This is a genomic window from Kribbella sp. NBC_01484 (assembly GCF_036227145.1).
In the GTDB taxonomy this organism is placed as follows: Bacteria; Actinomycetota; Actinomycetes; order Propionibacteriales; family Kribbellaceae; genus Kribbella.
In genome coordinates this window covers 7,931,640-8,045,171 of the sequence record NZ_CP109437.1, presented here as the reverse complement: position 1 = coordinate 8,045,171, position 113,532 = coordinate 7,931,640, and the positions used below count along the sequence as shown (strand labels likewise).

The 113,532-nt window shown below is 69.4% G+C and carries 109 protein-coding genes (2 of these 109 running past the window's edge); 62 read left to right on the top strand and 47 right to left on the bottom strand.

Annotated features, from left to right (window positions below; all coding sequences use genetic code 11):
* A protein-coding gene (locus tag OG555_RS38880) for a hypothetical protein (RefSeq protein WP_329478491.1) crosses the window boundary here: on the top strand, window positions 1-40 show its 3' portion. Its footprint begins 1,922 nt before the window's first position; only the last 40 of its 1,962 coding nucleotides appear in the window; the start codon falls outside the window, past its left edge; its stop codon occupies window positions 38-40.
* 125 nt (window positions 41-165) lie between these two features.
* On the opposite strand, the gene OG555_RS38875 is transcribed toward OG555_RS38880, so the two are convergent.
* Genes OG555_RS38875 through OG555_RS38865 form a run of 3 tightly spaced genes read right to left on the bottom strand, consistent with a single transcriptional unit; the run spans window position 166 to window position 2,367 of the window.
* Window positions 166-786, bottom strand: coding sequence for a nucleotidyltransferase domain-containing protein (locus OG555_RS38875; protein ID WP_329478489.1), 621 nt, complete (start codon window positions 784-786; stop codon window positions 166-168).
* A gap of 1 nt (window position 787) precedes the next feature.
* The gene (locus OG555_RS38870; RefSeq protein WP_329478487.1) at window positions 788-1,498 is read right to left on the bottom strand and encodes a nucleotidyltransferase domain-containing protein; all 711 of its coding nucleotides are present in this window, start codon (window positions 1,496-1,498) and stop codon (window positions 788-790) included.
* Window positions 1,495-2,367, bottom strand: coding sequence for an alpha/beta fold hydrolase (locus OG555_RS38865; protein ID WP_329478485.1), 873 nt, complete (start codon window positions 2,365-2,367; stop codon window positions 1,495-1,497). The genes OG555_RS38870 and OG555_RS38865 overlap by 4 nt, the downstream gene beginning before the upstream one ends.
* Window positions 2,368-2,513: 146 nt before the next feature.
* Here OG555_RS38865 and OG555_RS38860 point away from each other — a divergent pair, with 146 nt between their 5' ends.
* The 5 genes from OG555_RS38860 to OG555_RS38840 are packed head-to-tail and all read left to right on the top strand — an operon-like array spanning window position 2,514 to window position 8,109.
* Window positions 2,514-3,443: an ABC transporter permease gene (locus OG555_RS38860; RefSeq protein ID WP_329478483.1), complete on the top strand. Its 930-nt coding sequence runs from the start codon at window positions 2,514-2,516 to the stop codon at window positions 3,441-3,443.
* Window position 3,444: 1 nt separating this feature from the next.
* Window positions 3,445-4,443, top strand: coding sequence for an ABC transporter permease (locus OG555_RS38855; RefSeq protein ID WP_329478481.1), 999 nt, complete (start codon window positions 3,445-3,447; stop codon window positions 4,441-4,443).
* On the top strand, window positions 4,436-5,434 hold the full coding sequence (locus OG555_RS38850) for an ABC transporter ATP-binding protein (RefSeq protein ID WP_329478478.1): 999 nt from the start codon (window positions 4,436-4,438) through the stop codon (window positions 5,432-5,434). The genes OG555_RS38855 and OG555_RS38850 overlap by 8 nt, the downstream gene beginning before the upstream one ends.
* On the top strand, window positions 5,431-6,420 hold the full coding sequence (locus OG555_RS38845) for an ABC transporter ATP-binding protein (protein ID WP_329478476.1): 990 nt from the start codon (window positions 5,431-5,433) through the stop codon (window positions 6,418-6,420). The genes OG555_RS38850 and OG555_RS38845 overlap by 4 nt, the downstream gene beginning before the upstream one ends.
* Window positions 6,421-6,426: 6 nt before the next feature.
* A complete protein-coding gene (locus OG555_RS38840; RefSeq protein ID WP_329478474.1) occupies window positions 6,427-8,109 on the top strand; it encodes an ABC transporter substrate-binding protein in 1,683 nt (560 codons plus the stop codon).
* Between the two features lie 4 nt (window positions 8,110-8,113).
* Here OG555_RS38840 and OG555_RS38835 read toward each other — a convergent pair whose 3' ends face one another.
* Together OG555_RS38835 and OG555_RS38830 are read right to left on the bottom strand one after the other, a co-directional pair.
* Window positions 8,114-8,611 (bottom strand): phosphatase domain-containing protein, encoded by a 498-nt coding sequence (locus tag OG555_RS38835; protein ID WP_329478472.1) that lies wholly within the window; start codon window positions 8,609-8,611, stop codon window positions 8,114-8,116.
* Entirely contained in the window at window positions 8,604-9,161 is a 558-nt protein-coding gene (locus OG555_RS38830; RefSeq protein WP_329478470.1) for a GNAT family N-acetyltransferase, read from the bottom strand. Before OG555_RS38830 ends, OG555_RS38835 begins: the two co-directional genes overlap by 8 nt.
* A gap of 132 nt (window positions 9,162-9,293) precedes the next feature.
* Between OG555_RS38830 and OG555_RS38825 the strand changes: the two genes are divergently transcribed.
* The 3 genes from OG555_RS38825 to OG555_RS38815 are packed head-to-tail and all read left to right on the top strand — an operon-like array spanning window position 9,294 to window position 16,171.
* Window positions 9,294-10,424 (top strand): metallophosphoesterase family protein, encoded by a 1,131-nt coding sequence (locus OG555_RS38825; protein ID WP_329478467.1) that lies wholly within the window; start codon window positions 9,294-9,296, stop codon window positions 10,422-10,424.
* Window positions 10,421-13,171, top strand: a complete 2,751-nt coding sequence (locus OG555_RS38820; RefSeq protein WP_329478465.1) for an AAA family ATPase — start codon at window positions 10,421-10,423, stop codon at window positions 13,169-13,171. The genes OG555_RS38825 and OG555_RS38820 overlap by 4 nt, the downstream gene beginning before the upstream one ends.
* A 42-nt stretch (window positions 13,172-13,213) precedes the next feature.
* Window positions 13,214-16,171, top strand: coding sequence for a helix-turn-helix transcriptional regulator (locus OG555_RS38815; protein ID WP_329478463.1), 2,958 nt, complete (start codon window positions 13,214-13,216; stop codon window positions 16,169-16,171).
* Window positions 16,172-16,191: 20 nt separating this feature from the next.
* Here the strand turns inward: OG555_RS38815 and OG555_RS38810 are convergent, their stop codons facing one another.
* From OG555_RS38810 to OG555_RS38800, 3 genes are all read right to left on the bottom strand, one after another.
* Entirely contained in the window at window positions 16,192-16,470 is a 279-nt protein-coding gene (locus tag OG555_RS38810; protein WP_329478462.1) for a hypothetical protein, read from the bottom strand.
* A 119-nt stretch (window positions 16,471-16,589) separates the two neighbouring features.
* On the bottom strand, window positions 16,590-17,417 hold the full coding sequence (fdhD, locus tag OG555_RS38805; protein ID WP_329478459.1) for a formate dehydrogenase accessory sulfurtransferase FdhD: 828 nt from the start codon (window positions 17,415-17,417) through the stop codon (window positions 16,590-16,592).
* Between the two features lie 17 nt (window positions 17,418-17,434).
* Complete coding sequence (locus tag OG555_RS38800; protein WP_329478457.1) at window positions 17,435-18,439, bottom strand: phosphotransferase family protein; 1,005 nt, start codon at window positions 18,437-18,439, stop codon at window positions 17,435-17,437.
* A 57-nt stretch (window positions 18,440-18,496) separates the two neighbouring features.
* On the opposite strand from OG555_RS38800, the gene OG555_RS38795 reads away from it, so the two are divergent.
* On the top strand, window positions 18,497-19,114 hold the full coding sequence (locus OG555_RS38795) for a trimeric intracellular cation channel family protein (RefSeq protein WP_329478455.1): 618 nt from the start codon (window positions 18,497-18,499) through the stop codon (window positions 19,112-19,114).
* On the opposite strand, the gene OG555_RS38790 is transcribed toward OG555_RS38795, so the two are convergent.
* Both OG555_RS38790 and OG555_RS38785 read right to left on the bottom strand, forming a co-directional pair.
* Window positions 19,097-19,825 carry a MerR family transcriptional regulator gene (locus OG555_RS38790; protein ID WP_329478453.1) on the bottom strand — a complete coding sequence of 243 codons (729 nt, stop codon included), beginning with the start codon at window positions 19,823-19,825 and terminating at the stop codon, window positions 19,097-19,099. The genes OG555_RS38795 and OG555_RS38790 overlap by 18 nt on opposite strands.
* Before the next feature lie 39 nt (window positions 19,826-19,864).
* Window positions 19,865-21,064, bottom strand: a complete 1,200-nt coding sequence (locus OG555_RS38785; RefSeq protein ID WP_329478451.1) for an MFS transporter — start codon at window positions 21,062-21,064, stop codon at window positions 19,865-19,867.
* A gap of 48 nt (window positions 21,065-21,112) precedes the next feature.
* Here OG555_RS38785 and OG555_RS38780 point away from each other — a divergent pair, with 48 nt between their 5' ends.
* The 3 genes from OG555_RS38780 (at window position 21,113) to OG555_RS38770 (ending at window position 23,584) form a co-directional block, all read left to right on the top strand.
* Window positions 21,113-22,192: a ferrochelatase gene (locus OG555_RS38780; RefSeq protein WP_329478449.1), complete on the top strand. Its 1,080-nt coding sequence runs from the start codon at window positions 21,113-21,115 to the stop codon at window positions 22,190-22,192.
* Complete coding sequence (locus tag OG555_RS38775) at window positions 22,189-22,989, top strand: inositol monophosphatase family protein (protein WP_329478447.1); 801 nt, start codon at window positions 22,189-22,191, stop codon at window positions 22,987-22,989. Before OG555_RS38780 ends, OG555_RS38775 begins: the two co-directional genes overlap by 4 nt.
* Before the next feature lie 295 nt (window positions 22,990-23,284).
* Window positions 23,285-23,584: a DUF4193 domain-containing protein gene (locus tag OG555_RS38770; RefSeq protein ID WP_130379292.1), complete on the top strand. Its 300-nt coding sequence runs from the start codon at window positions 23,285-23,287 to the stop codon at window positions 23,582-23,584.
* A gap of 76 nt (window positions 23,585-23,660) precedes the next feature.
* Here OG555_RS38770 and OG555_RS38765 read toward each other — a convergent pair whose 3' ends face one another.
* Together OG555_RS38765 and OG555_RS38760 are read right to left on the bottom strand one after the other, a co-directional pair.
* Window positions 23,661-23,987, bottom strand: a complete 327-nt coding sequence (locus tag OG555_RS38765) for a DUF4235 domain-containing protein (protein WP_329478444.1) — start codon at window positions 23,985-23,987, stop codon at window positions 23,661-23,663.
* A gap of 29 nt (window positions 23,988-24,016) precedes the next feature.
* Window positions 24,017-24,472 carry a DUF3093 domain-containing protein gene (locus OG555_RS38760; RefSeq protein ID WP_329478442.1) on the bottom strand — a complete coding sequence of 152 codons (456 nt, stop codon included), beginning with the start codon at window positions 24,470-24,472 and terminating at the stop codon, window positions 24,017-24,019.
* A gap of 53 nt (window positions 24,473-24,525) precedes the next feature.
* Between OG555_RS38760 and dut the strand changes: the two genes are divergently transcribed.
* The 4 genes from dut to OG555_RS38740 all read left to right on the top strand — a co-directional run bounded on the left by dut (window position 24,526) and on the right by OG555_RS38740 (window position 26,919).
* The gene (gene dut, locus OG555_RS38755) at window positions 24,526-24,978 is read left to right on the top strand and encodes a dUTP diphosphatase (RefSeq protein WP_329478440.1); all 453 of its coding nucleotides are present in this window, start codon (window positions 24,526-24,528) and stop codon (window positions 24,976-24,978) included.
* 77 nt (window positions 24,979-25,055) lie between these two features.
* Entirely contained in the window at window positions 25,056-25,706 is a 651-nt protein-coding gene (locus OG555_RS38750; protein WP_329478437.1) for a DUF3710 domain-containing protein, read from the top strand.
* Window positions 25,707-25,724: 18 nt separating this feature from the next.
* On the top strand, window positions 25,725-26,114 hold the full coding sequence (locus tag OG555_RS38745; protein WP_329478435.1) for an OB-fold nucleic acid binding domain-containing protein: 390 nt from the start codon (window positions 25,725-25,727) through the stop codon (window positions 26,112-26,114).
* The gene (locus OG555_RS38740; protein ID WP_329478433.1) at window positions 26,107-26,919 is read left to right on the top strand and encodes a DUF3159 domain-containing protein; all 813 of its coding nucleotides are present in this window, start codon (window positions 26,107-26,109) and stop codon (window positions 26,917-26,919) included. Before OG555_RS38745 ends, OG555_RS38740 begins: the two co-directional genes overlap by 8 nt.
* Window positions 26,920-26,925: 6 nt before the next feature.
* On the opposite strand, the gene OG555_RS38735 is transcribed toward OG555_RS38740, so the two are convergent.
* Entirely contained in the window at window positions 26,926-27,603 is a 678-nt protein-coding gene (locus OG555_RS38735) for a potassium channel family protein (protein WP_329478431.1), read from the bottom strand.
* The gene (locus OG555_RS38730) at window positions 27,603-28,265 is read right to left on the bottom strand and encodes a potassium channel family protein (protein ID WP_442914467.1); all 663 of its coding nucleotides are present in this window, start codon (window positions 28,263-28,265) and stop codon (window positions 27,603-27,605) included. Before OG555_RS38730 ends, OG555_RS38735 begins: the two co-directional genes overlap by 1 nt.
* 116 nt (window positions 28,266-28,381) lie before the next feature.
* Here OG555_RS38730 and OG555_RS38725 point away from each other — a divergent pair, with 116 nt between their 5' ends.
* From OG555_RS38725 to OG555_RS38700, 6 genes are all read left to right on the top strand, one after another.
* Window positions 28,382-30,409, top strand: a complete 2,028-nt coding sequence (locus OG555_RS38725; protein ID WP_329478429.1) for an APC family permease — start codon at window positions 28,382-28,384, stop codon at window positions 30,407-30,409.
* Complete coding sequence (locus OG555_RS38720) at window positions 30,406-31,614, top strand: class I SAM-dependent RNA methyltransferase (RefSeq protein ID WP_329478427.1); 1,209 nt, start codon at window positions 30,406-30,408, stop codon at window positions 31,612-31,614. The genes OG555_RS38725 and OG555_RS38720 overlap by 4 nt, the downstream gene beginning before the upstream one ends.
* Before the next feature lie 143 nt (window positions 31,615-31,757).
* Entirely contained in the window at window positions 31,758-36,284 is a 4,527-nt protein-coding gene (locus OG555_RS38715; protein ID WP_329478424.1) for a hypothetical protein, read from the top strand.
* 10 nt (window positions 36,285-36,294) lie between these two features.
* On the top strand, window positions 36,295-37,227 hold the full coding sequence (locus tag OG555_RS38710) for an LLM class F420-dependent oxidoreductase (protein ID WP_329478422.1): 933 nt from the start codon (window positions 36,295-36,297) through the stop codon (window positions 37,225-37,227).
* A gap of 272 nt (window positions 37,228-37,499) precedes the next feature.
* A complete protein-coding gene (gene acnA, locus OG555_RS38705; protein WP_329478421.1) occupies window positions 37,500-40,274 on the top strand; it encodes an aconitate hydratase AcnA in 2,775 nt (924 codons plus the stop codon).
* A 44-nt stretch (window positions 40,275-40,318) separates the two neighbouring features.
* Window positions 40,319-40,888, top strand: coding sequence for a HEAT repeat domain-containing protein (locus tag OG555_RS38700; protein ID WP_329478419.1), 570 nt, complete (start codon window positions 40,319-40,321; stop codon window positions 40,886-40,888).
* Here the strand turns inward: OG555_RS38700 and OG555_RS38695 are convergent.
* The gene (locus OG555_RS38695) at window positions 40,885-41,301 is read right to left on the bottom strand and encodes an HIT family protein (protein ID WP_329478417.1); all 417 of its coding nucleotides are present in this window, start codon (window positions 41,299-41,301) and stop codon (window positions 40,885-40,887) included. The two genes, OG555_RS38700 and OG555_RS38695, sit on opposite strands and share 4 nt — an antisense overlap.
* 12 nt (window positions 41,302-41,313) lie before the next feature.
* Window positions 41,314-43,215: a Na+/H+ antiporter gene (locus OG555_RS38690; protein WP_329478415.1), complete on the bottom strand. Its 1,902-nt coding sequence runs from the start codon at window positions 43,213-43,215 to the stop codon at window positions 41,314-41,316.
* Window positions 43,216-43,347: 132 nt separating this feature from the next.
* Here OG555_RS38690 and OG555_RS38685 point away from each other — a divergent pair, with 132 nt between their 5' ends.
* The gene (locus OG555_RS38685; RefSeq protein ID WP_329478413.1) at window positions 43,348-44,862 is read left to right on the top strand and encodes a CocE/NonD family hydrolase; all 1,515 of its coding nucleotides are present in this window, start codon (window positions 43,348-43,350) and stop codon (window positions 44,860-44,862) included.
* Here the strand turns inward: OG555_RS38685 and OG555_RS38680 are convergent.
* Both OG555_RS38680 and OG555_RS38675 read right to left on the bottom strand, forming a co-directional pair.
* On the bottom strand, window positions 44,841-45,335 hold the full coding sequence (locus tag OG555_RS38680) for a DUF402 domain-containing protein (RefSeq protein WP_329478412.1): 495 nt from the start codon (window positions 45,333-45,335) through the stop codon (window positions 44,841-44,843). The genes OG555_RS38685 and OG555_RS38680 overlap by 22 nt on opposite strands.
* A gap of 197 nt (window positions 45,336-45,532) precedes the next feature.
* Window positions 45,533-46,045 carry a DUF402 domain-containing protein gene (locus OG555_RS38675; RefSeq protein WP_329478410.1) on the bottom strand — a complete coding sequence of 171 codons (513 nt, stop codon included), beginning with the start codon at window positions 46,043-46,045 and terminating at the stop codon, window positions 45,533-45,535.
* Window positions 46,046-46,192: 147 nt separating this feature from the next.
* Here OG555_RS38675 and dxs point away from each other — a divergent pair, with 147 nt between their 5' ends.
* From dxs to OG555_RS38650, 5 genes are all read left to right on the top strand, one after another.
* Window positions 46,193-48,085, top strand: a complete 1,893-nt coding sequence (gene dxs / locus OG555_RS38670) for a 1-deoxy-D-xylulose-5-phosphate synthase (protein WP_329478408.1) — start codon at window positions 46,193-46,195, stop codon at window positions 48,083-48,085.
* A complete protein-coding gene (locus tag OG555_RS38665) occupies window positions 48,078-49,427 on the top strand; it encodes a hypothetical protein (protein WP_329478405.1) in 1,350 nt (449 codons plus the stop codon). Before dxs ends, OG555_RS38665 begins: the two co-directional genes overlap by 8 nt.
* A 146-nt stretch (window positions 49,428-49,573) precedes the next feature.
* Entirely contained in the window at window positions 49,574-50,860 is a 1,287-nt protein-coding gene (locus OG555_RS38660; RefSeq protein WP_329478403.1) for a hypothetical protein, read from the top strand.
* 69 nt (window positions 50,861-50,929) lie between these two features.
* Window positions 50,930-52,411 (top strand): APC family permease, encoded by a 1,482-nt coding sequence (locus tag OG555_RS38655; RefSeq protein ID WP_329478401.1) that lies wholly within the window; start codon window positions 50,930-50,932, stop codon window positions 52,409-52,411.
* 60 nt (window positions 52,412-52,471) lie between these two features.
* Window positions 52,472-53,782, top strand: coding sequence for a hypothetical protein (locus OG555_RS38650; protein WP_329478399.1), 1,311 nt, complete (start codon window positions 52,472-52,474; stop codon window positions 53,780-53,782).
* Between the two features lie 39 nt (window positions 53,783-53,821).
* Here OG555_RS38650 and OG555_RS38645 read toward each other — a convergent pair whose 3' ends face one another.
* The 4 genes from OG555_RS38645 to OG555_RS38630 all read right to left on the bottom strand — a co-directional run bounded on the left by OG555_RS38645 (window position 53,822) and on the right by OG555_RS38630 (window position 57,708).
* Window positions 53,822-55,942 (bottom strand): 3-hydroxyacyl-CoA dehydrogenase NAD-binding domain-containing protein, encoded by a 2,121-nt coding sequence (locus OG555_RS38645; RefSeq protein WP_329478397.1) that lies wholly within the window; start codon window positions 55,940-55,942, stop codon window positions 53,822-53,824.
* On the bottom strand, window positions 55,939-57,138 hold the full coding sequence (locus OG555_RS38640; protein ID WP_329478395.1) for a thiolase family protein: 1,200 nt from the start codon (window positions 57,136-57,138) through the stop codon (window positions 55,939-55,941). The genes OG555_RS38645 and OG555_RS38640 overlap by 4 nt, the downstream gene beginning before the upstream one ends.
* An 88-nt stretch (window positions 57,139-57,226) precedes the next feature.
* Window positions 57,227-57,511, bottom strand: coding sequence for a hypothetical protein (locus tag OG555_RS38635; protein ID WP_329478393.1), 285 nt, complete (start codon window positions 57,509-57,511; stop codon window positions 57,227-57,229).
* Complete coding sequence (locus tag OG555_RS38630) at window positions 57,487-57,708, bottom strand: hypothetical protein (protein ID WP_329478391.1); 222 nt, start codon at window positions 57,706-57,708, stop codon at window positions 57,487-57,489. The genes OG555_RS38635 and OG555_RS38630 overlap by 25 nt, the downstream gene beginning before the upstream one ends.
* 128 nt (window positions 57,709-57,836) lie before the next feature.
* Here OG555_RS38630 and OG555_RS38625 point away from each other — a divergent pair, with 128 nt between their 5' ends.
* The 6 genes from OG555_RS38625 (at window position 57,837) to OG555_RS38600 (ending at window position 62,163) form a co-directional block, all read left to right on the top strand.
* Window positions 57,837-58,517, top strand: coding sequence for a hypothetical protein (locus OG555_RS38625; protein ID WP_329478389.1), 681 nt, complete (start codon window positions 57,837-57,839; stop codon window positions 58,515-58,517).
* 54 nt (window positions 58,518-58,571) lie between these two features.
* The gene (locus OG555_RS38620) at window positions 58,572-59,216 is read left to right on the top strand and encodes a dienelactone hydrolase family protein (RefSeq protein WP_329478387.1); all 645 of its coding nucleotides are present in this window, start codon (window positions 58,572-58,574) and stop codon (window positions 59,214-59,216) included.
* Window positions 59,213-59,701 carry a glutathione peroxidase gene (locus tag OG555_RS38615; protein ID WP_329478385.1) on the top strand — a complete coding sequence of 163 codons (489 nt, stop codon included), beginning with the start codon at window positions 59,213-59,215 and terminating at the stop codon, window positions 59,699-59,701. The genes OG555_RS38620 and OG555_RS38615 overlap by 4 nt, the downstream gene beginning before the upstream one ends.
* A gap of 94 nt (window positions 59,702-59,795) precedes the next feature.
* Complete coding sequence (locus OG555_RS38610; RefSeq protein WP_329478384.1) at window positions 59,796-60,386, top strand: winged helix-turn-helix domain-containing protein; 591 nt, start codon at window positions 59,796-59,798, stop codon at window positions 60,384-60,386.
* Window positions 60,383-61,621, top strand: a complete 1,239-nt coding sequence (locus OG555_RS38605; RefSeq protein ID WP_329478382.1) for an MFS transporter — start codon at window positions 60,383-60,385, stop codon at window positions 61,619-61,621. Before OG555_RS38610 ends, OG555_RS38605 begins: the two co-directional genes overlap by 4 nt.
* Window positions 61,622-61,677: 56 nt before the next feature.
* Window positions 61,678-62,163, top strand: a complete 486-nt coding sequence (locus tag OG555_RS38600; protein WP_329478380.1) for a VOC family protein — start codon at window positions 61,678-61,680, stop codon at window positions 62,161-62,163.
* Here the strand turns inward: OG555_RS38600 and OG555_RS38595 are convergent, their stop codons facing one another.
* Together OG555_RS38595 and OG555_RS38590 are read right to left on the bottom strand one after the other, a co-directional pair.
* Window positions 62,164-63,432 carry a ribonuclease D gene (locus OG555_RS38595; protein WP_329478376.1) on the bottom strand — a complete coding sequence of 423 codons (1,269 nt, stop codon included), beginning with the start codon at window positions 63,430-63,432 and terminating at the stop codon, window positions 62,164-62,166.
* Window positions 63,429-64,031, bottom strand: coding sequence for a DUF3000 domain-containing protein (locus tag OG555_RS38590; RefSeq protein WP_329478374.1), 603 nt, complete (start codon window positions 64,029-64,031; stop codon window positions 63,429-63,431). The genes OG555_RS38595 and OG555_RS38590 overlap by 4 nt, the downstream gene beginning before the upstream one ends.
* A 149-nt stretch (window positions 64,032-64,180) precedes the next feature.
* On the opposite strand from OG555_RS38590, the gene hemE reads away from it, so the two are divergent.
* Genes hemE through OG555_RS38565 form a run of 5 tightly spaced genes read left to right on the top strand, consistent with a single transcriptional unit; the run spans window position 64,181 to window position 68,221 of the window.
* Entirely contained in the window at window positions 64,181-65,245 is a 1,065-nt protein-coding gene (hemE, locus tag OG555_RS38585) for a uroporphyrinogen decarboxylase (RefSeq protein WP_442914547.1), read from the top strand.
* Complete coding sequence (locus OG555_RS38580; protein ID WP_329478370.1) at window positions 65,232-65,738, top strand: GNAT family N-acetyltransferase; 507 nt, start codon at window positions 65,232-65,234, stop codon at window positions 65,736-65,738. Before hemE ends, OG555_RS38580 begins: the two co-directional genes overlap by 14 nt.
* 5 nt (window positions 65,739-65,743) lie before the next feature.
* Window positions 65,744-67,144: a protoporphyrinogen oxidase gene (hemG, locus tag OG555_RS38575; RefSeq protein ID WP_329484930.1), complete on the top strand. Its 1,401-nt coding sequence runs from the start codon at window positions 65,744-65,746 to the stop codon at window positions 67,142-67,144.
* Window positions 67,141-67,839: a hydrogen peroxide-dependent heme synthase gene (gene hemQ, locus OG555_RS38570; protein WP_329478368.1), complete on the top strand. Its 699-nt coding sequence runs from the start codon at window positions 67,141-67,143 to the stop codon at window positions 67,837-67,839. The genes hemG and hemQ overlap by 4 nt, the downstream gene beginning before the upstream one ends.
* 4 nt (window positions 67,840-67,843) lie before the next feature.
* On the top strand, window positions 67,844-68,221 hold the full coding sequence (locus OG555_RS38565) for a VOC family protein (protein ID WP_329478366.1): 378 nt from the start codon (window positions 67,844-67,846) through the stop codon (window positions 68,219-68,221).
* A 5-nt stretch (window positions 68,222-68,226) separates the two neighbouring features.
* Here the strand turns inward: OG555_RS38565 and OG555_RS38560 are convergent, their stop codons facing one another.
* The 7 genes from OG555_RS38560 to OG555_RS38530 form a co-directional block, all read right to left on the bottom strand.
* Window positions 68,227-70,263 (bottom strand): AAA family ATPase, encoded by a 2,037-nt coding sequence (locus OG555_RS38560; RefSeq protein WP_329478364.1) that lies wholly within the window; start codon window positions 70,261-70,263, stop codon window positions 68,227-68,229.
* 43 nt (window positions 70,264-70,306) lie between these two features.
* Window positions 70,307-70,723 carry a peptide-methionine (R)-S-oxide reductase MsrB gene (gene msrB / locus OG555_RS38555; protein ID WP_328521385.1) on the bottom strand — a complete coding sequence of 139 codons (417 nt, stop codon included), beginning with the start codon at window positions 70,721-70,723 and terminating at the stop codon, window positions 70,307-70,309.
* A 67-nt stretch (window positions 70,724-70,790) separates the two neighbouring features.
* On the bottom strand, window positions 70,791-73,181 hold the full coding sequence (locus tag OG555_RS38550) for a lamin tail domain-containing protein (RefSeq protein WP_329478362.1): 2,391 nt from the start codon (window positions 73,179-73,181) through the stop codon (window positions 70,791-70,793).
* Window positions 73,182-73,263: 82 nt separating this feature from the next.
* Window positions 73,264-74,646 carry an adenylate/guanylate cyclase domain-containing protein gene (locus OG555_RS38545; protein ID WP_329478360.1) on the bottom strand — a complete coding sequence of 461 codons (1,383 nt, stop codon included), beginning with the start codon at window positions 74,644-74,646 and terminating at the stop codon, window positions 73,264-73,266.
* Entirely contained in the window at window positions 74,639-76,342 is a 1,704-nt protein-coding gene (locus tag OG555_RS38540; protein ID WP_329478358.1) for an FAD-dependent oxidoreductase, read from the bottom strand. Before OG555_RS38540 ends, OG555_RS38545 begins: the two co-directional genes overlap by 8 nt.
* 287 nt (window positions 76,343-76,629) lie before the next feature.
* The gene (locus OG555_RS38535) at window positions 76,630-76,863 is read right to left on the bottom strand and encodes a M4 family metallopeptidase (protein ID WP_329484929.1); all 234 of its coding nucleotides are present in this window, start codon (window positions 76,861-76,863) and stop codon (window positions 76,630-76,632) included.
* The gene (locus OG555_RS38530) at window positions 76,767-77,420 is read right to left on the bottom strand and encodes a hypothetical protein (RefSeq protein ID WP_329478356.1); all 654 of its coding nucleotides are present in this window, start codon (window positions 77,418-77,420) and stop codon (window positions 76,767-76,769) included. Before OG555_RS38530 ends, OG555_RS38535 begins: the two co-directional genes overlap by 97 nt.
* 169 nt (window positions 77,421-77,589) lie before the next feature.
* Here OG555_RS38530 and OG555_RS38525 point away from each other — a divergent pair, with 169 nt between their 5' ends.
* On the top strand, window positions 77,590-78,681 hold the full coding sequence (locus tag OG555_RS38525; RefSeq protein WP_329478353.1) for a DNA polymerase domain-containing protein: 1,092 nt from the start codon (window positions 77,590-77,592) through the stop codon (window positions 78,679-78,681).
* Between the two features lie 80 nt (window positions 78,682-78,761).
* Window positions 78,762-79,235: a carboxymuconolactone decarboxylase family protein gene (locus OG555_RS38520; protein WP_329478350.1), complete on the top strand. Its 474-nt coding sequence runs from the start codon at window positions 78,762-78,764 to the stop codon at window positions 79,233-79,235.
* 3 nt (window positions 79,236-79,238) lie between these two features.
* Here OG555_RS38520 and OG555_RS38515 read toward each other — a convergent pair whose 3' ends face one another.
* The 3 genes from OG555_RS38515 to OG555_RS38505 are packed head-to-tail and all read right to left on the bottom strand — an operon-like array spanning window position 79,239 to window position 82,624.
* Complete coding sequence (locus OG555_RS38515) at window positions 79,239-80,012, bottom strand: SDR family oxidoreductase (RefSeq protein ID WP_329478348.1); 774 nt, start codon at window positions 80,010-80,012, stop codon at window positions 79,239-79,241.
* Window positions 80,013-80,064: 52 nt separating this feature from the next.
* The gene (locus OG555_RS38510) at window positions 80,065-81,903 is read right to left on the bottom strand and encodes a glycoside hydrolase family 15 protein (RefSeq protein WP_329478346.1); all 1,839 of its coding nucleotides are present in this window, start codon (window positions 81,901-81,903) and stop codon (window positions 80,065-80,067) included.
* A complete protein-coding gene (locus OG555_RS38505) occupies window positions 81,836-82,624 on the bottom strand; it encodes an SURF1 family cytochrome oxidase biogenesis protein (protein WP_329478343.1) in 789 nt (262 codons plus the stop codon). Before OG555_RS38505 ends, OG555_RS38510 begins: the two co-directional genes overlap by 68 nt.
* A 69-nt stretch (window positions 82,625-82,693) precedes the next feature.
* Here OG555_RS38505 and moaA point away from each other — a divergent pair, with 69 nt between their 5' ends.
* Entirely contained in the window at window positions 82,694-83,713 is a 1,020-nt protein-coding gene (moaA, locus tag OG555_RS38500) for a GTP 3',8-cyclase MoaA (protein ID WP_329478341.1), read from the top strand.
* A gap of 47 nt (window positions 83,714-83,760) precedes the next feature.
* Here the strand turns inward: moaA and OG555_RS38495 are convergent, their stop codons facing one another.
* Both OG555_RS38495 and OG555_RS38490 read right to left on the bottom strand, forming a co-directional pair.
* The gene (locus OG555_RS38495; RefSeq protein WP_329478339.1) at window positions 83,761-83,964 is read right to left on the bottom strand and encodes a hypothetical protein; all 204 of its coding nucleotides are present in this window, start codon (window positions 83,962-83,964) and stop codon (window positions 83,761-83,763) included.
* 202 nt (window positions 83,965-84,166) lie between these two features.
* On the bottom strand, window positions 84,167-84,526 hold the full coding sequence (locus OG555_RS38490; RefSeq protein ID WP_329478336.1) for a DUF3099 domain-containing protein: 360 nt from the start codon (window positions 84,524-84,526) through the stop codon (window positions 84,167-84,169).
* Between the two features lie 74 nt (window positions 84,527-84,600).
* On the opposite strand from OG555_RS38490, the gene OG555_RS38485 reads away from it, so the two are divergent.
* The 5 genes from OG555_RS38485 (at window position 84,601) to OG555_RS38465 (ending at window position 89,002) form a co-directional block, all read left to right on the top strand.
* On the top strand, window positions 84,601-84,813 hold the full coding sequence (locus tag OG555_RS38485) for a dodecin (protein ID WP_328521372.1): 213 nt from the start codon (window positions 84,601-84,603) through the stop codon (window positions 84,811-84,813).
* Between the two features lie 106 nt (window positions 84,814-84,919).
* Window positions 84,920-85,624: a 3-oxoacyl-[acyl-carrier-protein] reductase gene (fabG, locus tag OG555_RS38480; protein WP_328521371.1), complete on the top strand. Its 705-nt coding sequence runs from the start codon at window positions 84,920-84,922 to the stop codon at window positions 85,622-85,624.
* Between the two features lie 29 nt (window positions 85,625-85,653).
* The gene (gene fabI, locus OG555_RS38475) at window positions 85,654-86,424 is read left to right on the top strand and encodes an enoyl-ACP reductase FabI (protein WP_329478334.1); all 771 of its coding nucleotides are present in this window, start codon (window positions 85,654-85,656) and stop codon (window positions 86,422-86,424) included.
* A 3-nt stretch (window positions 86,425-86,427) separates the two neighbouring features.
* Complete coding sequence (locus OG555_RS38470; protein WP_329478332.1) at window positions 86,428-88,113, top strand: Mur ligase family protein; 1,686 nt, start codon at window positions 86,428-86,430, stop codon at window positions 88,111-88,113.
* A 37-nt stretch (window positions 88,114-88,150) separates the two neighbouring features.
* Entirely contained in the window at window positions 88,151-89,002 is an 852-nt protein-coding gene (locus tag OG555_RS38465; RefSeq protein WP_329478330.1) for a hypothetical protein, read from the top strand.
* Window positions 89,003-89,015: 13 nt separating this feature from the next.
* Here the strand turns inward: OG555_RS38465 and cphA are convergent, their stop codons facing one another.
* The 5 genes from cphA to OG555_RS38440 all read right to left on the bottom strand — a co-directional run bounded on the left by cphA (window position 89,016) and on the right by OG555_RS38440 (window position 95,997).
* Complete coding sequence (cphA, locus tag OG555_RS38460; protein WP_329478327.1) at window positions 89,016-91,817, bottom strand: cyanophycin synthetase; 2,802 nt, start codon at window positions 91,815-91,817, stop codon at window positions 89,016-89,018.
* Entirely contained in the window at window positions 91,817-92,881 is a 1,065-nt protein-coding gene (locus OG555_RS38455; RefSeq protein WP_329478325.1) for a cyanophycinase, read from the bottom strand. The genes cphA and OG555_RS38455 overlap by 1 nt, the downstream gene beginning before the upstream one ends.
* A 159-nt stretch (window positions 92,882-93,040) precedes the next feature.
* A complete protein-coding gene (locus OG555_RS38450) occupies window positions 93,041-93,934 on the bottom strand; it encodes a GNAT family N-acetyltransferase (protein ID WP_329478322.1) in 894 nt (297 codons plus the stop codon).
* A 57-nt stretch (window positions 93,935-93,991) separates the two neighbouring features.
* Entirely contained in the window at window positions 93,992-95,209 is a 1,218-nt protein-coding gene (gene serB / locus OG555_RS38445) for a phosphoserine phosphatase SerB (RefSeq protein ID WP_329478321.1), read from the bottom strand.
* Between the two features lie 53 nt (window positions 95,210-95,262).
* Window positions 95,263-95,997 (bottom strand): hypothetical protein, encoded by a 735-nt coding sequence (locus OG555_RS38440; RefSeq protein WP_329478319.1) that lies wholly within the window; start codon window positions 95,995-95,997, stop codon window positions 95,263-95,265.
* A gap of 87 nt (window positions 95,998-96,084) precedes the next feature.
* Between OG555_RS38440 and OG555_RS38435 the strand changes: the two genes are divergently transcribed.
* The 4 genes from OG555_RS38435 to OG555_RS38420 all read left to right on the top strand — a co-directional run bounded on the left by OG555_RS38435 (window position 96,085) and on the right by OG555_RS38420 (window position 99,829).
* On the top strand, window positions 96,085-96,867 hold the full coding sequence (locus OG555_RS38435; RefSeq protein ID WP_329478317.1) for an ABC transporter ATP-binding protein: 783 nt from the start codon (window positions 96,085-96,087) through the stop codon (window positions 96,865-96,867).
* Between the two features lie 72 nt (window positions 96,868-96,939).
* Window positions 96,940-97,479, top strand: a complete 540-nt coding sequence (locus OG555_RS38430; protein WP_329478315.1) for an NfeD family protein — start codon at window positions 96,940-96,942, stop codon at window positions 97,477-97,479.
* A gap of 264 nt (window positions 97,480-97,743) precedes the next feature.
* Window positions 97,744-98,910: an SPFH domain-containing protein gene (locus OG555_RS38425; RefSeq protein ID WP_329478312.1), complete on the top strand. Its 1,167-nt coding sequence runs from the start codon at window positions 97,744-97,746 to the stop codon at window positions 98,908-98,910.
* Window positions 98,911-99,082: 172 nt separating this feature from the next.
* A complete protein-coding gene (locus tag OG555_RS38420; RefSeq protein ID WP_329478310.1) occupies window positions 99,083-99,829 on the top strand; it encodes a sulfite exporter TauE/SafE family protein in 747 nt (248 codons plus the stop codon).
* Here OG555_RS38420 and OG555_RS38415 read toward each other — a convergent pair.
* Window positions 99,813-100,463 (bottom strand): TetR/AcrR family transcriptional regulator, encoded by a 651-nt coding sequence (locus OG555_RS38415; protein WP_329478308.1) that lies wholly within the window; start codon window positions 100,461-100,463, stop codon window positions 99,813-99,815. The genes OG555_RS38420 and OG555_RS38415 overlap by 17 nt on opposite strands.
* Window positions 100,464-100,513: 50 nt before the next feature.
* On the opposite strand from OG555_RS38415, the gene OG555_RS38410 reads away from it, so the two are divergent.
* Both OG555_RS38410 and OG555_RS38405 read left to right on the top strand, forming a co-directional pair.
* On the top strand, window positions 100,514-101,467 hold the full coding sequence (locus OG555_RS38410) for a quinone oxidoreductase family protein (protein ID WP_329478306.1): 954 nt from the start codon (window positions 100,514-100,516) through the stop codon (window positions 101,465-101,467).
* Between the two features lie 18 nt (window positions 101,468-101,485).
* Window positions 101,486-101,917, top strand: coding sequence for an organic hydroperoxide resistance protein (locus OG555_RS38405; RefSeq protein ID WP_329478304.1), 432 nt, complete (start codon window positions 101,486-101,488; stop codon window positions 101,915-101,917).
* Here the strand turns inward: OG555_RS38405 and OG555_RS38400 are convergent, their stop codons facing one another.
* The 5 genes from OG555_RS38400 to OG555_RS38380 form a co-directional block, all read right to left on the bottom strand.
* Window positions 101,918-102,742, bottom strand: coding sequence for a helix-turn-helix domain-containing protein (locus OG555_RS38400; protein ID WP_329484928.1), 825 nt, complete (start codon window positions 102,740-102,742; stop codon window positions 101,918-101,920).
* A 124-nt stretch (window positions 102,743-102,866) separates the two neighbouring features.
* Window positions 102,867-103,964 carry a flavin-containing monooxygenase gene (locus tag OG555_RS38395; RefSeq protein ID WP_329478302.1) on the bottom strand — a complete coding sequence of 366 codons (1,098 nt, stop codon included), beginning with the start codon at window positions 103,962-103,964 and terminating at the stop codon, window positions 102,867-102,869.
* A 78-nt stretch (window positions 103,965-104,042) separates the two neighbouring features.
* Window positions 104,043-105,599, bottom strand: coding sequence for a LuxR C-terminal-related transcriptional regulator (locus OG555_RS38390; RefSeq protein ID WP_329478299.1), 1,557 nt, complete (start codon window positions 105,597-105,599; stop codon window positions 104,043-104,045).
* A gap of 22 nt (window positions 105,600-105,621) precedes the next feature.
* Window positions 105,622-106,152 carry a YbaK/EbsC family protein gene (locus OG555_RS38385; RefSeq protein WP_329478296.1) on the bottom strand — a complete coding sequence of 177 codons (531 nt, stop codon included), beginning with the start codon at window positions 106,150-106,152 and terminating at the stop codon, window positions 105,622-105,624.
* Window positions 106,149-106,454 (bottom strand): GNAT family N-acetyltransferase, encoded by a 306-nt coding sequence (locus tag OG555_RS38380; RefSeq protein WP_329478294.1) that lies wholly within the window; start codon window positions 106,452-106,454, stop codon window positions 106,149-106,151. The genes OG555_RS38385 and OG555_RS38380 overlap by 4 nt, the downstream gene beginning before the upstream one ends.
* Window positions 106,455-106,543: 89 nt before the next feature.
* Between OG555_RS38380 and OG555_RS38375 the strand changes: the two genes are divergently transcribed.
* The 8 genes in view from OG555_RS38375 to OG555_RS38340 are tightly spaced (at most 34 nt apart) and all read left to right on the top strand, a layout consistent with a single transcriptional unit that may run on beyond the window.
* Window positions 106,544-108,121: an MFS transporter gene (locus tag OG555_RS38375; RefSeq protein ID WP_329478292.1), complete on the top strand. Its 1,578-nt coding sequence runs from the start codon at window positions 106,544-106,546 to the stop codon at window positions 108,119-108,121.
* Window positions 108,122-108,130: 9 nt separating this feature from the next.
* On the top strand, window positions 108,131-109,582 hold the full coding sequence (locus OG555_RS38370) for a cobyric acid synthase (protein WP_329478290.1): 1,452 nt from the start codon (window positions 108,131-108,133) through the stop codon (window positions 109,580-109,582).
* Window positions 109,579-110,142, top strand: coding sequence for a DinB family protein (locus OG555_RS38365; RefSeq protein WP_329478287.1), 564 nt, complete (start codon window positions 109,579-109,581; stop codon window positions 110,140-110,142). The genes OG555_RS38370 and OG555_RS38365 overlap by 4 nt, the downstream gene beginning before the upstream one ends.
* Before the next feature lie 4 nt (window positions 110,143-110,146).
* Window positions 110,147-111,055, top strand: a complete 909-nt coding sequence (locus tag OG555_RS38360; RefSeq protein ID WP_329478284.1) for an RNA polymerase sigma-70 factor — start codon at window positions 110,147-110,149, stop codon at window positions 111,053-111,055.
* A gap of 15 nt (window positions 111,056-111,070) precedes the next feature.
* On the top strand, window positions 111,071-111,841 hold the full coding sequence (locus OG555_RS38355) for an SDR family oxidoreductase (RefSeq protein ID WP_329478283.1): 771 nt from the start codon (window positions 111,071-111,073) through the stop codon (window positions 111,839-111,841).
* Window positions 111,838-112,227 carry a hypothetical protein gene (locus tag OG555_RS38350; protein ID WP_329478282.1) on the top strand — a complete coding sequence of 130 codons (390 nt, stop codon included), beginning with the start codon at window positions 111,838-111,840 and terminating at the stop codon, window positions 112,225-112,227. The genes OG555_RS38355 and OG555_RS38350 overlap by 4 nt, the downstream gene beginning before the upstream one ends.
* A gap of 34 nt (window positions 112,228-112,261) precedes the next feature.
* Window positions 112,262-113,383 (top strand): CaiB/BaiF CoA transferase family protein, encoded by a 1,122-nt coding sequence (locus OG555_RS38345; RefSeq protein WP_329478280.1) that lies wholly within the window; start codon window positions 112,262-112,264, stop codon window positions 113,381-113,383.
* 13 nt (window positions 113,384-113,396) lie between these two features.
* Window positions 113,397-113,532, top strand: the 5' portion of a protein-coding gene (locus OG555_RS38340) for an acyl-CoA dehydrogenase family protein (RefSeq protein ID WP_329478278.1). 1,007 nt of this gene lie beyond the right edge of the window; 136 of the gene's 1,143 nt are visible here — the first part of the coding sequence; it begins with the start codon at window positions 113,397-113,399; its stop codon lies beyond the right edge, outside the window.

Here is a 113,532-nt window from a genome sequence, read left to right as displayed (position 1 = left end):
CCGGGTGCACGCCGATCCAGACAGCCGGCCATCGTGCTGATCGAGAATCCAGTCGACGTGCTGAGTACGGCTCGGCATCCCAGGTACGCCATCCTGCGGCGAACAGTCCGCGGACGTGCTCGAGCCGGTTGGCTCCGTCGTACGCCGTGACGCCGAGTGCGATCCTCAGGTGAGTGCTGGGATCCACGCATGGTCGTCGCCCTTCGTGTGGGCAAGGGCGGCGGCCAGCCACCTCCGAGACTCCGTGCTCAGGAACGGAGCGGCGGCCTCGAAGTCCGCCTGATCCTTCGGCCGGGTCTGCAGGCCCTTGAACAGCAGCACCTTCTCCGGGCGCAAGTACGGTACGCCGTCCGGCGTGACCGCGACCGCATCGTCGTACGGACAATGGATGCTGCGGTCGAGCGAACAGATCCAGTTGGCACCGTCGTCGGGAATCCGCATCACGTCGGCACGCCATTTCCCGGACGACGGATCGCGAACCATCGTTTGCTGATACTCGAAGTACGCCGGGCCGGCGCCGTCGACGGGCCAGAAGCCCTCGCGGCCGGCGACGAAGAACTCGTAACCCGCCGACCGCTCGCGGATCAGGTCGAAGTCCCACATCGGCGTCGCGATCTCCAGATCCTCGTGCTCGCGGGTCTGCCGCCCGTGGAACAGGTCCAGCGCCCACCCGCCCACCACGAACCAGCGCGCACGGATCCCACCGAGCAACTCGGCGATGGCCTGCGGATCCCATGCATCCCAGGCATCGGGTCCAGCATCGAACCTGACTGGTTCGGCCAGCAAGTCAGCCGGCCTCAGGGGTCGCGGCCAGTTCGAAGCCGGCGAAGAGTCTGCCGCCGTACGCAGCGAGAATGCGGTCGACCTCTTCGGCCAGGCTGTCGTCGTCGGCCCTGACGCCCTGCATCAGAGCCCGGGCGTGGTCGGTGCCATGCGTGGAGTCGTAGGCGACGACTTCTCGCAGGAGGCCCTTGCCGGTGCCGGACCAGTGGCGGGCTCCGGTCAGCAACAAGCGAGCGGCGTCTTGCCAGAGGACCGAGGCGATGGCGGTGCGTTCGTCACCGGAGGCGTCGGACAAGTCGTCCAGGAGGTTGGTGATGGTGTAGCGGAGGAGGTCGAGCTCCGCGGTGCTGAGTGGGGTAGGCCCGGCCGCCACCTCCGCGCGGCAGCTCTCTTGGAGGCGCACACCGGACCCGTCGGTGTCCAGCAGTACGACGGACTCGCCGACGAGCCGCATCATCGTGGGCTGGCGCCGTTCCTGGTCCTTGCCGGAGAAGTACGCCAGCGACTTCTCGGTGTGCACGAACAACTCCACCGGCCACCCGCCGTACACAAGCGACTTCCGCATCGGCGCCGGCGGCCCGTCGAGCAGCACGGTGATGTCCAGGTCGGACGTAGGCGACGCATCGCCCCGCGCCACACTGCCCCCAAGCCAGGCCGCCCGAGCACCCGGAAACTCTTCCTCCACAAGCCGCCGCGCAACATCTACCGGACTCATCCCCCCAGTCTCCCGCCCAACCAGCGCAAGAGGTCACGGTAGGCGGCCGGCGGCGGGATGTGGCCGCCGGTGTAGGGGATGCGTTCGGCGTGGGGGATCTCGCTGGCCAGGATGTCGGCGTACTTGGCGGCGCGCTCGTCGGCAGAGCCGTACCAGATGCTCACCGGCACGCGGAGGTCACCTAAAAGGAATCCCCAGTCACGAGCGAAGGCGACGTGGTCGTCGACCCAGCCGTCATGGCTGGTGACGAAGGTGGCGGTGAGACGTGCCATCGCCGAGGGGTCGTCACGCGCGGGCGGAGCGGACGGGCCGGGAGAGAGCGGGTCGGGCGGGATCTCCGGTCCGCCGGCCTCGATGCCCGCCATGATCCGCCGGGCGGTGTCCTCGAGCAGCGGCCGGAGGTGGTGTTCGCCGCGGGCCGCGAGCCAGGAGGTGCGGTTGCGGCGGGGGTCGGCAGCCTCGTCGTCGTCGGTTGGCTCGGGGTCGTCGACGATTGGTGGCGCGTTGCTGCCACTCACGGCACACCTGGTCACGCGGTCGGGAAGCAGGGCGGCGCAGGCCAGGGCGTGCGGGCCGCCGCCGGATCCACCGCTGACGGCGAAGCGGTCCCAGCCAAGCGAGTCGGCCAGCGCACGAGCGTCTTCGACTACTGAAGCGATTGTGCGACCTGGTTGCCGCGTGGAGCCGCCGTACCCGGGGCGGTCCGGGATCACCATCCATAACCCCGACTGCGAGATCGCGCGGACGGCGTCCGGCCGTTTCCACCGGGTGCTGGGCGATCCACCGAAGGACATCGCCGACGATCCATCCACAGAGCCATAGACGGAGTACCGCACCACTCGGTCACCGACTCGCACCTCGCTGTCCACGTGCGGAGGGTAACCGAGCCAGACCAGCTATCCGAATGTGGAGTTCTTGAGGTGGGTTTCTCAGGATTCGGGATGGGACGGAGGTGGTGGGAGGATGCGGCCTTAACGTTTGTCGGCTGCGTGAATCGAACCTGTCGGGAGTGCTTGTGAGTTCCTCGGTCGCCGGGACCGTTTCGCCGACCCGGCAGGCGTTGCGCCGGGTACGGCGGGATCGCAGTGCGCGGGTGGGCTTCGTGCTCGTCGCCGTGCTGATCCTGGTCGCGGCCGCGGCGCCGTTGCTGGTCAAGCTGTCCGGGCAGGACGCTTACACGTACCACATCGACCTGCTCGATCCGGCCCGCGGCAACGCCCCGAAAGGCGCGCTCGGCGGGGTGAGCGCCGACCATTGGTTCGGCGTGGAGCCGCTCACCGGCCGCGATCTGTTCGCGATCGTGGTCCTCGGGCTGCGCACCTCGCTGTTCATCGCGATCGTGGTCACGGCGATCACCACGGTCGTCGGCACGCTGGTCGGCATCAGCGCGGCCTACTTCGGCGGCTGGTACGACTCGATCGTGTCCCGGGTGCTGGACTTCCTGTTCGGTTTCCCACAGCTCGTCTTCATGATTGCCCTGGGCATCATTGTCCCGGCCGCCTTCCCGCGCTGGCTGCTGCTGATCCTGGTGCTCAGCGTGTTCGGCTGGGCCGGCCTGGCCCGGCTGATCCGCAACCAGTCCAAGTCCCTGGTCGCCCGCGAGTTCGTCGAGGCGGCCCGTAGCGTCGGCTCGACGGGGTGGCATGTGATCACTCGTGAGCTGCTCCCGAACCTGCTCGGCCCGGTGCTGGTGATCGCGACGCTGGCCATCCCGGGCTACATCACGGCCGAGGCCGCACTGTCCTTCCTCGGCGTCGGCGTACCACCGCCGACACCGAGCCTCGGCCGATCCATCTCCGATTCGATCGCCTGGGTCTACACCGGCGCGGACCCGTGGTTCCTGGTGTTCCCGGGGTTCGCGCTGTTCCTCGCCGTCCTCGGCTTCACCCTGCTCGGCGACGGCGTCCGCGACGCGTTCGACGTCCGGCTGCGGAGGGAGCGCTGAGATGGCCGGCGTCACCTGGTTCGTCCTCCGCCGGCTGTTCGCGGCGTTGCTCGTGATGCTCGCGCTCAGCCTGGCCGTCTACCTGGTCTTCTACGCGATCCCGGCCGACCCGGCCCGCCTGGCCTGTGGCAAGCCCTGTACGCCGGACCGTCTCGAGCAGGCCCGGCACTTCATGCAGCTCGACCAGAGCACCCTTCAGCAGTACTTGAGCTTCCTCAAGGGCATCTTCGCCGGCCGGACGTACGGCGAAGGTACGGCGGTCGTGCACTGCGACGCACCGTGTTTCGGGTACTCGTTCCCGCTGGCCCGTCCGGTCACCACGCTGATCCTCGACCGGCTGCCGGTCACCGCGTCGCTCGCCCTCGGCGCTGCCGTGCTGTGGCTGCTCGTCGGGGTGTCACTCGGCGTGGTCGCCGCCCTCAACCGCGGCCGGCTGCTCGACCGGCTGTCGATCGGCTTCGCGCTGATCGGAGTGTCGATGCCGTCGTTCCTGCTCGGGCTGCTGGCGATCCTGGTCTTCGGGTTCTGGCTGAACATGGTCCCGGTCAACGGTTACGTCCCGTTCACCGAGAGCCCGGTCGACTGGGCCTGGCACCTGATCACGCCGTGGATCGTCCTCGCGACCCTGCAGGCGGCGGCGTACGTCCGGCTCACCCGTGCGCAGATGCTCGAGGAAATGAACCTCGACTACATCACCACCGCCCGGGCGAAGGGCGCGGGCCAAGCACGCGTGGTCGTGACGCACGGGTTGCGCGGCATACTCGTGCCGATCGTGACGCTGTTCGGTCTGGACCTCGGTGCTCTGCTCGGCGGCGCGATCGTCACCGAGAAGGTGTTCAGCATGCAGGGCCTCGGCGAGCTGCTGATCAGCTCGGTCGCCCAGTTGGACGTGGCCGTGGTCGTCGGCGTGACGCTGTTCGCGGCCTTCCTGATCATCCTGGCGAATCTGGTGGTGGACGTGGTGCACGGTGTGCTCGACCCGAGGGTGAGCCATGGCTGAGCCGGTGCTGGAAGTGCACGACCTGCACGTCACGTTCACGACCGAGGGCGGTCTCGTCCCGGCCGTCGACGGCATCGACTTCTCGGTCGCGCCCGGCGAGACGCTCGCGATCGTCGGCGAGTCCGGCTCCGGCAAGAGCGTCAGCTCCGCCGCGGTCATGGGCCTGCTGCCGTCGAACGCCGCCATCACCGGCGAGGTGCTGCTGGACGGCCGGGAGCTGATCGGCCTCCCGAACGACGACCTCCGCAAGATCCGCGGCAACGACATCGCGCTCGTGTTCCAGGACGCGCTGTCCGCGCTGAACCCGTACTACAGCGTCGGCTGGCAGGTCGCCGAGGCGTACCGGCTGCACCACGACGTGTCGAAGAAGGTGGCCAACCGGCGAGCGGTCGAGATGCTGGACAAGGTCGGCATCCCGGACGCGGCCCGGCGGGCGGACAGTTATCCGCACGAGTTCTCCGGGGGAATGCGGCAGCGGGTCGTGATTGCTATGGCTCTGGTGAACGACCCGAGGGTGCTGATCGCGGACGAGCCGACGACCGCACTCGATGTGACCGTGCAGGCACAGATCATGCGCCTCCTGGACGACGTCCAGGAGGAGTTCGGTACTGCGCTCGTCCTGATCTCGCACGACCTCGGAGTGGTCGCGGAGGTCGCCGACGACGTTCTGGTCATGTACGCCGGTCGCGCGGCCGAGCGGGGCACGGTCCGCGACCTGTTCTTCCGGGCCGCGCATCCGTACAGCCTGGGTCTGCTCGGTGCCATGCCGCGGGTCGACGTACTGCCGCAGCCGCGGCTGACCACGATCCCCGGGACCCCGCCGTCGCCCGGCTCGATCAAGACCGGGTGCCCGTTCCAGCCGCGGTGCGCCTACACCCAGTTGGTCGGCGAACGCTGCATCACCGAGCGCCCCGAGCTAACGCCGCGACCCGGCGAGGGCGATCACGAAGCCGCCTGCCATCTGGGTCGCCGGCCTGAGGCCATGTCATGACGACACAGCACGTGAGTGACGAGCTGCTCCACCTCAAGAACGTCAAGAAGTACTTCGGTCTCCGCGGCGTGCCGTGGCGCAAGGCCCAGGCGGTCAAGGCCGTCGACGGGGTGAACTTCGTCGTACGCAAGGGCGAGACGGTCGGTCTGGTCGGCGAGTCCGGCTCCGGCAAGTCCACACTGGCCCGAGTGGCGACCCGGCTCCTGGACCCGACCCAGGGCACCGTCGAGATCGGCGGTGCGGACGTCACCAAGGTCCGCGGCCGCAAGCTCCGGCCGGTCCGGCGCAAGATCCAGATGGTGTTCCAGGACCCACAGGCGTCGCTGAACCCGCGGCAGTCGGTCGGCACCATCCTGAGTACGCCGTTCCGCGCCCAAGGGATCCGGCCGACCAGGGCGCAACTCGTCGAGTTGCTGCATCAGGTCGGGCTGTCCGACGAGCACCTCGACCGCTATCCGCACGAGTTCTCCGGCGGTCAGCGGCAGCGGATCGGGATCGCGCGGGCGTTGTCCGTGAAGCCCGATCTGCTGGTCTGCGACGAGCCGGTGTCCGCCCTCGACGTGTCGGTGCAAGCCCAGGTGCTGAACCTGCTCGCCGACCTTCGCGACGAGCTCGGCCTGTCCTACGTGCTGGTCGCCCACGACCTGGCCGTCGTGCGCCAGGTAGCGAGCCGGCTGGCCGTCATGTACCTCGGCACGATCGTCGAGGAAGGTCCGGCCGACCAGGTGTACTCGGCGCCGGCCCATCCCTACACGAAGGCCTTGCTGTCCGCGGTCCCGGTGCCCGAGCCGGGTGTCGAGCGGGACCGGATCGTGCTGACCGGCGACGTCCCGACGCCGATCGCGCCTCCGTCGGGCTGCCCGTTCCGGACCCGCTGTTACAAGGCGGAGGACGTGTGCGCCACCCGACGACCGGTGCTCGAGCCCGTCCAGGGCAGCACCGAACACCGGGCCGCCTGCTACTTCCCTGAGCCCCCCACCTTCTGAGAGGACATGATGAAACACCTAACCCGAGCGGTCGCGGTAGCGGCCGCGTTGGTGCTGGCGGCGGCCGCCTGCAACGCCAACGACAAGTCCGCCCCCAGTGGCGGCAGCACCGCGGCCGCGGAGCAGGGCGGCACCTGGCACGTGCTCACCACGAGCAAGGAGATCAACCTCGACCCGGCCAAGAGCCAGAACCTCGGGATCAGCACGATCCACCTGGTGCTGCGCGGCCTGACCTCGTGGAAGACCGAGCAGGGCAAAGCGGCGCAACTGGTTCCCGACCTGGCCACCGACACCGGTCAGGTCAGCGACGGCGGCAAGACCTGGACCTACAAGCTCAAGCCGGGCCTCAAGTACGCCGACGGGTCGCCGATCGTTGCCGCCGACATCAAGTACGGCATCGAGCGGTCGTTCGCGCCGGAGCTGTCCGGTGGCCTCGGCTACCACAAGTCCCTGCTGGTCGGCGGGGACAAGTACACCGGCCCGTACAAGGGTGGCGACCTGGCCTCGGTCCAGACGCCGGACGACACCACGCTCGTCTTCAAGCTGAACAAGCCGTTCGGTGACTGGCCGTGGATCGTCAGCATGCCGGCGTTCTCGCCGGTGCCGAAGAAGGCCGACACCGACCCGGCGCACTACGGTGAGAAGCCGGTCGCCAGCGGTCCGTACCAGGTGAAGTCGTACGCCCCTGGCTCGAAGCTCGAGCTGGAGCGCAACCCGGGCTGGGACAAGTCGACCGACCAGGCTCGCACCGGTCTGCCGGACTCCATCGAGTTCGACATGGGCCTGCAGCCCGACGTGGTGAACCAGCGCCTGATCGCCGACGCCGGCGACGACAAGTTCGCGGCCACCACCGGCACCTCCGTGCCGGCCGCACTGATCCCGACGGTCACCGGCAATCCGGCCGTCAAGGCCCGCGTGGCCACGTCACCGTCGGGCGCCCTGGAGTACCTGGCGATGAACATGAAGCGCCCCGCGCTCGCCAACCCCGAGGTCCGCAAGGCGATCCAGTTCGCTGTCGACAAGCAGGCCGTCCAGGTCGCCGAGGGCGGTCCGGAGTACGGCGGTGAGCTCGCCACGACCCTGATCACGCCGGGCATCGACGGTTTCAACAAGTTCGACCTGTTCCCGGCGCCGCCGCAGGGCGACCCGGAGAAGGCCAAGCAGATGCTCGCGGCCGCCGGCGTCAGCAACCTCAACCTGGTGCTGGTCGCCGACAACACGACCGCGACCGGCCTCCCGGTGGCGCAGGCGATCCAGCAGGGCCTGAAGCGGGCCGGGATCACGGTCACCATCAAGCCGCTCGACACCGAGCCGCTGACCGACCTGATCACCGGGAACAAGCCGGACTTCGACCTGACCGTGTCCAGCTGGCTGCCGGACTTCCCGAGCGCGATCGGCAACATCCAGCCGCTGTTCGCGTCGTCGGAGATCGGCAACGGCGGGTACAACATCTCCCGCTACTCGAACCCGGCGGTCGACTCCGCGATCGCGGCGGCGACGGCCGAGTCGGACCTGGGCAAGGCCGCCGGGATGTGGGGCGCGGTGGACAAGCAGATCATGCAGGACTCGCCGGTCGTGCCGCTGATCTACGCGCGCAACGCGTTCCTGCACGGGTCGAAGGTGCAGAACTTCTACCTGTCCGCCTACCCGCCATACCCGAACCAGTTGATCGTGGGTCTGAGCAAGTAAGGCCTCAGGTCCGTCCTTCGGACTCCTGAGCGTCGAAGAGGGTCGGCTGGGTCTCGGCATCGAGTCCCCAGTCGGCCCTCATCACCGTGTAGCCGGCCTTCTCCGCGGCCGCGCACACCTTCACGTCGTCGTCGACCAGGACGGCGACCGGACGGTCCTCGGCCAGGCGCTTGAGCCGGCCGAGCTTCATCACCACCGACGGACGGCGGTCGGTGTTGCCGCGCATGTAGACCGTGCCGTCCGGGAAGCCGTTGTCCATCAGCCACTTCAGCGTGTCGCGCCGCAGCCGCTCGGGCCGGCCGGTCAGGTAGACGATCTCGTGGTCGGCCGCCAGCGTGGTCGCGACCGCCAGGCCTTCGTCCAGGACCGCGTCCTCCTTCGCCTGCGCGAAGAACGAGTCCCAGTCCTTCGGCCGCTTCGCCAGGAAGTGGATCCGCTCGCTGGTGTCGGACAAGGTCGCGTCGATGTCCAGTACGGCGTACGGCTGTCGGTCGTCAGGCACGTCGTCCAGCTTCCCAGGTCCGCCGGTCGACGGCGTACTCGACCTCGCCGAACTCGGTCCCGGGCAGCGGATCGTCGAAATCCTCGTGGTAGAGCCGGGCGAACCGCAGCCCGGACCGCCGCATCACCGCGCGGGAGCGGTGGTTGACCGCCATCGTGTCCGCGACCACCCGCTCCATCCCGAGTTCGGCGAACGCCTTGTCGATCAGCGCTCTGGTGCCCTCGGTCGCGTAGCCCTTGCCCCAGGCGGTCCGATTCAGCCGGTAGCCCACCCCCACTGTTGTGACCTCGCTGGTCGGTTGCATCCCGAACCACCCGATGAACGCGCCGTCGACCTTCTGCTCGGCGGCGAACGTGCCGAGCTCCGGATGGTCGTCGTACACCTTCAGGATCTCCGGGAGTACGACGTTCTCGATCTCCTTCCGCGGTGTCGGCTGCCCGGTCAGGAATCGCATCACCTCGGGATCCGAGTCGAGCGCGGTCAGCAGGTCAACGTCCGTTTCGGCGAACCGCCGCAGCGTGAGCCGCTCCGTCTCCAGATACACGTCCACTCCGCGACTCTCTCACCCCACCTTGAGCACCCAAGGTCGGCTGGGACGGGTGTCCGGAGTGTGGGCGGTGTCGGGGTGGTGGGTGTGTTGGTTGGGCGGTTGTCGGCGGGGCAGGTTAGCGTTCTCAGCGCGATGGATGAGTCGATCACGTTTCTGCACAGTTCGGACTGGCAGCTGGGGATGATGCGCCGGTTCCTGGGGCCGGACGGCCAGGCCCGGTGGGGTCAGGCGCGGCTGGACGCTGTCGCGCGGATCGGCGAGGTCGCGGCGGCCACCGGAGCGGCGTTCGTGGTCGTCACCGGTGACGTGTTCGAGCACAACCAGGTCGAGCGGCAGACCATCCTGCGGGCGTGTGAAGCGCTGAAGCGGATCCCGGTCCCGGTCGTGCTGCTGCCCGGCAACCACGACGCGCTCGAGCCCGGCTCGCTGTGGACCTCGAGTCAATGGCAGGCGCACGCGCCCTCGCACGTGACCGTTCTGACCGATAGCCGGCCTCTCGAGATCCTGCCGGGTGTGGAGATCGTCGGCGCGCCCTGGCGATCCCGCCGGCCGATGTCCGACCCGGCCGCGCCCGGGTACGCCGAGCTGACGCCGACCGAGCCTGGTACGACGAGGATCCTGCTGGCGCACGGTCAGCTGACCAGTCTCTCCGGCGGTATGTCCGACGTACCGACGATCGATCAGGCCGCGCTGGAGGCCGCGGTCGCGGACGGACTGGTGCAGTACGTCGGTCTCGGCGACCGGCACTCGACGACGCGCGTGACCGATCGGATCTGGTTCTCCGGGACGCAGGAGGTCACGTCGCCTGAGGAGGACGCGCCGGGCAACGTGCTCAAGGTGACCGTCGGCGGTGGTGAGATCGAGGTCGAGCCGGTGCGGGTGGGCGCGTGGCACATGGTCGACCATCGGGTCGAGTTGTTCGACGAGGAGTCGCTGCAGGCGCTCGAGGACTGGTTTGCGGAGCTGCCGGAGAAGGAGCGGACCTATGTCCGGCTCGCCGGCGACGGCTCGCTGCCGCTGCCACTGCTGAGCCGGCTCGATTCGATCATCGACGCGCAGGGCGAGGTGTTCGCGAGTGTCGAGCGGTGGGCGAAGTTCTGGACCGTGCGGCCGGCGCCGGACGCGGCGGATCTCGATGCGTTGCAGTTGAGCGGACCGGCGCGGGCTGCGATGGAGGAGTTGCGGCAGGCGCTGGCCGGTGGCGACGAGGGTGCGGGTGCAGCGCTGTCGTTGATGCACAGATTGGCGCGGGACGCGGGATGAGGCTGCACAGCTTGGCGCTGCGGGACTTCCGCGGCGTCAAGGACCGTACCGTCCGGCTCCCCGCTCTCGGCACCACCGTGGTGGTCGGCGACAACGAGGTCGGCAAGTCCAGCCTGGTCGAGGCGTTCGGACTGGTCTTCGACCTGCCCGACGACTCCAAGTCGACCCGGATCCGCGACATCCAGCCGGTCGGCCAGGACGTCGGCCCGGAGGTCACGGTCGAGCTGACGCTCGGCGGCCGCGAGCTCATCTACACCAAACGCTGGCTGAAGAACCGCTCGACCGAGCTGACCATCGTCGAGCCTGACGGCCGACGCCAGTTGTGGACCGGCCGGGAGGCCCACAACGAGGCCGAGCAGTTGTTCCACCGGCACGTCGACCCGGTGTTGTGGCAGACCCTGATGGTCAGCCAGGGCCAGTCGTTGGTGCTGCCAACGCCGGCCGACGCCGAGCCGTTGATCACCGCGGTGACCGCCGAATCGGGGACGCCGGTCGACGGTGCGTCGATGCCGCTCGTGTCAGCGGTCGAGCACGAATACCTGCGCTACTGGACGCGTGGTGGTCGTCCGACCGGTGACTTCGCGAAGTCCGAGCGGGCCGTGTCCGCGGCCGAGCTGGCCGCGGCTCAGGCGTTGAAGGCGATGGAGGAGGTCCAGCAGGACATCCGCCGCGCCGAGCGTCTGACACTCGACCTGTCCGATGTCGACAACCGTTCGCTCGATCACTTGAAGTCGGTCGAGGAGCTGCGCGAACGCAAGAAGGCGACCGACGAGATCCTGCTCCGTCGCGACTCGGTCCGGCACCGCGCCGAGACCGCGCGGGCCCGGCTCGAGAACCACACCCGGACCCGGGTCGAGCGCGAACGCCTGCTCGACGAGGTCGAGCGGTTCACGAAGTCCGATGCCGAACTGGCCGAGCGCCGGGCCGATGCCGACCTCGTCGCCAAGACCGCCGCGGAGACCGTGCAGGCGGCCGAGGCCGCGCTGGCCGAGGTGATCGAGCTCAAGGACCTCCGTCGTACCGATGTGCAGGAGGCGGAGCGCCAGGTCTCGGAGCTGATGGACCGCGCCGAGCTCGACCGGCTGCTCGGGCAGCAGACCGAGCTGGTCGATGTCCGCGCCCGGATCGCCGCGGCCGGGACGATCCTGGACCGGATCAAGGTCGACGACGGGCTGGTCGCGGCGTTGGAGGATGCGCGGGCCGCGGTCGTCGAGGCCCGGGCCGCGCTGGCGGCCGGCGTACCGGAGGTTCTGGTACGGCGGCTTGGCGCGGAGCCGGTCGAGTTGTCGGGGACCGGGCTGGACGGCGACGTGCCTTCCGAGCTGGGCTTCGACGGGTCGGCCGAGGTGCTGGTCTCCGGTGAACTGGTCGTCGGCGTACCGGGGCACGTCGAGGTGACCGTGCGGGCCGGCGGCGAGGCGGCGACGCTGCGGTCGCGGGTGGACGACGCCGTACGGCGCGAGAAGGACCTGCTGAAGAAGGCGGGCGTGAACGATGTCGCGGCCGCGCGGGAGTTGCTGCGCAAGGCCGACACCGCGTCCGCCGAGTTGCACGAGGCTCGCCGGACCGAGAAGTCGCTGACGGCCGGTGGGGATCCGGGGGAGCGGATCGCGGTCCTGACGGCGCGGCTCGGTGACGAGGACGAAGCCGACGAGGCCGACGGGAAGCAACCCGCGGTCGAGGGCGTGCCGGGGCAGATGTCGCTGTTCGAGGAGTTCGCGTCGCCGCACGACACGCTGTTCGACGACTTCGAGTTGCCGGCTCCGGCGCCTGGGGATCTGGCCGGTGCGCAGCGGGCGCTGGAGGACGCGCGGGACGGGTTGGCCGAGGTCGAGCGGATACTCGCGGACGCGGAGTTCGCGGCGGCGCAGGCGCGGAAGGCGGCCGACGAGGATCGGTCCGAGGCACAGCAGGCCCGGGCGCGGTCGGAGCTCGCGGGGGAGCGGTTGGCCGCCGCGGTCGAGGCGTTGGAGGCGGCTCGGGCTGTGCTCGATGACGAGGCGGTGTCCGCCGCGGAGGGCGAGGCGACGGCTGAGGTCGAGGCGGTGCTCGAGGAGCTGACCGCCGTACAGGAGCAGGTGGACGCGGCCGGTGCCGATCGGGTCGCAGGTGAGCTGGCGGATGCGTTAGCGGTGGCGAAGCGGCTGCAGGATGAGCGGGACACGTTGCGCGACGCCTTGCGGACGACCGAGGGCCGGCTGGAGCAGTCGGGCCGGGACGGATTGGCGACCCGGCACGATGTGGCCGACCTGGAGTTGGCCGCCGTACGCGCGGAGCACGACAGTCTGCGGCGGCGCGCGGAGGCGGCCCGGCGGGTGCACGAGACGCTGAGCCGGCATCGGGCCGAGGCACAGACGAAGTACTCCGAACCGCTGCAGAGCCGGATCGAGTCGCTCGGGCGGAGTGTGTACGGGCCGTCGTTCAAGGTCTGGCTGGACGACGACCTTGCGGTGGCCGAGCGGGAGCTGGACGGCGTACGGCTGCCGGTGGAGGCGTTGTCGACGGGCGCTCAGGAGCAGCTCGCGATCATCACCAGGCTCGCGATCAGTCATCTGGTGAGCACCGGCGAAGGCAGCGTGCCGGTGATCTTCGACGACGCCCTCGGCTGGTCCGACAAGGCCCGCCTCCGCGACATGGGCGCCCTTCTCGGCCGAGCCGGCGACCACGGCCAGATCATCATCCTGACCTGCATGCCCGACCGCTACGAATACGTCCCCAAAGCCACCTTCATCAAGCTGGACGCCTGACCCCTGCTGGCGACCGCCCGGCAGCGGGTGGAGACTGACGTGATGAGCGCCGTGGGGGTGCGGCTTGGTGGTCGGCTCGCCGGGAGGGATGACGAGGCGGATCTGCTCGCCCAGGTGGTGCGGGCAGGGACGGCGGGGCAACCGCGGGCGGTGGTTGTCCGCGGCGAGGCTGGAGTCGGCAAGACCCGATTGGTTCGAGACGTCTGCGACGCTCCGGGACTGCTGGTCTTGTGGGGTTCGTGCGTGCACTTCGGTGGCGCATCGCTCCCGTACGCGCCGATCATCGGTCTTCTGCAGGACTGGCTGGCCGGTGCGGACGAGGCGGAACAGGCGGACGTTCTGGCCGGTGCTGACGAGCTGAGCACATTGCTGCCGACACTGGGTACCACCCGGGTGTCTGCGACGGTTCGGCTGATCCCGTTGATCGACCTGGTCCTCGACCGCATCGCGCAGCGCCATCCCGTGGTCGTGGTCATCGACGACCTGCACTGGGCGGACATGTCTTCGCTGGACGTCCTCTCGTATCTGATCACCTGCTTCCACGGCCAGCGGCTGACGCTGTTGGCCACGTGCCGCGACGAGGATCTCGGCGAGGGTCATCCACTCCACAGTTGGCTGGCGGACATGCGACGTACGCCGGCCTTCGACGAGATCCACCTCGACCGGCTCGGCCCGGATGCGACCGGAGTACAACTGGCGCACTTGTTCGGGCGGCCTGTGGACATCGACCTGGTGACTCAGGTGCAGGCGAGATCGGATGGCAACCCCTATCTGACCGAGCTGCTCGCGGGGCAGCTGTCCGGGGCAGAGTCCATTCTTCCGGCCACGGTTCCGGGGGCCCTCCGGGATGCGCTTCTCGCTGCGTGGCACCGCCTGTCCGGGCCGGCGCGTCAGCTGGTTCGGGTACTCGCCGTCGGTGGGCGCCCGACCCCGTTGCCCCTACTGGAAGCCGTCGCCTTGGAGCACGGAGTCGAGGTCGCCACGCTGTCCGGCTGCGTGAGCGAAGCCCAGCAGCACGGTGTCCTACGATCCGGATCGGATGACCTGCTCTGGTTCCGCCACCCCTTGCTCGCCGAGGTTCTGTACGACGCTCTGCCGCGGGACGAGGCCGCACTCATCCATGCCACCTACCTCCGGGAGCTGGAAGCCCGGTCCGTTCCGGTGGAAGCAGCCGCGGCCGATCTGGCGGTCCACAGCCAGCAAGCCGGCCGGGTCACTGACACGTACCGTTGGTCTCTCATGGCCGCTGAGTACGCAGCCAAGCTGCGGGCACCTGCGGAGCAGGCCATCCAGCTGGAGCGACTGTGTGCCCTGTGGGAGCAGGTCCCGCCGGATGTCCGTGGCCCGACGGTCGATCGGACAACGCTCGCCGTCGAGACGAGCGCGATCTGCACACGGCTGGGCCGGCACGACACTGCCATGGAGCAGCTCAACACGGCCCTGAGTCTGGTGGATCGCGAACGTGACCCGCTCTCCGCGGGGAACCTGCTCGTCGAACGAAGCATCCTGCGGTGGCTCCGGACCGATCCGATCGAAGCCGTCCTGGCAGACATCTACGAGGCGCTCGACCTCACCGCCCCCTTCCCGGCCAGCGCTGAACGGGCGCGAGTACTGTCCGCCCTTGGATCGGCCGAGAGCTGGAGTGGCCGGCCGGAAGCAGTGGCTCATGCAGACGAGGCAGTACGGATCGCCCGCCGGGCCGGATCAGAGCGGGCGCTCGCGGAAGCGCTGGCCGAACGAGCGAGCGTGATCGTCCGCGAGTCGCCCCTGCCCGCCTTGGCCGATGCGCAGGAGGCCGAGTCGTTGGCACGCGCGTGCGGGTCGATGTTCGATCTGTTGAACGCGTTCGTCTGGCAGGTCAACACCCTGCGGACGCTCGGACGGCGGGAGGAAGCCATCGAGGTGGCTCTGCGCGGCCATGCCGAACTGCTGGCGCCTGGCCCGGATATGTTCGCCTACTTCCTGGCCGGGATGGCAGCTCGCGGATTGCTGGACTCCGGTCGGTGGCAAGAGTGTGACGACCTGCTACGGCTGGCACTGGCCGCTCGTTGTCATGCCATCCCCGGAGCTGCCATCAGGCTCACGGCCGCATCGCTGGCAGTGCGCCGCGGCCGAGTGCCCGAGGCCAGGCAGCACCTCGACCGTGCTCGCGAACTGATCTCCACGACCTTCCTCGGGATTCGAGGTGCCCTCGCCATCGGCGGCGGCGACGTGCTCGCAGCCGAAGGCAAGCTGCAGGAGGCGCTCGACTGGCTGCGGTCCAGACTCACGATCCCGGGCGCCGCTCCGAGTGATCACGACGACGACCTGTTGGTGCCCTATGCCCACGCTGCCGCCGAACTCGCGCGAACTGCCCGCGACGCGGGCGACCCGGAGCGTACCGCCGCTGCCGTGGCAGCCGCCGAGGAGGTGGTGAACGGCTGGCCGTGGGATTCCTTCGCAAGCGACCGGCCGGACGGGGTGCTTCACCTGATGAACCAGGCGCTCGTCCTGGCCGAGCTCGCCCGGTGCCGCGACGACCCGGATCAGCCCGAGCTGTGGCAGCGCGCTGCCGAGGCGTGCGATGCGGCCGGTGTGCCTTGGCATCGGGCGGTCTCGCAGTGGCGCTGTGCGGAAGCAGCGGTAGTAGCCGGTCGGCCGCCAGTCGGCGTGCCTGCCCTGCTGCGAAGCGCCCATCGGTGCGCTGTCGAACTGGGCGCCAAGCCCTTGCAGGACGAGGTCGAAGCACTCGCCCGGCGTTCGCGAATCAGCCTCAGTGAGCCGATGCCCCTCGTCGTACCGGCGCAGGCGGCCACTCGGTTGGTGACACTGACCGCGCGGGAGCGGGAGGTGCTGGCGTTGCTGGTCGCCGGCCGCTCGAACGGCGAGATCGCGAAGGAACTCGTCATCAGCGACAAGACCGTGAGTGCTCACGTCTCCAACATCCTCCGGAAGACCGGAACTGGGAGCCGGTTGGAGGCTGCCGCTCTGGCGACGCGCCTTGGCGGTCCTGGCGCTTGACCTGCACCAGAACCGCCAACTCAGTGGGTGGCGAGTGGATGACGACGGCGGTACAGCCAGAGGCCGGTCATGGTCAGGGCCGCGCCGCCGAGGACTCCGGCTCCTGTCTGCAGGGCCTCGGCGGCGGTGTCGTCCACCTCTACCTGGACTCGGTCGGGCGGCCCCGGCTGGACGACGGCCGGCCTATGGTGGCGCATGTCGGGATCGATCGGTCGCTCCGACCACGCCTGGTCCGATCCGGCCACGACCGTCCCGCAGACGAGCGCCGGCAGTGCAAGGATCGTGTAGCGGTGTTTCATGGCTTCCTCCCTGGACGACGACAGTCGCCGTCTACCTCCACCGTCCTGGCTGGAGGGGAGCAGCACATGGGGCATGCCTCCTTAGATCAGGCTCCCCAGCCCCTCAGACCGGCGATCGGTCAGCGGAGGATGCGCTCTTGTGCGCTGTAGACGACGCAGCGTTCGCCCCGGGTGAAACCCACCAGAGCGATGCCGAAACGGCGAGCCAGGTCGACGGCGAGACTCGACGGCGCACTGACCGCGACGATCATGCCGATGCCGGCCGCTACGGCCTTCTGGATGATCTCGTAGCCGGCGCGCCCGCTGACGGCTAGGACGAGGCCTTTGCGGCTGTGGTGGTTGAGGACGGTCCAGCCGACGACCTTGTCGACGGCGTTGTGGCGGCCGACATCCTCCTTCACGACGACCTTGCGGCCGTCGGCGGTGAACAGGCCGGCCGCATGCAGGCCGCCGGTGCGACTGAAGGTCGGCTGGGCATCCCGGAGCAGATCGGGCAGGCCGCGCACGACGTCGACCGATACCTCGACCGGGTCGACCGGCTCGTACTCGCGCTCGGCGAGTTCGTCGAGGCTCTGCTGGCCGCAGACACCGCACGCGGCCGACGTGACGCCGTACCGCTGGGGTGGTTCGCGGTCCGGGGGTCCGTCTAAGGTGACCGTGACGGTGTTGAACTGCTGGTCCCGGGTCAGCTTCACGTCGGTGCAGTAGGCAACGGTCCGGATCGCGTCCGGCCGGACCGCGAACCCCTCGCCGAGGCAGAACCCGGCGGCCAGCTCGAAGTCGGAACCCGGCGTCCGCATCGTCACCACCAGCGGCTCGGGTGGCCGCCCCGGCCACTCCAGCCGCAGCTCCAACGGCTCCTCGGTGACGACGACATCCTCACGCCGGGACGTCCGGTCGCCGTCCAGCACCTCGACCTTGAACCTGGTGGTGGGGCCTTTCGTCATACCTCCACCGTAGGCGCTCACCAGCCGCGGCGTACGGCGAGCCAGTCGAGGAAGGTCCAGGCGTAGAACCGCTGATGCTCACGGAGCGCCGGCGTACACCCGAGCGGCGGGGGCGCGTCGGCGTTCCTCATCATGTACGCCGCGATCACGCCGGCGAAGCAGTCGAGGTGTTCGGGAGGTACGTCGGCCGTCAGCGGGCTGCTGTGGATGGCGGCGGCTGTGTCGATGCCTTGGTGCTGGGCGACCGGAAGCAGTCCGACCCAGTCCATCCAGCGTGGGCCGAGCGCCAGCCAGTTCCAGTCGACGGTCCAGCAGGTGCCGGTCGCGTCGAGCAGGAGGTTGTCGGGCCGCAGGTCGCCGTGCGTCGCCGCCTCCCCCGCGAACGCCTCCGGTGCCAGCTGCACCAGGTCCGCCAGCTCAGGCAGGATCCTGGGCACCCACGGCTGCAACCGCTCCGGCAACGGCCGCTCACCCGCGACGATCTGCCCCGGGATCTGCAGCGGTGACTCGTCCCCTTCCAGATCCTGGATGAAGGTGTGCAACCTCTCCAACGGACTCGGCTCCATCGCCACCGCGATCCGCTCACACATCGTGGTCACCACCGCGAAGTCGTCTCCCGTCCACGGCGCCCCCGGCATCCGCCCCTCCACCCACTCGGACACCACCGCAAACCACCGCCGCCTGCCTTCCGCGGGAGGGGGTCCATCGACAGCGTGGGCGGTGGTGATGATGGCGGGGACGTGGATCGCGGAGGGCAGCTGGGGGACTACTTCGGCTTCGCGTTGGTAGGCGTGGTACGCGTGCATGGTGTCGTCGGCGGCCTTCACGAAGACGCGGCGGCCGTCGGCCAGCTGGATCGGGGCCGCGAAGCCGCCGGTGAAGCCAGAGCCGACCGGGGGAGCGGCCGCGGTGATCTCGGTGCCTAGGGCAACGGCTAGGGATTCGTGGAGGGCGGGTGGGAGCGTGTTCCAGTCCGGACGCAGCGAGGTTGCGGTGTAGTCGACGTCGGGCGCTCCGCTCATGTCCACCGACGATAGAGCGCACAGGCCGGTAGGCGCGCGTGGTTTAGCGTGCGGGGTGTGAGTGGATCCGTGGTTCTGCAGGTGCTTGATCTGGTTGGCATCTTTGTGTTCGGGATCACCGGCGCGCTGGTCGGCGTACGCAAGAAGCTCGACGTGTTCGGCATCCTGGTGCTCGCGCTCGTCACCGGGCTCGGCGGCGGCTTCATCCGGGACGTGCTGCTCGGTGCGACGCCGCCCGCGGCGCTGCAGGACTGGCGGTACCTGGTGGCGCCGGTCGTGGCCGGGCTGTTCACGTTCTTCCTGCATCCCGGCATCGGCCGGCTGGAGCGGCAGGTGAACATCTTCGACGCGGCCGGTCTCGCGCTGTTCTGCGTGATCGGCGCGCTGAAGGCCCTCGACTACGACCTGTCGCCGCTCGCGGCCGCCCTGATCGGCACGATCTCCGGCATTGGCGGCGGTGTGATCCGCGACATCCTCAGCGGCCGGGTTCCGGTCGTGCTCCGTGCGGAGATCTACGCCACGCCGGCCTTCCTCGGCTCCGGCATCGTGGTCGTCGCCGCAGCGCTGAAGTACGACGCCCTGTGGGTGCCGATCGCCGCGGCGGCGACGTGCTTCGCCATCCGGCTGATCGCGATCCGCCGTGGCTGGAACGCGCCGCTACCCCGCAATCCGTGACGGCGCGGCCCAGCCGTTGACGACGGCAAGCAATTCCAGATACCGCGGCCAGCGCGGGCCGGCCTCGGTACGACGAAGCTCGATCAGCCGCCCGCGGAACTCCGGATCGTGCCGCAGTGGGCCGTCCGCGACCAGAGCACGGTAGCCGACGGCCATCCGTCGTACGGCGGCCCGGAAGTCGTCGTCCTGGACCAGCGCGGCCAGCTCCAGCCACGCCTCGACCTGCCGTGCGTCGGCGTCGTCGGGGAGCACCGGCGTCAGGTTCTGCCGGATCGCCGCGAAGGCGGGGTCGTCGCCGAGCGTCGAGGTGAGGAAGTCCGCGATCAACGTACGGCGTTCCCGCTCGGACTGGGCAGTCAGTTCATGCATGAGGTCGAGCTCCTCCGGGGTCGAGTGACGATAGGCGGCCACCGATAGCACCGCGTGCTGGAGCCGCAGTGTCCGGATCTGCAGCGCGACGGCCTCGGCGTGCGCGGTCAGTACGTCGGCCAGCGTCCGCTCGCGCTCCAGCACGGCCCGCACCGTCGGCAGATCGATGCCAAGGGAACGCAACGTCCGGATGAGCTCGAGCCGCGCGACCGCGTCGGCGTCGTACCGACGGTGGCCCGCAGCAGTACGCCGTGATGGCAGCAGCCCGTGGTCCGAGTAGTACCGCACGGTCTTCACCGTCACCCCGCCGAGCCGCGCCAACTCACCGATCGAGTGGTCCATGCCGACACCCTCACATCTCCCGTAAGAGGAGATACAAGCCTAATTGTGGGCGAAGCGAGTCTTGGGGCGGGCGAAGGTAGTGGCGAGGGCGGCGACCAGGGCGCAGACGATGCCGATGGAGAAGGGGACCCAGTAGGCGGTGGAGGGGCCCCAAACGTCTACTGCGTGACCAGAGGCGGCGTTGCCCGGGGCTACCCCCAGGAGGATGCCGGTGACGGTCCAGGTGATCGCCTCGGTGAGGCGCTGGGGCGGGACCCACTCCTCGACGCAGGCGGTGAGGGCGACCATCGTGGGCGCGATAGTGAAGCCGCAGAAGAACAGCACCACACCGACGAGCAGCACGCTGTTGACCCAGGGGAGCGGGGCCAGGCTGACGGCGAGCAGGATCGTGCCGAACAGCAGCCGCCGCTCGACCGGGGCGCGCCAGTGGACCGAGCCGTACCAGAGACCGGCCAGCAGGCTGCCGAACGCCCAAACGGCCAGTACGACGCCGGACAGCTCGGCCTGACCCTTCTCGGTGGTGAACGCGATCGTGACCACCTCGACGCCACCGAGAGTCGCGCCGAGCCCGAGACCGACCAGGCTGAGCAGCATCAGCGAGAGCCAGGGGAGTGGCGCCTGCTCGGCACCGTCGGACTTACCGCGTCCGGGCGGGTCGGAGGCACGCAGCGACGCCAGCCAGATCCCGCCGGCCAGTCCCAACACCGCCGCGGCGGCCAGGGCGGCGTACGGGCTGATCTGGGTGGCGAGCGTGGTGACGAGGACCGGACCGACGATGAAGACGACCTCGTCGCCGACCGCCTCGAGGGCGAACGCGGTCTGCAGAGCCCGCCCGCGGCCGAGTAGATGGGTCCAGCGGGCGCGGACGAACGAGCCGACCTGCGGACGGGTGCCACCGGCAACGAACGAGACCGCGTACAGCACCCAGACGGGTGCGTCGGCACGCACTGCGACGAGGAGTGCCGCGAGAGCGATCGTGCAGAGGACCGAACCGATCAGCAGCAGCGTCCGCTGGCCGAAGCGGTCGACCAGCCGGCCCTGGATCGGGCCGGTCAGCGCGCCGGCGATCACCGCGACGCCGGACACCGCGCCGGCCAGGCCGTACGAGCCGCTCTCGCGCGCGATCAGGATGACGATGCCGAGGCCGATCATCGAGATCGGCATACGCCCGAGGATCCCGGCAGTGAAGAACGCACTGGCACCGGGACGGCGCATGAGGTGGACGTAGGGCTTGAGCATGAGGGACCGGCAACACCCTAACTGTTGCCGGTCTGAGAAACTCGGAATATGCCGCTGCCCCAGTCGCCCGCCGCCGCGCCGTACGACGCCGTCCTCCTGCTGTCCTTCGGTGGTCCCGAGAAGCCCGCGGACGTGTTGCCCTTCCTGCAGAACGTGACGCGCGGCCGCGGCATCCCGGACGAGCGGTTGAAGGACGTCGGGGAGCACTACTACGCGTTCGGTGGGAAGAGCCCGATCAACGACCAGAACCGCGCGCTGCTGAAGGCGCTGCGGGAGTCGTTCGACGAGATCGGCCTGGACCTGCCGATCTACTGGGGCAACCGCAACTGGGCGCCGTACCTGACCGACACGCTGCGCGAGATGGCCGCCGACGGGATCCGTCGCGCGGTGGTGATCGTGACCGCCGCCTACCCGTCGTACTCCGGCTGCCGGCAGTACCGCGAGAACCTCGAGGACGCCGCCCGTGAGATCCCGGACGCGCCGCGGATCGACAAGCTCCGGCACTACGCGAACCACCCCGGCTTCGTCGGCTCGTTCGTCGAGTCGACCGCCGAGGCGCTGAGCCGGCTGCCCGAGGGGTCCGCGATCGCCTACGTGACGCATTCGATCCCGACCGCGATGAACGCGACCAGCGGCCCGGACGGCAACGGGTACGTCGACTGGCACCTGGACGTGGCCGCGGAGATCAGCGCCGAGCTCGAGCGCCGTACCGGCCGGACCCGGCGGACCGACCTGGTCTACTGCTCGCGGTCCGGCCCGCCGCAGATGCCGTGGCTCGAGCCGGACGTGAACGACCACCTGGAGACCCTCGCGGCCGAGGGTGTGCCGGGTGTCGCCGTCGTACCGATCGGGTTCGTGAGCGACCACATGGAGGTCATCTACGACCTCGACACCGAGGCCGCCCGGACGGCCGAGAAGCTGGGCCTGCCGATGGCCCGGGCCGCGACGCCCGGGACCGACCCGCGGTTCGTCACGATGCTGCGCGATCTGGTCGTCGAGCGGGCCGCGGCCGAGCGCGGTGAGCAACCGGCCCGCCCGTGCGTCGGCAAGCTCGGCCCGGGCTGGGACGACTGCCGTCACGACTGCTGCCCAGCCCTTCGCCGTCCTACCTCTAAGGAAGTTGTATGACCGCCGAAAGCCCGCAAGACCTCCTCAAGCTGGCCGTGGAGGTGGCGGAGGAGGCGGCCCGGCTGATCGTCGAACGCCGCCGCGGCACGATCACGGTCGCCGACACCAAGAGCACCGTCACCGACGTCGTCACCGCGGTCGACCGCGAGTCCGAGGAGCTGATCCGGGCCCGGGTCCTGAAGGCCCGCCCGGACGACTCGTTCCTCGGTGAGGAGGGCGACGACGTGGCCGGCACCAGCGGCGTCCGCTGGGTGGTCGACCCGATCGACGGCACGGTCAACTACCTCTACGACCTCCCGACGTACGCCGTCTCGATCGCGGTCGAGTACGACGGGGAGACGGTCGCCGGTGTGGTCGTGGACGCGCCCCGGGGCGAGGTGTTCACCGCGACCAAGGGCGGTGGCGCGTTCGCGGACGGTCAGCCGATCCGGGTGTCGGGATGCACCGAGCTGAGCACCGCCCTGGTCGGGACCGGGTTCGGGTACGACCCGGCCCGCCGGCAGGTCCAGGCCGACGTGATCCAGCACCTGATCACCAAGGTCCGCGACATCCGCCGGATCGGGGTCGGCGCGATCGACCTGTGCTACGTCGCCTGCGGCCGGCTCGACGCCGTCTTCGAACGCGGTCTGAATCCGTGGGACTACGGAGCGGGTGCGCTGATCGCGGCCGAGGCCGGCGCGACCACGGGCGGGCTGAACGGTGCCCCGGTCTCACCGGAGATGTCGATCGCGGCCAGTCCGGCGCTGTTCGGGCCGCTCCACGACCTGCTCGCCGCCGCGGACCCCTTGCGTGCGTAGCGGTCTCTGAATGCTCGTTTCTGCGCAGTACTGAGCATTAACGAGCATTCTCGTGTTCGGTCATGACATTTTTGCGACACGCGGGTCAGAACCTGGACCCCAACGCGCGCGTAGGGCCCTTCATAGGGCACAATCCCGTCCTCGGGAACGGTTGTTGCCGGTCCCGGCCTGGCTGTCAAGGGTTTCGGGGGACGAAGGTTCAGCGTGGTGCTCACGCGCGGAATTTCTCGGCCGCTTTACCCGTTCAAGGGCTCAGCAGGCAACACCACGGGTACGAAGAGGGCAGGGAAACACCATGGCGACTGATTACGACGCCCCGCGCAAGACGGACGAGGACGCTTCCGAAGAGTCGATCGAGGAACTGAAGACTCGCCGTCACGACAAGAACTCCGGCAAGGTCGACGAGGACGAGGCCGAGGCCGCGGAGAGCTTCGAGCTGCCCGGCGCCGACCTGAGCCACGAAGAGCTCGCGGTGCGGGTCCTCCCGCGCCAGGCCGACGAATTCACCTGTTCGAGCTGCTTCCTGGTTCACCACCGCAGTCAGCTCGCGGAAACGAAGAACGGGCAGCTGATCTGCCGCGACTGCGCAGCCTGACACCAGCGCCCTTCTTCGGCTTGACCAGCACGGGACCGTCCCCAGATCCTCGGGGACGGTCCCGCGCTGTCTCGAGTCAGTCCTGCTTCTTCACCAGACCGGTGTCCGTGTCCTTGACCAGGCCCTTGGTCGCGTCCTGCTCATACCCCGGCGGCGCGTAGCCCGTCGACTTCAGCCAGTACTGCGCCGCCCGCCGCTCCGCGAACAGCTTGGCCGCCGCCGCGGCGGCACCACTCGCCACCGCCCAGCTGACCACCTCGGCGTACCCGCCCTCGCCGGCCTTCGGCGGCTTCCCGCCCGAGCCGAGCTTCCAGGCCGTTCGGACGGCCTTGTTCGCGACCAGTCCCACCACCAGCGTGAACGCGGTCAGCACCAGCTTCCAGCCGATCTTCGCTCCGACCACAGCAGCCTCCTAACGCAAGTCCCCGACAGTCAGGATCTTGCCACGCTGTTGCCCCTCAGGGCTGCCGCCAAGCGGTCCGGGTGCCGCGTGGCGATCACCCAGTACGGCGCCGGGTCGCGCGGATCGGTGATCTGGACCCGGACGGCGCTCCGCACATACGGGCGCAGCAGCAGGTATGCCTTCGGGTCGCACTCCCGTCCGAACGCGCGCCGCGCGTCGTCGCCGGTCAGTGCCTCGACCGTGCCCAGGTGCGCCCGTTCGATCACGGCCCGGCCGGCCCGGAGCCGCTCGCCGTCCACCTCGACCCGCGCGGCGCCGTACTGGAGGAAGAAGAGCACCAGCAGGACCGCGGCGGTGCCGCCGACGAAGACGCCGCCGAACGACCCGACCGGTACATAGGTGATGACGAAGAGCGTGACTGTCGCGATGACGGCGATGATCCACCACGACACCGGCACGCTCAGCTTCTCGCGATAGGTACCCACAAGGACCAGCCTGGCACGAGGGCGGTGCAGGCTCATCGGTAAGGTCGCCTCTCGTGACCGAGGTTCTCATCCAGCGACTCGACCCCGACCTCCCGCTCCCGTCGTACGCGCATCCCGGCGATGCCGGCGCGGATCTGGTGGCGACGAGCGACATCACTCTCAAGCCCGGCGAGCGTGGCCTGGTCGGCACCGGGATCGCTATCGCTCTGCAAGACGGGTACGCCGCCTTCGTGCACCCGCGCTCCGGGTTGGCCGCGAAGCACGGCGTGACGCTCGTGAACGCACCTGGCACTGTGGATGCGGGCTACCGTGGCGAGATCAAGGTGTGTCTGATCAACCTCGACCCGCGCGCCGAGGTGACGCTGCGGCGTGGCGACCGGATCGCACAGCTGATCATCCAGCCGGTGGAGAAGGCGCGGTTCGTCGAGGTGACCTCGCTGCCCGGTTCGGCCCGCGGCGAAGGCGGACACGGCTCGACCGGCGGCTTCGGTGATGTGACACGCTGAGCGGAGCAGATGCACCTGTTGACCTGACGGATGCGCGAAACTACGGCGGGCTTGTACCGACACCATAAGGAAACAGAATGATCTTCCGCCGCAAGGCCAAGAACGAAGACCCCGAGACGACCGAGACGGACGCAGCCGTCGAGGAGACGGCGGAACCCCGCGCCGAGGGTCCGTTCGACTCCAGCGAGGTCGACTCGTCGGTCCTGGAGGCGGAGGACCGGATCGACCTGGGCGCCCTGGTGATCACCGGAATGCCCGGGATGGAGCTTCGGCTGCAGGTCGACGAGCAGACCGGCCAGGTGCAGGCGATCCTGCTGGTGCTGGAGGACTCCGCGCTCGAGCTGCGGGCGTTCGCCGCACCGAAGAAGACCGGCATCTGGACCGAGGTCCGGCGCGAGATCGCCGCCGAGGCCAGCCGGATGGGCGGAACGGCGACCGAGACCGAGGGCACGTTCGGCACCGAGCTCGTGCTGGTTGTGCCGGTCGAGGACCCGGATGGACAGATCTTCAGCCAGACCTCGCGGGTCGTCGGCGTGGACGGTCCGCGCTGGCTGCTCCGGGCGACGGTGCTCGGCCGGGCCGCCGTCGAGCCGGACGCCGCGGCACCGATGGAGGAGACGCTGCGCAACGTCATCGTGGTCCGCGGCGCGGAGCCGATGGCCGTCCGCGAGTCGCTGCCGTTGCAGCTGCCGCCGGGCGCTCAGCCGGCTCCTGACGAAGAGGCCTGACGGACTACACTCGATCGCATGGGTAGTGAGAAACCCGCGGGGCTGTGGCGGCGTGCCTTCCGCGGGCTGGCCGGAGACCGCGACCAGCAGGACGCCGAGGTCCTCCAGGACTTCGCGCACGACTGTGGTGCGCGGTCGATCACCGGCTGCCACGACCGCGAAATGGTCACGCTGTACGGCACGCTGCGCACGATCACGTTCAGCCCACGCGGCGGCGTACCGGCCTTGGAGGGCGAGTTGTACGACGGCACCGGCACGGTCAAGCTGATCTGGCTCGGCCGGCGCAAGATCGCCGGGATCCATCCCGGCTCGGAACTGATCGCCTCCGGGCGGATCGGTGTCGTCGAGGGCGACCGGGTGATGTTCAACCCGCGCTACGAACTCCGCCCGACGGCCGCCCATGGCTGAGCCGACGTCGCGCCGCGACCAGGTCGAAGAGAACCTGGAAGAGAAGCTGGTCGAGATCCTGCGCCCCGAGCTCGAGGCCGCCGAGTCCGAGCTGACGGATCAGCCGGTTGCCGGCGAGGAGAAGCCGGACGACGAGCCGGTCAAGCATGCGCCGAGCACCGACAAGGACTTCTTCCATGCGCTCGGCGGCTGGGGTGCGCTGCTCGACATCGGGCTGCCGTGGATCGCGTTCCTGATCGTCTACGCGGCCACCGACCACAACCTGCAGGTCGCGCTGATCGTCGCGGTCGCGTGCGGTGCCGCGGTCGCCCTACTGCGCCTCATCCGCCGGCAGCCGCTTCGCAACGTCTTCGGCGGTTTCGTCGGCGTCCTGATCTCCGCCTGGGTCGCGAACCGCACCGGCAACGCGAAGGACGTCTACGTCCCCGGCCTGCTGACGAACCTGGGCTACGGCGCTCTGTACCTGATCACCGTGCTCGTCCGTTGGCCGCTGTTCGGCGTGCTGTACGGCGTGATCACCCAGACCGGAACGGCCTGGCGCAAGGACCCCGCGATGCTGAGGGGTTTCTCCCGGGCCACTCTGGTGTTCGTCGGCCTCTTCGCGGTCCGGCTGATCGTCCAGGTGCCGCTGTACTTCACCGGCAGCCTGAACGCGCTCGGCATCGCGAAGATCGGCCTCGGGCTCCCGTTCTACGCGCTCGCGCTCTGGCTCGCGTACGCCGTACTGCGCGGCTCACTGCCGCCGGAGAAGTGGGACGAGGCGCGTGACCACGTGACCCACCTGCTCCGGGGCAACAAGAAGTAAGAGGTCTTACTCGGCCGCGTGGCGGTGGTGCGGGGAAAGCATGTCCTCGAGCTGCTCCTCGGTCTCGTCCGCGGCGACGAACAGCAGTTCGTCGTTGAGCTCGAGCGTGCCTTCGGGGTCCGGCCGCAGGACGCGGCCCTCGCGCAGGATGACCACCAGCGCGGTGTCCAGCGGCCAGTCGATGTCGCCGACCCGCTGACCGATCATCGGGGAGTCCTCGGGCAGGGTCAGCTCGACCAGGTTCGCGTCGCCCTGGCGGAAGGTGAACAGCCGGACCAGGTCGCCGACCGAGACCGCCTCCTCCACCAGCGCGGACATGATCCGCGGGGTGGAGACCGACACGTCGACACCCCAGGCCTCGTTGAACATCCACTCGTTGCGCGGATGGTTGACCCGGGCAACGGTCCGGGGAACGCCGAACTCGGTCTTGGCGAGCAGCGAGACGACCAGGTTCACCTTGTCGTCACCGGTGCTGGCGATCGCCACCTGGCAACGCTGCAGGGCGGCCTCCTCCAGGGAGGACAGCTCGCACGCGTCGGCCAGCAGCCACTCGGCCCGCGGCACCGACTCGGCCTTGATCGCCCGCGGGTCCTTGTCGATCAGCAGGACCTCGTGGCCGTTCTCCAGCAACTCGGCGGCGATCGACCGACCGACGTTCCCGGCTCCGGCGATGGCTACCCGCATCACAGCTCCTCAGGCTTGGTGCCGAGTTGGGACTCGATCGCCGCGACATCGCGCTCCAGCATCACGACGTGGACCAGGTCGCCTTCTTGGATGACCGTGTCGGCCCGCGGTAGCAGGCCCTCGCCGAGCCGGGTCAGGAACGCGACCCGGGCACCGGTGGCCTTCTCGATGTCGAGCGCGAGCCGGCCGACCCACTCGGTGTGCACGTGCACCTCGGCCAGCCGGACCGTCGCGGACGGGTCACGCCACTCCGGCTCGGAGCCTTCCGGCAGCAGCCGGCGCATCATCTGGTCGACGGTCCAGCGCACGGTGCCGACGGTCGGGATGCCGAGCCGCTGGTACACCTCGGCGCGACCGGGGTCGTAGATCCGGGCCACCACGTTGCTGATCCCGAAGTTCTCCCGGGCCACCCGGGCGGCCAGGATGTTGGAGTTGTCGCCGTTCGAGACGGCGGCGAACGCCTCCGCGTCCTCGATCCCGGCCTCGATCAGCACCTCGCGGTCGAAGCCCATCCCGACGATGGTGCGGCCGGTGAAGTTCGGGCTCAGCCGGCGGAAGGCGTCGGCCGACTGGTCGATGATCGCGACCGTATGGCCCCGCTTCTCCAGGCCCCGCGCCAGCGTCGACCCGACGCGGCCGCAGCCCATGATGACGACGTGCACTCGCTGATCACTCCCTGCCCCGCCTGGGGCCGCTGGGTCGGTTCGGCAGGGATAGACGCTACACCGGAACTGAGGTCGTGTCTGACACGTGACCGGAGCCCTCTAACATCACCGGTGTGACTCCCGCTCTAGGCGATATCGGCAAACGGCTGCTGCTCGGTCGCAAACTGCGCAGCACCCAGCTGGGCGAGACGCTGCTGCCGAAGCGCATCGCTCTCCCGGTGTTCGCCAGCGACGCCCTGTCGTCGGTGGCCTACGCCCCTGACGAGATCTTCCTGACGCTGTCGATCGCCGGCCTGGCGGCGTACAGCTACTCGTGGAAGATCGGCCTGCTGGTCGCATTCGTGATGCTGGTCGTGGTCGCGTCGTACCGGCAGAACGTGCACGCCTACCCGTCCGGCGGTGGTGACTACGAGGTCGCCACGGTGAACATCGGACCGTCGGCAGGCCTGACCGTGGCCAGCGCGCTGATGGTCGACTACGTGCTGACGGTGGCGGTGTCGATCTCGTCGGGGGTGCAGAACGCCAAGTCCGCGTTGCCGTTCCTGGCCGGTCACGAGGTGCCGTTGGCGGTCGGGCTGGTGCTGCTGCTGACCGCCATGAACCTGCGCGGGGTCCGCGAGTCGGGGGCGATCTTCGCGATCCCGACGTACATCTTCATGCTTTCGATCATCGGGATGGCGATCTGGGGCCTGATCCGGCTGAGCGTCGGGAACCTGCCGCTGGCCGAGAGCGCCGGCTTCGAGGTCCGGCCCGAACCTGGGCATGAGGTCTTCACCGGATTGGCCGCGGTCTTCCTGCTGGCCCGGGCGTTCTCGTCCGGGTGTGCCGCGCTGACCGGTGTCGAGGCGATCAGCAACGGCGTACCGGCGTTCCGCAAGCCGAAGAGCAACAACGCCGCGACGACGCTGCTGCTGCTCGGCACGATCGCGGTCACGATGCTGATGAGCATCCTGTTCCTCGCCTCCAAGATCCAGCTCCGGTATGCCGAGGATCCCGCGACCCAGCTGTACGAGAACGGCCAGCCGGTCGGCGAGTCCTACACCCAGAAGACCGTCATCGGCCAGATCGGCGACTCGGTGTTCTCGAACTTCACGCCCGGCTTCTACCTGGTGATCGGCGCGACGATGCTGATCCTGGTGCTGGCCGCGAACACCGCGTTCAACGGCTTCCCGGTGCTCGCCTCGATCCTCGCCCGGGACGGGTACCTGCCCCGCCAGTTGCACACCCGCGGCGACCGGCTCGCCTACAGCAACGGCATCATCCTGCTGGCGCTGTGCGCGATCGGCCTGATCATCGCCTTCGACGCCCAGGTCACCAAGCTGATCCAGCTCTACATCGTCGGCGTGTTCGTCAGCTTCACGCTCAGCCAGTTCGGCATGATCCGGCACTGGACCCGGCACCTGAAGACCGAGACCGACGCCGCCAAGCGGCGGCAGATGATCCGCTCCCGGGTGATCAACGCGATCGGCCTGACCATGACCGGGATCGTGCTGGTGATCGTGCTGCTGACCAAGTTCATCCACGGCGCGTACATCGCGATCCTCGCGATGGCCGGGTTGTACGTGCTGATGAAGGGGATCCACCGTCACTACGACACGGTGCGCCGGCAGACGGCGGCCGAGGGGGACGAGCCGCTGATGCTGCCGTCCCGGGTGCACGCCATCGTGCTGGTCTCCAAGCTGCACAAGCCAACCCTGCGGGCGCTGGCGTTCGCTAAGACGGCCCGGCCCTACATGCTCGAGGCGGTCACGGTCGACGTCGACCGGGACGAGTCGGACGCGCTCCAGGCCGAGTGGGACGCCCGGGGCATCCCGATCCCGCTGAAGCGGCTGGCCTCGCCGTACCGGGAGATCACCCGGCCGATCCTGCAGTACGTCCGCGACATCCGGCGGCAGTCGCCGCGGGACGTGGTGATGGTCTACATCCCGGAGTACGTCGTCGGCCACTGGTGGGAGCACATCCTGCACAACCAGAGCGCCCTGCGGCTCAAGGGGCGGCTCTTGTTCACACCTGGTGTCATGGTTACGTCGGTTCCTTACCAGCTGATCTCGGCGCATGACGCGGAGGAGCGGCAGGATCGAGTGGAACGGGTGGCCGGCCAGGTACGGCGTGGGGCCCGCAAGGCGTCAGGAGATCGGTGACAGACGAGGACATCGTCGGGACGGTAGTCGAGCTGGAAGTGGGCCCAGTCGCGCACGGGGGCCACTGTGTGGCCCGGCACGAGGGGCAGGTGGTGTTCGTCCGGCACGCGTTGCCGGGTGAGCTGGTCCACGCCCGTATCACCGAGCAGAACGCGAAGTACCTGCGGGCGGACGCCGTCCAGGTACTGACGCCGTCACCGCAACGGATCGAACCGCCCTGCCCGTACGCCGGGCCCGGACTGTGTGGCGGCTGTGACTTCCAGCACGCCAACATCGTGGAGCAGCGACGGCTGAAGGCGACCGTGGTGTCGGACACGCTCCGACGCATCGGCGGCATCGAGCGCACGATCGTGATGGAGTCCCCGGGCGACGACGGCCTCGGCTGGCGGACCCGGATGCGGTACGCCGTGGTCGACGGGCGACCGGGGATGTACGCGCACCGCTCGCACGACCTGGTCCCGATCGACCGGTGTCTGATCGCTCACCCGGGGACTCCCGACGTACTGAGTGATCGGTGGCCCGGTACGTCGTCCGTGCAGGCTGTGGTGTCGTCCGAGGGCAAGACCGCCGTACAGACGGACGAGGTGCCCGGTGGGCGGGTTGTCGAGGTGGTGCGGGGCCGGCGGTTCCGGGTGGAGGCCGGTGGGTTCTGGCAGGTGCACCCGGCGGCTCCGTCGACGCTGGTGGACGCTGTCATGAGCGGGCTCGAGCCGATGGCGGGGGAGACGGCGCTGGACCTCTACTCCGGCGTTGGGCTGTTTGCGGCGTTTCTGGCTGAGGCCGGGTGCCCGGTGCTGGCGATCGAAGGGGACAAGGACGCCGTACGGAACGCGCGGCGGAATCTGCATGACCTGCCGGACGTGACGCTCGAGACCGGCGATGTGGACCGGGTGCTGAACACGGCCGCCGGGAAGGGGCTGGAGCACGTCGATCTGGTCGTGCTGGACCCGCCGCGGACGGGGGCCGGGAAGGACGTCGTACGGCGGATCGCGGCGCTGGGACCGCGACGAGTGGCGTATGTGGCGTGTGACCCGGCGGCGCTGGCGCGGGATCTGAAGAAGTTCGGGCGGCTCGGGTACGGGATCGCGTCGCTGCGGGCGTTCGACCTGTTCGGGATGACGCATCACATCGAGTGCGTCGCCATACTCGAGCCTGTGGACAGTACTGATGCCACGCCTCCGGCGCGGCGGGGCATGGGGCTGTGACTCCCGCCCTTCCCTCGTCGCTCCAGTCGCTTCGCTCCCTCCGCTCCTCAGTCCAGGCCGGGAGGCCCCATGACCGGGAAGTCGCGGCCGGTGGAGGGCTCGGGTAGCGTTCTGGCCCTGGATTCCCATGCGCTGGAGACCTGATGCCGCTCGTTGACCTGGACGACCCGGAGGAGCTGCGCGCCCGCTGGACCGCACTCGCCGCGGTCGCCCATGCCACGGGCTTCGACCGGCGGTGGTACGCCGACGCCGACGGGTACCACCATCAGGACGAGACCGCGTCGGTGCTGCGGATGCTGCGGCTCGAGGACGGGCGGGCGGTGCTGTTCGGGTTCCACACGCAGCACAGCCAGACCGCGGGCACTGACCTGTTGGCCGGGTCGCCGGACTGGATCGGGCAGCCCGAGGTGCGGCGGCGGATGGCTGCGGGCGAGCTGGGATTCGTGTACGGCGCGTTCAACGGGACGTGGGCGCGGGCGTCGTACCCGGGGGATCCGTGGCAGCCGGTAGAGGACGGGTTCGCGCCGATCGGCCAGTGGGTCACCTCGGACGAGGCGGCCGCCGACGAGATGATCGAGTGGGTCGCCGGGTGGGCCGACTACCTCGGCGGGCTCGACGAACTGCGGCCCTTCGGGTTGCAGCTGATCCGGAGCGTGGGTGGTTCGGGTGTCACCGCCGGCGCCTTGCAGTCCTTCTTCGACCGCTTCGAGATCGACCCGCGGTCGCCGGTGCAGCCCGACCTGCCGGCCGGGGTGGTCGCGGGGGAGGACTTCACCCGGAACTTTGCGGTACCGGAAAGTTTCCCCGACGAACCTGACACAGCCGAGGTCTCGGTCGTTGAGGATGTCGTGATTGGAGCATCCGACGGCCGGCCGGACGACGACGAGGAAGAGTCGTTCGTCGTCCCACCCGGCATCAGCCCGTTCACGGGCCAGCCGATCGACGATCCGCCGCTCCGGATGACGCCGGCTTCCCACGACGAGGCGCCCGCCGCCCGTGACGAGGCTCCTGACCGTGACGAGGCGCCCGCCCCTCATGAGGAGTACGGCGTCACGGCCAAGAAACAAGGCTGGCTCCGCCGCCGCAAACACGACGACGCCACCGACGCCGACTTCCCGAGCGAGGCGGGCGCTTACCTGCCCGACGTCCCGCCCCAGGGTGGTCCCGCGCCCGGCACCTACCTGCCTGACGGCATGGCAGGTAGCGGGCTCCCCATGCGTTCGGCGTACGACTCGCCCCTCCCATCCTCCGAGCCGCCGCGCGTCGGCGGCGGCGTCCATGAGGGCGACGACTTCTACGCCAGCCTCTTCGCCGACGCCCCCGCCGCGGCCGGCCACCAAGACACCCCCGCCGCCGACGAACAAGACTGGGAAACCGCCGAACAACCGGCCTGGTCCGAGCAAGAAGCCACCAGTGAATACACCCCTTTCGCGGACGAGCCCCCCACCGACCCCCACCGAGCCTGGGTAGGCGGCGCCTGGATCAACGGCGAATGGGTGGAAGACCCCACCACCCACCGCCCCAACACCCCACCCCCGAACTCTCCGCCAACCCCCTCACCCTTCGACGCCCCCACGGCCGATACCCCGTTCCTCCAACCGGCCGAGCGCCCGTCGGCGGAGTCTCCGTTCGGCCCGGGCAATCCCGGGCAGGCTGGATCCCCGTTCGCTCCGCCCCATCCAGCCGACGCCCCCACGGCTGATACCCCCTTCCTCCAGTCGGCGGAGTCCCCGTTCGCCCCCGGCAATCCCGTACCGGCTGGATCCCCGTTCGCCCCGACCCATCCAGCCGACGCCCCCACGGCCGACACCCCGTTCATCACGCCAGCGGATTCGCCGTCGACCGCCTCGCCATCCGCCCCCAGCGGATCAGCTGACTCAGCGCCGGCCGACTCGCCATTCGCCCCGACATCAGCTGCCGCCGATCTCGAAGACGACGACGCCCCCACCGCCGAGATCGCCGCTGTCCTGGACACAGACCCAACCGAAGAAGAACCGTCCTCCTTCACCGGCCCATCCCCGTTCGCCCCGGTCCCACACCCGGAGCCCACGACCACTGCACCCACCCACCCCGACACCGGCCACCCGACAGACCACCCCACGCCCCCCGCCGCCCACCCGAGCGACCCGTCAACAGCACCCGTCACACCAGCTGCCCGCCTCACAGAACCCCACAGACGGCCCCCCGCCCACCCGAGCGACGACCCGTCGACAGCGCCCGGCACTGCGGCCGCCGGTCTCATAGAACCCCAGACACGGCCCGCCGCCCATCCGACGGACCCCGAGGCACCCGCCGCCCGTCAGACGGACCCTGGCGCGCAGGCCGTCGGCCGCCTAGGCGACCGATCCTCAGCACCCGGCGCTCCGGACGCCCGTCCGACAGAGACCGAGTCACAGCCCGCCGGTCGCCTGGGCGACCCGTCCTCAGCACCCGGCGCTCCGGCCCGTCCGACGGAGACTGACGCGCAGCCCGCTGCCGGCCTAGGCGACCCTTCGACGACGCCCGGCACTCCGGCAGGCCGTCAGACCGACCTCGCAGCCCAGTCCGCCGCAGGCGACCGCCTCTCGGCCCCGTCCGCTTCCGCCTCACCCTTCTCGGACCTGCACGCAGACCCGGCGGCTGAATCCGATCCCGACGCCCGTTTCTCGGCCAGGACCACCGACTCCGCCGCCCCAGCCGCGCGTTTCTCGGATCCGTCCGGGGAAGCCGACTACGCCGACGACGAGACCGCCGAGATCCCCGCAGTGCCGGCCGACTCCACCGAGCCAGCTGCGGAGGAGCGTCGAGCGCCTACAGCAGCGCAGCAGCCTCAAGCACCCACAGCCGCGGAGGCGCACCAAGCTCCCGCAGCAGCGGAGGCACATCGAGCATCTGCGGCACCGCATGCGCATGAAGCACATGCGGCAGCCGACGAGCATCAAGCACTCGCAGCGGCGGAGGCGCACCACGGTCCCGCGGCAGCGGAGGCGCATCGAACAACTGCAGCAGCCGACGAGCATCAAGCACTCGCAGCAGCCGACGAGCATCAAGCACTCGCAGCAGCGGACGAGCATCAAGCACTCGCGGCAGCGGAGGAGCATCACGCATCCGCAGCAGCTGAGGAGACGTACCGGGCAGCCGGAGACGTGTTGGCGGGCGGTGCGCGCCCGGGGCTCCGGTTCAACGCGGTGGGCGAGGACGACGAGGAGCAGGGCTACGACGCATCGGCAACGGCTAAAGCTCAGGTCGAGCCTCACCCTCAACCCCAGCCATGGCCCCAGCCCCAACCGCACCCGGAGCCCTGGCCTCAACCCGAGCCCCACCCCGCCCCCTGGCCCGAGCCCACCCCACCGAGCCCCGAACCGACCCCAGCCCCCGACCCATACCCCACACCCACCCCGGACCCCGACCCGTACCCCGCACCCATCCCCGGCCCAAACCCGGACCCGATCCCGGGCCCCGACCCTCAACCAGAGCCCCAACCGAACCCGAACCCGGATCCTCAGCCCTGGCCAGACCCAGAACCAGTCCCACAACCCGAGCCCGAACCAGGACCACGCCCCGAGCCAGAGCCAGCTCCCTGGCCGGACCCCGAGCCATCCCCAGCGCCAGACGCAACCCCACGCCCAGAACCCACCACCTACGTAGCGCACGGGCAATGGCCGGACGCCGACCCGCACTCGCCGCAGCAGGACTCGACGCACCAGCCGGAGCGCATCACGCACGTGGCGCACGGCGGATGGGTGGACGGCGGCGAGCAGGATTCGTCGCCGGAGTATGACGCGGCAAGTCACCTCGAGCGCACGACGCGTGTGGCGCATGGCGAGTGGGTGGACGGCGGCGAGCAGGAGTCGTCGCCGGAGTATGACGCGGCGAGTCACCTCGAGCGCACGACAGATGTGGCGCAGGACGGCTGGGCAGAGGACTCGGAGGCACCGGAGCACGCGGGCGCCGAGGTGTCGGCTGGGTTTGCGGCGGGTGAGGATGACGAGCCGACTGGCTTTGTGCCCGTGATCGGTGATGACTGGCCGACCGGATCCTTCCCGGCGGTGAACGGGTTCGCGGACGAGGCGACGGAGGCCGATCGGCACAACGGGGATGAGCGGAACGGCGCGCCGCACGGGGTGCGTGGGGAGTCGGCTGCGGATGTTGTGGCTCGGATGTCTATTCCCGGGTTGGGGCTGGTGGGGGCGGACGGGCCCCGGATCGCCCCGCCGCCGGGGTCGATCGAGGAGGCTATGCGCTCCGAGGTCGAGCGGCCCCGGCCACGGCCGCAGGAGTCGGACGCTGTGAAGGCGCTGCATGCGTGGTGCCGGGCGAGGACCGCGATCGTGCCGTCCGGGTTCACCATCCAGATTCAGGTGCTGGACCCGAGCGCCCCGTCGTACCGGTTCGACCTGGAGCCGCCGGATGTGGACGACCCGGAGTTCGCCATGGACAAGCTGAGCGGTCTGCTCGGTGACCTTTGGCAGGCCGAGGCGCAGAGCGACGTGGGTGGCTGGTTGTTCGCCCGCATCGACGCGGCCGGCCGGACCCTGCGGATCGACCGGTGGTATGACCAGGTCCCGGACTGGTGGGACAACCCAATCGAGCCGCGCCTCGACGTACACGGTCTGGTACGCCGCCTCTACAACCGCGGTCCCCAATGGCAGCCGTCGTACCTGGAGAAGCTGTACACCACCGCGAGATAGCGTGGGCGCCATGCTTCTCAGGATCTTCACCGAACCTCAGCAAGGTGCCTCGTACGACGATCTGCTCGCGGTGGCACGCAAGACCGAGGAGAACGGCTTCGACGCGTTCTTCCGGTCGGACCACTACCTCGTGATGGGCGAGGACGACGGCCTGCCCGGACCGACCGATGCCTGGATCACCCTGGCCGGACTCGCCCGCGAGACCAGCCGGATCAAGCTCGGCACACTGGTCAGCTCGGCCACCTTCCGCAACCCGGGTGTCTTGGCGATCACGGTCGCCCAGGTCGACCAGATGAGCGGCGGCCGCGCGGAGCTCGGGCTCGGCGCCGGCTGGTACGAGACCGAGCACAATGCGTACGGCTTGGACTTCCCGGACACGCCCGGCCGGTTCGACCTGCTGACCGAGCAACTCGAGCTGATCACCGGTCTGTGGGACACGCCGGTGGGGGAGAAGTACAACTTCCAGGGCGAGCACTACCAGCTGACCGACTCGCCGGCGCTGCCGAAGCCGGTCCAGCAGCCCCACCCGCCGGTCATCGTCGGCGGCGCGGGCAGAACGCGTACGCCGTCTCTCGCGGCCGAGTTCGCGAGTGAGTTCAACGCCGGCTTCCGCTCCGTCCAGCTGACCGCGACGCTCTTCAAGCGCGTCCAGGCCGCCTGCGTCGAGATCGGCCGCGACCCGAAGACCCTCAACCTGTCCACCGCGCACACGGTCGTCGTCGGCAAGGACGACGCCCAGGTCAAACGACGTGCCGCCGCCGTCGGCCGCGACGTCGAAGACCTCAAGGCCAACGCCATCGCCGGCACCCCCGCCGAGGTCGTCGACCGCCTCGGCCAGTTCGCCGCCGTCGGCTCCCAACGCCAGTACGTCCAGATCATGGACCTCCAGGATCTCGACCACCTCGACCTCATCGCGTCCGAGGTCCTCCCACAGGTGTCCTGACCGGGGATTCGTGGAGGGTTTCCAGCCCGGATCGGGCAGAAACCCTCCAAGGAACGCGCAAAAAACCTCCCAGGTCGGGATAGCGCCGGCGCTGTTCCGACTGAGGGGCGCCGGCAGGGTGATCTCGGGACGGGCGCGCTGGTGGCTCGATGTCGTGTATCTTGATGTCGAGAGAGTTTTGGGGCGAGGTTAGGGGAGCCTGATCTCGCGGCCGGGCGGTGTGCTCGGCAGGATGGGCTCAGCGGAACTGGACTGGACAGAGGAGCAGGTTGATGGCGAGCGTCGACAGCTTCGGTGCCAAGGGTGCACTCGAGGTCAACGGTCAGTCGTACGAGATCTTCAGGTTGGCGGGCATCGAGGGTGCGGACACGCTGCCGTACTCCTTGAAGGTTCTGCTGGAGAACCTGCTGCGCACCGAGGACGGCGCGAACATCACCGCCGAGCACATCACCAAGCTCGGCAACTGGGACGCGAACGCGGCGCCCGACACGGAGATCCAGTTCACCCCGGCCCGGGTGATCATGCAGGACTTCACCGGTGTGCCGTGTGTCGTCGACCTGGCCACGATGCGCGAGGCGGTCGCGGCGCTCGGCGGCGACCCCACCAAGATCAACCCGCTCGCTCCGGCCGAGCTGGTCATCGACCACTCGGTCATCACTGACGTCTTCGGCCGCCCGGACGCGTTCGAGCGCAACGTCGAGTTCGAGTACCAGCGCAACGGCGAGCGGTACCAGTTCCTCCGCTGGGGCCAGACCGCGTTCGACGACTTCAAGGTCGTCCCGCCGGGCACCGGCATCGTCCACCAGGTGAACATCGAGCACCTCGCGCGGACGGTCATGGTCCGCGACGGCATCGCTTACCCCGACACCTGTGTCGGCACCGACAGTCACACCACGATGGTGAACGGTCTCGGCGTGCTCGGCTGGGGCGTCGGCGGCATCGAGGCCGAGGCGGCCATGCTCGGCCAGCCCGTGTCGATGCTGATCCCCAAGGTCGTCGGCTTCAAGCTGACCGGCTCGGTGCCGGCCGGCGCCACCGCGACCGACGTCGTACTCACGATCACCCAGCAGCTGCGCAAGCACGGCGTGGTCGGCAAGTTCGTCGAGTTCTACGGCGAGGGCGTCGCCGCCGTGCCGCTGGCGAACCGGGCCACGATCGGCAACATGAGCCCGGAGTTCGGCTCCACCTGCGCGATCTTCCCGATCGACGACGTCACCCTGGAGTACCTGCGGCTGACCGGCCGCAGCGACCAGGACGTCGCGCTGGTCGAGGCGTACGCCAAGGAGCAGGGCCTGTGGCACGACCAGTCGGTCGAGCCGCGGTTCTCGGAGTACCTCGAGCTCGACCTGTCGACCGTCGTACCGTCGATCGCCGGCCCGAAGCGGCCGCAGGACCGGGTCGCGCTGACCGAGGCGAAGGAGGCCTTCCGCGGTGCGCTGACCGACTACGCGACCGAGGAGCTCGACGTCGACCCGTCGGAGACCGGCAGCTTCCCGGCCAGCGACGCGCCGAACGGTCACGGCGACGTGAACGACGAGCCGCACGTCCCGCACGGCGGTCCCGGCCGGCCGTCGAAGAAGACCAAGATCACCATGAACGGCGCGGAGACCGAGCTCGACCACGGTCACGTCGTGATCGCCAGCATCACCTCGTGCACCAACACCTCGAACCCGTCGGTCATGCTCGCCGCCGCGCTGCTGGCCAAGAACGCGGTCGACAAGGGCCTGGCTTCGAAGCCGTGGGTGAAGACGTCGCTGGCACCCGGGTCGAAGGTCGTCACCGACTACTACGAGAAGGCCGGCGTCACGCCGTACCTGGAGAAGCTCGGCTTCCACCTGGTCGGCTACGGCTGTACCACCTGCATCGGGAACTCGGGCCCGCTGCCCGAGGCCGTCTCGGCCGGCGTGCAGGAGGCCGACCTGGCGGTCGTCTCGGTGCTGTCCGGCAACCGCAACTTCGAGGGCCGGATCAACCCGGACGTGAAGATGAACTACCTCGCCTCGCCGCCGCTGGTGATCGCCTATGCGCTGGCCGGGACGATGGACTTCGACTTCGAGACCGATGCCCTGGGCCAGGACACCGACGGCAACGACGTGTTCCTGAAGGACATCTGGCCGGCCGCGGACGAGGTCGAGAAGGTGATCGCCTCCTCGATCAGCAAGGAGATGTTCACCAAGGACTACGCCGATGTGTTCGCCGGTGACGAGCGCTGGCAGTCGCTGCCGACGCCCGAGGGCAAGACGTTCGCCTGGGACGCCGAGTCGACGTACGTGCGCAAGCCTCCGTACTTCGAGGGCATGGCCAAGGACCCGTCGCCGGTGACCGACATCGCCGGCGCCCGGGTGCTGGCCAAGCTGGGCGACTCGGTCACCACCGACCACATCTCCCCGGCCGGTTCGATCAAGGCCGACAGCCCGGCCGGCAAGTACCTGGCCGACCACGGCGTGGACCGCAAGGACTTCAACTCGTACGGCTCGCGCCGGGGCAACCACGAGGTGATGATCCGCGGCACGTTCGCGAACATCCGGCTGCGCAACCAGATCGCGCCGGGCACCGAGGGCGGCTTCACCCGCGACTTCACCCAGGACGACGCGCCCGTCACGTCGATCTACGAGGCCGCGCAGTCGTACGCCGAGGCCGGCACGCCGCTGGTGATCCTGGCCGGCAAGGAGTACGGCTCGGGTTCGTCGCGTGACTGGGCCGCCAAGGGTACGGCGCTGCTCGGGGCGAAGGCCGTGATCACCGAGTCCTTCGAGCGCATCCACCGGTCGAATCTGATCGGCATGGGCGTGCTGCCCCTGCAGTACCCGGAGGGTGAGACCGCGGAGTCGCTCGGCCTGACCGGCGAGGAGACGTTCGACATCACCGGCGTCACCGCGCTCAACGAGGGCTCGATCCCGAGCACCGTCCACGTCAAGGTCACCTCGCCCGACGGCGGCGAGAAGGAGTTCGACGCGGTCGTCCGGATCGACACCCCCGGCGAGGCCGACTACTACCGCAACGGCGGCATCCTGCAGTACGTGCTCCGTTCGCTCCTCGCGGGCTGACACGGGCGCAGTAGTTGTCGGTGGTCGGCGCTTTACTGGTCGGCATGGGCAAGGAACGCGAGGCGCCGCGCGAGGTTGTGCGCGCGGCGTGCGGCAAGCACGGCGATGACGCCGTGATCGACTGGTGCGTCGCGTTCCTCACCGGGGAGATCTCGGGGGAGGACGCGTACGGCGCCGACCTGCCGAAGCTGGTGGCGATCACGGGCAACCCGAACCCAGGTGGCTGGTCCGCGCCGGTCGACCCGGTGAACTACTACTGGATCAGGGTGTGGGCCGCCCGTGTCCTCCTCTACGTCTGGCGCGATGACGCCGTCGACGCGCTGCAGGTGGCCGCGAGGGATCCCGCCTGGCGGGTGCGAGAGCACGTCGCTCGGCTGACCGCGCAGCGGGAGCTCGGTCAGCTCGTCGACGCCCTGCTACCCGATCTTCAGCACGAGCTGCCCAGAGTCCGTGCGACGGCCGCCCGCGCTGTCGGCGCCGCGGGCGAGGCCGAGCACGCCGAGGCCCTGCAAGATCTCCTCGAGGACCCGGACCTCACCGTTCGCGTGGCAGCCGAGAATGCCCTGGCCCGCTTGGAGAAACGGCTGGACCGCACCTTCGACCGGCGCACCTAATCCGACAGAGCGGCGCGGAGTTTGCCGGCGTACTCAGCTGCTTCGGCGTCGTCGGCGTACTTGGTGCGGGGCCAGAAGAAGCCGCGCAGTCCGTCGCCCTTCGTCCGTGGCACCACGTGCACGTGGAGATGCGGGACGGACTGCGACACGATGTTGTTCACGGCAACGAACGAGCCCTGCGCGTCGAACGCCGTACGCACGGCATCCGCGACCGACCGCGCCGCCCCGAAGAACGGCACCAGCAACGCGTCCGGCAGCTCGACCAGCGTCGGCACGTGCTCGCGCGGCACGATCAGCGTGTGCCCCTTGAACACCGGCCGTACGTCGAGGAATCCCACGACGTCCGGTGTTTCCAGCACGATCTGCGCCGGCGTCGTACCGGCGATGATGGAACAGAAGAGACAGTCGGCCATCAGGTCATGACCTTAGCCGAGCTTCTCGTCTACGAAGCACCAGCGCCAATTCTCGCCTGGTTCGAAGCTGCGCATCACCGGGTGTTCGGTCTCGTCGTAGTGCTTGCTGGCGTGCTTCATCGGCGACGAGTCGCAGCAGCCGACGTGACCGCAGCCGAGGCAGAGACGCAGGTGGACCCAGGAGCTGCCGATCGCCAGGCACTCCTCGCACCCCTCGGGTGTGTTCGGCGCGACCACCAAAGGAGCTTGTTCGAGGTGCTTGCACGCACCGCCCGGTGAGGTCTTGACCCGCAGGTCCTCGGACCGGCCGCCCACGTCGTCGTCCTCGTCGCGATCCAGGATGGACTCCTCGATGTCGAGGGCGATCTGCGCCCGCTGCAGCACCTCGTCGGCGACCAGGCCGGCATCGCGGACCTTGAGGATGTGCTCCCGCTCGGCCTCGAGCATGGCGATCCGCAGCCGGCGATAGGCCTCGCTCGGCGTCTCGTACTCACTCTCCGGCCGCCCGAGCCGCTCCCACGCGGCCTGCGCCCGGGCCTCACCACGCTGCCGGAGCAGGTTGACCACCTCGGGCGGGTCGTCCGGCGTGACGATCTCCTGCAGCTTCTCCTCGGCGGCGCGGTGCGCACCTTGCAGTACGGCGGCCTCCTGCAGCGCATCCTCCGCCGGATCCGGGCCGGGCAGCCGGAGCCGCCGTACCAGCCAGGGCAGGGTCGAGCCCTGGACGAGCAGCGTGCCCGCGGTCACGGCGAGCGCGATGAAGACCAGTACTTCGCGATCCGGGGTGTCGTCGGGGAGGGTGAAGACGGCGGCCAGGGTGACGACGCCGCGCATCCCGGCCCATGACACGACGATCAGCGCCTGCCACGACACCGGTCCCGGCCGGGACGGGCCGAGGACGCGCCGGGACACGATCGTGGACGGGATCAGCCAGATCGGCCGGAGCAGCACTACCGCCAGGAATACCGCGGTGGTCGCGGCCGCGATCAGCCAGCCCGGCAGCGGGCTCATCGCGAGGTCGTCGAGGATCCACCGGGTCTGCAGGCCGATCAGCAGGAATACGGTGTTCTCGAGCAGGAACTGGAAGGTCCGCCAGTTGGTCCGCTCCGACATCCGCGACTTGGCCGACTGGATGATCGGCGACTTGTGCCCGAGCAACAGGCCGGTGACGACCACGGCGAGGACGCCGGACGCATGGATCTCTTCCGCGGCGACATAGGCGATGAACGGCGCGGTCAGGCTGAGCGTGGTGTCGAGCACCGGGTCGGTGAACCGGCGGCGGACCTTGGCCAGCACGAACGCCACGGCCAGGCCGATCACGACCCCGCCACCGGCCGCGCGGACGAAGTCCAGCCCGACGTGCAGGACGGTCGGCGTGACCACTGCGGCCGCGAGCGCCGTACGCAGACAGACCAGCGCGGTCGCGTCGTTGACCAGGCTCTCGCCCTCGAGGATGGTGACCACGCGGCGGGGGAGTCCGACCCGCCTGGCGATCGCGGTCGCGGCGACGGCGTCCGGCGGCGCGACCACGGCGCCGATCGCGAAGGCGGCCCACAACGGCAGCGGTTCGTAGCCCAGCGACCCGGCCACGACGCCGAGCAGCCACCACGCGACCACGCCGACGCCGAGCGCGGTGAACACGACCAGCCCGACCGACAGCAGCCCGATCGACCGGCGGTGTTTGGAGAAGTCGACCAGGCTGGTCTTGATCGCCGCCGAGTAGAGCAGCGGCGGCAGGAAGCCGACCAGGACGACCTCGGGGGCGAGCTCGACCCGGGGGACGAACGGGAGGTACGACGCGGCGATCCCGATGACCACGAGCAGCAGGGGAGCCGAGATCCCGAGCCGCCGGGCCAGTGCGGCCCCGGCCGCGACCACGGCGACGAGGGCTACGACCTCGATCGCGATATGCACGCTGCACAGTGTCGCAGCGTCGGCCCGGTTTCGGCCGCTCGGTTCGCCCTCGGCTGAGCCGGGATCTGGTCAGTGCGGTCGCGCTCGTCTAGCGTGTGCGCAGCGGGATCTGTCGATCACTGGGGGTGACTGATGCGTCGTCGCGTCGTCTCACTGGTTTGTGCGCTTGTCGTTCTCGGCTCGTGGCTCGCGGTTCCAGCCGCGGCCGCCGTCACGGTCACCAACGGCTGTGTCGCCTCGGTGCCGGAGCCCGGTACGACGACACCGGTCCGGATCTGTTATTCGCTGTTCGAGCCCGCCGGCGCCTCGGCCGCACACACCGTGCCACTGATCTTCCACAGTCATGGCTGGGCCGGTAGCCGGACCAAGGACCCGGCCGCGTTCCAGGCCTGGCTCGACGCCGGCTTCGGCGTCCTGAGCTTCGACCAGCGCAGCTTCGGCGAGAGCACCGGCGTCGCGCACGTGATGAGCCCGGACTACGAGGGCCGCGACGTGGTGAAGCTCGTCGACTTCGTCGCCGGTCTGGACTGGGTGACGAAGCAACGGCCGGGTGATCCGCTGATTGGGGCGATCGGCGGGTCTTACGGTGGCGGGTACCAGTTCGCCGGTGCGTTCACCGAGTTGCGGGACAGCGGGCGGACCCGGTTCGACGCACTCGCGCCCGAGATCACCTGGTGGGATCTCAAGCAGAGTCTCGCGCCGGAGGAGGCCGCGCGGACGCTCTGGCTCTCGATCCTCTTCGCCGCCGGCGGCACCCACCTGCCGCCCGCGGTGTCGGCGGCGTTCGTGCAGTTGATCGCGACCGGCGGTTGGCCGGCAGGGAAGGCTGGGCGCGATCTTGATGCGTTCTTCGCGCACAACGGGCCGGCGTGGCACGTGTCGCAGGGCCGCAAGCTGGATATCCCGGTGCTGTTCGGGCAGGGGATCTCGGACAACCTGTTCAACCTCAACCAGGGACTGGCGAACTTCGACCATGCGCTGACCGCCCGGGCCCGGGCGCGGTCGATCTTCGTCGGGTACAACGGCGGTCACACGCTGCCGAGCGTCGTACCGCCGGGATTCGCGACGCCGGGGGATCCGTGCTCGATCGCGCTGGGCTCGCCGAACTTCTCGGCCCTGGCGGTGCGCTTCATGACCGCGAAGCTGCTGGGGAGGGCGACCGGGCTGTCCGGGTTCGGCGTGTATCACCTGTCCACCGCGGACGGTCGTTGCCTGACGCAACGGAATCTGGCGCCGAACACACGCCAGGCACTGGGCAAGATCCTCGTCCCGACCGGCGCCGGACTGCCTCTCAGCCTGAAAATCGCGACCGGGCCTCTGACCTTCGCGGGAACTCCTCGGCTCTCCGCGAAGGTCTACACGCTCGTACCGGACTCGGGAGCCTTCTTCGCCCTCAGCGTCGGCACCAACCCGCTGACCGCGAGGGTCGTGCAGAACAACACGATGCCGCTGCGGGAGAAGCACGTCGCGAGGGGCGTCGAGCGCACGATCGAACTGCCCGCGATCGCCGTCGACGTCCCGACCGGCAAGAATCTCTACCTGACCGTCACCCCGGTCGCCGACATGTACGCCGGCCAACGCGGCCCGCTCCCCGGCGCGCTGCTGCTCAAGAACCCGACGCTGACCTATCGGATCTTGTCGAGATAAGTCTTGTAGACGGTCAGGAACGGCTCCTCGTTCGCCACCGCACCGACCAGCCAGTCGCACGTCTTCTGCGCCGTCGCGATCACGTCAGCCGGATATCCGTACTTGACCTGGTGTTCGGCGAACTCGTCCTCGTCGTCGACATAGATCGTCCCGTCCCGCCGCTTCACCACGTCCAGATCGAGATCGATCATCGTGACCACGTCCTCGGAGAACTCCACCGGCGTCGTCACGTCGCAGTAGATCTCCGTCCGCCGCGGCTCGTCGTTGAAGATCGCCGTGAACCACTGGTCCCGCGGGAACAACTGCACATGAGCCTGTTCCTGCGTCACCACCGGCTCATCTCCCCGCTGCGACACCGAGTTCGCCGGCGCCCCCAACCACACCCCGAACGCGTCCTCCCCGAGATACCGCATCCACTGATGCCAGTGCAGCTTCTCGTCGTACTTCCGATACACCACCCGAACATCACGCATGCCGGACAACTTATCCCGCCACCGGTGCGCCCGGCCGCGGACCGCCCGCCGGACGGGCGGGCATTACAGAAGTTGCAGGTTGCTGCAATTTTGTGGCCCGCGACCGGCACCGACCGCCAGGATGAAGGGGCGACCATCTGGGGAGGAACAGCTGCGCGTCCTAGGTTCTCGCTGACCCTCGCCGGTGTAGGGGGGCCTTATCCGGTGGGGGTCAGCGAGCGGATCTGCTGGAGGTAGGGCCGGTAGGCGGTGGTGAAGGGCTCTGTGGTGGTGATGTGGGTGGCCAGGTAGTCGCAGGTGGCCTGGGCGGTGGCGATGACCTGGGGTGGGTAGTGGTAGAGGACCTGGTGGTGGTGGAACTCGTCCTCGTCCATGACGCGGACCGAGCCGTCTCGCATCAGGCGGATGTCGAGGTCGAGGTCGACGGTGGTGACGGAGTCGACGCCGAACTCGGCGGGCATGGTGATGTCGCAGTAGATGGCGGTCTGGTGGGGGGTGTCGTTGAAGAGGGCACTCCACCATTGGCCGTGCGGGAAGAGGCGGACGCGGTGGTGGTCGATGGTGGTCCAGCTGCCGTCGGCGCGCTGGCCCTTGGTGCCGGGGAGGGAGCCGACCCAGAGGCCGTGCTCGTCCTCGCCGAGCCGGACGGCTTCCACCAGGCGATGCGGCTGTCCGTCGTACTTGCGGAACAGCGTCCTCACCAGCTCCATGCGATCACTCTAGGTGAAAGCCGAACCATCCTGCCCGAGGAGACGTCTTGGAGTGTGAGATAGGTCCGGTCGGAGTTGCCGAGTTCGGAAACCGGGCGCGGGGTGAATAGACTCAAGCATCCGAGGACGACCGCGGGGAGGAACTCGATGCGCGTGCTGGAGACGGTCGGAGGGCCGGCGGACCTCAAGAAGCTGTCCGATCAGCAGCTCACCGATCTCGCGGCGGAGATCCGCGAGGTCCTGGTCGAGACCGTGTCCCGGACCGGGGGCCACCTCGGCCCCAACCTCGGGATGGTCGAGATCACCCTGGCGATGCACCGCGTGTTCGACTCGCCGCACGACCGGCTCGTCTTCGACGTCGGTCACCAGGCGTATGTGCACAAGCTGGTCACCGGCCGGGCGCCGAAGTTCGACACTCTCCGTCAGCAGGGCGGCCTGTCCGGCTACCCGAACCAGGCCGAGTCCGAGCACGACATCATCGAGAACAGCCACGCCTCGACCGCCCTTTCGTACGCCGACGGCCTGGCCAAGGCCTACCGGTTGCGCAAGGAGGACCGGCACGTGGTCGCGCTGATCGGCGACGGCGGCCTGACCGGCGGCATGGCCTGGGAGGCGCTGAACAACATCGCCGCCGCCAAGGACCTCAAGCTGGTCATCATCGTCAACGACAACGGCCGCTCCTACAGCGACACCGTCGGGGGCCTGGCCACCCACCTGACCAGCCTGCGCACCAACCCGCGGTACGAGAAGGTCCTCGACCTGATCAAGAAGAACCTGGCCCGGACGCCGTACGTCGGCCCGCCGATGTACGAGGTGCTGCACGGGGTGAAGAAGGGCCTGAAGGACATGCTCGCCCCGCAGGGCATGTTCGAGGATCTCGGCCTCAAGTACGTCGGTCCCGTCGCCGGCCACGATCGCGAAGCGATCGAGGAGGCGCTGCGCAGCGCCAAGGCGTTCGGCGGTCCGGTGATCGTGCACGCGGTGACCCAGAAGGGGTACGGGTACGCCGCCGCCGAGGAGGACGAGGAGGACAACTTCCACCAGGTCCGCCCGGTCAACAAGCCGCGCGGCTGGACGGATGTGTTCGCCGACGAGATGATCCGGATCGGTCATCGCCGCCCGGACGTGGTCGCGATCACCGCGGCGATGCTGCACCCGACCGGCCTGGCCGCGTTCGCGGCCGAGTTCCCGGACCGGATCTTCGACGTCGGCATCGCCGAGCAGCACGCGGTGACGAGCGCCGCCGGTCTCGCGCTGGGCGGTCTGCACCCGGTCGTCGGCCTCTACTCGACATTCCTGAACCGGGCCTTCGACCAGGTGCTGATGGACGTCGCGCTGCACAAGCTCGGCGTCACGTTCGTGCTCGACCGCGCGGGGATCACCGGTGACGACGGCCCGAGCCACAACGGCATGTGGGACATGTCGATCCTGCAGGTCGTCCCCGGGCTGCGGCTTGCGGCGCCCCGTGACGGCAAGCGCCTGGAGGAGCTGCTCAACGAGGCGGTCGAGGTGAAGGACGCCCCGACGGTACTGCGCTTTGCCAAGGGCGAGGTGTTCCCGGACATCGACGCGATCGACAGGCTCGGCGAGACGGACGTGCTGCAGCGGTCCGGGACCGACGTACTCCTGGTCGGCATCGGCGCGATGGCGGTCACCGCGATGGACGTCGCGCAGCGGCTCGAGGCGCACGGCTTCGGCGTCACCGTGGTGGACCCGCGCTGGGTCAAGCCGGTCGACGCGAAGCTGGTCGAGCTGGCCGCGGACTTCAAGCTCGTGGTCACGATCGAGGACAACGGCCGGGCCGGTGGCTGTGGGTCGATGATCGCCCAGGCGTTGCGCGACGAGGGCGTGGCGACGCCGGTCCGCGATTTCGGCATCCCGCAGAAGTTCCTGGAGCACGCCAAGCGTCCCGCCGTACTTCAGGAGATCGGGCTGACCGGGCAGGAGCTGGCGCGGGAGATTACCGAGCTGATCGCCCGGCATCCGGGCGAGCCGCTCAGCGAGCCCGATCCGGCCAGCGGCCATCAGGGCAGTGCCTGAGTCAGGGCGGCACCCCGCACCACCGCGGAGCCGTCACGCAGCAGCTCGCCGCCGCACCCGCGCCTGGCCGCTGTTGCTCTCCCTGGCCCTCGTCGCCGTCGCGGTTGCCGGCGGCCTGGCCCTGCACCACTCCAGCGGGCGCGCGGACGGTTCCGAAGCCGCCAGCGCCACTACGCCGGACATCGATCTGGCGGCCCGGGCCGCGGCCGTGGACAAGGTGCTGAAGAAGCGCTCACAGGCCGTGCTCGCCGACAACCAGAAGGACTTCCTGGCCGACGTCGACCCGGGCAACAAGAACCTGGTCGCCCGGCAGCGGACCCTGTTCACGAACCTCCGTCAGTTCGGTTTCGCGAAACTGACCTATCAGGAGCTGTCCCAGCAGTTCGACGACGCGATCACCAAGAAGTACGGCCCGTCGACGTACCTCGTCGCGATCGCGATGACCTACCAGATCCGGGGCATCGACATGGTCCCGGTCCGCGCGATGCTCGGCTACACGTTCACCGAACGGCCGACCGGCGACTGGATGCTGGTGTCCGACACCGACCTGGACGAGCGGCTGCCGCGCGGCTCGCATCAGGAGGCCTGGGACACCGGCGAGGTGCTGGTGAAGCGCGCGCCGCGGGTCCTCGTGGTAGTCGAGAAGGGCCAGGACAAGCTCGCGACCAAGCTTGTCGGGATGGCGAGCAGCGCGGTGACGGCGGTCAGCAAGAGCTGGCCGGGCGGCTGGAACGGCTCCGGCGTGGTGATCGGGCTCGACGACAAGATCGTGCGCGGCGCCGACTACACCCAGCCGAAGAACGCCGAGGACGCGATCGCGATGGCGACGTGGGTCTACCGCACGCTGCCCGGCGAGGCGACCGCGGAGGGGCAGCGGGCCGATTCGTACGTCGTGATCAACCCGCGCAACCGTGGCAGGGTCGACGCGCGGACGCTGGCGCACGAGTTCACCCATGTCGCGACGGCGCCGTACGGGCCGTATGCCCCACGGTGGCTGGTCGAGGGGGCGGCGACGTACGTCGAGTTCCTGCCGATGGGCGGTGCTGAGCCGTTGGCAATCGGGAAGTACCGGCAGGACGTGCGGACGAAGTACCTGGCGAAGGCGAAGAGCCTGCCCGCCGATGCGACCTTCTTCCAGCAGTCCGACAGTTCGTACCCGCTGTCCTGGCTGGCCCTCGACTACCTCTTCACCCGGTTCGGTGGGACCGAGGTCGGCACGCTCTACCGGGAGATGGCAGCGCTCGGCACTACGCAGGCCGATCGGGACCGGATCATGCTGGAACACGTCGGCATGACCGAAGCCGGCCTGTTGCAGGCTCTGAAGGCCGCTGCGGCTGCCTGAACCGTCAGGGTCAAGTAGGGTAGCCGGGCTGCGACTGACGGGTACTCGGAGGGGATCGACCCGAAGTGAATGCGACCACGCCTAGCGCCGGACCGCCGGGCGCTCAGGTTCCGCCTGCTGGACCCCGCCGCTGGCTGGGGTTGCTGGTGGCGGTGGCGCTGGTCTCCGGCGGCGTGGCCTACACCGTTGAAGAGCGGCACGAGGATGCCCGCGCCCGGGTTGTCGCGACCCAGACCCCGGGGCCGAGCCAAAGCCCGCAGACGTCCCGCACCGCGGCCGCGATCACCGCCCGCCGGGTGGCCGTCGACACCATCCTGCTGCGCCGCGCCCAGGCCGTGCAGACCCGAAACCAGGCGCTCTTCCTGGCCGACATCGATCCAGCCAACACGAAGCTGCGCGCCGCGCAGGCGGTGCTGTTCGCGAACCTGGTCGAGATCGGCTTCACCGAGCTCGGCTACAGCCAGGCCGAGGAGCGGTTCAACCCGTCGGTGCTCCGGGCCTACGGGAGTACGACGTACCTGGTTCGGGTGCTGATGCGTTACCAGATCCCGCAGGTCGACGTCGCCCCGGTGACGACCGAGCTCGGCTACACGTTCGTCAGCCGGGCCGGCCGATGGGTGATCACGGACGACGACGACCTGGACGACGACCTGGGCCCGGGCGCACACCGGGAGGCCTGGGACCTGGGCCGGATCGAGGTGGAGCGCGCGCCGCGGGTGCTGGTCGCGGTGGAGAAGGGCGACACCAAGCGCGGCCGGGCGATCGCGGCCGCTGCGACCGAGGGGCTGACCGAGGTGTCGGCGTACTGGCCGCGGAAGTGGCGTGGCTCGGTCTTCGTGATCGCACTGGACGAGACCGAGGTCCGCGACGCCCGGTTCGCCGACGAGGACATCGAGTCGGCCGCGAGTTCGGGCTCGACCTTCTCCTCGCTGCCCGGTCAGGACACCGCCGACGGCACGGTCGCCGGCGCCTACATCGCGATCAACCCGAACGAGCGCGACCGGGTCGACGAGATCCTGCTGTCGCACGAGATCACCCATGTCGCGACCGCCGACCTGGGCGGGTACGAACCGCTCTGGCTGGCCGAGGGTGCGGCGGAGTACGTGTCCTGGCGCGGAATCGAGGCGATCAGCGGACCGAGTGAGGTCGGCAAGGCGGAGCAGGCGGTCATCGACACCGCGCTGCCGACCCTGACCTCGCTGCCGAGCGACGCCGGCTTCTACCAGAACTCCGCCGACGTGTACGGCGTCAGCTGGCTCGCGGTGCGCTACCTGGTGCGGCGGATCGGACTCGACCACGTCGAGGAGCTGTACGAGGACATGGCGATGAACGGCACCGACCAGGCGGCCCGGGACCGGATCCTGCTCAGCCGCACCGGCCTCACCGAGGCGACGTTGTGGACCTCTCTGCGGACGTACACGCCGCAACGCTGAGTGGCGGTTTGACCTCAAGCGGTCAGACAGGCAATCTCGAATGGTTCCGTCCACGTCGAGGAGGCGCAGATGAGTCTTGTTCGGAAGAAGACGATCGAGCAGTCGATCGCTGACACCGACGAACCGGACTACCAGCTCAAGAAACGTCTGACCGCGATCGATCTGACCGTCTTCGGCATCGGTGTGATCATCGGCGCCGGTATCTTCACGCTGACCGGCCGCGCGGCGAAGGCGTACGCCGGACCGGGCATCGCGTTGTCGTTCGTGCTCGCCGCGGTCTGTTGTGCGCTGGCCGCGTTGTGCTACGCCGAGTTCTCGTCCACCGTCCCGGTGTCGGGATCGGCGTACACCTTCTCGTACTTCTCCCTCGGTGAGATCTTCGCCTGGATCATCGGCTGGGACCTGCTGCTCGAACTGATGCTCGGAGCAAGCGTCGTCGCCCAGGGCTGGTCGACGTACGCCGCTTTGTTCCTCGAGCAGATCGGGTTGGGCTGGCCGTCGTCGATCGGGCCCGACAGTCATGTGAACGTGCTGGCGATGCTGCTCGTGGGCGTGCTGGCGACACTCGCGACGATCGGCATCAAGGAGTCGCTGCGAGTGAACCTGGTGCTGGTCGCGATCAAGCTGTTCGTCGTGCTGTTCGTGATCATCGCCGGCCTGTTCTACATCAAGGGCTCGAACCTGTCGCCGTTCATCCCGCCGAGCGTGCCGGCCCCCAACGGCGACGTCACCATCACCACCCCGCTGTTCCAGGCGATGTTCGGGTTCACCCCGTCGACGTTCGGCGTGATGGGCCTGGTGTCCGGCGCGTCGCTGGTGTTCTTCGCGTTCATCGGGTTCGACGTGGTCGCGACCACCGCCGAAGAGGCGAAGAACCCGCAGCGCGACCTGCCCCGCGGCATCATCGGCTCGCTGGCGATCTGCACGGTGCTGTACGTGCTGGTCTGCATCGTCATCACCGGCATGGTGAAGTACACCGACATCAACGGTGAGGCGGCGCTGGCCGAGGCGTTCCGGTCGGTCGGCCGGGACAGCTTCGCGACCCTCATCTCGGCGGGTGCCGTAGCCGGTCTGACCACGGTGGTGCTGACGCTGATGATCGGCGCGGCTCGCGTGGTGTTCGCGATGAGCCGTGACCACCTGATGCCGCGTCAGCTCGGCAAGACGCACGCGAAGTGGGGGACGCCGTACCGGCTGACCATCGCGATCGGCGTCATCGTCGCGATCGTCGCCGGTCTCACCCCGATCGGGAAGCTGGAGGAGATGGTGAACATCGGCACCCTGGCCGCGTTCACCCTGGTGTCGATCGCGGTACCGCTGCTGCGCAAGAGCCGGCCGGACATCAAGCGCTCCTTCACCGTGCCGGGCAACCCGGTGGTCCCGATCCTGGCGGCGCTCATCTGCATCTACCTGATGCTGAACCTGTCGCTGGAGACCTGGCTGCGGTTCGCGATCTGGATGGTGCTCGGCTTCGTCGTCTACGCCCTCTACGGCTACCGCCGGAGCCGCGTCGGCATCGAGGAGCGCACCGGCGAGGTCACGAAGGCCTGACCGTCCCGCTCGGATGGTCGGCGACCCGGTAGGATCAGCCGACCATCCGAGGGGGACCGCATGAAGCACCCGAGGCGCCTGCTCGCAGGCGTCGCCGCGCTGGCGCTGGCCGCGACCGCGGGTGTCGTCGCTGCCCGCGTCCAGCACGGCTCGTCGCCCGACAGCAGTGCCGTGGCGGCGGTCGAGGCGACCGCGGCGCCGGGCCTGCTCGACGACGCGCAGAAGAAGGCCCGGAAGGGCCAGGTCGACGTCGTTCTGGCAGCGCGGGCCACCGCGGTCCTCAAGGGGGATCTGCGGCGTTTCCTCGCCGCGGTCGATCCGAAGCAGCCGCAGTTGGTGGCGCGGCAGCGGCTGCTGTTCACGAACCTGCGGAAGTTCGGGTTCACCAAGCTGACGTACTTCGCCGCGGACGAGCGTGAGTCGCCGGAGCTGACGACGAAGTACGGGCCGGGCGTGTTCACCACCCGGGTGATGATGCGGTATCAGCTGACCGGCCTGGACGCGAAGCCCGTGCAGACGGATCTCGGCTACGCCTTCGTACGGCGAGCAGGCGCGTGGATCCTGGTCGAGGACGGCGCGATCGACGGTGAGCTGAGCGCGGACGGTCATCGTCAGCCGTGGGACTACCAAGAGGTCGCGGTGGTCCGGCGCGGCCGGGTCGTCGTGGTGGTCGACAAACGCGAACCGGCGCTGGGCCGGAAGATCGCGAAGGTGTCGCAGGGCTCGGTCGACGCCGTACGGCGGCATTGGCCGCGACCGTGGAACGGCGCGGTGATGGTGGTCGCGATGGCCGAGCCGCGGGTGATGGCGCTGCTGTGGACCTCTGGGTCGGGCTCCGGCTGGACCATCGCCGCGAAGGCGGTCACCTTGTACGACGGGGAGCCGATCGGACCGAAGACGACGACGCCGGTGAGCAGCCGGATCGTGGTGAACCCGGCCGTCCGCAAACAGCTCGACGAAGACCTGCTGGTGCATGAGATGACGCACGTCGCGACGGTGCCGATCGGGAACAACACGCCGATCTGGTTGGTCGAGGGCCTTGCGGAGTATGTCCGTTGTGCGTCGATCGAGGACGACCCGCACTGGACGGTCGATCCCTACCGGAAGACGGTGCGGACCAAGTATCTGCCGGGGATGAAGGTGCTGCCCGGTCCGGCGGAGTTCGACGCCGACGGTGATCGGTCGTACGGGCAGAGCTGGTGGATCACGGCGTACCTGCAGTCGAAGCTGGGGGAGAAGGGGGTCGCGTCCCTGTACGCGGATCTCGCCGTCCACAGCACCAACGAGGCCACCTACACCAGCATCATCAAGAAACACACCGGCAAGACACCCGAGCAGTTGGTTGCCGCAGTCAAGAAGTTCAAGGGCTGAGAGCCCCGCCCCCGCGCTTCGCTCGGGGGCGGGGCTGTTTCACGCGAGGCTGGCGATTCCCTTCGGGAGGAAGCGGGTGCCGTTGACCTTTTCGGAGATGCCGGTGCGGTCGAGGTACGGGGTGATGCCGCCGAGGTGGAAGGGCCAGCCGGCGCCGAGGAGCAGGCAGAGGTCGATGTCCTGGGCTTCGGCGACCACGCCTTCGTCGAGCATGATCTTGATCTCCTCGGCCAGCGCGGCCAGGACTCGGGTGCGGAGCTCCTCGGGCGTCGACGGCTTGTCGCCGACCGTGACCAGCGCCTCGACCTCGGGGTCGACGACCGGCTTGCCCTCCGGCCACAGGTAGAACGAACTCTTGCCTGCAGCAACGACCTTCGCCAGGTTCGCCGACACCGCGAACCGCTCCGGGTAAGCGCGGTTCATCGTCTCGGCCACGTGCAGCGCGACCGGCAGGCCGACCAGCTGCAGCAGCACGAACGGCGGCATCGGCAATCCCAGCGCCGACAACGCCTTGTCCGCCGCGGGAATCGGCGTACCCTCGTCCACCGCCGCGCTGACCTCGCCGAGGAAGCGCGTCAGCAGCCGGTTCACCACGAACGCCGGCGCGTCCTTCACCAGCACGCACGACTTCTTCAGCGTCTTGCCGACCGCGAACGCGGTCGCCAGCGACGCGTCGTCGGTCCGGTCGGCCCGGATGATCTCGAGCAGCGGCAGGACCGCGACCGGGTTGAAGAAGTGGAACCCGACGACCCGCTCCGGGTGCTCGAGGTCCGCGGCCAGCTCCGTCACGGACAGGGACGACGTGTTCGTGGCCAGGATCGCGTCCGGCCGGATGATCTTCTCCAGGTCGGCGAAGATCGTCTTCTTCAGCTGCAGTTCCTCGAACACGGCCTCGATCACGAAGTCCGCGTCCGCGAACACGGCCCGGTCCACCGAGCCGGTGACGAGCGCCTTGAGCTGGTTCGCCTTGTCCGGCCGGATCCGGCCCTTGCCGAGCAGCTTGTCGATCTCACCGTGCACATACCCGACCCCGCGGTCGACCCGCTCCTGGTCCAGGTCCGTGAGCACGACGGGAACCTCGAGGCGCCGTAGGAACAACAACGCCAGCTGGCCCGCCATCAGACCCGCGCCGACGACGCCGACCTTGCTGACCGGGCGGGCGAGCGACTTGTCCGGCGCACCGGCCGGCCGCTTGGCCCGCTTGTTCACCAGATCGAAGGCGTACAGGCCGCTGCGCAGCTCCTCGCTCATGATCAGCTCGGCGAGCGCCTCGTCCTCGGCCGCAAAGGCGGAGTCGCGGTCCCACTTGTCACAGTCCTTCGCCGCCGCGATCAGGTCGAGCGCCCGGTACGGCGCCGGGGCCGCACCGCTGACCCTGAGATCGGCGAACCCCTTGCCCCGGGCAACGGCAGCGTCCCAGGCGTCACCCCGGTCGATCTCCGGCCGCTCGACGACCACCGAGCCGGTGAGCACCTTGCTCGCCCAGATCAGCGACTGCTCCAGGAAGTCGGCCGAGTCCAGCAGGACGTCGCCGATGCCGAACTGCACGGCCTCCGGGCCGCTGAGCATCTTGTTCTGGTTCAGGGCGTTCTCGACCACGACCTTGACGGCCTTGTCGGCGCCGATCAGGTTCGGCAGCAGGAAGTTGCCGCCCCAGCCGGGGATGAGGCCGAGGAACACCTCGGGCGTCGCGAGCATCCCGGCCGCGGCGGAGACGGTCCGGTACGTCGCGTGCAGCGCGACCTCGAGCCCGCCACCCAGCGCGACGCCGTTGACGAACGCGAAGCTGGGCTTGCCGCCGTCGATCAGCTTGCGCATCACACCGTGGCCGATGCGGCCCAGGTTCAGCGCCTGCTCGCGATCGATCAGCTTCGGTACGCCGGTCAGGTCGGCGCCCGCGGCCAGGATGAACGGCTTGCCGGTGACGCCGATCGCGACGACCTCGTCCCGGGCCAGCGCCGCGTCGATCGCGGTGTTCAGCGAGGCCAGGCCCTTCGGTCCGAAGGTGTTCGGCTTGGTGTGGTCGTGCCCGTTGTCGAGCGTGATGAGAGCCATCGTGCCCGCTTTGTTCGGCAGCACGACGTCCCGCGAGTGCGCGAGCGTGACGAGCTCGTCGTCCGAGAGCGCGACAGCCGAGTCGATCAGTTCCTGCAGGCTCATGCGGCCGCACCTTCCCACTTGGGGTTCTCCCAGATGACCGTTCCACCCATGCCCAGGCCGACGCACATGGTGGTCAGGCCGTAGCGGACCTCGGGGCGCTGCTCGAACTGCTTGGCCAGCTGGTTCATCAGCCGGACGCCGGAGGACGCCAGTGGGTGGCCGTAGGCGATCGCGCCGCCGTACGGGTTGACCCGTGGGTCGTCGTCGGCGATGCCGTAGTGCTCCAGGAACGCGAGCACCTGGACGGCGAACGCCTCGTTCACCTCGAAGGCCTGGATGTCCTCGATCGTCAGCCCGGCCAGCTTGAGGGCCTTCTCGGTCGCGGGGATCGGGCCGACACCCATCACCTCGGGCTCGACGCCGGCCCAGCCGTACGAGACCAGCTTCATCTTCGGCGTCAGTCCGAGCTCGGCGGCGGCTTCGGAGGACGCGAGTACGCAGGCGGTGGCGCCGTCGTTGATGCCGGCGGAGTTGCCCGCAGTGACGCGACCGTGCGGACGGAACGGCGTCTTCAGCGTGGCGAGGTCCTCGACCGTGGTGCCCGGACGCATCGGCTCGTCGGTGCTGGCGTAGCCCCAACCCTGCTCGGCCGACCGGGTCGCGATCGGAACCAGGTCCGGCTGGATGAGGTCGTTGGCGTACGCCTTGGCCGCCCGCTCCTGTGAGGCCGCCGCGAACGCGTCGGCGCGCTGCTTGGTGATGCTGGGGAAGCGGTCGTGCAGGTTCTCCGCGGTCGACCCCATCACCAGGGCGGACGTGTCGACCAGCTTCTCGGAGATGATCCGCGGGTTCGGGTCCACGCCCTCGCCCATCGGGTGCCGGCCCATGTGTTCGACGCCGCCGGCCACGACCACGTCGTACGCGCCGAAGGCGATGCCGGCCGCGGTGGTGGTGACAGCGGTCATCGCACCGGCGCACATCCGGTCGATCGCGTAGCCGGGAGTGGTGTTCGGCAGGCCGGCCAGCAGGGCCGCGGTCCGGCCGATGGTCAGGCCCTGGTCGCCGATCTGCGTGGTGGCCGCGATCGCGACCTCGTCCACCCGCTCCGGCGGGAGCTCCGGGTTCCGCCGCAGCAGCTCCCGGATGCACTTGATCACCAGGTCGTCGGCGCGCGTCTCGGCGTACTGGCCCTTGGCCTTGCCGAACGGGGTGCGAACGCCGTCGACGAACACGACATCGCGGATCTCACGGGGCACGAGGGCCCTCCTCTGGGGGTCGGGAAAGCTGACCCGATGCTACCCGTCGGTAACAGAACTCCCCAAGCACCCCCGCCTGTGCGGCTGCTCACAGGGCCAGGACGGCCGCCAGCACGGTGAAGAACAGGCCGACGACGAAGAACACCTGCTGGGCGCCGAGCGAGATGTCCGCGGCCAAGTGGTGCAGTTCCAGCGGCGCCTGGTCCTTCGGAGCCAGCGCGCCGGTCAGCTGGAACAGATGCATGACACCGAAGACGATCGAGAGCAGGAAGAGTCCCCAGCCGATCGCCATCAGCACCTTCGACAGCTGACCGGCGCCGGTTGCGAAGTCCTTGTAGAAGGTGATCGTCAGCGCCACGATCGCGGTGGACAAGGTGATGAGATCGTCCGGGCGAGCGAGCGGGCCCCGTCCTCGGCCGCCGCCGCGTCCTCGCTCAGACCGTCGTCGATGATCGACTGTAAGTAGTCGACCGCCTCGTCGGTGAGCCGCATGCCCTCCTGTTGGACCTGGTCCAGCACGACGTCCCGGATGTAGTCACCGCGTGACTGCGTCGCCCCTCCACCGGACATTGGTTCCCCCCTCGGTTCGGTCGTCCAACCGTAGGCTGCGGCTTCGTCGGCGGCCAGATCTCGTAACCCGTGGCGCACGGCGTCGAATCGGCGCATGCTGGTGCCAGGTAGCTATGGGGAGCCGTTCTATGAACAACCTTGATCTCGCCGTACCGGTGCTGAGCCGGGGCAAGCACCGCAACCCGCGCAAGGGCGCATGCTTCATGGAGTTCGCGTCGTACCTGGCGGGGGAGCCCTGGTCGGATCACCCGTCCTGCACGCACCCGCTGCTGGCGGGCGTGGCCCGGGACGTCAACGACTGCACGACGGACAGCGGCCGGTCGCGGCTGGCTCCGCTGATCCCGTCGGTGATCGGCCTGACGCCCGACGACCCGCACGTCGTAGCACGGGTGACCGCGCGCTGCATCCAGCACGCGTTGCCGGTGGTCTCGCAGGAGCGTCAGTACATCCTGGCCGTGGCGTTGCTGGTGGGGGAGAAGCACCTGGCCGCGCTGGACGGGCGTCCGCTGGACGACCTCGAGCCGGACTCGCTCGCGGTGCTGGAGGCAGTGCCGTCCGCGACCAAGTGGGCGCGGTCCTTCACCTCGCGGGCCCACCGGGGTACGCCGGACTTCGCGCGCCGGACCGCACCACGTGCGGTGTCGTGCGCGGTCGAAGGGATCTCGCAGGCCTGCGTGCCGAACCCGGACGAGCGCCTCTACAACCTGCTCACCGCGGCGATCGCGGAGTGCAAGGCGTGGATGCCGGCACCCGCACCGCTGCCCGTGCAAGAGATGCCCGTCCGCGAACAGCGCGTGGAAGTTCGCTAGGCGACCAGTAGGCTTCACTGTGTGACTTTGGAGATCGATACCGGTACAGGATTGATGCCAGTCCACGAGTGGGGTTCCACTGGCGATGACACGCCGGGGCTGCTGCTCCTCCAGGAGATCTTCGGGGTCTCCGACTACATCAAGCAGCGCGCTTCGGATCTGGCCGCGCTCGGGTACTACGTGATCGCGCCCGAGATCTACTGGCGGCTTGACGACACGTCCCTGGACGAGTCCGACCCCGAGTTGCTGCAGCGCGCCATGGGCATCGTGCAGCGGCTCGACTGGGGCCAGGCCGTCACGGACTCGGTCGCCGCGCTGGACTACCTGCGTGCCCGCGGCAAGGGCGCCGGGATCGTCGGCTTCTGCTTCGGTGGCGGGCTCGGATTCAACGTCGCCGCGGCATCGTCGCCGGACGTGCTCGTCAGCTACTACGGCTCCTCGCTGCCGCAGCTGATCGACCTTGCGCCGAAGGTGACCGCGACCAGCCTGCACCACTTCGGCGACGCGGATACCTATCTCAAGGCCGACGCGGTCATCCCCACGCTGGGCGATGCCGAGATCCATCGGTACGCCGAGGCCGGTCACGCGTTCGACAATCCCATGCCGGCCTTCCACCACGCGGACGCTTCCGAGCTGGCGTGGCGGCGTACCGTCGACTTCCTTGCCCGTCACCTCCCAACCTCCCAAGGACAAGCATGAGCCTCTACGACATCCCGCTGACGACTCTTTCCGGTGCATCGACCTCGCTCGGCGCCTACAAGGGCAAAGCCGTCCTCGTCGTGAACGTCGCGTCGAAGTGTGGCCTGACGCCGCAGTACGAGGGCCTGGAGAACCTGCAGAAGAAGTACGCCTCGCGTGGCTTCACCGTGCTCGGTGCCCCGTGCAACCAGTTCGGCGGGCAGGAGCCGGGGACGGCGGAGGAGATCGAGACCTTCTGCTCGACGACGTACGGCGTGAGCTTCCCGATGCTGGACAAGCTCGAGGTGAACGGCGACGGCCGCCACCCGCTCTACTCCGAGCTCACCCTGACCCCGGACGCCACCGGCGAGGCCGGCGACATCCAGTGGAACTTCGAGAAGTTCCTGATCAGCCCGGAAGGCACGGTCGCGGCCCGCTTCCGCCCGCGCACCGAGCCGGAGTCCGACGAGATCGTCACCGCGATCGAGACCCAGCTCCCGAACTAGTCCCCTGCTCACCCGCCCGCCGCGTCGTCGCGGCGGGCGTTCTATTTGTCCAGATTCTATTGCAACACTTCTTTCGAAAGAGTACTTTCGATGGATGCCGACCCCGCATCGCCATCTCAGCGACCCACGTGAGCTCAACGCCCTCGCGCACCCTCTGCGGATGGCGATCGTCGAACTGCTGTCGATCAGCGGACCACTGACCGCGACCGAACTGGCCGACCGGCTCGACGAAACGCCGGCCAATTGCTCGTGGCACCTGCGCAAACTGGCGCAGCACGGGTTCGTGGAGGAGGCCGGGGGCGGTACGGGCCGGCAGCGACCGTGGCAGGTGCCAGGGCTCGGATTCGGTTGGGACGACGAGCACGCGTCGGGGTCGATCCAGGAGCGGCGGGCAGCGCAGGCCCTGTCCGAGGTGGTGATGAGCCGTGCGATGGACCGGTTGCGCGAGTTCCAGCAGCGCGCCCCGGAGGAGACCGAGGAATGGCGCACGGCGCAGACCAGCAACGAGATGGTCGCCTGGCTGACCGCGGACGAGCTCAAGGAGATGAACGACGCGATCACTGCGGTGCTCGACCGCTATGTGGAGCGATTGACCGAACCGCAGCGGCGACCACCCGGCTCGCGGCTCTGCGAGTTCGTCGCGTGGGGCATCCCGACGTACTTCCCGGGGGTCGAGCCGGCATGAGGAAGTTGTTCGCGCAGCCCGGCTTCCCTCGCCTCTTCGGCGGGCTGAGCACGTCGATGCTCGGCGACTCGGTGATGCTGCTGGTGCTGAGCATGTGGGTGAAGACGCTCACCGGCTCCAACGCGCTCGCCGGGCTGACCTTCTTCTTCATGGTGCTGCCGGCACTCGGCGCTCCGCTGCTCGGTGTCTGGGTCGACCGGCTGCCCCGCAAGTCGATCCTCGTCTGGGGGAACTTCGCCAGCGCGGCCGCGGTGCTCCCACTCGTGTTCGTGCGGGACGAGAACGACGTCTGGCTGATCTGGGTGGTCGCCTTCCTGTACGGCGTCTCGTTCGTCGTCCTGCCCGCCGCGGTCAACGGGCTGCTCAAGGAACTGCTTCCCGAAGACCTCCTCGTCAACGCCAACGCCAGCCTTGCCACGATCAAGGAGGGCTATCGGCTGTTCGGGCCGCTGGTCGGGGCGGCGATCTTCGCGACCGCGGGCGGCTGGCTGGTGGCGGTCGTCGACGCAGCGACGTTCGCCGTCGCCGGGCTGCTGATCGCGACGATCAAGGTGACCGAGGCCCCGGCGCCGGTCAAGAGCACTTTCCGGGAGGACCTCCTCGGTGGTGTCCGCTTCCTGGCCGGCGACCGGGTGCTCCGCCACGTCGTCGCCGGACTCGCAATCTCCATCCTGGTCATCGGTTTCTTCGAGTCGTCGATCTACGCGCTGATGGACGCGTTCGACAAGCCGGCGACGTTCTCGGGCGTCTTCGTGACCTGCCAGGGCGTCGGTGCGGTCATCGGCGGCCTCACCGCGAGCTGGGCCGTACGCCGTCTCGGTGAAATCGCGACCTGTGCCGTCGGCCTGACCGCACTCGCTGTCGCCACTGTCGTCTGCGCCGCCGCGCCCACCATCGCCCTGGTCCTCGTCGGCGCAGGCATCTGCGGTCTCGGGCTGCCGTGGACCTTCGTCGCGTTCACGACGCTGATGCAGCGGCGCTCGCCGGGCCACCTGATCGGCCGGGTGTCGACCGCGGTCGAGGTGCTCATTTCCACCCCGCAGGCCATCTCGCTGGCTCTCGGCAGCCTGCTCGTCAGCCTGCTCAGCTACCGCCAGATCTTCGCCATCATCGCGACGGTGATCCTGCTCGGCGTACTCCAGATCGTCCTCACCTTGCCCGCTGAGATCCGCGGCGACCTGACGAGCGGCGACCGGCAGGAGGACGCCGTGAGCCTGGAAGGAATAGAGGACTAGAACTGTCCTGTACTGCTTCTACGGTGGGGTCAACCGACCGCGAAGGAGCAGGAATCATGACGACTGTCTCGCCGATCCCCGAGGGGTACCACACGGTGACGCCGTGGATCATCGGGCATGACACCGCCGGGCTGATGGAGTTCCTGGCCGCCGCGTTCGGCGCCGAGGATCTCGGTGGGCGGGTGGTCGACGAGCACGGGAACATCGGGCACGCGGAGATGCGGATCGGCGACTCGGTGGTGATGATGTTCGACAAGCCGGACTGGCCGCCGACGCCGGCGTTCCTGCGGCTCTATGTGCCGGACGTGGAGACGGCCCTGAAGCAGGCGGTCGCGGCCGGCGGCACCGTGCTGACCGAGCCGACGCATCTGTTCTGGGGCGACATCGTCGCGCGGGTGCACGACCCGTTCGGCAACCTGTACTGGCTGCAGACCCGCATCGAGGTCGTCGACGAGGCGGAGCTGGGTCGCCGGTTCGGGGACGAGAAGTTCACCAAGGCGCTGGACTACGTGCAGAGCTCGCTGGTCCGACCGGTCGGCTGATCAGTCCAGCGGTTTGGCGGGCGCGGCCTCGGAGGACATCGCGTCGGTCAGGGCCTCCCCGGTGAGGGCGATCTGCCAGCCGCGGGCGTGATGCTCGCCCAGGAAGGTCGTCACCACGTCGAGGTTCAGGTCGGGTGGCGGCGACCAGGCCAGCCGCCGGATCGTGTCGGGGGAGAGCAAGTTCTCCGTCGGCAGCCGGTGGGCTTCGGCGATCTCCCCGACCGCGGCCCGCGCGGCGGACAATCGGGCCGCCGCATCCGGGTCCCGGTCGGCCCAGGCCCGCGCCGGCGGCGGACCGTCGTACCGGGGTCCTTGCTTGGGGAGCTCGGAGTCGGGGAGCCGGCGCGCGTGGTCGACCGCCTCCCACCAGGTCCGCATGTGGCGGTGTGCGCCGCGGCCCTTGAAGGCGGTCAGCTTCTGCAGCGTGTCCCGGTCCGCCGGCATCGCGGACGCGGCCTCGACGATCGCCGCGTCCGGCAGGATCCGGCCGGGAGAGATGTCCGCCGACTCGGCGATCTGGTCGCGGGCCTCCCACAACGCCCGTACGACGGCCAGACTCCGGCGATTGCGGACCCGGTGCATGCCGGACGTGCGGCGCCACGGGTCGGGCTTAGGTTCTCTGGGCGGCGCCTCGAGGATCGCGGCGAACTCCTGGTCGGCCCACTCCCACTTGCCCTCGCGACGCAGCTCCTGCTCGATCGCGTCGCGCAGCTCGATCAGCATCTCCACATCCAGAGCGGCGTACACCAGCCAGGGCGCGGGCAGCGGACGGGTCGACCAGTCGGCGGCGGAGTGCTCTTTGCGCATCCGGTAGCCGAGGACTTCGCTCACCAGGGAGGCCAGGCCGACCTTCGGGTACCCGAGGAGGCGGCCGGCCAGCTCGGTGTCGAACACCTTCCGCGGCACCATCCCGACCTCGGCCAGGCAGGCCAGATCCTGGTTGGCGGCATGGATGATCCACTCGCTGTCGACGATCGCATCACCGAGCGCGGACAGGTCGCCGAACGGGATCGGGTCGATCAGCGCCGAGCCGGCGCCTTCCCGGCGGAGCTGGACCAAATACGCGCGGTGGGAGTAGCGGTAGCCGGACGCGCGTTCGGCGTCGACGGCGACCGGGCCGGTGCCGGACCGGAACGCGTCGACCACCTCGGTCAGTGCGGGTTCGGTGTCGATGACGTCCGACAGCCCATCACGGAGCTCGAGCAGCGGCAATTGCGCGGTCGGGTCGTCCGGGATGGGCGTCGGCTGCTGGGTCTCGGCTGGGCTCATCGGCCCCGCTGTCCGCGCCGGGTCGGCATCGCGACCACCCCCGGCGGCACCGGCGGCAGGCCGGCCGCCGTGCAGAGCACCTCGCCCCACGCCTCGGCGTGCCGAGTCACGTCCACCACGCCTCCAGGTCCCGGCACCGGGCTCCAGGACGCGCGGATCTCGATCTCCGCCGTCGCGTCGTCGTCGGCCATGCCGCCGAAGCTTTCCGATACCACCCTGGTGACGGTACCGCTAGGGGCCAGGAAGTCGGCGCCCCGGTCGGCCAGCGCCTCCATCAACCAGGTCCAGCCCACGCCGCCGAGCAGCGCGTCGGTCACCATCTCCGGCTCGACGGCGGCGCGCACGTACGCGACACAGCGGAAGGTCGACTGCCAGGCGTCGTTCCCGTCCGGGTCGTAGAGGATGACGAGGCGGCCGGTGGCGACATCGTCACCGTCGACCGTCACGTCGGCGCTGACCGCGGCCGCGTGCGGAGCGATCCGCTGCGGCGCGGGCATCTCCTCGACGAATACCTCGGGCCGGAACCGGGCACCGCGTAGTTGCGTCACGGCCTCGGCGAACTCGGCGGGTGGCGCGTCGACCTGCTTGCGGGCACCCATGCTTGGCAGCCTACGACTGATTACTCACCGACGCTGGTCTCGACGCGCCGGTAACAGGCCGTGCCATCGGCCGCGCCTCCGGCGCGGCGTGGTCATGGGGCCGCCCTGTGAGGGCGTCGACGACAGCGTGGGATCATCGCTCTGTGCCCCTGACAGACATCTCGTCGACCGCCCGTTCTTCCTTCCTGCTCGCTGCCAAGGGCGAGCCGGCACCACACACCCCGGTCTGGTTCATGCGGCAGGCCGGCCGCGCGCTGCCCGAGTATCGCGCGGCCCGCGAGGGGACCACGATGCTCGAGTCCTGTATGCGTCCTGACCTCGTCGTCGAGATAACGCTGCAGCCGGTACGCCGTTACGGCGTCGACGCGGCGGTCTTCTACTCCGACATCGTGCTCCCGCTGAAGTCGGTCGGCGTCGACATCGAGATCAAGCCGGGTGTCGGCCCGGTGCTCGCCGACCCAATCCGGGACTCGGCCGGCCTCGAGACCGTTCGCCCAGTCACCCCGGCGGACGTGCCCTACATCACCGACTCGGTGAAGCAACTCGTCTCCGAGCTCGGCGGCACTCCGCTGATCGGCTTCGCGGGCGCGCCGTTCACGGTCGCGTCGTACCTGGTCGAAGGCGGGCCGAGCAAGGACCACGCCAAGACCAAGGCACTCATGTACGGCAACCCCGCTTTGTGGCATGCGTTGGCGGACCGGCTGGCCGACGTCGCGATCGCGTACCTCTCGGTGCAGGTCGAGGCGGGCGCGTCCGCGATCCAGCTGTTCGACTCCTGGGCGGGCGCGCTGTCGCCGCGTGACTACGAGCGGTTCGTCCTGCCGCACTCCGCGAAGGTCTTCGACGCGCTCGCGTCGTACGGCGTACCCCGGATCCACTTCGGCGTGAACACGGGCGAGCTGCTCGGCCTGATGAGCGCGGCCGGCGCCGACGTCGTCGGGGTCGACTGGCGCGTCCCGCTGGACGAGGCGGTACGGCGGATCACCGCGGCCGGCGCCGGTCCGAAGCCCGTGCAGGGCAACCTGGACCCGGCCCTGCTCTTCGCGGGATGGCACGCCCTCGAGCCCGAGATCGACCGGATCCTCGCCGAGGGGCAGGCGGCTCCCGGGCATATCTTCAACCTCGGCCACGGCGTCCCGCCGGACGCCGACCCCGAGGTCCTGACGCGCATCGCCAAGTACGTCCAAGCGAAGTCCGCCCGTGTACCTGCCTGACCACGAGGTGACGCTGGAGCGTCTCACCGCCGCGCACGCTGACGCCGTCCTCGCGTTCGAGCTGGAGAACCGCGAGTACTTCGCCGCGTGGGTGTGGGACCGCGGTGACGACTACTTCACGTCCTTCGAGGCCATTCACGCGGCCCGCCTGGCCGAGCAGGAGGCCGGGGTCTGCCAGTTCCACGTCCTGGTGGACAAGTCCGGTGCGGTGGTCGGCAGGGTGAACCTGGTCGACCTCGAGAACGGGTCGGCTGAGCTCGGCTACCGGATCGCGGAGAAGGCCGGCGGCAAGGGACTCGCCACGGCCGCGGTGCGCGCGGTCATCCAGCTCGCTACGTCGGAGTACAGGCTGACGAGGCTGTGGGCGGGGGCGTCGGACCGCAACCCCGCGTCGCAGGCGATCTTGACGCGGGCAGGCTTCCGGCCGATCGGCAAGTCGAACACGGACCTGGGACCGGGGACGAGGTACGAGTTGATGCTGGAGGAGGCTTGAGCCGGGTGGTTGTGGTCGGGGGCGGGATCAGCGGGCTGGCGGCTGCGTACGCGCTGGCGACCGGGCCGAATCCTCCACAGATCACTGTGCTCGAGGGGTCGCCGCGGCTCGGGGGCAAGCTCGCGGGTGATCAGGTCGAGGGTGTGCCGGTCGACCTGGGTGCCGAGTCGGTGCTGGCCCGGCGGCCGGAGGCGGTCGACCTGATCCGGGCGGTCGGGCTCGGCGACGACCTGGTGCATCCGGCCACGACCTCCGCCGGGCTGTGGGTCGGTGACCGGATCCGGGCGATCCCGCCGACCATCATGGGTGTCCCGGTCGATCCGGCGGCGACTGTCGACGTACTCGGCTCAGCGGCGGCCGACGCGGTGGCACATGAGGCGGAGTTGCCGGCGCCGGCGCTGACCGAGGACGTTGCGATCGGGCGATTTGTCGCCGACCGGATGGGGTCGGCGGTGACGGACAAGCTGATCGATCCGCTGCTGGGCGGAGTGTATGCCGGCAGGGCCGAGGAGATCTCGCTGGCGGCCGCGGTGCCAGAGCTCTACGCGAAGCTGCGGACCGCGCCGAGCCTGCTCGCGGCGACCGCCGAGCTCCGGGAGGCGGGGCAGCGCCGGGCCGGCCAGCCGGTGTTCGCGGGCGTCGTGGGCGGGATCAACCGGATCATCGAGGCGCTGGAGAAGGATCTGACGGCTCGTGGCGTCGAGATCAGGCGCAGGCTCGCCGTACGGCGGATCACGCGGACGGCGGCCGGTTACGCGGTCGAGGCCGGGCCGGTCCCGGCCCCGACTCTGATCGAGGCGGACGCCGTGATCATCGCCGTACCGGCGACCCCCGCGGCCCGGATGCTGGCGGACCTGGTGCCTGCGGCATCGACCGAGCTGGCGACGATCGAGTACGCCAGCATGGCGATCGTGACGCTGGCGGTCCGGAAGCAGGACTGGCCGGCCGGAGCCACTGGGTCCGGGTTCCTCGTGCCGTCGGTGGAAGGGCGGACCATCAAGGCGTCGACGTACTCACACGCCAAGTGGGAGTGGTCGGGGAAGGCCGGAGGCGAGCTGGCCGTACTGCGTGCCTCGGTCGGACGGCTCGGCGAGGAGTACGTGCTGCAGCGGTCCGATGAGGAGCTGGTCGCATTGGCCGCCGCGGACCTCGGGCGTGCCATCGGGTTGCAGGCGCCTGTGGTCGGGTCCCTGGTGACCCGGTGGGGTGGTGGGCTCCCGCAGTACGCCGTGGGGCATCTGGACCGCGTTGACCGGGTGGAGGCGGCCGTGGCGGCGGAGCCCGGGCTGGCTGTCTGCGGAGCGGCGTACCGGGGTGTGGGGATCGCTGCCTGTGTGGCATCAGGCGGTAAGGCAGCCACCCGGGTGCAGGCTCATTTAGCCACAGTGGGGACAATGGCTCCGTGACAGAGAAGCCGAAAGCTCGCGAACTCAACAATGTGATCCGGTACACCCTCTGGTCGGTCTTCAAGGTGGAGACGCCGCTGGGTGATGCGGACCGGGACGAGCTGACCGCTGAGCTGTCCGATCTGCTGGCGAAACTGCGGGCCGACGACGACGTGGTGATCCGCGGAATGTACGACGTCGAAGGATTCCGGGCGGACGCCGACTTCATGATCTGGTGGCACGCGCCGACGTCGGACGCGCTGCAGAAGGCGTACCACGCGCTGCGGCGGTCGCGGCTCGGGCGGCACCTGGCGCCGATCTGGTCGCAGTTCGCGCTGCACCGGCCGGCCGAGTTCAACAAGAGCCACATCCCGGCGTTCCTGGCCGACGAGGAGCCGCGGGCGTACGTCTGCGTGTACCCGTTCGTGCGGTCGTACGAGTGGTACCTGCTGCCGGACGAGGAGCGGCGGTTCATGCTGGCCGAGCACGGCAAGATGGCGCGCACCTACCCGGACGTGCGGGCGAACACGGTGGCGTCGTTCGCGCTCGGGGACTACGAGTGGATGCTGGCGTTCGAGGCGGACGAGCTGCACCGGATGGTCGACCTGATGCGTGACCTGCGGGCCTCGACGGCGCGGCGGCACGTCCGCGAGGAGGTCCCGTTCTACACGGGCAAGCGGACCGAGCTCGGCGAGCTGGTCGCCAACCTGGCGTAAGCCGGTGCACCGCAAAGCGTTCCCGGTGCTCTACGTGAGCAACGTGCGCCGGTCCGTCGACTTCTACGCGCTGCTCGGCTATGAGCCGACGTACCAGTTCCCGCTGGAGGGTGACCCGCACTACGTCGGCCTCGAACGCGGCGATTCCTCACTCGGCCTCTCGGACGCGAGCTGGCCCGAGGCCCAGCTGGGCATCACGGTCGGTGCGGCGCCCCGTTTCGAGCTCTTCGTGTACGTCGACGACGTCGACGCCGAGGTGGAGTCGTTCCGGGCAGCCGGGCACACGGTCCTGCAGGAGCCGGCGACCATGCCCTGGGGCGAGCGCCAGGCCTACATCGCCGACCCCGAGGGCAACCCGGTCGCCCTCGCCACACCGATCTAGGCGACTCAGGTCCCCGGCTTCTGGAAGAGGTAGTCCTCGGCGCGCATCGACGTCGGGGGCTTGATGTCCTCCGGGAGCAGTTCGCGCAGATCGCGCTCGGTCAGGCTGTCCGGGTCGTACGCCGACAGCCGGGTGGCCTGGTTGGAGATGGCCTCCTCGAGCACGTTCCGGATGAAGCGGCCGTTGCCGAAGTTGTGGGCCCGGGGAGCCGGCGGGATGACCGCGCGGAGCGCATCCAGCACGTCGCCGGTGTAGATCATGCCGTTCAGCCGGGCCTGCAGCTCGAAGATGGCGACGAGCTGGTTGGTGTCGTACTCGCTGAAGGACAACAGCTTGGGGAACCGCGACGCCAGCCCGGTGTTGGACTCCATGAACCGCTGCATCTCGCGGTGGTATCCGGCGACGATCACGATGCACTCGTCGCGATGGTCCTCCATCAGCTTGAGGATGGTGGCCACGGCCTCGAGGCCGAAGTCACCCGGGCTGTTCTCCGGCACCAGCGTGTAGGCCTCGTCGACGAACAGCACCCCGCCGAGTGCCTCGCGGAACTTCGCCGCGGTCAGTGGCGCGGTGGTGCCGACGCTGGAACCGACCAGGTCGGACCGGTCGACCTCGACCACGTGGCCCTTCTCGAGTACGCCGAGCTGCTTGTAGACCCGGCTGAGCAACCGGGCGATCGTGGTCTTGGCGGTGCCGGGCTTGCCGACGAACACCATGTGCCGGGCCCGCTCGTGACTCGGCAGACCGAGCTCCTTGCGGCGCAGGTTGGTCTTGACCTCGGCCACCATCCGGCGGACTGCGTCCTTGATCGAGTCCAGCCCGATCAGCGCGTCCAGCTCGGCCATCGGGTTGTCGGTGTAGTCCACCGGCTCCGGCACAGCCAGCATCTCCGGCTCTGCCCGGACCTCGGCAACTTGGGCGGGCTCAGGCTCGACCTCGACGACGGGTTCGACGGCAGGCTGCTGCTCCGGTTCGGCCTCGCGCACCGGAGCCGGCGGGTTCGGCGTAGTGGAAACGGCGTCCTGCCGGGGTTCACGGAAGAAGGCGCTCAGGTCCGGCACCTGCAGCTCCGGCCACGGTGCCCCCGCGAGTACGTCGGCCAGGTGGACCGACACCCGGGTGGCCGCCGCAGCCCAGGACCGCGCGAGCCCCTGCTGGTCGCGGCGCACCGCGCGGGCCAGCCAGTCGGTGTTGGCGGCCAGCCAGGTGTGCGCGTCGAAGCCGGCCTTGAGGTCGGCGAGGGCGTTCACGACGTCCCAGCCGGCGCCGCCCAGGATCTGGCCGACGGCCGGGGGCAGGCCGTCGAGCCCGGTGGCCAGGATCATCCGGGCCAGCAGCTGCGCGAAGTCGCCGGCTTCGTCGTCGGGGACTTCCATCACGAGCTTGGCGTGCGTGTCCCGGAGCGTGCTGAGCGAGTAGTACAGGGCAGACGCGGTGCCCGCCAGCTCCGGGAGCACCGACCGCTCGTCATCGCTGAGTAGCGCGGTCCGCCAGAACTGGGCGATCGTCTCGTAGTCGGCGGCGGTGTGCATGCGGGTGAGATCGCGGTCCCAGAGCACCCGGTCGAACGCGCTGGTCAGGGCCCGGGCGCGGGTCGCCATCGGTGGCGCGTCGACGAAGAGGCTCACGACGTCCCGGGACAGCTGCAGCGCCTGCCGGCGAGCGTCTTCGCGGAAACCGCGAGCGCCGGACACCAGCTGCAGCGGCCAGTCGGCGTCCGCGACCCGGATCAGGTGACCGGGTCCGCCGTACCGGACCGGCGACCGGTGGAAGTCCCGGGTCAGTACGGCGGAGATGTCGGCGTACTCGCCGTGGAGCACCGGGATCCAGCCGGTCAGAAGTGGTGCGACCTGGTGGGTGAACCACACCGCGGCCGGCGTTCCTTCGACGAACTCCGGGAAGGCGACCGGCCGCAATGTGCCCGGATCGTCACCCCACGCCCGCAGCCGGTCACGGACACCGGTCAGCCAATCGTCCGGCACCGCCGAAGGCTGGTCGGCCCCAAGAGCATCGAGAACGCGAGGTCCCAAGTCGTCAGCCACGCTGGCCAACTTTAGTGTGTCAGCGGCCGACGGCCCGCCAGCTTCAGGCGGGTTGCAGGGTGAGGCTGATGCTGTTGATGCAGTAGCGGAGGTCGGTCGGGGTCTCGTAGCCCTCGCCTTCGAAGACGTGGCCGAGGTGAGAGCCGCAGTTGGCGCAGCGGACCTCGACGCGCTTCATGCCAAGAGTGCTGTCCTCGATGTACTGGACCCGGTCCTCGGCCAGCGGGGCGAAGAAGGACGGCCACCCGCAGTGCGAGTCGAACTTGTTCTCGCTGCGGAACAGTTCCGCGTCGCAGGCCCGGCACTTGTAGACGCCGACGGTCTTCGTGTCGGTGTACTCACCGGTGTACGGCCGCTCGGTCCCGGCCTTGCGCAGTACCTGGAATTCGGCGGGGGAGAGCTGCGCCTTCCACTCCGCGTCGGACTTGGTTACGGCGTACTGCTTGGTGTCATCTGTCACGACTCCAGTATCGGCGCCCGGGCAAGGAAAACCCCGCCCGGGCGACCGACGTAAGACTCCCGTGAGGTCAGCGCACCCAGGACGGCAGTGGGGTGAGCCGCACCACCTGGGGGTCGTGGTCGCTGATCTGGTCCGGGAACTCCGCGTTCATGTGCACCACGTCGTACGACGAGGCGGGCTGCAGGTTCTTGGAGATCAGGATCTGGTCGAGGATCTGGCTGTTGCCCTCGAACACGTAGCTGTAGCGCTCCGTCAGCGGCAGGGTCCGCGGCATGTCGATCAGCGCGGTCTTGCCGGCGCCGACCAGGATGTCCGCGGTCTCGGACCAGTCGAAGTCGTTCAGGTCACCGAGCACGACCACGTTCGCGCCCTTGTCCTTCGCGAGGATCTGGTCCACGAACCCACGGACCGCCTGAGCCTGCTGGTGCCGCTTCTCCGCGGTCACCTGCACCGGCGGCTGGAACCGGCCCCACAGCGGGTCGTCGCCACCCTTGGAGCTGAAGTGGTTGACCACCACGAACAGGCTCTGCCCGTGCCAGGTGAACTCACCGGCCAGCGGGACCCGCGTCGCGGCCCAAGCCGGGTTGGCCGGGTCGACCCGGCCCGGCGACGAGCTCAGGTGCGGCCGGCCCGCCCGGTCGGTGGTGATCGTGGTCGCGACCGTCGAACCGCCACCCGGGCGGTCGACGAACTTCACCTGCTTGTCGGTCCGGTACATGAACGCGACCCGGATGTTGCCGCCCGGCTCGCCACCCTCCTGGTTGTTCACCGGGTCGATCTGGCGGTAGGTGTACGTCGGTCCACCTGCGCGCTGGATCGCGGCGACGAGCGTGTCAAGGGTCAGGTTCGCCGCGGTGGTGCCGGAGTTCGTGGCACCGTCGTTGTCCTGCACTTCCTCGAGACCGAGGATGTCCGGAGACGCCAGGTTGTTCACCACCGCCTTGGCCAGCCCGTCGAACTTGGCCGGACCGTCGGACGGGTCCAGGTTCTCCACGTTGAAGGTCGCCACCGATACCTGCAGCGGCGAGGACGCCTTGGTCGTCTCGCGCGTCACGCCACCGTCGATCACGGTCGGCGTCACCGTCGGCAGGAACTTGAAGTTCCCGAACGAGTAGTCCAGGACACCCGTCACCACACCGGCCAGCTTGTCGCCGGTCTTCGCGTCCGGGATCGGCGTCAGCACGTCGTCGAGCAGGACGCGCTCGGGGTTGCTGTCGGTCTTCTGCAGCAGGATGCCGCCGCGCACGGTCCGCACTCCGGATCCGGCCGGTACGACGGACAGCTCACGGAACGAACTGGTCGGACCGGTGACCTGGGGCTCGTTGATGCCCAGCCACATACCTTCCAGCGACTCCCAGAAGTCGAGACCGTCGTTGGCGGGGTCGAACGCCGTGCTGGTGGTCTCGACGTCACCGGCCGAGTCGTCGTCGATCACGGTCGACGGCGGGACGCGGCCACCCGGGCCGACGATCGTCGGAGCCGGTACGGCGGCCGTGCCGGTGACCGTGATCGTCGGGTTGGTGAGCTCGGTGGTGGTCAGGTTCGTGACTCCGCCCGAGCCGCCGGGGCGGAACTCGGCAACCGAGCCCTGCACCGTCACGGCGTCACCGACGGAGACCGTCGGCGCGGAGCTGGTGAAGACGAACAGGCCTTCGCTGGTCGCGGGGTCGGTGTCCGGCTGCGGGTCCTGGAACCAGAACCCGTTGCCAGTCTTCGCGGTCACCACACCGGTGACGTTGGCAGCCACCTTGCCCTCGAGCGGCGACCGGTGCGCGGCACCCTGGATGTCGTGGATCTTCGCGTCGACAGGCGGCTCGGTCGGGGTCGAGGTCAGCGTGCCCGGCGACGGGTTGCCGACGGCGAAGTCCGCACCGTTGTTGTCGGTGTCCTTCGTCGGGTCGATGCGCGCGGCCGAGCTCGTGTTCGAGAGCGTGCCCGTCGGTGCGGTCTCGGAGTCGGTCGCCGCGGAGCCGAAGCCCACGTAGTCCCGAACCGCCGGATCGGCGTGGCACACGGAGCCACAGGCCAGCGCGGTCTGGTTGGTGACCAGCGCGACCTTGCCCGCGCTCGCGGACATCGCGATGGTGCCCGAGACGTCCGGGGTAGGCATCGGCGCGCCGTTCCCGGCGCCGGCGCCTTCCTGGACCAGGTACGCCGCACCGGGGGCGATGCTGCCCGTCAGCTTGGTCACCTGCCAGGTGGCGCCGGTCGACGACGCGTACTGGACCGACCAGCCGCTCACGTCGACCGCGGAGCTGCCGTTGTTGGTCAGCTCGACGAAGTCGTTCGTGTACGGCGCGCCGCTGTTGCCTCCACCGCCGTACACCTCGGTGATGACCACATCGGGGGAGGCGGCGTTCGAGGGTGCGGCCAGCAGCACTCCGGCGGCCGACAAGGCGAGACACGAGGTGATCACGAGGGCGCCCAGGCGGCGCCGTGATCGGTTCTGGGCAGACATGAGCCGGATTCTCACACCCGGACCAGTCGCCGCCAAGGTCCAACACGTGAACAGCCGGTGCGCACCCGGAAGGCACGGGTGATCATTCGCCGGAGTGCATCGCCAGCAGGTGATGGACCTCCATCGGCTCGGCCTTGCCCTTGAGTCTGAGCAGCCCCAGCGACTCGGTGACCGCGTCCGGCAGGAGTGCCTTGGTGGCCGGCCCGATGGCCACACCACCGCCGGGAGCCTTGCCCTCGATCCGGGACGCGACGTTGACCGTGTCGCCGATGACCGTGTGCGTCCGGCCGCCCTCGGTGCCGAGCAGGCTGACCGTGGCGGTCCCGCTGTTGATGCCAACCCGGAACCGTGGCCAGTTGGGGTGCGCCGCCTGAACCGCGATCGCCGCCTCCTGCAGCGCGAGCCCCGCTGCGGCGGCCCGGGCCGCGTGGTCCGGCTGGTTTCCGTGCTTGTTGAAGGTCACCATCAGCGCGTCCCCGATGATCCGGTCCACCTCGCCGCCATGGCGCCGTACGACGGGAGGTACGACGACCTGGAAGTACGTGTTGAGCATGGCCGTCACCTCGGCCGAGTCGTGGTTCTCCGAGAAAGTGGTGAACCCCTGGAGGTCCGCGAACAGCACACTCAACTCGCGCTGCCCCGACACGGTGTCCTCGACATAGAGATCCGCGAACCGCTCCTCGTACCACTGGATCCGGACCCCGACCAGAACCAGGACGAACGCGGCGAGCAGCAGCACATGCCATTCCCACCACGCCAGCTCCCAGTTCTGCGCGAACACCAGCGCGATCATCGCCTCACCGAGCAGCACATAGGCGGAGATCATCGACAGCACCATCAGCGACGGGTGCTCCCACCACAGCCGCAGGAAGCGCGCCGCCGCGATGCCGTAGAGCAGCACGGCCGGGATGGCGAGCGCGGTAAGGATGCCGTCGGCAACCTCCGGCATCGACCTGGCCTGAAGCGGCGGCAACCGCAGCACAGAGGCCGCGGCCCACAGCGCCATCAGCGTCAGCAGGCCGGCCCGCAGCCACCGCCCCCAGCGCATCGCGGACGCCACCCGGTCCCCGGAGAAGTTCAGGCTGGACAAGACCGCGAACACCGAGCCGAGCGCAACACCCACCGGCGTCGCGAGCGTGAAGCCGGCATTCGGTGTGTCGAGCAGCACCTTCGGCGTCGCCAAGGCGTGCAATCCGAGAAACCCTGCCGCGGACAGAAACGCCAGCGAGATGAACAGCACCCGGGGATCGCCCCGCCGAAGCGCCGCCGCACCCGTCACGTACGCGAGTACGGCGCTCAGCCCGGCAGCGAGGAGCACGAGCCAGAAGTGCGCCGGATGGTGCTCCCAGTGCACGTTGAGCTGAGGAACATTCAGCAGCAGGGCCAATCCAGCCAGCGGTATCAGCAGCACCAGAGCGGTCAGCGCGACCATCGCCGGGGTGTAGACGAACCGCCGCTCAGGCATCTGAGACCCTCAGATGAGTGTGGATCTGCGACACCACCACAGAACCCTCGCCGACCGCGGACGCCACCCGCTTCACCGACTCGCTGCGTACGTCGCCGATCGCGAACAGCCCTGGAACGGTCGTCTCGTAGGGCTGCGGCGGCCGGGCCTCGTGCCAGTGCGGATCGACGCCGGCATCCGTGCCGGTCAGGACGAAGCCACGCCGATCCCGGCCCACCTCCTCCGGTAGCCAATCCGTGCCAGGCACAGCACCGATCATCACGAACAGTCCGTCGACAGCGAGCGTCTCCTCGGCGCCGGTCTCGCGATCCCGGAGCGTGATCTTCCGCAGCCATCTGTCGCCGCCGCCGTCGACGACCTCGGTGGACACCCGCACGGTCACGTTCGTCGCGGCCTGGATCACGTCGATCAGGTACTGCGACATGCCCGCGGCCAGATCCTTGCCGCGGATCACCAACGTGACGTGCCGGCAGTACCGAGCCAGATCCACGACCGCCTGCCCGGCCGAGTTCCCGCCACCGACCACGCAGGCGTCGAGACCCTTCAATCCATGGACCTCCGAGACATTGGCGCCGTAGTACACACCGGTCCCCATCAGCTTCTCCAGCGACGGTACGCCGAGCCTCCGATACGACACGCCCGCCGCGAGTACGACGGCCCGTGCGGTCACCTCACCGACGTCCCCGATCACGGCGACGAAACGGTCGTCACGCTTCTCAACCCGCTCGACCGTCCGCATCAGCATGAAGTGCACGCCGAACACCCACGCCTGCTGGTATCCGCGCTGGGCCAGCTCCGAGCCACGAATACCCCGGGAGAACCCCAGATAGTTGCGGATCAGCGACGTGGACCCGGCCTGCCCGCCGATCGACTCCCGCTCCACCACCAACGTGCGCAAACCCTCGGACGACGCGTAGACGGCCGCCGCCAAGCCACCTGGACCGGCCCCGATCACCAGCACATCGAACGACGGCTCCTCGCCGGGAGCCAGCGTCGTCGGCACCCCCCACGCCTCGGCGATCTCCACGTCGGTCGGATCGTGCAACACGGTGTCGCCGACCGCCGGCATCCAGACCAGCACATCGTCACCGGGATCCGGCTCCCCGATGAACTCCAGTGCGTCGTTCGCCAGCGCCGAACCACTCGGCCGGAAGGCGCTCGGGATGCCGTTTCGTGCGAGCAGGTTGCGCACCGCCTGGGCCCGGACCGAGTGGTCGGAAGCGATCACGACCACTTCCCGCAGGTTCGCGACTTCGTTGCGCGACCATTCCTGGACGAACTCGGCGATCGTCCGGTGGAACAGTTCGTCGCGCATGATCCACGGCTTCAGCACGTAGTAGTTGATGTCGCCGACCGACATCGCCGAGAGGATCGCCGACGCCGTCGCACGGTCCGCCCAGGCGCCCCACTCGATCAGCAACGCCCGGCGCGCGTCCGGATGCAGCGTGCGGGCCGCCGCGAGAATCTCGGCCCGCTCGGCGTCGGCGAGCGCGTGGTCGACCAGGACGACGGCGACTCGCTGTTCCGACTCGTGCGCTTGCTGTAGGGACCCGATCGCGGCAGCGACGGTCAGCTCTCCGCGCACTCTGAAGTCGACGCCGAAACCCCGCTCCAGTTCGGTTTCCGACCGCTCCAGACGCTCCGGGTCAGCGTCGACGACGAGTAGTAGTGGCCTGGCCTCTCGAAACCTGGCCACACCCGCTCTGGAATTGCCCCCGGGCACCCCACCCATGCTTGTGACGGTAGGTCCGCCGCAGGCAGAGGGCAATGGACAAAGCGTTTGTTCACCGGTCTGTACTTGATTGCCGGTCTGTACTCGATTGCCGCGCCTCCGGCGCGGCGGGTCATGGGGCCTTGGTTCCCGGTCTTCCCTCGTCTCTCCGGTCGCTTCGCTCCCTGCGTTCCTCAGTCCAGACCGGGGCCCCATGACCGGGCTCCCCGCGCTCCTCAGTCCAGGCCGGGAGGCCCCATGACCTCAACGACTCAGTTCACGCTGACGGCGGACCAGGTGGCGGCGACCGCGGCCCTTTCTGTGCTGTTCGCGCCGTACAGGTCGGTGGCCGCGTTGAGTGTCGCGGTCCGGGCCTGGGCGTACGTCGTACCGCTGGTCATGTACGTGGTCAGTGCGCGGTACCAGATCTTGCCGAGCTTGTCGTGGCCGATGCCGGTGACCGTCGAGCCGTTGCAGGTGGGCGAGTTGTGCGGGAGGCCGCCGATCGTCTTGGCGCCGCTGCCCTCGGCCAGCAGGTACCGTCCGGCTGCGTGCCGACTGTGGTGACGAGATAGGCCAGCCGCAGCGCACCCTTGCGGGCCTCGATCACCAGCGCGGGCTTGCCCTCGGCCTTCAGGCCCTTGGCCAAAGCCTTCGACGTCGCCGTCGCGACACTGACCTTCGGGGTCCGGCTCACGTCGGCGCTGCGGCTCAGCGTCAGGCTGGCGGCCTTGAAGGTGCCGTCCTTGGCCTGGTGCACGACGACGTCACCACCGAGGACCGGCAGCCCGCCGATGGTGCGATCCATCCGGACATGGCTCGACCCGTCCGGGTCGACGATGACGTCCTTGACGGTGAAAGCATCGGCGCCGGTGGCGCGCAGTACGGCGAGATGGTCGCCGATCGCGGTCTTGGCCCGGGCAACGGCTGTGGTTGCTGTCATGGCCGGACCGGGGACGGGGTCTGCCGTCGGTGCACCCGTAGCGGTGGTGGCACTGGACAGACCGAGGGCGGTGGTGGTCACCACTGCGGTGGCAGCGGCGAACAGGGCGGATCTGTTCATCCTCGCGCTCCTTCATCAGCGTCCTGGGGGCCTCACGCCCCAGGAACGAGGGTGCAGGAACGTCACCGCACGGTCACCCACGGTGGCCAGAGGTTGGGAAAAGTTGACTTTCCCGCACGCTCCCGGGCAATTCCGGGACTTGGTCGGTGCGGGGCGATAACGTCGCGGCATGGCGAAGAGCACAGGGCTGGTGGTCACCGTAGGAGACCGCGAGGTGCGGGTCTCCAGCCCGGATCGGGTTGTTTACGAGGCGACCGACTGGGCTCCGGAGGTCACGAAGCTGCAGGTCTGCGAGTACTTCATCGGTGTGGCTCCTGCGTTCATGCGAGCGTCCGGTGACCGTCCGGTCGCCCTGGAACGCTGGCCCGGTGGGTGGCGCGAGGGGATGACGCTGTCGGTGGACTCGATCGGTCGTCAGACCGGAGACGGCTTCTACTCGAAGCGCCTTCCCAAGGGTGCTCCCGATTGGCTCCAGACCTGCCGCGTACTCACGCCGAACGACCGCCCGATCGACGAGCTGTGCCTGACCGAGCCTGCCGCTGCGGTGTGGGCCGCCCAGATGGGCACGCTGACCTTCCACCCTTGGGCGGTGCGCAGCGGCGATCTCGACCACCCCGACGAGCTGCGACTCGATCTCGATCCACAGCCCGGCGCCACCTTCGCCGATGCCCGGCGAGTGGCCGGCGTCGCCCGTGAACTTCTCGAGGAGCTGGGCCTCCGGGGATATCCGAAGACCAGCGGCAACCGGGGGATCCACATCTACGTGCGGATCCGGCCGGAGTGGACCTTCGACCAGGTCCGGCACGCCGCGATCGGCCTCGGCCGCGAGCTCGAGCGGCGCGACGACGGTGTGACGACGGCCTGGTGGAAGGAGGAACGCGGCGAGGCATCGATCTTCCTGGACTTCAACCAGAACCTCCGCGACCGTACGGTCGCGGGCGCCTGGTCGCTGCGACCGCGGCCGGGTGCGCCGGTCAGTACGCCGATGACCTGGGACCGGCTTGCCGAGGTGGACGACCCGCGTGCCTTCAACCTGCACACGGTTCCGGACTACCTCGCCGACGGCGATCCCTGGGCGGACATGGACGAGACGGCGTACCCGCTCGATCCGCTGCTCCGCCTGTGGGAGGAACTCCCTGGCGGAGAGCTGAACTTCCCACCCGACTACCCGAAGATGCCGGGCGAGCCGCCCCGCGTCCAGCCGAGCAAGAAGGTTGCCGAGCACTGGGACGAGCACGGCAACCGGATCGCGCCGGACTGACCCCAGCCGAACTCACACCTTGCGGGGCTGTCTCGTCGGAGTGGTGTCAACAACTCATCCGCTAAGGAGAAGACACCACTATGGACGCCCGTTTGGATCTGTTCACCAACTCGGTCGCGATGAAGTTCATCAAGCATGTCAACGCGGGAAGCCTGGTTGCGAGGTCGGCCGGTGTGCCGATCGACACGCTCGAGTTGATGGCGTTGCGCATCAGCCAGATCAACGGCTGCGCGGTCTGCATCGACATGCACACCAAGGACGCGATCGAGCGCGGGGAGACCTCGGTGCGCCTCAACCTGGTCGTGGCCTGGCGGGAGGCGACGGTCTTCACCGAGGCCGAGCGCGCCGCACTCGCGCTGGCGGAGGAGGGCACCCGGCTCGCCGACGCCGCACCGGGGGTCAGCGACGAGGTGTGGGCCAATGCGGCCAAGCATTACAACGAGGAGCAGCTTGCGGCCCTCATCGCCACCATCGCGAGCATGAACACCTGGAACCGCCTCAACATCATCACCCAGCAGCCGGCCGGCGACTACGTCCCCGGCCAGTGGGGCTGAGCCCTACAGGGCTCGGAGGGCTCCGCCGTCGATGGGGAGGATGGTTCCGGTGATGTAGGAGGCGGCGGGGGAGAGGATGAAGGCGGCGACCCGGCCGAACTCGTCGGGGTCGCCGTAGCGACGCAAGGGGATGGTCTTCTCGGAGGCGCGCCGGGCCGCCTCCGGGTCGCCACCCTTGGCGTCGAGCTCCTTCAGCCGGTCGGTCGCGATCCGGCCGGGCATCAGGCCGTTCACGCGGGTCCCGTTCGGGCCCAGCTCGTCGGCGAGGGTCTTGGCCACCATCGCCAGACCGGGGCGCAGACCGTTCGAGATGGCCAGGCCACTGATCGGGGACTTCACCGACGACGACAGCACGAAGGCGATCGACGTACCCTCCGAACCCGCGCGGGCGACCGAGCGGGCGATCCGCAGGCCGCCGAGGAAAACGCTGTCGAACGCCGCCCGCCAGTCCTCCTCGTCGGTGTCCAGGGCCGTGCCCGGCCGGGGGCCGCCGACACTGATCAGGGCGCCGTGCAATGCACCCCACTTGGCGATCGCGGTCGCGGCCAGCCGCTCGGCGCTCTCCGGATCGGCGTTGTCGACGGGGATGCCGACGACGTTCTCGCCGAGCTCGGCCGCGGCGCGGGCGATCGACTCCTCGTTGCGGCTGGAGATCACCAGCCGGGCGCCTTCGCCGGCGAGGGCTTTCGCCGTGGCGAAGCCGAGTCCGGCGCTCGCTCCGGTGACGATGTAGGTGCGGTCGCGCAGTCCGAGGTCCACGTCACCATCCTGCCTCACCACCCCCTCGTCGCGCACCTCGACGTTCGTGGCCTCCGGCAAGAACCAGGGCCTAGTACGCCGACCGGCGCAGCGGCGACTCGGCAGTGGTCAGATGCCAGGCGGTGTTGACCAGCCCCAGATGCGAGAAGGCCTGCGGGAAGTTCCCGAGCATCCGGCCGCTGGCCGGGTCGTACTCCTCCGCGAGCAGCCCCACATCGTTGCGCAGGGCAACGAGCCGGTCGTACAGGTCGCGCGCCTCGCCGACCCGGCCGACCATCGCCAGCGCGTCGGCCAGCCAGAACGAGCAGATCAGGAACACGCCCTCGTCGTCGGGCAGCCCGTCGTCGGTGTGCTCGGTCAGATACCGCCGGACGAACCCGTCGGCCGCCAGCTCCCGCTGCACCGCGTCGACCGTCCCGGCCACCCGCGGATCGCTGGGCGGCAGGAAGCCGACCTGCGGGATCAGCAGTACGGCGGCATCCAGCGCCTTGCTGCCGTAGGCCTGGGTAAAGGTGTTCCGGTCCGGGTCGAACGCCTTCTCACACACGTCCCGGTGGATCTCCTCCGCCATCGCCCGCCACTGCTTGGCCGGTCCGCCCAGCCCGAACCGCTCGACCGCCCGCGCGGCCCGGTCGAACGCGACCCAGGCCATCACCTTCGAGTGGGTGAAGTGCTGCCGGCCGCCGCGGACCTCCCAGATGCCCTCGTCCGGCTGGTTCCAGATCTCGGAGAGGTGCCGCATCAGCCCGCGTTGGACGGCCCACGCTTCGTCGCTCGCCCCGATCTGCGTCTCGCGGGCCAGTGCGAGGACGTCCATCACCTCGCCGTACACGTCGATCTGCAACTGGTCCGCGGCCGCGTTCCCGATCCGTACGGGCGCCGACGCGGCGAACCCGGGCAGCCAGTCCGCCTCGAACTCCCGCAGCCGCCGTTCCCCGGTCACGCCGTACATGATCTGCAGGTCGGCCGGCGATCCGGCGATCGCCCGGAGCAGCCAGTCCCGCCAGGCGTGGGCTTCCTCGCTGTAACCGGACCGCAGCATCGCCGCCAGCGTCATCGTTGCGTCGCGCAACCAGCAGAACCGGTAGTCCCAGTTGCGCTGCCCACCCAGCGCCTCGGGTAGCGAGGTGGTCGGCGCCGCCACGATCCCGCCGGACGGGCCGTAGGTGAGCGCCTTGAGCGTGAGGATCGAGCGGGTGACCTCCTCGCCGAACTCGTTCGCGCCCTTGCTGCGAGCGATCCACTCGGTCCAGTACGTCGCGGTCGGCTCGAGCGCCGCGAGGGCGTCGGTCGGCTCGGGCACCGGGTGGTGCGACGGATGCCAGGTGAGCACGAACCAGGCCCGGTCCCCGGCCGAGACCCGGAAATCCGCGTACGTCGCGAAGTCGCGCCCGTACTGATGGATGTCGGACCGCAACGACACCGCGTCCGGACCGGCGATTGCGACCACCTGGCCGTTGAGGTTCCGCACCCACGGCACCACTTCACCGTAGTCGAACCGCAGCCGCAGTTCGGACCGCATCTCCACGGTCCCGCTGATGCCTTCCACGATCCGTACGACGTCGGGCGCGGCGTCCCGTGGTGGCATGAAGTCGATCACGCGGACCGATCCGGTCGCGGTGGACCACTCGGTCTCAAGAATCAGCGTGTCGTCGCGGTAGTGCCGGCTGCTGACCGCGTCGGCGTCGCGGGGGGCGACCCGCCAGTGGCCGTTCTCGTCGGTGCCGAGCAGGGCCGCGAAACAGGCCTCGGAGTCGAACCGCGGGAAGCACAGCCAGTCGATCGAGCCCTGCTTCGACACCAGTGCGGCGGTCTGCAGGTCACCGATCAGCGCGTAGTCCTCAATCCGCCGCTCCGGTACGTGCTTCGGGTCGGGACGATTCCGGCGATGCGGCCGCCGCGCTGTCACCCGCTGATCGTTCACCGCGTACTTCCTGTCTGGAGAAATAGACCAGTCCACCGAGCGCCAGCAGCGCGAAGAAGAACCACTGCAGCGCGTAGAAGAAGTGTGGCCCGTCGTCGATCTCCGGTCCCGGGAACGCGCCGAACGCCGGGTGGTTGGCCGGTTCCTGCTTGTCCACGGTGATGTAGCCGTCGTACAGGTTCAGGCCGAGGGCCTTGGCGAAGTCCGGTCCGTTGATCAGTCGCGCCGTACCGTCGTCCGGCGTCCCGCCGTTGGTGTTGCCGCCGCGTTCGCTGCGCTGCAGCCGGCCGGTGATGGTCACCTCGCCGGTCGGTACGGCGGGAATCTGCAGCGGAGCGAGCTCGGCGCCCTGGCGGGCCAGGAAGCCTCGATCGACCAGGACCCCTTTGCCGTCGGGGAGCATCAGCGGGGTGACGATCTCGAACCCGGGCCGGTCACTGACATTGCGGTACCGCATGACGATCTGCTTCGACGCGTCGAACGTGCCGGTGACGACGACCGTCCGCCACGCGTGCTGGTCGCCGATCACGCCCTGCTGGCCGACGACCTGGTCGAGGGGCGCCGGCGGAGCCTTCAGATTGGCCCGGGTGACGTCGTTGCGGGCCTTGCGCTCGTCCAGCCGGTGCAACTGCCAGCGGCCGAGCTGGACGCACACCGCGGCGAGCACGAGGACCGCCAGCGCGGCGGCGATCCAGCGGACATTCATCAAGCGACCCACATCTCGAACTTAAGCCATCGCCTGAAACAACTCGCGCCCGGCACGTAGGCTGAAGGCATGACGGCCACGGATGAGGCGACCCAGGTGGGTCTGGCGGACCGGTTCGGCCGGCTCGCCACCGACCTACGCGTGTCGCTCACGGACCGTTGCAATCTGCGCTGTACCTACTGCATGCCCGAGGAAGGCCTGGACTGGCTCGCCAAGCCCGACCTGCTCACCGACGACGAGATCGTCCGCCTGGTCGCGATCGCGGTGACCCGCCTGGGCGTGCGCGAGATCCGCTTCACCGGTGGTGAGCCCCTGCTCCGCCGCGGCCTGGTCGGCATCGTCGCGCGTACGACGGAGCTGACGCCGCGGCCCGAGGTGTCGCTGACGACGAACGGGATCGGCCTCGCCCGGCAGGCCCAAGCCCTCAAGGACGCCGGTCTGGACCGGGTGAATGTGAGCCTCGACACGATTCGGGCGGACACCTTCGTCGAGCTCGCCCGGCGGGACCGCCTCAAGGACGTGCTGGCCGGACTCGAGGCGGCACACGCAGCCGGGCTGACACCCGTGAAGGTGAACGCCGTCCTGATGCGCGGCGTGAACGACCAAGAGGCGCCCGAATTGCTCGAGTACTGCTTGGAACGCGGCTACGAACTGCGCTTCATCGAGCAGATGCCACTGGACGCTCAGCACGGCTGGGACCGCGCGACCATGGTCACCGCGGACGAGATCCACGAACTGCTCGACGACCGGTTCGGTCTGACGCCGACCGACCCGTCGGCCCGGGGGAGTGCGCCGGCGGAGTCGTTCCTGGTGCGTGGCGGGCCGCAGACCGTCGGCATCATCGCGTCGGTGACGCGGCCGTTCTGCGGTGACTGCGACCGGGTCCGCCTGACCGCCGACGGTCAGGTGCGCGACTGCCTGTTCGCCCGGACCGAGTCGGACCTGCGGACGGCGCTGCGGGCGGGTGCGGACGACGACGAACTGGCCGATCGCTGGCGGCGCGCGATGCGCGACAAACTCCCCGGCCACGGCATCAACGACCCGAGCTTCCTGCAACCCACCCGGCCGATGTCCGCGATCGGCGGCTGACCGCATACCGGCCCAATCCGGAAATGTGCTTTTTCGGGTGTGGGCCTTTAGCCGGAGAAAGGCTCGACCTCGCGCAGGAATGACCGGCGGGCCAGGAAGTCGGACAAGCTGTCCTTGTGTTCGTCGCAGGCCAGCCAGGTCTTGCGCCGGTCGGGCGTGTGGATCTTCGGGTTGTTCCACAGCAGCGCCCAGGTGGCCGGCTGCCCGCATCCCCTGGCGGAGCAGACCGATGGGGGTGCCTCGTCAGTCATCGGGGACACCCATTCCTGTGCATGCGGGCAATTGTTCCTGACCACTCAATTATCAATAGCCTGGACGAAATGAAGCGACGTCGGACAGCCACGGGGGGAGCCGTCCGACGCCGCATCAAGTCCCTGAATTTCATCCGTGAACTTCAGAGCACGCGGGAGATTCTGACACGGATCCCGCCAAAGTTTCCAGTCCCGGCACAGATCACTTTTCGGTGTCGATCGCGGGCTCCGGATCGGGAGCCGGATCCGGTGGTGTGACGGCCGCTGGATGCGAGTCGATCGCGGGTCGCGCGGGCGCCACGAACGGCAGCGCGTCGGACACCGTGGTGGTCCGTTGGGTGTTCGCCAGCACGACCGCGATGTAGGGCAGGAACACGGCCGCGACGATGAACATCCAGCGCCACGGCGACGGGGTGACCACGGCGAGCACGAAGCAGACGATCCGGATCGACATCATCCATGCGTAGCGCGCGATCCGGCTGTCCAGATCCTTGGACCGGCCCGGCTGCGCACTCGTCACGGAGATGACGGTCTCGCCGGTCCGCTCACGGCGTCTCGACATCTATCCTCCTCAACAAGGACAACGGTACGCCGCGTCGCTCGCCCCGGCGCGGCCAGGATGGAGAGGTACGTCTCATGACCGACCGCACCTACCGCGTGACCGAGATCGTGGGCACGTCCAAGGAAGGCCTGAACCAGGCGATCACCAACGGAATCAGCCGGGCCGGCGATACCCTGCGGCACCTCGACTGGTTCGAGGTCACCGAGATCCGCGGCCATGTCGCCGACAACCAGATCGACCACTACCAGGTGACCATGAAGGTCGGCTTCCGCCTCGAGGACTCCTGAAAAGCACGCCTCGCCGCGCTCGGCGGAGGGGCGGGGGCACCCGCCGTCCGGGCGCGCGGACGGCGGGCGATAGCGTTCCTCCACTGGTGCCGAGTGAGGAGGGCTTGTGAGCAGGTCTGTGTTGGTGACCGGTGGCAACCGGGGGATCGGGCTGGCGATCGCGACCGCGTTCCGCGAGGCCGGTGACCAGGTCGCCGTGACGTACAACAGCAGCCCGCCACCGGAGGGTTTCTTCGGGGTCAAGTGCGACATCACCGACCAGGAGCAGGTGGACGCGGCGTTCGACGCGATCCAGGAGCAGCAGGGCCCGGTCGAGGTGCTGGTGGCCAACGCCGGCATCACCCGCGACACCCTGCTGCTGCGGATGTCGGACGACGACTGGGACGCCGTCGTACAGACCAACCTCACCGGCTCGTTCCGGGTCGCCCGCCGGGCGGCGAAGGGGATGCTGCGGCTGCGCAAGGGCCGGATCGTCTTCATCTCCTCCGTCGTCGGCATGCTCGGCTCGCCCGGTCAGGTGAACTACGCCGCCAGTAAGTCCGGTCTGATCGGGATGGCCCGCTCGATCGCCCGCGAGCTCGGCAGCCGCGGCATCACCGCGAACGTGGTCGCTCCCGGCTTCGTCGAGACCGACATGACCGCGGTCCTGCCGGAGGAGACCCAGAAGCAGTACCTGAGCCAGATCCCGCTCGGCCGGTTCGGCCGGACCGAGGAGATCGCGCAGGCGGTCCGCTGGCTGTCGTCCGAGGAGGCCGGATACATCACCGGCGCGGTGATCCCGGTCGACGGCGGCATCGGCATGGGCAACTGACAACACACCATTTCTAGAAAGGGACGCCGGTGGGCATCCTCGACGGCAAGCGCATCCTGGTCGCGGGCGTCACGCTCGACTCCTCGATCGGCTTCGCGACCGCCAAAGTGGCGCAGGAGCAAGGCGCCACCGTGCTCATCTCCAACTTCGGCCGCGCGCTGAGCATCACCAAACGGATCGCCAAACGCCTCCCGGTCGAGCCTCCGGTGCTCGAGCTCGACGTCACGAATCCGGACCATCTGGCCGCGCTGCCGGATGCCGTCCGCGAGCACGTCGACGGCCTCGACGGGGTTGTGCACTCGATCGCCTACGGCAACCCGGAGACCATCCTCGGCGGCAAGTTCCTCGACGGCCCGTGGGACGACGTGGCCCAGGCCGTGCACGTGTCGGCGTACTCGCTCAAGTCGCTCGCGATCACCTGTGCGCCGCTGATGAGCCGGGGCGGCAGCGTCGTCGGGCTGACCTTCGACGCCACTGTCGCCTGGCCCGGGTACGACTGGATGGGCGTGGCCAAGGCCGCGCTCGAGTCGACGAGCCGGTACCTGGCCCGCGACCTCGGCGCCCTGGGCATCCGCTGCAACCTGGTCTCGGCCGGTCCGCTGAAGACCCTGGCCGCGAAGGCGATCCCGGGCTTCGAGAAGTTCGAGGAGCCGTGGCTGGACCGCGCTCCGCTGGGCTGGGACCCGACCGACCTGGAGCCCACCGGCCGGACCATTGTCGCGTTGCTGAGCGACTTCTTCCCCGCGACCACCGGCGAGATCGTGCACGTCGACGGCGGCTACCACGCGATGGGAGCGTAGGAGTTGGCCACATCGCTGGTTGAGCTCCGGGTCCTGGACGGTGCCAACCTCTACTTCAGCCGTGCGGCCGTCAAGCTCACGCTCGACGTGTCGGCCCTCGTCGACGCCCCGGCCCCGGCTGCGAAGGCCTACGGACAGGCGATCGGTCTCGGCACCACCCGGCCCGGCCGGATCGGGTCCGGGTTCCGGCAGCGGTTCGCGATCCGTGTCGCCGGTCACGTCGTACGGCGGATCGCCCGCGAAGCCGGGATCGGCCGGATCGGCGTCCGGGTCCGCCCGGAGTCCGACGTACGGCGCCTGGTCGTGGCGTTCCCGTGGGCCCACGAGAACCGTGCGCGGGCGCTCGGGACGGCGATCGTCGAGGTGCTGGACGCGTTCGGCGCCGACGACCTGACCGACCTGATCACGACCGTCGGCGACCGGGTCCGCAACGAACCACCCGGCAACCCGCCGCCGACCCTGCGCCCGAAGGTGCCCGTGGTCGCGGTGACCGGGACGAACGGCAAGACCACGACGTCGCGGATGATCGCGCACATCGGCCGCGCGGCCGGCCTGCACGTCGGCTGGTCCAGCACCGACGGTGTCTACTTCGACGGCGAACTGGTCAAGTACGGCGACTACTCCGGACCGAGTGGCGCCGGTCAGGTGCTGTCCCAGCCGGGGATCCAGCTCGCGGTCACCGAGACGGCCCGTGGCGGCATCCTGCGCCGCGGCGTCGGCGTGATCTCGAACGACGTCTCGGTCGTCACGAACGTCACCGCGGACCACCTCGGCCTCGGCGGCATCGACACAGTCGACCAGTTGGCCGAGGTGAAGGCGGTCATCACCCACATCACCCGGCCGCGCGGCTGGTGCGTGGTGAACGGCGACGACCCGCGGACGTTCGCGATGCGGCTCGGTTCGCCGGCCAAGTGCTGGGTGTTCTCGCGCGATGCCGACTCGCCGTCGATCCGGACCGTGCTGGACGAGGGCGGCCGGGCGACGACCGTCCTGGACGGATTCATCACGGTGCTCGACCAGGCCAGCGACCCCGAGCCGTTGCTGAAGGTCGTCGACGTACCGATGACGCTGTCCGGGCTGTCGCACTACAACGTCGAGAACGCGCTGGCCGCGGCCTCGGCGGCGCTCGGGCTCGGCCTGCCGCGGGCGGCGGTGATCGAAGGGCTGAGCACGTTCGCGCCGAACGAGAACAACCCCGGCCGGATGAACATGTACTCGCTGCGCGACTTCACCGTCGTGATCGACCTCGCCCACAACGAGGCCGGGCTGGAGGCACTGCTCGAGATCATGAACGGCGTCCGGCCGGAGGGCGGACAGTTGCTGCTGGCGCTCGGTTCGCCGGGGGACCGGGCCGACGACATGGTCGCCGCGCTGGGTGCCATCGGCGCACGCGGGGCGGACCGGGTGATGATCGGCCACAAGACCGAGTACCTGCGGGGCCGGCCGCCGACCGAGCTCGAGGCGGTGTTCCGCGAGGGCGCCGCGTCGGTCGGGGTGGACGACGTACCGGCGTACCCGACCGAGCTGGAAGCGGCGCAGGCACTGGTCGGGGAGGCGAAGCCCGGGGATGTCGTCGCGGTGATGTCTCTGCAGGATCGGGCGAGTCTTGACGCCTGGTTGCGGTCTCAGGGAGCTACGGTCGACACACCGGAGATCTTGAAGAGCAAGGTCGAGAGAGCCCAGCACTAGCCCCGTCCGCCGTGGTTGGGGCGGGGAACGGGGTGTCATGCGTTACCTGTGGTCGATTCCGTCCGCGGTGATCGCCTGGTTCGTGGCCGGGTTCTCCGCGACGTACCTGAAGGGATTGCCGGGCGGTACGACGCTGTTCGTGCCGCCGCGGATCGATCTGCTGGTGCTGGGCGGATTCGCCGGCGGCGTCCTGGCCGGGCTCCTGATCGCGCGGGTGCGCGCCGCCGTGCCGGTGGTCCTGATCGTTGCCGGGGGCATGTGGTGGCTGACCGGGAACAGCTGGTCGGACCGGTCGCTGGTGATCACGTTGCTGGTGGCAAGCGCCGTCGGTGCGTTCTTCGGTGCCCTGGGCTCCAGAAGCTCGGTGGTCGCGGCGTTCGCGCTCGCGCTTCCGGTCGCCTGGTACGCGATGCGTCCCGCCGAGCAGTTGACCGAGTGGCGCTGGGTCTGGCAGCTGAACGGCCTGCTCATCGCGGCCGGTCTCGCTGTGCTCCTGTACGCGGCCTGCTGGCGGCGCGGGTGGCGATCGGCATCCTTCTGGTTGCCGCTGACGGCGCTCTACCTGGCGTCATTCGGAGTCGTGGACGCGGTCCAGGTGATCAGCAACTCGAGCGGCAAGCCGATGGACGCGGTCGGCGACGCCGCCACCGAGGCGTTCTTCCAGTCCTTCGAGCCACTGCTCCGCGAGTACTGGCCCTGGCTGGTCGTCGCCGTCCTGCTCGCGATCCCGATGGTCGCCCTCAAACTCCGCGCGCTCCCGCCGCCGCCACCCCCGCCGGATGCGTACGCCCACAAGTCCAACGACGCCGTACTCTCGGACGACCTCGACTGGATCGACCAGGAGGAGCCCAGACGCCGGCTCCTCCCGAGACGAGACCCGGTCATCTAGCCGGCTCATCCGGTCACTCCACTGGTACGTCGTGCGCGTCACCGGGCTGTAGGTAGTCGGGGTCGCCGCCTTCGTCGCCGGACCGGGCGCCGGCCTGGGCGAGGTGGGAGACGGACTCGAGTTCGGTCAGCACGGTCTGATGCTGGTCGACGCACAGGATGACGAGGTCGCCGGGATTGGAGCGGCTGAGCGCATGCCGGACCGCGGTGAGTTCGTCCAGGACGGTCTCGACCTGACGGCAGCGGGCGCCTTTCTCCATCGCGGACCGGACGCCGGCCTCGATCAGCGCAGCGGCCTCGCCGCGCTTGCGGCCGCGCAATCGAGCGTCCTCACGGATGATGACGACGTCGAAGTGCCCGGCGGCGACCTCACCCAGTTCGCGGATGTCGTCGTCGCGGCGGTCACCCGCGGTCGCGATCACCCCGATCCGCGACGGCCGGCCGAGCTCGGACGACGCGCTCAGACTCTCGCCCAGCCGGTCGACGAAGTCGCCGAGCATCCGCATCGCCGGCGCGTTGTGGCAGTAGTCGACGATCACGGTCCGCCCGTCGACGTCGATCTCGTTCAACCGCCCGGGCGACAGATAGTACGACGTACTGAAGGTCCGCAGGCCCTGCCGGATGTCGTGCAACGGCGCGCCGGCCGCGAACGCCGCGGCCGCGGCCGCCATCGCGTTCTGCACGTTCATCATCGCCCGGCCACCGAACGTTGCCGGGAGCAAGTGTGTCCACGCCAGCTGCATCGACCGCCGGCCGTGCTTGACCACGATCATGTCGCCGAGATCCGAGCGCTCCAGGACAACCGCCCGGCCACCCCGCCGGCAGTGCCCCTCGATGTACTCGCGGACCTCGCTGCCCGGCTCGGCCATGCTGAACCACACCACCTGGCCGGAACACCGCCGCCGCATCTTCCGCACCAACGGGTCGTCCGCGTTCAGTACGGCGTACCCGGTCCGCGGCACCGCCTCGACGAGCACCGCCTTCACGTCCGCGAGCTGCTCGAGGGTGTCGATCCCGCGCATGCCGAGGTGATCCGGCTGGATGTTGAGGACGACCGCCACGTCGTTGCGCTCGTACCCGAGCCCCTCGCGCAGGATCCCGCCCCGCGCGACCTCGAAGACGGCGAAGTCGACCCGCGGGTTCTGCAGCACCATCCGGGCGGACTTCGGCCCCGACGCGTCCTGCCGGATCACCAGCCGCTCGTCGATCACGATGCCGTCGGTCGACGTCATCCCGACCTTGCGGCCGATGCCCTTGAAGACATGGCTGATCATCCGCGCGGTGGTGGTCTTCCCGTTCGTCCCGGTCACCGCGACGATCGGGATCCGGCTGGTCGCGCCCGGCGGGAACAGCATGTCGACGACCGGCTTGGCGATGTACTGCGGTTCGCCGATCGTCGGGTTCGTGTGCATCCGGAACCCGGGCGCAGCGTTCACCTCGCAGATCGCGCCGCCGGTCTCGCGGACCGGCTGGGTGATGTCCGGGCAGATGAAGTCGATGCCGGCGATGTCGAGCCCGATCATCCGGGCCGCCTCCTCGGCGATCTCGACGTTCTCCGGATGCGCCTCCCAGGTCCGGTCGATCGAGATGCCGCCGGTGGACATGTTGCCGGTCAGCGTCAGCTTCACCATCACGTCTTCGGGCGGTACGTCGTCCAGCTCGAAGCCCTGGCTGCGGACGAGCTCCCGGGCGGCCGCGTTCACGGTGATCCGGGTCAGGATCTTCTCGTGGCCGACGCCGCGCCGCGGGTCGGCGTTGGTGATGTCGACCAGCTCGGCCACGGTGTGGACGCCGTCGCCGACCACGTGCGCGGGCACGCGTTCGGCGATCGCCTCCATCCGGCCGTTGATGATCAGGCAGCGGTAGTCCTTGCCGGTGACGAAGTTCTCCACGATCACCGAGCCGCGCCGGGACTGCTCTGCCGCGATCGGGAACGCCTCCCGGAGCTCGTCCGCATTCTGCAGGTTCAGGCAGACGCCACGGCCGTGGTTGCCGTCGAGCGGCTTGCACACCACGGGGTAGCCGATCTTGCCCGCGACGATGACTGCTTCGTCGACCGTGCGTACCGATTCCGACCGCGGCACGGGCAGGCCGGCCGACGCCAGCAGGCGGGTGGTCAGGTCCTTGTCGCTGGCGACGTCGACCGCGATCGATCCGGTCTCGGACGTCATCGTGGCGCGGATCCGCTTGGCGTGCACACCCTGGCCGAGCTGGACCAGGCTGGCCTTGTTCAGCCGGATCCACGGGATGTCGCGGGAGACCGCCTCGTCCACGATCGCCTGGGTCGACGGGCCGAACGCGCTCCGCTCGGCCTGCTTGATGAACTTCTCCAGCTCGGTGGTGAAGTCGAAGTCCGGGGTCGGCTGAACCAGGTAGTTCACGAACCGGATCGCCAGCTCACCGGCGGCCAGTCCGACACCCTCGTCGGCGTACGAATAGACGACGTTGTAGCGGCCGGGCACGCCCTTGACCTGGCGGGTCTTGCCGCGGCGCATGTCGTGGCCGGCCTCCTGCTGGAGTTGCAGCGCGACGTGCTCGGCGATGTGGCCGAGCCAGGTGCCTTCGTGCAGCCGCTCGATGAAACCGCCGCGACGGCCGCGCGAGCAGTGGTGCTGGTCGAGCCGGGGCAGGTACTCGAGGAGCTTCTCGGTGAAGCCCGGGATGGTGTTCGACGGGAAGCTCTCCAGCGATCCCAGGTCGACCACAAGATGGATAGCCGGCTCGTAGCTCCAAACGTTCGGCCCGCGGTAGACACGGGTCTCGATGATCTTCAGGTCGGGGGCGGGGGCGCCGGTGGTCTCAGCTGGTACGGCCATCAATGCAGCTCACTGTCTGGTTGCGGGGTGTCGGGGTGGCTGAGTTCGGCGCCGGCCGTGATCGGCTCGGTCGCCTCCGGTCTGGACTCCCCGGCGGCGGCCGGTCTGGTGGTCTTCGCCGTACGACGCCCTGCTCGCCGCTTGTGCTCCTCGTAGTAGCTGGGTGACACCCCCTCGGCGGCGATCTCCTTGGCCAGCTTGCGCAGGTCCGCCTCGGCGGCCTCGAGCTCGGCGATCTCCGCGGCCGGCGGCTGCGGGCCGTACGACAACAGGACCCGGTCCTGCAGGTCGAACGTCGCGGTCGCGGGCAGGACGTGCAGTACGACGCCCGACGCCAGGATCGGCTCGGATCGCTTGGCGTAGTGGGCGTTGGACGTGATCCGGCTTCCGTCGAAGATCGTCACCGCGCCACGGCCGACGACCTCGAGATGCGAGCCGCGGACGACGGCCGCGGTGTCCTCGTCCACGCCGATGCCGAGCAGGCCGGGGGACTGGGCGACCAGCGACAGCAGCCGGCCGTACCGGTTCCGCTGGGCGAAGTGCTGGTCGACGATCGCGCCCTGGACCAGGCCGAGGCCGCCGGCCAGCTGACTCATCCGCTGCCGCGGGGTGGCCCCGGACCGGCCGAACGCGATCATGTGCTCGGCCAGGATGCTCGCGCCGGCCGACGTACCGCCGACCGCGGCACCGCGCTGATGGGCGGCGGTGACCGCGCGGCCGAACGCCGTACCGGTGACGACGCCCGCGAGCTTGAGCTGGTTGCCGCCGGTCATGAAGATCCCGGTGGCGTCGTCCAGTGGCTCGAGGAACGCCGGGTCGTCGGCGTCCTCCCGATTCTCCGGGCGTACGCCGACCACACTCGCGGCTCCGAGCGCGGCGAACAGGGCGCGGTACACGTCGATCACGTCCGGCCCGAGCGCGGACGCCGTCGGCACCACCACGATCCGCGCCTTCGCCCCACCCGCCGCCTCGACGAACTCCTGCAGCACCGTCCGCTTCTTCAGCTTGTCCTCGGCGCCGCCAATAGCAAACAGAGCCCCAGGCCCACCCTGCACATCAGACATAGCCGAAGAATAGGTGCTCCCCCCGGCTGAGGCCGCAATCCGGTCAGCCGTGGGGGTCGGTGGGCGAAGATGAACCAGTTGAGGGATTGATGAGGCTATGAGAGCGCGCTCTCACTTCGAAGTGTCACCAGCTCGTCGCGGAACGGATCAGAAGCCGGATCAGATGGTGGTGCGGTAGACCGTCGTACTGCGGCGGACGCTCATGCCGAGGTGTTCGTACATGCCGAGGGCGCCGGTGCCCGAGTGCGTCCAGAGGATGCAGGTCCGGCGGCCGAGCCGGTGGAACTCGGCACAGGTGTCGTCGAGCATCGCCCGGGCGATCCCCTTGTTCCGGTGATCCGCGCGGACGGCGAGCTGCTCGACGTACCCCTCGTTCGTGTCCGGCAGGTCGAGGGCGATCACGACACCGACGAGCTCGTCACCGGCGTACGCGAGGGTCGAGGCATTGGGCCGGAAGCTCGACCGCTCAACGGTCAGCCGGGCCCACTCGTCGTACGACTTCCGCCGCGACCGGATGCCGGAGAACGCGTCCTCGATGAGCTCGTGGACAGCGCGGGCCTGCGTCTCGTTGTACGGCGTGAGCGTCAACCATTCGGGCAGGTCTCGCAGCACCGTTGGATCCAGCGGACGCTCGAGCAACCAGTTGGTGGCGAGTACGTCGTACCCCCGCGATCGCAGCAGGACGGTGCCGGCCTTGTCCTGGTCGTCGACCGCCTGCGCCAGCCACTCGCTGCCGGCCTCCCCCGACCGCTGCTCGGCCCAGTCGAGCAGCGCTGTCCCGATCCCGAGCCCGTGGTACGACGGATGCACCTCGATCTGGGCGCGTTTGCCCAGATGCACCCAGGCCCAGCCGGCCAGCTCACCATCAGGTGCGTGGACGAGCAGGGTGTCCTGCTCGAGTCGCAGCTCCGGCCGCCGAAGGTCCGCCACGACCTGATCCGGCACCGCCTCGGCCCGCCCGTGCCACTCGATCTCGGCTGCCGCGACGAGCTGGTAGATCGCGTCCGCGTCGTCGACCGTTGCGGGACGACTGGAGAATCCGGGTGGCACCATGCCTCGATCTTCCCGCACCGCGGCCGGGATGCGCGGCGTTTTTGCGCGTTGTTGCAATCAGGCCGGGTTGTCGGCGTCCGCGGCGTCGACTTCCTCGCGGCTGATGCCGAGCAGGTAGAGGATCGTGTCCAGGTAGGGGACGCTCAGGTGGGTGTCGGCGGCCGCGCGGACGACGGGTTTGGCGTTGAACGCGACGCCGAGGCCGGCGACGGCGAGCATGTCGAGGTCGTTGGCCCCGTCGCCGATCGCGACCGTCTGGGTCAGCGGCGTACCGGAGCGTTCGGCGAACTGGCGGAGCGCCCTCGCCTTGCCGGCCCGGTCGACGATCTCGCCGACGACGCGACCGGTGAGCTTGCCGTCGGCGATCTCCAGCTCGTTCGCCTTGGCGTAGTCGATGCCGAGCTCGGCGGCCAGCTTGTCGGTGATCTGGCTGAACCCGCCGCTGACGATCGCGAACTGGTACCCGAGCCGCTTCAGCGTCCGCACCAGCGTCCGGGCCCCCGGTGCCAGCTCGATCGCGTCGTACACCTCGTCCAGCGCCGACACCGGCAGACCTTCCAGCCGGGCGACCCGATGCCGGAGCGACTCGGCGAAGTCGAGCTCGCCGCGCATCGCCTGTTCGGTGACCGCGGCCACCTCGTCCTGCCGGCCTGCGTGCCCGGCGAGCATCTCGATGACCTCGCCCTGGATCAGCGTCGAGTCGACGTCCATCACGATCAGCCGCTTGGCCCGGCGGTACAGGCCGCCGTCCTGGACGGCGACGTCGAGGCCCTGCCGGACACCCTCCAGCGCGAGGACGGTCCGGAGCGCGTCCGGATCGGCACCGGAGACGGCGAACTCCATCGCGGTCACGGGGTAGCGCGCCATCCGGCTGATCCGGTCGATGTTCGCTCCGGTGTCGGCGATCCGGCCGGCGATCGCGGCGAGGCCGGCGGCGGACAGCGGACGCCCGATCACCGTCACCTGGCTGCGGCCCTTGCGCCGTGGCTCGTTGTCGCCGAGACCCTTCTTCACCGAGATCTCGACGTCCAGGACGCTCGCCAGGGCCTTGAGCTCTTCCTTCAGGTCCTTGTAGTCGCGCGGCGCGGACAGCAGGACCCCGAGCACCAGTCGGCCCCGCAGGACCACCTGTTCGGCGTCGATCACCTCCAGCCCACGGGTGGCGATCGTCGACAGTACGGCGGAGGTCAGCCCCGGCCGGTCGGTGCCGGTCAAGGTCACCAGCACGGTCGGCCGCTCGGCGGCCAGCTTCTCGTCCTCACCCTGTCCAGTCATGGCAGCACGAACGCTACCCATATCGGACGACGTTGCGCTGTCCGGTCCAGGTCTCAGGCATGAACAGGCGGATCGCAGGCCGCGACCAGAGCACGACGCGCCGCGGCGGCGAGGTCGAGGAGGGCGCGACGGCGCGCGTCGGCCTCGGCTCCGGTGACCGCGGCGCCGTCGTCCTCGAGTGCGGCGTCGGCGATCGCCAGGCAGCGCCGTGCGGTGGCGGCCGCCTTCACCGCACGCGGCTGGTAGCCGGGTGCGAGATCGTCGTTCCGGCCGCTGCCGATCCGGCGGATGTCGATCAGCGCGTCCGCGACCTCCGGTTTCCAGCGCGCGACATCGAGCGTCGCCAGTGACTCGGCCGCGTCGATCAACGCCATCCGCAGACCGCGATCCGCTTCGCCCAGATCGGCCGGCAGCGGGCTCGTCGCCGGCATCACGGACCATTGCACCGCCGGCCCGACGTACGCCGGAACCAGTCCGAGGTCGGCGCCCGTGAGTACGACGGCCTCGCCGGTTTCGAGCGCGGCCTCGTTGAAGGGGGGTGGGCCGGCCAGGCCGATCGGATCACCCGGTACGGGCAGCGCGAGGTGGGCTTGGGTTGCTCCTGCGGCGCGCAACAGGTTCAGCGCGACCGGCAGGGTGGCCGGCTCCGGATGCCCGGCCAGACCCGCGACGTGATGACCGACGTCGTCGCCGAGGATCTTCTGTGCGGCGGTGTCGGGATCGCAGGCGCCGGTCAGCATCGCGTTCGTCCACACGGTGAACCGGACCGAGGCGGAGGTGGTCAGCACGCCCGACAGTCTCCCACCACCAGTCCGTCCGGACGACTCCGGCAGGGTGCGCGACGATCGCACGTGGGCACCCCGTAGGTTTTGAGCATGACTGCAGTGGTGGAGCTGGCCGGGGTGTCGATCGTTCGCGGTGGCGCGCTTCTGCTCGACGGGATCGACTGGACCGTCGACGAGGCCGATCGGTGGGTGGTGATCGGGCCGAACGGCGCCGGCAAGACGACCCTGCTGCAGATCCTGGCCGCCCAGATCCATCCGACCGCCGGTGTCGCCGGACTGCTCGGTGAAGTACTCGGTGCCGTCGATGTCTTCGAGCTGCGGCCCCGCATCGGACTGACCAGTGCCGCATTGGCCGACCGGTTGCCCAGGAGCGAGCGTGTCTCGGATGTCGTGGTCTCCGCGTCGTACGCCGTACTCGGCCGCTGGCGCGAGGAGTACGACGAACTGGACCACCAGCGGGCCAAGGAGTTGCTGGCCGAACTCGGCATCGCGCACCTCGCCGACCGCACCTTCGGCACGCTGTCCGAGGGGGAGCGGAAGCGGGTCCAGATCGCCCGCGCCCTGATGACCGACCCCGAACTGATGCTGATGGACGAGCCCGCGGCCGGCCTCGACCTGACCGGACGGGAGCAGCTGGTCCGCTCGCTCAGCTCGATCGCGACCGCGGTCGGTGCGCCGGCGATGGTGCTGGTCACCCACCACGTCGAGGAGATCCCACCCGGCTTCACCCACGCGCTGTTGCTGAAGGAGGGCCGCATCGTCGCGGCCGGCCCGATGGACCAGGCCCTGACGGCCGAGACCCTGAGCGACACCTTCGACCTGGCCCTCTCCCTGAAGCAGGAGGACGGCCGCTACACCGCCCGCGCCCTCTGACCCGGGATCCCGCACCCCGGCTGACGCGTCCAAACATCTGCTTGGAGGCCCCAACGCGGATAGGCTTGGTAAATGATGGAATGGCTGCGGGACAACATGTGGGCGGCATGGCTGATGATCGCCGCCGTCCTCGGCCTGGCTGAGTTGGCCTCGCTCGACTTCACCCTGCTGATGCTGGCCGCCGGTGCGCTCGCGGCCGCCGGGGTGGCGGCGTTCTTGCCGGGACTGTTGTGGCTGCAGATCGTCGTCGGGTTGATCACCGCCGCGGCGATGCTCGGTGCCATCCGGCCGATGATCGTCCGCAAGCTTCATAACGGCACCGAGCTGAAGACCGGATCCGCCCATGTGATCGGGCGCACCGGGACCGTGGTCAAGGAGATCCATCCCGACGGCGGCGGCTCGGTCCGGCTGAACGGCGAGCTCTGGACGGCCCGCCCGTACGACGAGGTGTCGACGATCGAGCCCGGGACGCGGGTCGAAGTGATGTCGATCGACGGCCCGACCGCGATCGTTTACCCGGTCGGCGAACCGTTGCACCATGAGCTCAACAGCCCCGAGCCGACCGACAATCCGGCTCCGAACCCGAATCCCACCGACCCGCCCCAGAGCTGACCCAGGCTCATGGGGCCTCCCGGCCTGGACTGAGGAGCGCAGGGAGCGAAGCGACTGGAGCGACGAGGGAAGGCCGGGAGACAAAGCCCCATGAGCACGCCGGCGCCGAAGGCCCGGCCAATTGCACAGCGCAGTACTGTCGAATTGAGGGACGGCAGAGTACCTGCACGATCAGGCAGCCGACGCGCCGGGAACCGGGACGCCAGGTGGACCGTCGATAGGAAAGACTGTCCGTCCTGAGGGTTCGTTCGAGTGGAGGGTCAAGTGACCGCGTTCCTCATAGTGTTGGCATTGGTCGCCTTGCTGGTGATCGTCACACTGGTTAAGTCCGTCCGGGTGGTGCAGCAGCAGACCGTCGGGATCGTCGAACGGTTCGGCAAGTTCAGGACCGGTCTGCAGCCGGGCCTGAACCTGTTGACGCCGTACGTCGACAAGGTCCGCTACACCATCGACATGCGCGAGCAGGTCGTCGCGTTCCCGCCCCAGGGCGTCATCACCGAGGACAACCTGATGGTGTCGATCGACTCGGTCATCTACTTCCAGGTGAACGATCCGGTCCGGGCGACGTACGAGATCTCCAACTACATCCAGGCGATCGAGCAGCTGACCATGACCACGCTGCGAAACATCATCGGTGGCATGGACCTGGAGCAGACGCTGACCAGCCGTGAGGAGATCAACGAGAAGCTCCGTTACGTGCTGGACGAGGCGACCGGAAAGTGGGGCATCCGGGTCAACCGGGTCGAGCTGCGCTCGATCGACCCGCCGCCGTCGATCCAGGACTCGATGGAGAAGCAGATGCGCGCCGACCGGGACAAGCGCGCCGCGATCCTCACCGCGGAAGGTATGCGGCAGTCCGCGGTCCTGTCCGCCGAGGGCCAGAAGCAGTCCGCGATCCTCACCGCCGAAGGTGACAAGCAGTCCCGGATCCTGCGAGCCGAGGCCGAGCGGCAGGCGCGGATCCTGAAGGCGCAGGGTGAGGCGCAGGCCATCACCACGGTCTTCAACGCGATCCACGCCGGCAAGCCGGACCAGGGTCTGCTCGCGTACCAGTACCTGCAGATGCTGCCGTCGATCGCTCAGGGCGACGCGAACAAGCTGTGGATCGTGCCGAGCGAGATCGGCGACGCGCTCAAGGGTCTGGGCAGTGCGGTCGGCCAGGTGGCCGGCATCCCGGCGAAGGCCGAGGGCACGTGGCAGGCGCCGGAGCTCTCCAACGGCGAGGTGCCGGAGCTGGACAGCACCGGGGCGACGACCGGTGCGCCGGCCGCGGCGGTGGCCGAGGCCGACAACGCGGTCCGCGAGGCGATTGCCGCCGCCGAGAACGCCGCCGTCGGCAACCGCGGCCAGATCCCGGTCACTCCGTCCGTCCCCCCGCAGTCGGTCACGCCCACCCAGGAGCCCCCGGCCGCCGAGCCCCCGCAACGCTGACCGGCAGACAGCTCGACAACAGAACGCCTTCCCAGGCCCATCCTGGGAAGGCGTTCTGCTGTCGCCACCTTCCGGCCGGAGGCCGGTCGGGGGTGTAACGATCGAAGCTTGTTTGTTCAACGGACGGACTGGTGAGCGGGCGGTGCGGTCAGGTGCGTAAAGTCGGGCAGCGATGACATGGTTCGAGGCGCTGTTCGTCTTCGTGGCGGGGATGGGCGCAGGCACGATCAACGCCGTGGTGGGATCGGGCACGCTGCTGACCTTCCCCGCGTTGCTTGCCGTCGGCATCCCACCGGTGCTGGCGAACGTCAGCAACACCATCGGCCTCGCTCCGGGCACGGCCGCCGGCGCGATCGGCTACCGGCGCGAACTCCAGGGGCAACGCGGCCGCATGATCCGGCTGATCCCGGCCTCCCTGCTCGGCGGCATTCTCGGCGCGGTGCTGTTGCTGACCCTGCCCGACTCCGCGTTCCACGCCGTCGTACCGGTCCTGATCCTGCTCGGCTGCCTGCTGGTCGCGTTCCAGCCTTTGCTCTCACGGTGGATCAGCGTGCCGACGCACGTGCACCGGGGTGCCTGGTGGGTGATCCCGGCGGTGTTCGCGACCGGCGTCTACGGCGGGTACTTCGGTGCCGCGCAAGGCGTCCTGCTGATGGCGATCCTCGGCCTCGGCCTGGACCCGAACCTGCAGCGGATGAACGGCCTGAAGAACGTCCTAGCCACGGTCGTGAACTCGGTGGCCGCGATCCTGTTCATCATCGTCGGGGATGTCGACTGGCTGGCCGCCGGGCTGATCGCGGTCGGCTCGACCATCGGCGGCTTCGTCGGTGCCCGCTACGGCCGCCGGCTGCCGCCGATCGCGTTGCGCGCACTGATCGTCTGCATCGGCATCCTCGCCATCGTCACGCTGGTCTTCTGACCTGTAACCCGGCCAGCAGCAGATCCAGCCCGTAATCGAACTGCTCGTCGCCACCGGTCGTCCGCGCCAGCTCCGGCGCGAGCTCGACCACCGACGGGAACTCCCGCGCCGACAGCGACTCCATCGTCGTCCGCAGCCGCCGCCAACTGTCCGGGTCATGGCGCTCGGCGGCCATCTGGATCTCCCAGGACGTTGCCCCGAGCACATAGGTGAACAGCGTGGTGTGCGTCCGCGCCGCCGTCTGCGGGTCGAACCCGGCGGCGCGCAGTACGCCGAGCAGCCCCTCGGCCACCCGGGCGGTCTCGTGCCCGCTCAACGGCCGCCCCGCAAGTAGTTGCGCAAGGCAAGGATGCTGCAGCATCAGCAGCCGCAGCGACCGGCAGACCGCGCGGACCTGGTCGGGCCACGGCGCATCCCGCGGTACGGCGGGCAGCAGCCCCATCAGGTGATCACGCACGGCGTCGTACAGATCGTCCTTGTTGCGGAAGTAGGTGTAGAGCGCCATCGGGCCCACCCCGAGCTCCGCGGCGACGCCGCGAAGGCTGAGCGCGTCCGTGCCTTTGCCCTCCATCAGCTCGAGCGCGGTGCGCACGATCAGGTCGGCGCTGAGCGTGTTGCGCGGTGTCCGCGCCATGTGACCCATCTCCCTTCGACGCTCTTAACGTACAGTGTATAGTACGGTGTATGCGAGCTATTCAGATCACCGAGTTCGGCGGACCCGAGGTCCTGAAGGTCAGCGACGTCGCGGAGCCGGTCGCCGGTGACGGCCAGGTCCTGATCACTGTCGATCGCGCCGGCATCAACTACGCCGACACGCATCAGGTCGAGAACAGCTACCTCTCGAAGACGGAGCTCCCGCTGATCCCGGGTGGTGAGGTCGTCGGTCACACCGAGGACGGCCGCCGCGTGGTCGCCCTGGTCGGATCCGGTGGGTACGCCGAGAAGGCTGTCGCGCACGCGCCGTACGTCTGGGACGTCCCCGAAGGTGTCACCGACGGTCAGGCGCTCGCCCTCGTGCTGCAGGGCACCACGGCCTGGCACCTGCTCAAGACCTCCACGCATCTCCAGCCCGGTGAGTCCGTCCTGGTGCACGCGGGTGCCGGCGGGGTCGGCTCGCTCGCCGTACAGCTCGCCAAGTTGTGGGGCGCCGGCCGCGTGATCGCGACCGCGTCGTCGGACGAGAAGCGCAAGCAGGTGCTCGAGCTCGGCGCCGACGCCGCGATCGACGGTACGCCGGACGGCCTGAAGGACCGCATCATCGAGGCGAACGGCGGCAAGCATGTCGACATCGTGCTGGAGATGGTCGGTGGCTGGACGTTCGACGAGTCGTTCGCGGCGCTGGCCCGGTTCGGCCGGCTGGTCACCTTCGGCGCCGCGTCCCGTGAGTCCGCCGCGCCGATCGACCCGAGCCGGTTGATGAAGGGCTCGAAGACGATCGCCGGCTTCTGGCTGGCCGACTGCTTCGCCAACCCCGCGTCGCTGGGCGACCCGCTGGCCGAACTGTTCGATCTGACCGCGGCCGGCAAGCTGCGCCCGATCATCGGCGGCGAGTACGCGCTGTCCGACATCGCCACCGCCCACCAGGACCTGCGAGCTCGCCGCACGGTCGGCAAGCTCGTGCTCGACCCCTCCCACTGAAAGCTGGAGAACCAACACATGACGATCGCAGTAGAGAAGGTTCTGTACACCGCTCACGCCACCGCCCACGGCGGCCGCGACGGCAAGGTCGCGACGAACGACGGGAAGCTCGACGTCACCGTCGCGCCGCCGGTCGAGATGGGCGGCAACGGTCAGGGCACCAACCCGGAGCAGCTGTTCGCGGCCGGCTACGCGGCCTGCTTCCACAGCGCGCTGAAGCTGGTCGCCCGGAAGGCCCGCCAGGACGCCGACGGCTCGACCGTCACCGCCGAGGTGGGCATCGGCCCGATCAACGGCGGCGCCGGCTACGGCCTGGAGGTCGCGCTGGTGGTCAGCCTGCCCGGCGTCGAGCGTGCGGTCGCCGAGGAGCTCGTCGCCAAGGCCCACGAGGTCTGCCCGTACTCCAACGCCACCCGCGGCAACATCAAGGTCGACCTCGAGGTCGAGTGATCAGTCCATCCGCGCCAGGGCCTCTTTGAGCAGGCCCTCGGTCGCCGAGACGGGTGCGGCCGCGATCGTGAGCCCCTCCATGATCGCGACGTACTCGTCGACCTCGTCCAGCTTGTCCAGGTACAGCGCACTCGCCGCGTGCTCGATGTAGACGACGTCCGGCAGGTCGCCCTCGGGGAACCGCAGGATGCTGAACGCGCCACCAGCGCCCGGATACCCGATGCTGCTGAACGGCATCACCTGCAACGTGATGTTCGGCTGCGCGGCCCACTTGAGCAGGTGCTCGATCTGGGCCCGCAGGACGTCCTCGCCACCGACCGGGCGATGCAGCACCGACTCGTCGATGACCACCCACAGGCGGGCCGGGTTCGGCCGGGTCAGGATCTGCTGCCGGGTCACCCGCAGCGCGACCCGCTGATCGACCTCGGCACTCGGCAGGTACGACTTGCCGAGCTGGACGACGGCCCGCGCGTACTCCTCGGTCTGCAGCAGGCCGGGGACGAACATCACCTCGTAGGTCCGGATCAGCGTCGCCGCGACCTCGAGGCCGACGTAGTTGGTGAACCAGCTCGGCATCACGTCGCCGTACCGGGACCACCAGCCCGGGTTGTTCGCGGCCCGGGCCAGCTCCATCAGCCGGTAGCGTTCCTCGTCGTCGGCCATCCCGTAGAGCTCGAGCAGGTCGCTGACATCGCGTTCCTTGAACCCGACCCGGCCGAGCTCCATCCGGCTCACCTTGGACTCGGAGGCGCGGATCTGCCAGCCCGCGTCGGCGCGACTGATCCCGGCCTGCTCGCGCATCCGCCGCAGCTGTCCGCCGAGCATGATCCTGAGCGCGGTCGGACCGCCGTCGCCACCACTCACCGTCAAGAGTTCACCCGCACCCTCGCTTCGCTCGGGGCCGGTAGAAACGCCGCACCCGTCCACTCACCCATTTCAGCCCGCGATGCTACCGCCTGTCCACGGCAACCGGCCGGTCGGCGCTCCGCCGAGCGAGATCGCGGATCCGCCGGACCAGGTAGCGGGCGTCCCGATCGACGCCCTGGATGGTCGATGACGCGATCGCGTACTGGAAGTCCAGCCCGAGGAACAGCAGCCCCGGCTCGTCCGGCGAAACCCCGCGCACGTGCCGCGGCCGGCCGTCGTCGGAGCGCACCGGCAGGTTGATCCAGCTGTGGTCCGGAACGGAACCGGTGCACCACACCACGGTTGTGACGTCCTCGAGTACGTCGCCGTCCGCCGTCACCGGCAAGCCGTCACGGACGCCCGCGATCCGGCCGAGCCGGGTGATGCCGGCCGCATCGAGGTGTGCCAGCTTGTTCCGGGTCAGCGGGAGACCGTTCTGCTCCGCGTTCGTGATCGCCTTCCGTCCGACCGACCGCGCACGGGTGAACACGTACTTGAAGAGGAACATCACCAGCGGCGTGAACAGGCGCCCGGTGGTCGAGTCGATGTCGACCGGCACCTGACCCGGGTGGCGACCGGCGAGCAGGGTGCGATGAGTCTTCACCGCCTCGAGGGCGATGTCGGTCCCGGAGTTGGCAGCGCCGACCACGAGCACCGTCCCGTCCGCGAGCTGCTCCGGGTTCCGGTACTCCAGCGAGTGCAGCTGCCGGATCGCGGGATCGAGCTCGCCCGCGAACGACGGCCGTCGTTCCTTCGTGTGCATGCCGGCCGCGACGACGACCTGATCGGCGTGCCAGGTGCCGCCACTGGTCTCGATCACGAAGCCCTGATCGTCGCGGGACAGCCGCGTCACCCGTACGCCGGTCCGGACCGGCAGCTCGTGGTGAACGGCGTACCGCTCCAGATAGTCGGCCATCTCGTCGCGCGTCGGACAGTCCCGCGTGCCGATCCGGAGCCCGGGCAGGCCGGCGTAGCGTGGCCGGCTGAACAGCCGCAGCGAGTCGTACCGCTTACGCCAGCAGTCACCGACTCGCTCATCGGCATCGAGTACGACGAAATCCTCGCCCGCCTGGCGCAGGTAGTAGCCCATCACCAGGCCGGCCTGTCCGGCTCCGATCACCACAGTCCCGACACTGTTCATGACAGCACCGTAGGACTCCGGACCCTGCCACCACATCGACCGACCACGCCATCTCCGCGCCGAGTGGCGTGGTCATTTCTACCCAGCCACCAGGCCGTGCTCATACGCGTACGCCGTCGCAGCGGCCCGGCTGGCGACACCGAGCTTGCCGAAGATGTTGCTGACGTGACGGGCGACAGTCCGCTCACTGAGGAACAGCTGGTCGGCGACCGCCCGATTCGTAGCGCCGGTGGCTAGCAACCGCAGCACCTCGAGCTCGCGCGGGCTGAGCCCACCGGTCCGATCCGACTGGTCGAGCGCGGCCAGGTCGGCCACCGCACCGAGTCGCTCGAACACCGCCCGCGCGCTGTCGATCTCCATCTGCTCGGCGTCGACGTCACCGAGCGCGCGGCAGGCCCGCCCGACCAGGAGCCGGGTGCGCGCACCTTCGTACGGCATCTCGAGTTGCTGCCACAGCGACCACGCCCGCCGCAGGGCTGGGATCGCGCCGCGCGGGTCGCCGCACGCGATCCGTGCCGCGCCCTCCGAGTACGCCGCCAAGGCCTGGAGGTACGGCGAATCCGCGCGGGCGAACTCACCCAGCTCGGAAGCCGCCGTCCGGGCGGTCTCGCGGTCGCCACACTCGATCGCCACCTCGACTCTGGCCGCTAGCAGCACCGGACGGTTCTGCGAGAGTGGATCCTCCGCCAAGGCGCGTTCGAGCCCCGCGATCGCCGCGCCGTGGTTACCCTGCGCGGCTCGCAAGCGGGACAGTCCGGGCTGCACTTCAGCGCCATCGCTGCCCGCCGCTTGGTAGGCACATTCCGCCGCCGCGTAGCGACCGCGATGACGTTCCACTTCGGCCAGCCGGTACCACGCGGTTCCGACCGCACCAGGAGACAGCCGGCGACATGCGTCCTCCGCAGCCCCTGCCGCTTCGGACCACGCGCCACGCAACTGCAGGATCTGCGCACGATGCACGAGACACACTCCGCGATAGGGAACCAGGCCGGACTGCTCGTCGCACCAGCCGGTGAGCGCTTGTGTCCACTCCTGTGCCCGGCGTACGTCGTACATCCGCAGGCAGACGTCGATCACCGAGCAGTAGGCCATGCCGGCGACCTCGGGCCCGACGCCGCTGCCGGTGACGGTCACCATCGCCTCGTCGAGCGCGGTGAGGGCTTCGGCATGGCGGCCCAGCATCCCCAGGCAGTTGCCGCGCCCGAGGGTGCCCAGGGCAATCGTGTTCGGATCCACGGCCAGGGGGATGCATCGGTCGAACAGGGCGAGTCCGGCGGCCGGGTCGCCGCTGTTCATCAGCAGGGCGGCATCGGCCATCAGGAGCAGGCCGGACAGTTCGCTGTTGTCGTCGGGGACCAGGCGCCCGATCCGGGCCCGCCAGCCGGCCGCCCGGGCCAGCTCGCCGTGCTGCTGCAGATGGAACCCGAGCCAGAAGGCGCTCCGGACCGCCCGCAGCACGTCCCCGCGCGCGAGGTGCTCCGCGTGGGCCCGCTCGCGGTATCCCGCGACCTCGTCGTCGTGACCGAGGACGAAGGCGGCAACGGCCAGCCGGTCCAGGTCCTCCGGCGGGAGCTGACCGCGCTGGTCGGCGGCGGTCAGCTCCGCGTACTCCGCGGGCCAGTCGTACTGCTCCATCGCACCCCGCCCCGGTCCACCATCAGTGCTGGGCCAGGTCCAGCACGGTTGCCGTTGGCAACTTCGCCAGCTCGGCGCCGTCGAGCAGCAGCTTGGAGCCGCGGATGCCGCTGCCGATCACCACCGGCCCGGCCTGCGCGACCGCCTCGTCCACCAGGACCGGCCAGTCCGGGGGCAGTCCGATCGGCGTGATTCCGCCGTACTCCATGCTGGTCGACGCGACCGCGTCGTCCTGCGCGGCGAAGGAGATCTTCCGCACCCCGAGGTGCTTGCGGATCACTCCGTTCACGTCGGCCCGGTCGGTGGCCAGCACCAGGACGGCGGCGTACGTCGCCTCACCGGCCCGCTTGCCGAGCACGATCACGCAGTTCGCCGACGCGGCCATCGGTACGTCGTACTCCGCGCAGAAGGCGGCGGTGTCGGCCAGACCGGGGTCGATCGCGGCGGCGTACGCCGGAATCTCACCGAGCGCCGCACGCACTGGTGCCGCGAGCAACCCCGGTACGTCGGCAGTCGGCTGCCACTCGACCTTGCCCAGCACTGGCGCGGTCACGACTCCTCACCTGGGCGCTTGACCAGGTCGGCGTACTCGGGGTGCTGCTCGAGATAGTCCTGGTAGAACGGGCAGGCCGGTTTGACCCGCAGGCCGAGGGCGCGGGCGTCGTCCAGCGACTTCGTCGCGATCCGGCCGGCCACGCCCCGGCCGCGGAAGTCGGGCAGGGTCTCGGCGTGCAGGAAGCTGATCACACCCGGGTGCAGCCGGTAGTCGACGAAGCCCATCAGGCTGCCGTCGGCGTCCAGCGCCTCGTACCGGCTGCGCTCCTTGGTGTCGACCACCTTGATCTCGTTCTCCATGCCGCAACTCTAGCCAGTCTCACTGTGGGTTTGAGATTCGTGACTCCCGGGGTACGGGGTCGAAGGACCGAGCCGCGGAAGGAGCAGGGATGAGCGAGCACGCGTTGGAAGAAGGCCGAGCGATACCGAGTCTTGTGCCGGCCCGGATGGACCGGCTGCCCTGGACCCGGTTCCACTGGATGATCGTCGTCGGTCTGGGCGTCTCCTGGATCCTGGACGGCCTGGAGATCCAGCTGGTCTCGCTGGTCGGCAACGTGCTCAAGGAGCCGCAGACCCTGCACCTGACCACGGCCGAGGTCGGCCTGATGGCCTCGATCTACCTGGCCGGCGAGGTGGTCGGCGCGCTGGTCTTCGGCCGGCTCACCGACAAGTGGGGCCGGCGCAGCCTGTTCATCATCACGCTGATGGTCTACCTGGTCGCCTCCGGGCTGGCCGGCCTGTCGTGGAACCTCTTGTCGCTGCTGACCTTCCGCTTCATCGCGGGCATGGGCATCGGCGGTGAGTACGCCGCTATCAACTCGGCGATCGACGAACTGATCCCGTCGCGCTACCGCGGCCGGGTCGACATCGGTGTGAACGGCACCTACTGGGCCGGCGCGCTGATCGGCTCCGCGGTCGGCCTGGTGTTCCTGAACACCGACATCGTCCCGATCGAGTGGGGCTGGCGGCTGTGCTTCCTGATCGGCCCGGTGATGGGCCTGATGATCATCTACCTGCGCCGGCACATCCCGGAGAGCCCGCGCTGGCTGATGACCCACGGCCGGGTCGAGGAGGCCGAGCGCACCGTCGACGACATCGAGGCGAGGGTCCGGCGCCAGGGCGGCGAGCTGCGGGAGGTGACCGACGACGAGGCGATCAACCTGGTCGACTACCCGCCGGTGACGTACCGCGAGATCGCCCGCGTGATGCTGCGCGACTACCGTCGCCGGTCCTTCCTCGGCTTCTCGATGATGGTCACCCAGGCGTTCCTCTACAACGCGATCTTCTTCACCTACGCGCTCGTGCTGAAGTCGTACTTCGGGCTGAACGACTCCAGCATCGCGCTGTACTTCTTCCCGTTCGCGATCGGCAACCTGGCCGGACCGCTGCTGCTCGGCCATTTCTTCGACACCATCGGCCGGCGGAAGATGATCCTCGGCACGTACTCGGTCGCGGCCGTGGTGCTCTTCATCACCGCGCTGCTGTTCAACTCCGGTGCGCTGAACGCCGCGACGCTGACCGGGTTGTGGTGCGTGGTGTTCTTCTTCGCCTCGGCCGGCGCGTCGTCGGCGTACCTGACGGTGAGTGAGATCTTCCCGATCGAGCTGCGCGGGCAGGCGATCTCGTTCTTCTTCGCGATCTCGCAGCTGGCCGGTGGTGTGATCGCGCCGTTCCTGTTCGCCTCGCTGATCGGTTCGGGCGACAACCCGGCCAGGGGCCCGCTGACCGTCGGTTACATCATCGGCGCCGTCGTCATGCTGGCCGGCGGCGTCATCGCCTGGATCTTCGGCGTGGACGCGGAAGGCCAGTCCCTGGAGAACGTCGCCAAGCCGCTGTCGGCCCGCGACACCGGTGGGACCAGGGCCCAGGGCGCCCGGCCGAGACTGCCGAGCACCGACGTCCAGGGCCGCCGCATCACTCCGGTCAAGCCGGAGGCGGAGCAGGGCCGTCGTACCCGCGAACCCTAAGATCACTGCGTGGGTTCACTGCTGATCGCCGGTACGACGTCCGACGCGGGCAAGACGACCGTGGTGACGGGGTTGTGCCGGTGGCTGGCCCGGCAGGGCGTCCGGGTGGCGCCGTACAAGGCGCAGAACATGTCGAACAACTCGATGGTCTGTGCCGACGGCGCCGAGATCGGCCGGGCGCAGTGGATCCAGGCCGTCGCAGCCGGCGCCGAGCCGGAGGCCGCGATGAACCCGGTCCTGCTGAAACCGGGCAGCGATCACCGCAGTCACGTCGTCCTGATGGGGGAGCCGTGGGGTGAGCTCTCGGCCCGCGGCTTCCTGACCGAGCGGGCCGAGCTCGCCAAGGCTGCCTTCGCGGCGTACGACGACCTGGCGTCGAGGTACGACGTGGTGATCAGCGAGGGCGCCGGCAGTCCGACGGAGATCAACCTGCGCCGGTCCGACTACGTCAACATGGGGCTCGCGCAGCACAGCAAGGCTCCGGTGGTCGTGGTCGGGGACATCGATCGCGGGGGAGCGTTCGCGTCGATGTTCGGCACGGTCGCGTTGCTGGACGCCGCCGACCAGGGGCTGATCAGCGGCTTCCTGGTGAACAAGTTCCGTGGCGATGTCTCGCTCCTGCAGCCTGGGATCGACATGCTCACCGCCGTCACCGGCCGCCCGACGTACGGCGTCCTCCCGTGGCTGCCCGAGCTCTGGCTGGACTCGGAGGACGCGCTGGACATCCCCGTCCGGCGAAGCTCATCGGCCGACCTGCTCACGGTGGCCGTGGTCAGGTTCCCCCGGATCAGCAACTTCACCGATCTGGACGCGCTGGCGGTCGAACCGACCAACAGCGTCTTCTTCACCACCAGCCCCGCGGAGGTCCGCGACGCGGATCTCGTCGTCCTGCCTGGCTCGCGGGCGACCGTCTCCGATCTGGAGTGGCTGCGGTCGCACGGCCTGGCCGCTGCCGTGGCGACCCGAGTCGCCGCCGGGCGGCCGGTGCTCGGCATCTGCGGCGGCTACCAGGCTCTTGGTGGTGCGATCTCCGATCCCGATTCAGTCGAGGGCGGTGGCGATCACGCCGGCCTCGGCTTGTTGCCCGTCGCAACGACTTTCCGGGCGGAGAAGACGCTGGCCCGTCCGGCGCCCACGGCGTACGAGATACACCACGGCGTGGTGACGGTCACCGGCGACGCGACGGCCTTCCCGGGTGGCTGCCGCGCCGGCAACACCTGGGGCACCATTTGGCACGGCCTCCTCGACGACGACCCCACCCGGCACGGGTTCCTCGGCGAGGTCGCGCGGCTGACCGGCAAACCCGCACCCGACGGTACGGTTTCCTTCGCCGCGTTGCGTGCGGCCCGGTTGGACCGCCTGGCCGACATGATCGAGGAGTACGCCGACACCACGGCGCTGATGCGGTTGATCGAGGAGGGTCCGCCGCCGGTTCCGTTCGTCCCACCGGGAGCCCCATGAAGTCCGACCTGCACAATTATCTCCAGGCGACCCGCGCGCTGCTGCTCGCGAAACTCGACGGACTGAGTGAGTACGACCGGCGCCGGCCGTTGGTGCCGTCGGGGACCAACCTGCTGGGGTTGGTCAAGCATCTGGTCGGCATCGAGTACGTGTACCTCGGGACGAGCGTCGGCCGGCCGCCGGCGAAGGTGCTGCCGTGGGAGGAAGACCTCTCGATCTGGGCGGGCGCCGATATGTGGGTGCTGCCATCCGAGTCGACGGACTACATCACCGACCTCTACCGCGAGGCATGCGCACACAGCGATCGGTCGATCGCCGAGCTCGAGCTGGACACGCCGGCTGAGGTTCCACACTGGCCCGAGGGTGAGCGAGGTACGACGTTCGGCGCGTTGCTGGTCCGGGTTGTCGACGAGACCGCGCATCACGCCGGCCACGCGGACATCATGCGGGAGCTGATCGACGGTCAGGGTGGCCCGGACGCGGACATGCTCGACGAGGCCGGGTGGTCGGAGTACTACACCAAGATCCAGCGGGCGGCGGAGACCTTCCTGACAGACTGACGGCGTGGATGACTTCGAGCGCCTGCGGGGACGGTTGTTCGGGATCGCCTACCGGATGCTGGGAACGGCCACCGACGCCGAGGAGATCGTGCAGGACGCCTGGCTGCGATGGCAGGGCGCCGACCGTTCGACCGTGCGCGACCCGGCCGCCTACCTGGCGAAGGTGGTCACGAACCTGTCCATGAAGCAACTGACCTCGGCCCGGGTACGGCGGGAGACGTATGTGGGGGAGTGGTTGCCGGAGCCGGTGCTGACCGGGCGTGCGGAGTTCGATGCGCTCGGGCCGCTGGAGGTCGTCGCGGAGCGCGAGTCCGTGTCGTTCGCGCTGCTGTTGTTGCTCGAACGGCTCACGCCGGCCGAGCGGGCCGCGTACGTCCTGCGCGAGGCGTTCGCCTACAGCCACCGTGAGGTCGCCGAGCTGATCGGCACCACCGAGGCCAACGCGCGCCAGCTCGCGTCGCGTGCAGGCAAACGACTGGCGGCCGAGCCGCGACGGGATCAGCCTGTCGACCGGGCCGGCTGGCGGAAGCTTGTCGAGCGGTTCCTCGCGGCGGCGCGCCTCGGTGAGATCGAGGAGCTGGAGCGAATGCTCGCCGCGGACGTGGTGTCCACGGCGGACGGCGGCGGCAAGGTCACCGCGGCCCGGAACCCGGTCGCCGGCCGGGATCGCGTCGCCCGCTACCTGATCGGCACGCTCCAGCGCTTCGGCGCCGGGATCGAGCCGCACCTGGCGGAGGCGAACGGCCGGCCCGCACTGATTGCCGTCGGGCCCGAGGGGATTGTGGCGATCTGCTTCGTCGACGCCGGACCGGACGGTGTGACCGACCTGCGCTTCGTGATGAACCCGGACAAGCTCGCCTTCGCCGCCGCCCAGCTGTCACGAATCGGTGGGCTACCGGATCTGAGCTGGTGACCGAAAGGACACCAGATGACCTCCATCCTCGTCACCGGCGGCACCGGAGCACTCGGACGCCCGACCGTCGACCACTTGGTGGCGACCGGCCACCAAGTCCGAATCCTCAGCCGCCGCGCGTCCGTCGGCCGGACCGCGGGTCCGGAGGGGGTGACCGGCGACCTCACCACCGGCGTGGGCCTGCCGGCCGCGGTCGAGGATGTCGGCACGGTCGTGCACCTGGCCACGAGCCTCGGGCGTCGCGACGTCCAGCACGCTCGCAACCTGCTCGCCGTCCTACCTCGGACGACACACCTCGTGCTGATGTCGATCGCCGGCATCGACCGCATCCCGATGCCGTATTACCGCACCAAACTCGCGGTCGAACGCCTCATCGCGGACTCTGGCGCGCCGTACACGATCCAGCGAGCGACCCAGTTCCACAACCTGCTCGACCGGATCTTCACAGCCCAGCGATTCCTTCCGGCACTGCTCACTCCGGCGGTCACCCTCCAGCCGATCGCTGTCGAGGACGTCGCCGTCCGCCTCGCTGAACTGGTCGATGAACCCCCGGTCGAAGGCCGGGCTCCCGACATCGGCGGGCCGGATCGGCGCCCGACGCCGGACCTGGCGCGCGCGTGGTTGTCGGCGCGGACGACGCCCTCGTCACCGGTCGTCCGCCGGCGGGTCGTCCCGATCCGCGTGCCGGGCAGGGCCTACCGTGCCTTTGCGTCCGGTGGCGCTCTGGTCGACGGAGCGCCGTACGGTCGGATCACCTTCGAGGACTACCTCGGGGCGAAGTCATGAGGACCTACATCCGGACGGTCCTGGTGATCTTCGCCGCCTTCGAGGTGATCCTCGGCCTGTGGCTCACGGTCGTCCCGAAGACGTTCTACGACCACGTGCCGACAGTCGATTGGACCCCGCCGTACAGCGATCATCTGTTCCACGACTTCGGCGGAGCCACCCTCGGTCTCGGCATCGTCCTCGCCGCCGCGGCGATCCGCTTCGACCGTTTCCTCGTCGTGGTCGCGCTCGTGGCCTACCTCGCCTACGCGGCTCCGCACCTGGTCTTCCACCTCGGCCATCTGGAGGGCGAGGAACCGGGCTGGTCGATCGCGCTCGCCGTCGCGCTCGCGCTCAGCGTGCTGGTTCCGCTCTCCGCCCTGGTGGGAGCCCGGAAGCTGACTTGACGACCGTGACAGTACTACTGTCACAATGGCGGGCATGGGTCCACTCGAGGGCGTGAAGGTGGTCGAGTTGGCCGGCCTCGGTCCGGCGCCGTTCGCGTGCATGATGCTCGCCGAGCTCGGCGCCGACGTGCTCCGGATCGACCGCCCCGGTGGCGGCATCTCCTTCGGCCCGCCGGAGCTCGAGCTGGTCAACCGCGGCCGCCGCAGCGCCGCCCTGGACCTCAAGAACCCCGCGGCGATCGACGTCGTACGGCGCCTTGCCGCCCAAGCCGACGTACTCGTCGAAGGGTTCCGGCCAGGGGTTGCCGAGCGGCTCGGGGTCGGACCGGACGACTGTCAGGCGATCAACCCGCGGCTCGTCTACGGCCGGATGACGGGCTGGGGTCAGGACGGTCCACTCGCGCCGACGGCCGGGCACGACATCGACTACCTCGCGTTGTCCGGCGCGCTGCACCTGATCGGCCGGGCCGGCGGTCCGCCGCAGGTCCCGGCCAACCTGCTCGGTGACTTCGCCGGCGGCTCGCTCTACCTGGTGATCGGCGTACTCGCGGCCCTGCACGACGCCCAGCGCAGTGGTCGCGGTCAGGTGGTCGACGCCGCGATCGTCGATGGTTCGGCGCACCTGACCACGATGCTGCTGGGCGCACTCGCGGCCGGGACGTGGCAGCAGGAGCGCGGCACGAACCTGCTCGACACGGGCGCGCCGTTCTACGACGTGTACGAGACGGCGGACGGTAAGCACGTCGCGGTCGGCGCGCTGGAACCGCAGTTCTATGCCGAGCTGATCGAGAAGCTCGGCATCACCGCGCCGGATCGTAACGATCCGGCGCACTGGCCCGACCTCCGGAAGGTGCTGACGGAGACCTTCCGGCAACGCACCCAGGCCGAGTGGACCGCGGTGTTCGACGGCTCCGACGCCTGTGTCACGCCCATCCTCCCGCTCGCCGCCGACCATCCGCATCTCGTTGCTCGAGGCACCTTTGTGGACCACGACGGCGTCCGCCAGGCCGCGCCGGCACCTCGCTTCGACCGTACGCCGAGCAGCCTCGGCCGACCGCCCGCGCGACCCGGGCAGCACACCCGTGAAGCCCTGACCGACTGGGGCATCGCAGATGTCGACGATCTGCTCGAAACCGGCGCCGCAATCCAGAACTGAGAGGAACCGCCCTGTGGAGCGACAGCTGTTCGATGCCGATCACAACGCCTTCCGGGAGACCGTACGGGCCTTCTGCGACAAGGAGATCGTGCCGCACCACGAAAGCTGGGAGGCGGCCGGAATCGTGCCGCGCGAGCTGTGGACGGCGG

What these genes read in the sequence shown, in the direction of transcription:
- OG555_RS38870 (WP_329478487.1), bottom strand. Translation starts at nt 1,498, where the DNA reads ATGAGTCCGGTAGATGTTGCGCGGCGGCTTGTGGAGGAAGAGTTTCCG.
- OG555_RS38855 (WP_329478481.1), top strand. Translation starts at nt 3,445, where the DNA reads ATGGCCGGCGTCACCTGGTTCGTCCTCCGCCGGCTGTTCGCGGCGTTG.
- OG555_RS38850 (WP_329478478.1), top strand. Translation starts at nt 4,436, where the DNA reads ATGGCTGAGCCGGTGCTGGAAGTGCACGACCTGCACGTCACGTTCACG.
- OG555_RS38845 (WP_329478476.1), top strand. Translation starts at nt 5,431, where the DNA reads ATGACGACACAGCACGTGAGTGACGAGCTGCTCCACCTCAAGAACGTC.
- OG555_RS38840 (WP_329478474.1), top strand. Translation starts at nt 6,427, where the DNA reads ATGATGAAACACCTAACCCGAGCGGTCGCGGTAGCGGCCGCGTTGGTG.
- OG555_RS38825 (WP_329478467.1), top strand. Translation starts at nt 9,294, where the DNA reads ATGGATGAGTCGATCACGTTTCTGCACAGTTCGGACTGGCAGCTGGGG.
- OG555_RS38820 (WP_329478465.1), top strand. Translation starts at nt 10,421, where the DNA reads ATGAGGCTGCACAGCTTGGCGCTGCGGGACTTCCGCGGCGTCAAGGAC.
- OG555_RS38815 (WP_329478463.1), top strand. Translation starts at nt 13,214, where the DNA reads ATGAGCGCCGTGGGGGTGCGGCTTGGTGGTCGGCTCGCCGGGAGGGAT.
- OG555_RS38810 (WP_329478462.1), bottom strand. Translation starts at nt 16,470, where the DNA reads ATGAAACACCGCTACACGATCCTTGCACTGCCGGCGCTCGTCTGCGGG.
- fdhD (WP_329478459.1), bottom strand. Translation starts at nt 17,417, where the DNA reads ATGACGAAAGGCCCCACCACCAGGTTCAAGGTCGAGGTGCTGGACGGC.
- OG555_RS38800 (WP_329478457.1), bottom strand. Translation starts at nt 18,439, where the DNA reads ATGAGCGGAGCGCCCGACGTCGACTACACCGCAACCTCGCTGCGTCCG.
- OG555_RS38790 (WP_329478453.1), bottom strand. Translation starts at nt 19,825, where the DNA reads ATGGACCACTCGATCGGTGAGTTGGCGCGGCTCGGCGGGGTGACGGTG.
- OG555_RS38785 (WP_329478451.1), bottom strand. Translation starts at nt 21,064, where the DNA reads ATGCTCAAGCCCTACGTCCACCTCATGCGCCGTCCCGGTGCCAGTGCG.
- OG555_RS38780 (WP_329478449.1), top strand. Translation starts at nt 21,113, where the DNA reads ATGCCGCTGCCCCAGTCGCCCGCCGCCGCGCCGTACGACGCCGTCCTC.
- OG555_RS38775 (WP_329478447.1), top strand. Translation starts at nt 22,189, where the DNA reads ATGACCGCCGAAAGCCCGCAAGACCTCCTCAAGCTGGCCGTGGAGGTG.
- OG555_RS38770 (WP_130379292.1), top strand. Translation starts at nt 23,285, where the DNA reads ATGGCGACTGATTACGACGCCCCGCGCAAGACGGACGAGGACGCTTCC.
- OG555_RS38750 (WP_329478437.1), top strand. Translation starts at nt 25,056, where the DNA reads ATGATCTTCCGCCGCAAGGCCAAGAACGAAGACCCCGAGACGACCGAG.
- OG555_RS38745 (WP_329478435.1), top strand. Translation starts at nt 25,725, where the DNA reads ATGGGTAGTGAGAAACCCGCGGGGCTGTGGCGGCGTGCCTTCCGCGGG.
- OG555_RS38740 (WP_329478433.1), top strand. Translation starts at nt 26,107, where the DNA reads ATGGCTGAGCCGACGTCGCGCCGCGACCAGGTCGAAGAGAACCTGGAA.
- OG555_RS38735 (WP_329478431.1), bottom strand. Translation starts at nt 27,603, where the DNA reads ATGCGGGTAGCCATCGCCGGAGCCGGGAACGTCGGTCGGTCGATCGCC.
- OG555_RS38715 (WP_329478424.1), top strand. Translation starts at nt 31,758, where the DNA reads ATGCCGCTCGTTGACCTGGACGACCCGGAGGAGCTGCGCGCCCGCTGG.
- OG555_RS38710 (WP_329478422.1), top strand. Translation starts at nt 36,295, where the DNA reads ATGCTTCTCAGGATCTTCACCGAACCTCAGCAAGGTGCCTCGTACGAC.
- acnA (WP_329478421.1), top strand. Translation starts at nt 37,500, where the DNA reads ATGGCGAGCGTCGACAGCTTCGGTGCCAAGGGTGCACTCGAGGTCAAC.
- OG555_RS38700 (WP_329478419.1), top strand. Translation starts at nt 40,319, where the DNA reads ATGGGCAAGGAACGCGAGGCGCCGCGCGAGGTTGTGCGCGCGGCGTGC.
- OG555_RS38695 (WP_329478417.1), bottom strand. Translation starts at nt 41,301, where the DNA reads ATGGCCGACTGTCTCTTCTGTTCCATCATCGCCGGTACGACGCCGGCG.
- OG555_RS38685 (WP_329478413.1), top strand. Translation starts at nt 43,348, where the DNA reads ATGCGTCGTCGCGTCGTCTCACTGGTTTGTGCGCTTGTCGTTCTCGGC.
- OG555_RS38680 (WP_329478412.1), bottom strand. Translation starts at nt 45,335, where the DNA reads ATGCGTGATGTTCGGGTGGTGTATCGGAAGTACGACGAGAAGCTGCAC.
- OG555_RS38675 (WP_329478410.1), bottom strand. Translation starts at nt 46,045, where the DNA reads ATGGAGCTGGTGAGGACGCTGTTCCGCAAGTACGACGGACAGCCGCAT.
- dxs (WP_329478408.1), top strand. Translation starts at nt 46,193, where the DNA reads ATGCGCGTGCTGGAGACGGTCGGAGGGCCGGCGGACCTCAAGAAGCTG.
- OG555_RS38655 (WP_329478401.1), top strand. Translation starts at nt 50,930, where the DNA reads ATGAGTCTTGTTCGGAAGAAGACGATCGAGCAGTCGATCGCTGACACC.
- OG555_RS38650 (WP_329478399.1), top strand. Translation starts at nt 52,472, where the DNA reads ATGAAGCACCCGAGGCGCCTGCTCGCAGGCGTCGCCGCGCTGGCGCTG.
- OG555_RS38645 (WP_329478397.1), bottom strand. Translation starts at nt 55,942, where the DNA reads ATGAGCCTGCAGGAACTGATCGACTCGGCTGTCGCGCTCTCGGACGAC.
- OG555_RS38630 (WP_329478391.1), bottom strand. Translation starts at nt 57,708, where the DNA reads ATGTCCGGTGGAGGGGCGACGCAGTCACGCGGTGACTACATCCGGGAC.
- OG555_RS38625 (WP_329478389.1), top strand. Translation starts at nt 57,837, where the DNA reads ATGAACAACCTTGATCTCGCCGTACCGGTGCTGAGCCGGGGCAAGCAC.
- OG555_RS38620 (WP_329478387.1), top strand. Translation starts at nt 58,572, where the DNA reads ATGCCAGTCCACGAGTGGGGTTCCACTGGCGATGACACGCCGGGGCTG.
- OG555_RS38615 (WP_329478385.1), top strand. Translation starts at nt 59,213, where the DNA reads ATGAGCCTCTACGACATCCCGCTGACGACTCTTTCCGGTGCATCGACC.
- OG555_RS38610 (WP_329478384.1), top strand. Translation starts at nt 59,796, where the DNA reads ATGCCGACCCCGCATCGCCATCTCAGCGACCCACGTGAGCTCAACGCC.
- OG555_RS38605 (WP_329478382.1), top strand. Translation starts at nt 60,383, where the DNA reads ATGAGGAAGTTGTTCGCGCAGCCCGGCTTCCCTCGCCTCTTCGGCGGG.
- OG555_RS38600 (WP_329478380.1), top strand. Translation starts at nt 61,678, where the DNA reads ATGACGACTGTCTCGCCGATCCCCGAGGGGTACCACACGGTGACGCCG.
- OG555_RS38595 (WP_329478376.1), bottom strand. Translation starts at nt 63,432, where the DNA reads ATGAGCCCAGCCGAGACCCAGCAGCCGACGCCCATCCCGGACGACCCG.
- OG555_RS38590 (WP_329478374.1), bottom strand. Translation starts at nt 64,031, where the DNA reads ATGGGTGCCCGCAAGCAGGTCGACGCGCCACCCGCCGAGTTCGCCGAG.
- OG555_RS38550 (WP_329478362.1), bottom strand. Translation starts at nt 73,181, where the DNA reads ATGTCTGCCCAGAACCGATCACGGCGCCGCCTGGGCGCCCTCGTGATC.
- OG555_RS38545 (WP_329478360.1), bottom strand. Translation starts at nt 74,646, where the DNA reads ATGCCTGAGCGGCGGTTCGTCTACACCCCGGCGATGGTCGCGCTGACC.
- OG555_RS38530 (WP_329478356.1), bottom strand. Translation starts at nt 77,420, where the DNA reads ATGAACAGATCCGCCCTGTTCGCCGCTGCCACCGCAGTGGTGACCACC.
- OG555_RS38525 (WP_329478353.1), top strand. Translation starts at nt 77,590, where the DNA reads ATGGCGAAGAGCACAGGGCTGGTGGTCACCGTAGGAGACCGCGAGGTG.
- OG555_RS38520 (WP_329478350.1), top strand. Translation starts at nt 78,762, where the DNA reads ATGGACGCCCGTTTGGATCTGTTCACCAACTCGGTCGCGATGAAGTTC.
- OG555_RS38505 (WP_329478343.1), bottom strand. Translation starts at nt 82,624, where the DNA reads ATGAATGTCCGCTGGATCGCCGCCGCGCTGGCGGTCCTCGTGCTCGCC.
- moaA (WP_329478341.1), top strand. Translation starts at nt 82,694, where the DNA reads ATGACGGCCACGGATGAGGCGACCCAGGTGGGTCTGGCGGACCGGTTC.
- OG555_RS38495 (WP_329478339.1), bottom strand. Translation starts at nt 83,964, where the DNA reads ATGACTGACGAGGCACCCCCATCGGTCTGCTCCGCCAGGGGATGCGGG.
- OG555_RS38490 (WP_329478336.1), bottom strand. Translation starts at nt 84,526, where the DNA reads ATGTCGAGACGCCGTGAGCGGACCGGCGAGACCGTCATCTCCGTGACG.
- OG555_RS38485 (WP_328521372.1), top strand. Translation starts at nt 84,601, where the DNA reads ATGACCGACCGCACCTACCGCGTGACCGAGATCGTGGGCACGTCCAAG.
- OG555_RS38465 (WP_329478330.1), top strand. Translation starts at nt 88,151, where the DNA reads ATGCGTTACCTGTGGTCGATTCCGTCCGCGGTGATCGCCTGGTTCGTG.
- cphA (WP_329478327.1), bottom strand. Translation starts at nt 91,817, where the DNA reads ATGGCCGTACCAGCTGAGACCACCGGCGCCCCCGCCCCCGACCTGAAG.
- OG555_RS38455 (WP_329478325.1), bottom strand. Translation starts at nt 92,881, where the DNA reads ATGTCTGATGTGCAGGGTGGGCCTGGGGCTCTGTTTGCTATTGGCGGC.
- OG555_RS38450 (WP_329478322.1), bottom strand. Translation starts at nt 93,934, where the DNA reads ATGGTGCCACCCGGATTCTCCAGTCGTCCCGCAACGGTCGACGACGCG.
- serB (WP_329478321.1), bottom strand. Translation starts at nt 95,209, where the DNA reads ATGACTGGACAGGGTGAGGACGAGAAGCTGGCCGCCGAGCGGCCGACC.
- OG555_RS38435 (WP_329478317.1), top strand. Translation starts at nt 96,085, where the DNA reads ATGACTGCAGTGGTGGAGCTGGCCGGGGTGTCGATCGTTCGCGGTGGC.
- OG555_RS38430 (WP_329478315.1), top strand. Translation starts at nt 96,940, where the DNA reads ATGATGGAATGGCTGCGGGACAACATGTGGGCGGCATGGCTGATGATC.
- OG555_RS38420 (WP_329478310.1), top strand. Translation starts at nt 99,083, where the DNA reads ATGACATGGTTCGAGGCGCTGTTCGTCTTCGTGGCGGGGATGGGCGCA.
- OG555_RS38415 (WP_329478308.1), bottom strand. Translation starts at nt 100,463, where the DNA reads ATGGCGCGGACACCGCGCAACACGCTCAGCGCCGACCTGATCGTGCGC.
- OG555_RS38410 (WP_329478306.1), top strand. Translation starts at nt 100,514, where the DNA reads ATGCGAGCTATTCAGATCACCGAGTTCGGCGGACCCGAGGTCCTGAAG.
- OG555_RS38405 (WP_329478304.1), top strand. Translation starts at nt 101,486, where the DNA reads ATGACGATCGCAGTAGAGAAGGTTCTGTACACCGCTCACGCCACCGCC.
- OG555_RS38400 (WP_329484928.1), bottom strand. Translation starts at nt 102,742, where the DNA reads ATGCTCGGCGGACAGCTGCGGCGGATGCGCGAGCAGGCCGGGATCAGT.
- OG555_RS38395 (WP_329478302.1), bottom strand. Translation starts at nt 103,964, where the DNA reads ATGAACAGTGTCGGGACTGTGGTGATCGGAGCCGGACAGGCCGGCCTG.
- OG555_RS38390 (WP_329478299.1), bottom strand. Translation starts at nt 105,599, where the DNA reads ATGGAGCAGTACGACTGGCCCGCGGAGTACGCGGAGCTGACCGCCGCC.
- OG555_RS38380 (WP_329478294.1), bottom strand. Translation starts at nt 106,454, where the DNA reads ATGGAGAACGAGATCAAGGTGGTCGACACCAAGGAGCGCAGCCGGTAC.
- OG555_RS38375 (WP_329478292.1), top strand. Translation starts at nt 106,544, where the DNA reads ATGAGCGAGCACGCGTTGGAAGAAGGCCGAGCGATACCGAGTCTTGTG.
- OG555_RS38365 (WP_329478287.1), top strand. Translation starts at nt 109,579, where the DNA reads ATGAAGTCCGACCTGCACAATTATCTCCAGGCGACCCGCGCGCTGCTG.
- OG555_RS38355 (WP_329478283.1), top strand. Translation starts at nt 111,071, where the DNA reads ATGACCTCCATCCTCGTCACCGGCGGCACCGGAGCACTCGGACGCCCG.
- OG555_RS38350 (WP_329478282.1), top strand. Translation starts at nt 111,838, where the DNA reads ATGAGGACCTACATCCGGACGGTCCTGGTGATCTTCGCCGCCTTCGAG.
- OG555_RS38345 (WP_329478280.1), top strand. Translation starts at nt 112,262, where the DNA reads ATGGGTCCACTCGAGGGCGTGAAGGTGGTCGAGTTGGCCGGCCTCGGT.